The organism is Alphaproteobacteria bacterium (assembly GCA_040220875.1).
GTDB lineage: Bacteria > Pseudomonadota > Alphaproteobacteria > JAVJVX01 > JAVJVX01 > JAVJVX01.
Genome location: JAVJVX010000003.1, coordinates 342,541 through 457,883, shown reverse-complemented (window position 1 = coordinate 457,883; position 115,343 = coordinate 342,541). Strand labels below are relative to the sequence as shown.

Sequence of the window (115,343 nt, the reverse complement as noted above, 5' to 3'; positions counted from 1 at the left end):
CCTCAAGCTCGGCCAGGGTGAAATCGTCCTCCGACAGATTCGGATCGTTCATGCTGCACGCCGCGATATTGAAGAACGTCGCGTGACGCCGCTGAAAATCGATATTCACACCCCATTGGGTGAAGTTGTACTTCACCGACTGGCCTGTGTTCGGATTGACGTAACCCGAAAGCTCTTCCCACCAGCCGCTGGCAAAATGGATCCATTTCCAGAACTCGCCCTTGCGATCGTAACCGGCCGAATAATAGGGCCGCCACGACGTGGCATCGAACCAGTTGATCCGCTTTGAATACGAGTGATATTCGGGCGGGATGGATTCCACCACGTAAACCTCGCGGGCCTCGTAGACATCCTTCGGATTCCAGTACGGCGCGTTTTCGAGGTCCATGCGCGGGAACTGCTGCTCCACCGTGCTTTCATCCGGGAACCAGGACCAGCGGCGGGACGGATTGGACTCCCAGACCGGGAACTGGCTGCGCGAGACCACAAAGACCTTCTGCTTGCCCAGCAGCTTGTACGATTTGTACCAGGCCGGATGGGCATTGAACGTCTCGAGATCGTCGTTCAAATGGTCCGTGCCGCCGATCGGGTCCATCCAGGCGCCACCCGACAGCCGACGCACCCGCCGGACAGTCCGGACATAGGCCCAGATATCGTCGAACTTGGGGTCCCAGTAACGGATCGCGAAGGTGCCGAGCCCCTTCACATCCTGGGGATAGGTCGCGAAGAGAAGCCCCTTGTGATAGATCGAGCCATCGCCGATGACCTCCGGTCCTCCGGTAACACGCCCGTACATGTAGTAACGGGTGAAGACCCATTGCTGGATACGCTCGATCCCGGAGTCACCATCAACCAGATTGAAAGTGAAGGGACAGTAGAACTGATCCCCGTGCGGTTCCGCCACGGTGTAGTTCCAGATCACCTTCGCCGCCGCAAGAGGATCCTCCGGATCGATCTCGGGGAACGGCTCGCCCGACGTGTAGTTCTCGAGCTCGAAAGTCTCGGGGTTCAGTCTCGGCTGCCCCTTTTATTTCTCGGTCGCTTCATAGATCCGGGGGTCGAGCAGGAAAGGCCCCTGGTCTGCCATAACCTGAAGCTCCATCCCGTGATTGCGAATCTGCCATTCCATGCGTTCCGGAACGAGATCGCCCACGCGGTTGCCTTCGTAGGTCATGTCCTTGACCTGATCAAAGTTCCCTTTATTGATCATGGACATGGGTGCGAGTTCTTCAGCGCCCGCCCCCGGCGCCTTGGCCAGCCCGGCCAGCGAAAAGGCGAGTGACAAGGCGAGTGCGGACATACCGGTCCGCCCCACCGGCCTTTGCCGTGGTCCCCTCATGTGAGATCCTCCTGTTTGTTAACTCCCAACGCCGATTAGCTGACATGCTTAAATTTCTGTCAATTGGTGTTGGGGCAGCAGGCCCGTTCGAGGACCGCATGGAGGATCACGATTGAGTGATCGGACGGGGCATGCCCCGTCCGATCATCCCGGAAACAGCGAATACTCGGGCTATTCGGCCGCTTCTGCGTAAATTTTCTGGAAGGCCGGCCGCCCCACGCATGTCTCGAACCAGGCCTGGACCTTGGGGTAGTCCCTGTAATCCTCGTTCAAATACGTCAGCAAAGCCATCACGGAGGCGAGGTTGAGGTCAGCCACCGTGAAACTGCCGCCGACGAGGAACGGCTGCGCCGCCAGGTGGTCGTCCAGCACCTTGAGGGGCCGGTCCATGGACTTCCGGGCCTCGATTGCGGCGGCCTCGTTGCGCTGGTCTTCGGGCTTGAACAGCCTCTCCATCAGGAGGGTAATGAGCAGCGGCTCCATCTCCGTCATGGCCCAGAAGCTCCACTGTACGACCTGCGCCTGCGCCTGGAGCGAGTCGGGCCAGAGTTCGCCCTTGTATTTCATGGCGAGATAGAGGTTGATCGCCATCGATTCGAAGATCCGGAAGCCGTCATCATCGAGCACCGGAATCTTTCCGTTCGGATTAACCGCCAGAAATTCAGACGCCTGTGTATCCCCCGTCGCCTGGTTGGTCGGGATATGCTCGTAATCGGCCCCTAGCTCGTTCAGCATCCATTGGCAGCGGGGGGCGCGCGACTGGACGACACCGTAAAGCTTCAGCATTCAGTTACTCCCTGTCTGTTGAACGCCCGGCCACGAGGCCAGGCGCGTTGGAATTCCACAAGGCGGCAGCATAGCCGCGCGTGTCGGCCGATCACCACCGGAAACTGGCGGCGTGCGCCCGCGATGACTCTTTTGTGACACCGCGACATCCTGACAGACGGGGTGAGACCGTCATTCCGGGCGGTCCGGTTGGCGGAGTTGCTCAAGATAGGCCAGAACCTCGTCGAGCGATCGAAGATCCGCGTAGCGACGGCCCATGTCCAGGAGGTTTGCCTCATGCGGCCCCGCCTCGACGTCACTGATGCATTCCAGCGCGATGATCGTGTGCCAGCCATGGGAAAAACTGTCGATAACGCTTGCCCGGATACAACCGCTGGTGTTGCAGCCGGTCACAATCACCGTATCGACGTTATGCCGGGTGAAATAGGCGGCGACCGGGGTTTGGAAAAATATGGAAGGCGCCGTCTTTTCCACAACAAGGTCCGATTCGTCATGGATCCGCGGGTCGATCTCGGTCGCGGGATGACCGATAAAGAACTCGCCCTCATACATCAACGTGATCTTCCAGCGCGGCATCTGCCGGCGGTCCTGATAAGCCATGCGGCAGCTCGCAATGGGGATCCCCATCGCCCGCGCCGGCCCGAGAAGCCGCGCTGTCTGTTCAACCGCCGCGTCGATCATCGGGCTACCCCCCAGCGCGAATCCCTTTTCGGTAAAGCCGCGCTGAAAATCGACCACGACGATGCCGGGCCGGTCGCCGAACCCGACAGCCTGGCCGTCATACCCCATTTCCCGGTACCGATCCGACGACCCGTCATTTTTTCCTTCTGTCATGGTCTTCCTCTCGACTGCTTGACGTACTAAAAAACGGAATAAGAAAGGAACACTGCATGCCTCTTTCCATCAATTCGGAACGACTTTGGGACCGCCACATGGCGCTGGCGACAATCGGCGCGACCGACAAGGGCGGCGTCAACCGGCCCGCCCTGTCCGATCTCGACGGCGCCGCCCGCCGGCAGCTCGCCACCTGGGCACGGGAGGCCGGCCTCGACCTGCAGACGGATGCGATCGGCAACCTCTTCATGATCTTTCCCGGAACGGAGCCGGATCTCGCGCCGGTGCTCACAGGATCGCACGCGGACAGCCAGCCTACGGGCGGCAAATTCGACGGAGCCTACGGCGTGCTCGCGGGGCTGGAAACCCTGTGCGCCTTTCGAGATGCGGGCATCCGCACGCGACGCTCCGTCGCGACGGTCGCCTGGACCAACGAGGAAGGCTCGCGGTTCACGCCGGGACTGATGGGCTCCGGTGTCTATGTGGGCCGACTGACCATACCGGAATTCGAGGACCATACCGACGGCAAGGGCGTCACTGTCACCACCGCCCTGGTCGATTTCCTCGCAACCACGCCAGACATCCCCGAGGCACCCTTTCCGACGCCAAGCCATTATATCGAGGCTCATATCGAACAGGGGCCCGTGTTGGAGGCCGCCGGCAAGACCATCGGTGTCGTCACCGCCATTCAGGGCGCACGCTGGTTTCGCGTTTCGCTCGGCGGCGAGGAGGCTCACGCCGGCACGACGCCGCGGCGCAACCGGCGCGATCCCATGGTGTCCGCCAGCCGGATACTGGCGCGCCTGCTGGCCGAGGCCGACGATGGCGAGGCCGATATAACCCGGTTCACGGTAGGCCAGATCGAAGCCTTCCCGGGTTCGCCCAATACGGTGCCGGGCCGGGTCGTCTTCACGATCGATTTGCGCCACCCCGAGGTGGCCGCGCTCGACCGCTACGAAGCCCGGATACGGGCGGCCGCGGCCGAATTGGCGGTCCCTTGTGATGTCGAGGTCAGCCAGGTATTCGATGCGCCGCCCACGCGCTTCGAGCCCGAATTGGTGGACCGCATTCGCGACACAGTCGGTACGCTCGGCTACAGCCATATGGACCTGCCCTCGGGCGCGCTTCACGATGCCGCGAACATGGCTAAGATCTGCCCGAGCGCGATGATCTTCATTCCGTGCGAGAAGGGCATCAGCCATAACGAGGCGGAGGCCGCGACACCGGCGGATGTGGCGGCCGGCACCCATGTGCTGGCCAATGCGCTGCTCGATCTGGCGGAGCCCGTTTAGCGCGGAAAATGCCCCTTCGCGTGCTCGCGGGTCTGCACCCCGCGCGCGTGCTCGGAAGCAAATTTGCGCCACATGGTGAGTTCGACGTCCGGCCGGTACAGCCGCTCTCGGTTCCAGCCGTCCTCTTCGCCGTAGAATTTCTGCATTTCCTTGCGCGCGAAGGCGTCGTCGATGGTGAAACCGCGCACGACCGGCTCCTCCCAGAGGAGCGGCCCCTCTTCCGTCAGCCAGCGATCGGCCCATTCCTCGTCGTCGGTGTGAATGACACCGAACTGGAAATAGGTATGGGTTTTCTCGTCCTTGGGGACGTAGGCCTCGTAATGGGTGCAGTAAGGCTGCGGGAAGGTGGTGACCCGCAGCATGCAAGGCAGCCACAGCCCGACCGTTCCCTCGTAGATGATCTGCGTCACCTTGCGGAGCTCTTCCTCCGACTTGCCTCGCGCCAGCGGCAGGATGATCTCCTTCTTGGTACCGTCCTTCAGCGGAATTTCGGCCCGGTGATTGAAGGTCGTCTTTTGTACCTTGCGGGTAAAGCCCTGAGGCGCGCCGTGCTCCGTCCGGTAATCGATGGTTTCTTGGAGATCCGCCGGGGTCGACGTGTAGCCGAAAGACGTGTGCATTCCCATATCGAGGCTGAGCGGTGACCAGTTGTGAATGAACTGGTGGCCCGGATCGTAGCCATTCTCGCAGGCAAGGCGCCAATTGGACTCGATATCATAAGGCTCAGTGGCGTAGATGACGGCGTTGTCGTCAAGGAAATGAGGGGCAACATCGTTCTCCACCGGCCCCGGCTTTTCATCGCCGACAAAGATGAACAGGATCCCCTTGCGTTCCTCCACCGGGTAGCTTTTTACCCCGCACTTCCCGATGAGGGGCGAGTCCGGTTCGTTCAGGATGGTCCGCAACTGCCCGGTTTCGATATCGAAGGTCCAGGTATGATACCAGCAGCTCAGAGTCTCCTTGGTATAGAAGAGCGGACGCGCCGAAAACCTGACACCGCGATGCGGGCACCTGTCTTCGAGGGCGAAAACTCTTCCCTTCTGCCGCATCAGCAGAATCTCCTCGCCCAGAAGCTTGACCGCCTTGTGCTCGCCTTCCGCCAGGTGACGGCTCAGCGCCGCCGGATACCAGTAGTTCCGGAGCCCCAGTTCGGCGTCCAGCCAGACCTGCCAGGGCTTGGCGCCCTTGCGCGTTTTTTCCTTGAGCACTTCGACATGGCCGCTCGTTTCATCGATAAGCGTCCGGGTGAACTTTTCAGCCATATCCATCTCCTTGAAAAATTTATCCCCTGCGACGCGCCAGCGTCGCAAGCCAGGGCTGTTCCTCCCGCGGGCGACCTTCGGGCCGGAAGTAATGATCGATCAGTTCGAACCCGGCCTCCGTCAGGAAACCGGTCCAGGCGGCCAGATCGTGATAGCTGCCATAGCGCGGGCCATTCCAGCCCTCTTCGTTCTTTCCCCGTGGATTTGACGAAAACAGAACCCCACGCGGCTTGAGGGCGCGGCGTAGACGGGCCAGCGCATCGGGGAGCACGCGGGCCGGCACATGGAAGAGGACGGCATTGGCGAAGATACCGTCGAACGCCCCGCTTGGCAGATCAAGATCGAGGAAGTCCTGATGCCAGACCTCGGCACCCGAGCGCTCGTGCGCCATGCGCACGAAGGTCTCGCAGCCGTCGAGGCCTGTTACCTCGTGACCGAGTGACTTGAAATGGACCAGGTCGCGGCCGGGTCCACAGCCGAGATCGAGGATGCGAAAGGGTGGCGCTCCCCCTATCGCGCCGAGGAACGCCTCATAGTTCTGGCTGACGTCGTGATCCCGGGTATTTTCCCAGAAGGATTCAGCCGTGGCCGAATAATGCGCCAGGGTCCGGCGGCTGATGTCCGAAAGGCCCTCTGTCCCCGCCCTCGTCCTCGCCACCGCCGGATCTGACACGATGTATGCTCTCAGTCGTTCTTCTGGATGAATTTGGTCACGACCTCGTCATGCTCTTCCGGCAGTTCCCACTGAGGCCAATGGGCGGCGTTGCGCATGATATGGAGATCGGACCCCTTGATCAGCGACTTCAGATATTCCGCCACATCCTCGCCGTGGAACGGGTTCTTGTCCGTCCAGAGAACGAGGGTGGGCACGCTGATGGTCTGGATATGCTCTTCGTTGAAGAGGTAACCTTGGCAACTGGGATGGAACAGGCGGTCATAGTATTCCAGCAGCGCGTTCTTGGTCTGCGGGATGGTCCACAGCTTGTAACGCAGCTCCACCAGCTCGTCCGTCGCCCCACCCAGCGGCATCAGCCAGTCGAGGCGTGCCTTGATCGTCTCGCGGTTGGGGTTGTTGAGTGCATTCAGCGAAGTCGTCCGCAACGAGTCCAGGTCCGAGACCGTCTCCTCGACGGCGCCCGGCTTGAATTTCATGCCCCAGGCAGTGTTCAGGATGGCGCCCGCCACTCGGTCCGGGTGGTTGATCGCCATATCGTAGACGATCCAGCCGCCAAGGGATTCCCCTTCGATAAAGGCTTTCTCGATTCCCCGATGGTCCATGAAGTTGAGAATCTGGTCGGTGAACTGCTTCAGCCAGTTTCCTTCGTCATATTTCGGCGCCGAGGACATGCCGTGCCAGATGAAATCGATAGCGATGGGATGACAAACCTTCGACAGGCGATCCATATTGCGGGCATAGGTCTCCGCGTGGCCGCCACCGCCGTGCATCAGGATGAGTGGAGTTCCCTCACCCTTCTCGATGATCCGGCTCCGGTACTTGCCGGTATCAACGAATGTCTGCTCGCATCCCAGTAGATCGTTGTGAATTGTCGACATAGGCACTCCCTCGTTCCTCGGCGCCCCCAGGACGCGCTCGTCCGTTCGAACCAAGTTGACTTGTGGCGTCGGTTTTAGCGTTTCTTTTTCCGGCTGGCCAGTTTTTACGGCCAGCTTTTACGGCTTGTCCGGTTATCGCTTGAAGTGGCCGAGCGTATGCTCACGCTTCTGGATACCCCGGGCGACCTCGCCGGCGAAAACACGCCACATCAGAAGCTCCACGTCCGAGCGGGCGAGCTGTTCCTGATCCCAGCCCCCTTCCTCGTAGTAGAACTGGGCGATGCCCTCACGTGCCTCGGCGTCCTGGATGGTGAAATCCTCGACGACCGGCACTTTCCACCGAACCTGACCCAATTCGCCGTTGGCCCACTCATCGGCCTCCTCTTCGCTCTTGCACCGCTTCCAGCCGCACTGGAAGTAGTAGTGGGAATTGGCGTCCCGCGGCACGTAATACTCGTTATGGACAACGCCCGGGAACGGCCAGGGATCGACCTTGAGCCCGCACGGCATCCAGAGGCCGATCGTGGTTTCCTGCTGAAGCTCGGAAAAGCGCGCCATCTCCGGCTCGGTCATGCCCTCGGCAATCGGCAGGGTCACCGTGAAAGGCGCGCTGCCGTTCTTGCCCGGCACATCCACCGACAGACCCATGGTGGTTTCGGACGCATAGCGCGTGAAGCCGCGCGGCCCGTCCGTCGGGTTCTGGTAGATGGCCGTTTCGAGCAGCGCTTCCTTCTTCGACACCCAGCCGAACGACATTGGAATGCGCGCGTTGATGGCGAATTTGGACCAGTTGTGAATGTAGTGATGGCCCGGGTCGTAACCGCCTTCGCAGCCCAGGCGCCAATTGGCCTTCACCACGTAGGGGTCGGCGACGCATACCGCCACGTCCTCGTCGAAAAAGCCCGGCGGCACATCGTCCTCGAGCGGCGGCGGCGGGTTCATGTCACCGACGAAGGTGAAAATCACGCCCTTTTCCTCGCGGACCGGATAGGCCTTGATGCCGACATTGCCGCACAGCGACGATTCGGGATCGTTCAGGATGCAGCGGATGCGCCCGTCATTCAGATCGAACATGAAGGCATGGTGCCAGCACGTGATGGTATCGTCCGTATAGGTGATCGGACGCATGGAAAACTTGGTGCCGCGATGGCTGCACCGATCCTCGATGGCGTGAAGTTTGCCGCCTCGGCGAAGGTAGAGAATTTCTTCGCCCAGAAGCTTGATCGCCTTGTGCTCGCCCTCGCGGATGTTGCGGCTGGCTTCGGTCGGATACCAGTGATTACGAAAACCCAACTCCGCATCAAGCCAGCCCTGCCACGGCTTGTCCCGCGTGGCAGGATCCTCCGTCCCGTCCTTTTCGAAATCGGGCACGTAGGCCGCGGTACGCTTGATCAGGTCTGCTGCAATCGCGTTCTGTTTCATCGCTCTCTCCTCTTCATCGCTCTCTCCTCGACCGGACATGCCGGCCCTCGATCTCCCGGCGCTGCGACACCCTTGTCGTGCTGACTGAGCGCCTCTCGGGTCGACTCTAGCCAAGCGGCCGGACGGGGGGAAGCCTTTATCAAAAATTGCCTTAATTTTTTATTTTGCCTGATCTAGCCTATGATCCGGTCGGCCCAGCGAAAAAGACCCTGTTCCCCCGGCGAGCCGGTTAGGATCTGGGCGAGGCGGGCAATCGGTATTTTCAGGGGGAGACGGAGACATGGCGGCACGGGCAGGCAGTTCAAAAGGCTCAGCGGGGCGGCGCGAGGCGCCGCAACATGTCAGGACGCGGCAATTGCCCCTCGCCGCGCGGCAGGAAAAATGGTTCGAGAAGGCCGCCGGCCTCATCAGCGAGGAGCGCCTGCAGCAACTCGACCTGGCGCTCACGGATATTCACAGCCCGACCGGCGAGGAGCGCGAGATCAGCGAGTTCATCGCCCGTTATCTCGACGAGGCCGGCTTCGAGGCGGAATACCAGCCCATGACGGAAGATTCGGGCAACGCGGTCGCCTATCTGCGCGGCTCGGGCGACGGTCCTTCCGTCATGCTGTATGCGCCGGTAGATACCCATATCGAGGCGGATCCCGCTTTCGATGTCCCGTGGTGCGGGCCGGAGCTGCGGGCCGATATGGTGCCCGAGGGGCAGTTGCGCGACGGGCTTGTGGTCGGCCTGGGCGCGGCCAATCCGAAGGCGATGGTGACGACGCTGATCGAGGCGGCGCGCTGTGTGAAGGAATCGGGTGCGCAATTGAAAGGCGATATCGTCCTGGCCTTCGCCGGCGGAGGCATGCCGGTCTCGAGCGCGCTGCGCGATAAACGCGGCCTCAGCGACGGCGTCATGCATATGCTGAACCGCGGCGTCACCGCCGATTTCGGCCTCATCATGAAGCCCTGGAACTTCGTCTATTACGAGGAAGCCGGCCTGTGCTGGTTCCGTGTCAATGTGCGGGGCTCGATGGGATATTCCGGCGTCCCGCGCGGCATTCCCACCTTCCGCAGCTCCATCGTACCGGCCGCCACCGTCATCCAGGAAATCGAGGCCTGGCTGCCCGAATACACCAAGAAGAACGCTTCGGGCCAGATCTCGCCCGAGGGCTGGATTGCCGCCGTCCATTCGGGCTGGCCGGACCGCCCGGCCTTCCCCTCGGCCACGACCGAGATCCTTGTCGATATCCGCATCACGCCGCGCACCCCGCCTTCGGACGTCAAGGCGCAGTTTGGCGATCAGATGAACCGGATTTGCCGGAAACACCCCGAGATCGATCTCGACTGGGAGATGATCGCATCCTGCCCCACGGGCTCGACCGATCCCGACAACTGGATCATCCATTCGGCCCAGCGCGGCTGGGAACGGGTGGAAGGCAAGAAGCATCCCAAATCCCCGCGCCACGGCGGGCAGACGGACGGCGCGGCGATCCGCAACTACGGGATTCCGATGGCGCGGCTGGGCTGGCCGTGGCCCTATGACGGCATGCCGGAGGAACTCGCCGATGGACTGGGCGGCATGGGCGTGACCCATATCCCGGATCTGGTTCCGTGCTGCAAGAAGCTGATCTACGCGATCATCGACACATGCAGCCGGTCGCGAAAGGAGGTGGGGCTCTAACGGCCCTGCGGGCTAGCGCAGCGGGCTGAGGTCAAGGGCCCGCCAGACACCTTCGAGATTGGCAAGAAATGCCGCATCCTTGCCGGCGGCCCCGACAAGCTGGATGCCGAGCGGCAGGCCGTTCGGCCCCCGGCCACGGGGCAGGCTCGCGCAGGGGAGGCCGAGATAGCTCCAAAGCCGGTTGAAGCGCGCATCACCCGTACTGCCGAGCCCGTGCGGCGCCTCGCCCGGCGCGGCCGGCGCCAGCAACAGGTCGAGCCCGTATTTCGCCCAGAGTGTTGCGGTAAAATCGCGGCAGCGGCGCAGCAGATCGAGTGCCTCCGCGTATTCGCCCTTGGGGATGACATCCCCTTCCGCCAGCAGCGCGCCCAGGAGAGGCGAAATTCGATCACCGTCCTTCGTCCGGATATAACCAAGATCACGTGCCGCCTCGAACGCCATGACGGTCTGATGTGCGGCGTGGAGACCGGAGAAATCCTCGCCGAACTCGATTTCATCCACCTCGACCCCTGCCGCCTGCAGGTCACGCGCGGTCTGCAGGACGAGCGCCTGCATGGCGGGCTCGGCCTTCGGCCAGTCGGGTGTCCGGCAAAAGGCGACCCGGGGCCGCTCGGCAACGACCGGCGTCATGGCGCGGACGCGGGATTTCCCGCTGAGGCTTGCCCAGAGCAGCCAGATGTCACTGACATCGCGCGCCATGAGCCCGACCGTATCGAAGGAAACGGACAGCGGGTTCACGCCCTTGAGCGATACCCAGCCATGGCTCGGCTTGAAGCCGACGATGCCGCAGAAGGAGGCCGGCCGGACGACCGAGCCGACCGTCTGCGTGCCGAGCGCCAGGGGCACGTGAAAATCCGCGACCGCCGCGGCCGACCCGCTCGACGAGCCGCCCGGCGTATGCGCGGGGTTATGGGGGTTGGCGGTATCGGCCGGATGAAAGGTCGCCAATTCGGTGGTCACGGTCTTGCCGGGCAGGATGGCGCCCGCCCTGAGCGCACGCGCCACGACCGGAGCGTCCTTCGGGGGCCGCCGGCCGGCAAAGACGGGCGAGCCGAACTGGGTCGGGAAATCCGCTGTATCGATGATGTCCTTGATGCCGAGCGGCAGGCCGAACAGGCCCCCCCGCCGGGCCGGCGCCATCCCGTCCAGCTCCCGTGCCCGTTCCGCCGCCTGGGTCGGGTCCAGCGTCGCCCAGGCCCGGACCGTGGGCTCGCGCGCCGCGATCCGGCGCAGGCACGCGTCGAGCAACTCGCCTGGTGACAGCTCGTCGCTCTGGAGAGCCTGCGCGGCCTCTCGCGCCGTCAGTCGGCACGGATCGTGGAAAATCTTCGTCATCCGATTACGGGCTCGTCAGCCGCCACCGTTGAGCTCGAGGCCGTGGCCGTTCACATAGCTGGACTGCGCAGAACTCAGCCACAGGACCGCATCAGCCACTTCTTCAGGCAAGCAAAGCCGCCCCATGGCCGTGGATTGGCCGAACTGGTCCTGGGCGGTCTCATCGCCGCCCGTCATCCGGTCGAGTAGCGGCGCCTTGACCGCGCCCGGGCAGACCGCATTGATGCGGATTCCCTCGCGCGCATATTCCAGGCTTGCAGCCCTGGTCAGCCCCATGATCCCGTGAGCGGCCGCGCAATAGGACGCGTAATTGGGAAAGCCCACGAGCCCCCAGGACCCCGCCATGTTGACGATCGTCCCAGATTTCTGCGCCAGCATCTGCCGCAACTGGAATTTCATGCCGGCCCAGACACCGTTAAGCTTGATGGAGATCATCCGGTCCCAGTTCTCGGGCGAGATGTCGGCGGTTTTCTCCATCGTGCCTTCCCAGCCCGCGTTGTTGAAGGCGTGGTCGAGCCGGCCGAAGGAGCCCACCACCGCAGCGCAGGCGCCTTCGACCTCGTCGATTCGGGTCACGTCTGTGCGCACGAAGCGGCCCTCGCTCCCCGCCGCCTTTATGGCAGCGACGGTTTCTGCCCCGCCCGCCTCGTTGCGCCCGGCGACAACCACCCGGGCACCCTTGGCCGCGAAGGCGACCGCCGTCGCGCGTCCGATTCCCCCCGTGCCACCGACGACGAGCACGCCGTGGCCGTCGAAGTCCTGCTCGCTCATATTTTCCGCCTAAGCTTTCAACTGGCCGCGCGCGCGCTTGCCGGACGATTTTTTCGGACCACCGCCCGTAAGACCGGCCTCCGGACTGTGGCCCCAATACGCCGCCGCCGTGTAATTTTTTTCTTCCCAGGTCTCGTCATCGACCTCAAGTCCGCCGTAGCCGACCTCGATGGCAAAGCCCGATGGCGAAATCAGATAGAAGGAAATCATCTCGTCATTCGTGTGCCGGCCTATGGAAAGCGCCAGCGGAACGTCATGCTCCTTGCAGAGATCGTAGGCCCGGCCCACATCGTCGATCGAGTTCATCTGAAGGCTGAAATGGTTGAGCGTGCCTGGCTTGGAGCCGAGCCCTTCATTGAACAGGGCGAGCGAATGGTGCCGAGGATTGCAGTGGAGGAACGCGACTTCCGTTTCCGGAAACTGGATATAGTCGCTCAGCCGGAAGCCCATATACTTGGTGTAGAACTCATAGGATGGCTTGTAATCGCCGTAGCACAGCACGACATGGCCGGCTCCCAGCAGGTCGGCGTGGAATCCGCTGATCGCGCGGCCGGGACGGAACGGGTCCTCGTCATGCAGCGGTCCGTAGCAGATTTCCATCGGGAACCCGCCTGGGTCGGTGAACTTGGCGAGTTCAAGCACTTTGCGGAGATCCTTTTCCTTTTTTGTGCCTGGCGTGACCTTCAATCCCGCCCTCTTCACGCTTTCGACCGTCTCGTCGAAATCCGCGCGGGTCGATGTTTCCCATCCCATATAGGCGACGCCGTCCGTCTTGCCGGGATGAAGCGCGAAACGATGATGATGGTCGTCCACCCGGTAATAGAGCGGACCGCCACCCTTTCGCTTGCGTTCCTCCATCCCCAGGATATCCGTGGCCAGGTGACGCCACGCGGCGACATCCGTTATGTTGATACCGACATAGGCGAGCTGGCTAACACCCATCAAAACCTCCTGCGCATGAATTCACACCAAGACTTTAACGCACTTGGAAAAATTTTTAAGGCAATTTTTTATTACCAGGGCCACCGGCCGCGCCCTCTCCTGGCGGTCACGGCGATAATGGCATGGCTTCTCTCCCGGATTCACCCCCTTTAGCGCCCGAATCTGTCCGGGATTATCCGCGTCCGCCCCGGATCGAGCCGGTTCCGCAGGCGATCCGGGTGGAGTTCGCCGGCCGGGTGCTCGCCGAAACGCGCCGCGCGCGCCGGATCATCGAGACCAACTCGCCGCCCAGCTACTATGTTCCCGCCCTGGACGTGCGACGCGAGTGCCTCGTCCCGGCCCGGCATCACACGCTTTGCGAATGGAAGGGGCGGGCCGATTACTGGGATGTGGCGTCGGGGGACCGGCGGGCGACGCTGGCGGCCTGGTCCTACCCCCGGCCCCGGCCCGCATTCGAGGAGATCGCGGGATATTTCGCCTTCTATGCCCAGGCGGTCGACCATTGCTTTGTCGGGGAGGAAGAGGTGATCCCGCAACCGGGCCGGTATTATGGCGGCTGGATCACGGCCAATCTCACGGGACCCTTCAAGGGCGTCCCGGGCAGCGAGGCCTGGTAGGTGGCCGGCGGTTGCGCCGCCCCCGTCTTGGGGTAATAAAGACCCTGCTCCGAAATCAAACAGAACGGCTCCATCCGGCCATGCCCAATTTTCCCACCCTCGACGATATCCCCATATCCGGCCGCCGCGTTCTGGTCCGGGCCGATCTCAATGTGCCCATGTCCGACGGCGAAATAAGCGATGACACCCGCATTCGCGGCGCGGCCGAGACCATTGGCGAGCTTGCGAAGAAGGGTGCGCGGGTGATCGTGCTCTCTCACTTCGGAAGGCCCAGGGGCAAGCTCGATCCAGACTTGTCGCTCGAACCCGTCGCGCCAGTCCTGGCGCGGGCGCTGAACGGGCGGCCGGTGAAGTTCTGCCCCGCCTGGAGGGGATCGGTGGCCGCCACCGCGGTGGCGGCTCTGGACGACGGCGAGGTGCTGCTGCTCGAGAACCTGCGTTTCGATCCGGGTGAAGAGAAGAACGACCCGGACTTCGTCACGGCACTGGCCGAACTGGGCGATCTTTACGTCAATGATGCATTTTCGGCCGCACATCGGGCGCACGCCTCGACCGAGGGGCTGGCTCATGTGTTGCCGGCAGTTGCGGGTCGGCTCATGGAGCGTGAGATTGCCGCGCTCGAAAGCGCGCTGGGAAATCCACGGCATCCGGTGGCCGCCATCGTCGGCGGGGCCAAGGTCTCGACCAAGATCGCCGTGCTCCTGCACCTGATCGGCAAGGTGGATGTTCTGATCATCGGCGGCGCCATGGCCAACACATTCCTTGCTGCCGACGGACGTCCTGTCGGACGGTCCCTCGTCGAAAAGGACATGACCGAAACGGCACGCGAGATCGAGACGCGCGCCCGCGAGCGGGGCTGCAGGCTGATCCTGCCCCTGGATTCAGTGGTCGCGGGAAAGCTCGCTCCCGGTGTCGCAACCCGCACCGTGGCCATCAACGGCGTCGGCGCGGAAGACATGATTCTGGATATAGGGCCCAGGAGTGTGCAGGCGATCCGCACCGAGCTGGAGCGCTGCCACACGCTGCTGTGGAACGGGCCGCTTGGCGCCTTCGAGGTACCGCCCTTTGATGCCGCGACGAATGCGATAGCGACTGCGGTGGCCGCGCTCACGACGACATCGGGTCTCGTCAGCGTGGCCGGCGGTGGCGATACGGTGGCCGCGCTCGGCCACGCCGAGGTGCTGGATCGGATGACCTATGTCTCGAGCGCGGGCGGCGCTTTCCTCGAATGGATCGAAGGGCGGGACCTGCCCGGCATCGCTGCCCTGCGGCGATCTGGCTAGGCCCGGCTAGGCGGCCCGGTTCAAATCCTTGAGCTTCATCTGTGCGGCCACCGCATCGACCAGCCACGGGAAAAAATCGGGCGGATTGTCGAAACCGTTGGCGATGATGCGGGCGAGTTCCGGCATCTCCTGAGCCGCACCCAGGATGCTCGGGATTGGCTCCTGCGGCTCCACCAGGAAGGCGCTGGTCCATTTCACCACCCATCGCGCGTAATCCCAGTAGCGGTCGAAAGTGGCCTGCATCCATTCTTCATCGAAGGCACGCGCGCCCCGCTGGAGAATGGACTCGGTTACGATCCGGGCGCATTTGCTGGCATTGTTCGAGCCCTGCCCGGTCAGCGGGTCGTTCAGCACCACCGTATCAGCAACGCCCATGACCGTCCGGCCGGATGGCAGCCGTGCCACGGGCTTGCGAATCGTGGGGGGAAAGCGGCCGGCCAGGATGCCGTTGGGATCGGTCAACTCGATCTTGCGGCAGCGCTCCGCTTCCCACGGAATGTATGTCTCGAGGATCCATTTGCTCGCCGCCAGATGGTCGGCCGGCGTTTTGACGTCCTGCCAGACCGTGTCCATGGGGCCGCCCACGATGCCCTCCATCACCATGATCTCGCACGGCCCCGTTGTCGTCAGCGCCGGAAACACGAAATACTCGCCAACGCCGGGAATGACATTGAAGCAGACGGTCGAGTGGTCTGGACGGGGCGTCATGTTGTTGACATAGCTCAGAGCCAGCGCCCGCATCGGCTTGTCGAAATCGGATTTTTCGTCATCGCGCTCGAACAGGCGGCCGATTTCGCCCTTGCCGCTCGCGACGAGAACCAGATCGGACTCGTGCGCCATGTTATCCAACTCGTCAATTCCGGCGTCGGCGATCACCAGCTTGCCGCCCTCCCGCTCGAACCGGCGCATCCAACCCGGGATCTTGACGCGCTGATCGACGGATTGTGCGTAGTGATCGAGCCGATGCGCCCAGTGCAGCGCCCGGTCACCATTTTCGCCGACGATGTTGAACTCGATCCCCTCGACCGGCGGACAGGCGTCTTCCCAGTCGTTGATCCCGATATTCCGCTCATTCTGAAGGGCGGTGTGAAACATGCACTGGCTGGACAGAACACGGCCATCACGGACTTCCTCGGCCGTGCGGTTCGTCATGACCGTCACGTCATAGCCCTCGCGCAAGAGGCCAAAGCCGATCTGAAGGCCGCTTTGCCCACCGCCCAGAATGCTGATTTTACGCATCTCTCTCCTCCTGGCCTCCTGGCCGAACCAGCGTCCGGCGGTCGGCCTATTCCATCAGCTTGGGAATGGCCGGCTCGCGCCCTTCCGGCCCCAGCGCGCCATAACCGCCATCCACATCGTAATTGGCACCGGTCACGAAGGACGCGTGGTCGGAGCAGAGAAAAAGCACGACATCCGCCACCTCGCCCGCCTCGCCGACGCGTCCAAGCATATGGAAGGGAGCGGCGACGCTGTTCGTCTTTGCCTTGTCGTCATTCGTCACCTCGGACATCAGCCGGCACCAGATCCAGCCCGGCGATACCGAGTTCACGCGAATGTTGTACTGGGCCAGGTCCATGGCCTGGTTACGTGTCAGCTGGGTGATCGCCGCCTTGCTGACCGGGTAGAGCCAGCGGCCCGGCTGCGCGACGCGGGCGCTGATGGAGCTGAAATTCACGATCGCCCCGCCGCCGCGTTTCTTCATGTGAGGCAGAGCCTCCTGCATCAGGACAACATGGCCGACAAAATTTATGTCGAGCGACGTCAGCCAGTCCGCCCGGGGCGAGTTGGGCCCGTCATCCAGATATGAGCAGGCGACATTGATGAGAAAATCGATGCCGCCAAACTTGTCGACCGCGGTCGAGACACATGCCCTGATATCATCGTCGCTTCGCAGATCCGTGTGTTTGAAGACCACTGTCTCGCCCAGCCGGTCGGCCAGCGCCGCGCCCTGTTCTTCGGCAATGTCGGCAATCACGACATTCACTCCGGCCTCTTTGAGGGCGGCGACGACACCGGCGCCAAGACTTTGCGCGCCCCCGGTGACGATCGCCGTTTTCCCATCCAAACCCTTCATGTCCTCTCCCCTTGACCATGAGCGGCCGCAGCAGCGCGGCCTCCACGCCAGTCTCGCATGGCGCACGACCCCGGAACATCTGCCGGATCGCCCATGGCCGACCCTCGCCCGCCCAGCCCAGGCCATCCAGCCCAGGCCATCCAGCCCAGGCCGCCAGCTTAGGCCGCCCGGCGCCGCGCTCTATCCTGGGGCTGCAGGACGGGGCCGGCGGCTGCAAGAACAAGGGGCCGGCCTGCGCCCGGCGGTCATGGTGGATCGCTTGACCCAGCCCCGCCAGCCCCTAGGATCGAGGCAGCGAAGGCTCTCAGTCAGGAGGCGGAACAGCCGTGCGCGAGTCGTCGTCGATACCCCTTTCCCATAAGCCGCTCTTCCGGTCGACCGATCTGGACGAGGCGCGTGACGTGGTCGGCAACGTGTTCAAGCCGCACCGGCTCGAATTTCTGGCGGGCGAGCGCCGGCTGCACGCTGTCCAGAACCGGGTCGAGCTGGGCGAAGTTTCACTCAACTATCTGACCTATGGTGGCGATGTGTTCGTGGGACCAGGGCCGCTCGAGGATTTCTATCTGATCCAGATGCCTCTTACGGGCAGCATGCGTGTGTCCCTCGGCAGTCAGACGGCCGAGACGGGACAAGGCGCCGCGACAGTGTGTTCTCCACACCTGCCGTTATCGATCGAGTGGATGGGGGATTGCGCCTCGCTGACAGTCCAGGTGCCGCGCATGACGCTGGAACGTTTCGTCGGCAACTGCCTCGGCATCCGGATCCGGCGCCCTGTCGAATTCGATCTCGCGATGGACGTATCACGGGGCGAGGCGCAGAGTTGGCGAAGGATTCTGACCATGATCTGCGACGAGCTGGCCCGACCCGCCTCGGCCGCCCGCAAGGGAATGTTGTCACGCCAGTTCGAGGACCTGCTGCTGGCCACGCTGGTCGGCAGCCAGCGGCACAATTATTCGGCGATGATGGAGCGGGAAGCGGCTGGCCCCAGCCCCTATTACGTCAAGCGGGCCGAGGATTACATCCATGCCCATGCCGGGCGCGAGATCACGATCGAGGACCTTGTCACCGTTTCCGGCGTCAGCGCCCGCTCTCTTTTCGCAGGCTTTCGGGCCTATCGCGGACAGGGACCGATGGCCTTCCTCAAGCAGGTGCGTCTCGAGCGCGCCCGGGCCGAGTTGGCCGCGGCCGATCCGGGCCGGGCCAGAGTGATCGATATCGCCCTGAAATGGCATTTCTCTCACATGGGCCGTTTTGCGGCCGATTACGGGCGCAGGTTCGGCGAGGCCCCATCCGTCACGTTGCGGCGCATCAATCGCTGAAGGTCCGGCACCGGCCCCGGTTCAAACTATCCACACCCTGTGAATAAAGAAGATTCATGTGGATAACCCGCCTGACCGCCCTTCCCGTCATAGGAATGCCGTCCGAACAGTCCTAGCATGATCCTCTCGGGGCCGTTGGGCCCGAACACCCGTTTGCGATGACAACCTTGTTCCCCCGACGGGGTGAAAGGATCGACGGGTATGAAGCTCCTGGACAATTTGTGGCGACGAAAACCGGCGCGTCCATCGCCATCCCCCGAGCACCCACCGGGCCTGCCGGCCGGGCTGCGCAAGGCCGACAGCCGCTTCGAGATTGGCGGATCGGAGCCCGGCCTCGCGGAGCTCATTGACGAGCCGCTGACGTCGCTCGTGCTCCGGCGCAACGGGACCAGCCGCGACGAGTTGTGGACGCTGCTGCGCCTGGCGCAGGCTCGCTACCGACAGCCGCCGGACGTCCGGCCTCAGCAATAAGCCTTGTCGATGGCATCGAGCGCGGCGTCGAAGGCGGCCATGCCGGTATCGATCTCCGCCTCGGTAATCGTGAAGGGCGGCGCCACCTTGATCGTGTTGGGCACAAAGCCACCGAGGAACACGCCGCGCGCCGCACATTCGGCCGAGACGATGGAATTGGGCTGTTTCGAGAGGTCGCCCGTGAAGGCCGTGAACCTGTCTTCGCTGACGATGGGCGCGCCATCGCCGTCCACCAAGTCTACGGCGTAGTAGAGGCCGTCGCCCGTCACCAGCCCGACGCAGGGATGCTTCTCCTCGAGCCGGATGAGATGATCGGCCGCATAGGCGCCGAGCGTCTTGACGCGGGAAATCATGTCCTCTTCGATCATGGTCTCGAGGGCCCCCACGATCGAGGCACAGACCAGCGGGTGGGCGTCATGCGTGCTGCCGCTCCACCATCGCGCGCGATCGAAGAATTCGCCCACCTCCTTGTTAGCCACGACGCCGCCCACCGGCAGGGCGGAGCCGTTGATCCCCTTGCCCACCGCCATCAGGTCGGGCGCGATCCCGCCAGGCCTCTGATCGCGGTAAAGATCATAGGCGAACCATTCGCCGAGCCGGCCGAAGCCGCACATGACTTCGTCATCGATCCAGAGCAGATCGTATTTCGTGCACAGATCACGGATCTGGGGCATGTATTCCGGGTGAGGCATGTAGCCGCCGGCACCGAACATCGGTTCGGTGATGATGGCCGCGATATTGCCCGGCCCCGTGGCGCGGATGATCTGCTCCGTGAATTCGATGGACGGCAGGCGGCCGGTGCTTTTCCAGTCCGGGAATTCCGGCGCCGGGATCGGCATATAGCCCCCGCCCGGAAAGCCCGGCACGTCACGAACCACGTTCAGGTCGTCGGACGGCGTAAGATTGCTGCGATAGCCGCGCAACTGCGTCGCACCCGGTATCATCCCGTGATACGAATGCACTTGCGTCAGGACTATCGGCCGGCCGGTGTAAAGGCGTGCCATGGTCATGGCGCATTCAACCGCTTCCGTGCCTGAGGACAGTATCCGCAGGCGGCCGGCCCAGCCGTCCTCGCCGCCCAGAATATCCTCGATGATGAGCTTTGCCGCGCGGGCGCGATAATCGGTCGCCATGCCGAAAAACACGTGGCCATAGCGGCCCATCGCCTTTTGGATTTCGGCGTGAATCCGGGGATGGCGGTGGCCAAGACTGTCCGAGATCAACTGGCTCTGAAAATCAAGGAGCTTGCCGCCATTGGCCAGGTGCAGGTAATTGCCCTCGACGTATTCCACGCCCGTGAAAACGTAGCTGTCCTGGGCCTGAACATTGTGGAGATAGTAAGCGCGGTCCCAGCGCTCGATTTCTTCCCAGTCGATTGCCACCTCCCCGGGCTCGTTCCGGCCATGGCGGGATACATTATCGTCCGGCATCCATTCCTCCCTAACGTCCTTCCGCCTCGAGCACGGCCAGAGACACATCGTCCGGCGCGAGGCCGACATTGTAGCGCCAATCAGGCGAGGCGCGAAAAACCGTCGCATGCATGCGCTGAAAATCGATCGTGTTTCCCCATTCCGGCCAGACGGCGACCCCGTCGGGGTGATCCTCGGTCGTCCATGAGCGGAACGCGCGGATCATCCATTTGTGGAACTCGCCGGCATGGTCATAGGCTTCCGCCATGTAGGGAAACCAGCTCTCCGCATCCACGTAGAGAACACGCTTGCTATAAGGGTGTTCGGAAGGCGGCGTCGCGTCGATGACGTAGACCGGCCGGACTTCCCAGTTATCGAGCGTGTTCCAGTGCGGCCACGCATCGAGTTCCAGATTGGGAAAGCGGCGAGCCGGATCGTCCTCGCCTTCGGGTGGCGTGATGGCCTGGGCATGGGCCACGACGAGCAGGTCACGTCGGCCAAGGAGCTTGTAGCCGTCATACCACGTGGGATACGCGTTGAAATTGCCGAAATCATCCTGCAGTTCGTCAGTACTGCCAATAGGGTTCATCCATGCCCCGCCGGACAGCCGCCGCGTACGGCGCACCTCGCGGACATAGGCCCAGCTATCGTCCAGGCGGCCGGTGTCGTAGCGGATGGAGAACGAGCCCAAACCCTTGATATCCTGGGGTGTCTGCGCGTAGAGCAGAGTCTTTTCGAGCGTGTCGCCGTCGCCGATCACCGGCGGGCCGGCGATCCGGCCCTTCATGAAGAGGCGACGCAGCGCCCAGGTCTGAAACCTTTCCAGTCCGCTCTCCGCATCCACCAGCAGGAACGAGATGCCGGGATGGTCGTGATCGTAACCGCGCGAGCGGCCATAGGTCAGGTTCCAGATGATCTTGTAGCCGGCATCCGGATCGCCCGGATCAATGTCGGGAAACGGGTCCCCCGCCACCCAGCCCTCGACGCGCTTGGTCGCGTCATCGAGCCTCGCCCGCCCCGCATAGTTTTCCGTCGCGGCAACATGACGCGGGTCGAGCGCGATAGGTGTCTTGTGAACAAGGCGCAGCGAGGTCGCGAATTTTTCAATCTGCCAGCGGACCCGCTCGGTCAGGACGTCGCCTATGCGATGACCTTCGAGTCGCGCATCCTCCAGCCTGTCCAGATTGGCAGCGGACAGGACGATGCCCGGACAGACTTCCTTTTCCCCGCATGTCTGGGCTGTCGCATTCGGCGAAGCGAGCCCGAGGCCGAGGGCGGCGGCCAGGAGACCGGCCGCCAGTCGTTTCAGGCAGCGATAATTGAAACCCTCATCAAACACCATGGCCCCTCTCTGCGCCCTGTCCCTGTGGCCGCGGGCCTGCGCGGGAATGCCTCCCGTCCCCGCGCCGGCCTTTTCCCCGTCTCCGGCACATATTCGCACGGAAAGGCGGCGGCGGCCACCGGCGCAAGGCTTGCCCTGGCCTCCTCCTCTCCCCACAATTCCCGCGCCAGCGACCGGGACCGGCGAAAACCCGCGAAAAGCCAGTGGAGAGCAGGAATGAAGATTACGGGATATACGGAGCCCATGACCGCACGGCCCGGCGATACCGTGGCGCTCAAGGTGAGCACGAAGGCCCCCGCCTTCGACATGGCCCTGGTCCGGCTGCGCCACGGCGACCCCAATCCGGCGGGGCCCGGTTTTCGCGAGACGGTGATCGCGCATCCCGATAACGGACGCTATCCGGGGCGCTTTCAACCCATCGTCACGGGCTCCTATGGCCGTGTGCCCGACGCGCCCGATTTATCACCGGCCGCCGGTCTCACGCTGGGCGCGTGGATCTGTCCGACGACACCGGACAAGGGGCTGCAGGCGATCATCTCGAAATGGACCGGCCCGGGCGCGGCCGGCTGGGGGCTCTTCCTGGAGAATGGTGGCGATGTCGCGCTGCGGATCGCGGACGGGCGCGGCGGCATCGGGCGCGTGCGGACCGGCCGCCCGCTTGCCCCCGGGCGATGGTATTTCGTCGCCGCCAGCTATGATCCCCGGACGGGACGGGCCAGCGTCATCCAGCGACCGGCCCGCCGCCTGCCCGACGATCCGGCCGAAGCAGCGATGACCGAAGATCTCCCGGGCGGACTCCTCGTCCCCGTCGAGGCTGAACTGCTGTTCGCCGCCGTGCATTGGAGCGATCCGACGGACCCGGCCTATCCGAGCCCGCTCGCCGGCCATTTCAATGGCAAGATCGACGCGCCCTGCCTGGTGCCCGCCGCCCTGACCCTCGACCGCGAGGCCGCGGACCCGGCCCTGCCCTTGCGCGAGCGCACGGGTGCCATCTGGTGGGATTTTGGACGCGATTTCGATTCCCGCCGACTGACCGACGGGTCCGGCCGGGGCCACACCGGCGAGACCGTGAACCTGCCGGCCCGCGGCGTGACCGGCCATTGCTGGACGGGGCGGTTCGATCATTTCCTGGACGCCCCGGCGGAATATGCCGCGATCCATTTCCATGACGACGATCTCGATGACGCGAAATGGGATACCGACGTTGCGCTGCGTCTGCCCGACGACCTGCCCAGCGGCATCTACGCCTTCCGCCTGCGCCCGGCGCAAGCCGAAGGCGACGCCGAAGGCAGTGCGGCGGAGGAAGATCACGTGCCGCTGTTCGTGTGTGCCCGGCCGGCCACTCCCGGCGCCGATGTGGCCTTTCTGGCGCCCACCTGCAGCTACCTCGCCTACGGTAACGAGCAACTGACCGAAGTCCCGATGGCGCTTTGCCCGAACCAGAACCCTGACGCCTCGAAAGAGGCCTATGCCTACGCGGCCGACAACCATCTCCTCAGCCTGTACGAGCGCCATAGCGATGGCAGCGGCGTGTTCTTTTCCTCGCGACGGCGCCCGATCGTCAGCATGCGCCCCAAATTCTACATGATGGCGACCGATGGCCCGCACCAGCTTTCGGGCGACCTGCATCTGGTGGACTGGTTGATGGAAAAGGAAATCGCCCATGACGTCCTGACAGACGAGGCGCTGCATTTAGAGGGAATCGAGGCTTTGAACCCCTATCGGGTCATCGTTACCGGCACGCATCCCGAATACTGGAGCGAGCGGATGCTCGAGGCGCTCGAGACATATATGGAGAATGGCGGTCGCGTCATGTATCTCGGGGGCAACGGGTTCTACTGGGTCACCTCCTTTCATCCCGACGCGCCGCATGTCATCGAGATCCGCCGCGCCGATGGCATCCGGACCTGGGAATCGGCGCCGGGCGAGCGCTATCACGCTTCGACCGGGGAGCGGGGCGGATTGTGGCGCTGGAGGGGCCGGCCGCCGCAGGCGCTTGTCGGCGTCGGCTTCACCGCCCAGGGGTTCGACCGCAATTCGCCCTACAAGCGTCGCGAGGACAGCCATCGGCCGGGCGCCGCGTTCGTTTTCGACGGGCTCGGTCCCGACGCGCTGATTGGCGATCACCCATCACTGGTATTGAAGGAAGGAGCCGCCGGTTACGAGCTGGACCGCATGGATCCCGGCCTCGGCACGCCGGACACGGCCTACTGGCTCGCCGCCAGCTTCGATCATTCGGACGCGTACCAGCATTCGGTCGAGGAGGTACTGATGAGCGACTCGCGCCAGGGCGGCTCGGTCAACCCGCTCGTCCGCGCGGACATGGTCTATTTCAAGCACCCGAATGACGGCGCCGTATTTTCCGTGGGCTCGATTTCCTGGTGCGGCTCGCTGTCCTACAACGACTACGAGAATTCCGTTTCGCGGGTAACGGAAAATGTATTGCGCCGGTTCCTCGACCCGCTCCCCCTGCCGTCGGACTGAGCCGCGCGCGCCATCACCGTCCGGACCGGGGTCGGGGCAGCACCCGATTCACCCTGAAGACGTTGCCTTCCGGGTCCTCAAGGACGGCCTGATAAAAATTGTAATAGGTGATGTAGGGTTCCTTGAGGAGACGCGCGCCGTACTTCAGTGCTTTCTCGACCCTTTGCTCAAGCTCCTTCTTCGAGCGCGCCTCGATGTTGATGAACACCTTCACGTCCGGGCGCGCCTGGCGGCGAGGCTGACGCACATTTATGAGTTCGTAGGCATCGAAGGCATTGAAGCCGAGCGCCGCCTGGCCTGCATCGAGGCAGCGGAAGATGGGCGAGCGGTATTCCCTGATTTCCGGGAAATCGAAAACCTTCTGGTAGAATCCGGCCAGGCCCTTGAAATCCCTGGCGAATACATTGACGAGGTTAAGCTTTGCCACTTCCACATTCCTTTCTGGCCTTTCCGGCGCGCGGGCATTCGTCAGTACCCGGCCTCTCCCGTCACCTCGAAGCGGGTCTGACTGGTAAACCGGCGATGCAGGTATTCACCAAAGGACACTGGCGGATATTTCACCGGCCGATCGGCCGATTGGCACGTGGGCAGGCACTTGATGACCGCGTCGTAATTTGGCTGCTGAAAGTAGACCAGCGATATTCGCTTGGTTGATGCAGCGTCTTCCGGCGGGTTGACGACACGGTGACGGGTGGAGACCCACTGATCGTTGGTCCATTGCATCAGGCAATCACCGATATTGACCACATAGGCGTTCTTCACCTCCGGCACATCGATCCATTCACCGGCCTTGTTGAGGACTTGCAGCCCGGCCGCGTATCCACCCCGCCAGAGGAGGGTGAAACTGTCGTAATCCGTATGCTCGCCTGCTCTCAACTGGCCTGGCATGGGCGCCGTTTTTTGTTCCGGGTAGTGTATGACGCGAAACGCGCTGGTATGCCTGTCCACGACAGGCTGGAAATACCTCTCGTCAAGGCCGAGGGCGAGCGCAAACACGCGCATCACGTCATCCGACAGATGCTCCATGGCCCGGTAATATTTCACCATGGCTTCGCGAAATTCAGGTGGCGTGGGCGGCCAGATGTTGCGGGCGAAAAGCTGGAGCGAGCCGGCCGCATCGTAATAGGGATCGTCCTCGGGGATTTCGGGCGGCCCCATCGTGAAGGATTCCTTGAGGTCGCCCGGCGTCTCCTTGCCCGAAAGGTAAGCGAGGCTCTCTGCTTCGATCCGGCTGAAGCCTCGCGGAACGTCATCGCTCCATTGGCTGACCTTGAGCTTTTCCTCAAGCGGCAAGGAAAAGAACGCATCGGCGGCCTTTTCCGCGTCCCCGCAAAGCGTCGGGTCAACACCGTGGCCCTTGATCACGAGGAATCCGATATCGGTGCAGGCACGCGCAAACTCGTCGACGACTTCCCGGCGCTTGCCGGCGTCTCCGGTGCGAAAGTCCGAAAGATCGATGATCGGGACATAATCAAGCGTCATATTGGCCTCTAGGCTGATTTTGCTGCGGACAAGGCTGTGCGATTTCCCGCAGCCGCGTTTTGCAGGATTTTCCGACCGGCATTGCTGAGCGAGTCACTGTCGAAATTGCAAAGGTCATAATCGAACAGCGCCCGCCCCTTCATGGAGCGCTTCTGCGCCTCGATCACGATCTTGTCCTCCTTGAAGGCACGGAGCGCCGTTTCATGCCAGAAATGCATGAGATCGTCGTTTTTCTGGATGAAGCGATAGGCGTTCCGAAAAAAATAATTTGTGGTGTCGCCTGTTTCCGGGCTGAGCGCATGAATATTGATCAACCCGATACCCTCTTCGTAAGGCGCCCCGGGCGCCTTGGTGACCGAGGAGAACACGAAGCAGCCCGGCGGGACCCAGCTTACGTCCATGTGCCAGTCAAGGAGCCCGTCGTAGTACTCGAGCCCCTGCTTCATGGCGTAGGCCTTGATGAAACAAGGGCCAGGCCGGGTCTTGTTGAGCAGCACCTTGTAGGTGATGCCGTCATCCGCGACGTCGGCGTGGAAATCGTGTTCTGTCTGGGCGACGGCCGCGTTCTCCTCGTGCTTGCGTGTCACCTGGAGCCCCTCCGAACCGAAGCTCGTCTTGTGCACAAATTCTGCGTGACCGGCATCAAGCAGGTTGTCGACGATCAATTCGTAATTGGCGCCAAAGGACAGGATCTGCCCGTTCCTTGCGTCATAGGGCTCGACACCGTACTGAAAGACGTCGGGGATCGAACGCTCGTCGTGTGAAAGCGCGGGATCTCCGGGCCAGAGCCAGATGAAACCGTAGCGCTCCTGCACGGGATAGGTCCGGGCGCGGGCCTTTGCCGGAACGCGTGTCTGGCCCGGCACACTCACGCATTTACCCTGCGCCTCAAAACAGGCGCCGTGATAGCTGCACTGCAGCACATTCCCGACGACCGCCCCCATGGACAGGGGCAAAAGCCTGTGCGGACAGCGATCCTCGAAGGCCCCGAGCGCGCCATCCTCGAGCCTGAAAAGGGCAAATTCCTGTCCCAGAAGACGACGCCCGAGGACGGTTCCCGGCTTCAGGTCACTCGCATGGGCGACCACGTACCAGGCGTTCGAAACCGAAAGGGGCTCGTTCGGAACTTGTTCCATGCGTGTTTCCATCCTTGGCGTGTTTCCATCCTTGAATCGCGCCTGTTCCGGGCCCGTCACCAGGCGATCACGAGGGGCGGCCATGCCCGCTTTGATGGCTGCCCGGGGTCCTGTCAGCGCGGGCGCCTAGGCGACGGCAGCGATGCCGCCCGTTTCTTTCGCCTCCATGGCCTCGAGGACATCACGTCCTTTCAAGCTCATGGAATCGCCTTCCAGGTCGAAGAGCTTGTGGCTCATCAGGTCGCCCGGCCCGGCCACCGCCTGCTGGGCCTCGATGACGAGCTTATCTTCCATGAAGGCCTTTCGACAGGTCTGGATCCAGAAATCGGCGATGTCCGATTTATGGTCGTTCGCCAATGCCGAGCAGCGATAAATGTAATGAGCGGTATCGTCGGTTTCGGGCGTCAGCAGATGCAGGTTGATAACCCAGACCTCCTCCTCCGACGGCGCGCCCCGGGGCCGCATCCTGGTTGCATAAGAGAACAGACCCGGCGGCTGCCAGTTGACATGCATCTCGAGATCGAGCTTTTCCCGGAATTCCTTCTGCCCGTATTTCAATGCATAGATGGCGCCAAAGCAGGGGCCGCCAACGATGCCCGGCAGATAGTAGGAGAAATCGATCCCGTCATCCCGCATGTCGAGCGTGAATTCCTCCGTCGCGCCGTCCGCACTGTCGGCCGAGCGCGATGCCTGCCAGTCGCTCGACCCGAAACTTGAGCGGTGGACGAACTCGGCATGGGTCGGATCGAGCAGGTTATCGACAATCAGCCGGTAATCGCATTTCAGCGACAGCATCTGGCCGTTGTGAAACGCGTAGGGCGCTTCTCCGTATTTCAGGAAATCCGGGATCGAGCTTTCGTCCCCGCTGAGCGCCGGATCGCCGGGCCAGACCCAGATCAGGCCGTACCGCTCCTGGACCGGGTATTTCCGGACGCCCATGCCTTCGGGTGGCCGGGACTGTCCTGGGACGCTGACGCATTTGCCGGCGGGATTGAAGGTTGCCCCATGATAGCCGCAGCGGAGATTTTCCCCGATCACCTCGCCGAGCGAAAGGCGGGCGAGCCTGTGCGGACACCGGTCCTCGACGCCGTGCACCTCGCCCGATTCGGCGCGGTAAAAAACGATGGGATGGTTGGCGACGGTCCGCCCCAGCACGCCCGACGGCCTGAGTTCGTCCGCGTGCGCCGCGATATACCACGTGTTCTGGATCATGGGGCCTCCCTCCAGCCATTGTCCGAGACAGCGTGCGGGTCCGGCGAAGCCTTTTTTTCTTTTCCCGCCGGGCTCAAGCCAAGCGAAATCTCCCCTGTCAGACACCTATCGAATTTGATAGGGTTTCGGACACAGGCCCTCGCCTTACACATAAAAAACTTAGGGGTTTATGAGAGCCCCGGCGATTATCCCGCTCCGCTACGCCGCCGGGTTCTCATGGGAGGAACATGGCCCGGGAGACTGGCATTTTCGGCCAGGATTTGCTCGCGACCAAGCTGAACACCCCGGAGACGGGCGGCAGCGCGATACCGCGCAACCGTCTGCTGCAGATCTTCGAGGCGCACAGGAGCGCGCGTGTTGCCCTGATCACCGCGCCCGCCGGCTATGGCAAGACAATCGCCCTCACCCAATGGTGGGCACAGCTTCAGGCCGAAGGCCGACGATGCTGCTGGGTCAGCCTCGACCCGTCCGACAACGAACCCGGGGCATTTTTCTCTTACGTCTGGGCTGCGGTTTCCCGTGCCGGCATCTCCATTTCCGGCGATGACATCACTGATGCCTCCAGCGAATCGATGGCCGCCTCACTGCGCCGCAGCCTCGCGCAAATGGATGAACCGCTGCATCTGTTCCTGGATGATTTTCACAACATCACCGATCCCTACATCTTGCAGAATCTCGCGCAGACATTGCCTGCCACAGGGCCGGAGTTTCACCTGATCATCGCCGGGCGCAACCGCCCGTCCATGCCGCTGGGACGATTGAAGGCCACGGGTCAACTGTTTGAAATTGACGAGGAGGACCTGAAATTCCGGCCTTCCGAGACGGAAACGCTTTTTCGGGTCCCGGGCCAGCCGGAAATTTCCGAACGGGAATTGCTGGATTTGACCCAGTTCACCGAAGGCTGGGCGGTCGCCCTTCGCTTGACGGCTCTTTCCATACGCAAGAGCGAGCCGGATGACCTTATCCAGCGGCTTGCCGCGGGAAACCGCGACCTCTCCGAATACATGGCGGAGGAAATCGTCCAGACCCTGCCTGAAAACCTCCGTTCCTTCCTGCTTAGAACCTCGGTTCTGGAGCGAATCTGCCCAGAACTCTGCGACGCCATTCTCGGGATCGATGACAGCCAGAAAATGATTGCGCATCTCGAGGAAGCAAACCTGTTTCTCTACAGGCTCGACGCCGACGGAAAATGGTGGCGCTATCATCATCTTTTTCAGGACTGGCTGCAGAAACAGCTTCGACGCAACACCCCCGGTGCGGAGGCGGAAATCTGCGAACGCGCCAGCCGCTGGTTTCTGGAACAGCGCTTGTACAAGGAAGCCGTCGAGGCAGCTATCGCCTTTGGCAAGCCGCAGTTTCTGGGGGACGTGCTGAACGCCTGCTGTCATTACCTTTTCCACACCGGACAGCACAAGGTCTTCAAGCGCGCTATCGAGCTTTTGCCGGATTCAGTGATCCAGAATTATCCTCATCTGACGATTTTCCAGATCTGGGAAGACGAGATCACCTGGAATTTCGAAAAAGCGCGCCGGTCCCTCCGCCGTCTTCGGGAAAAGCATGAAACAGGCGCCTTCCCTTCAGAAACCGAAGCCTCGCTACAATCGGAATCATTTGAAAAACATATTCTCCACCGGGAAATGATGCTCGCGCTCATGTCGGACGACGTCGTATCGGCAAACCGCATGTGTCGTGAATGGCTGGACAGGTTCCACAAGGATAACGACTACGACACGACAACCGTGGAAAATTCCCTCCTCTATACGCAACGGGAAATGTTTCATTGCAAGGGTGCCCTGGCGGAAGCCGCGCGCCTGCGTAACGCATGCAAGCAGCAGGGCGTGATCCACGGCTCCGTCTGGCTGGACTCGATCGCGGCGCCCGCTCTTGTCATGCGCGGAGAGATCCGGGATGCGGTAAAATACCTGCGCGGTGCCGTGGAGGTCGCCACCGAACTCGCCGGCCGCGAGGCGCCTCTGACCGCCATGCCGGCCCTGCTTCTGGCCCAGACCGAGTATCATCTGAACAACCTGGAAACAGCGGCGAGTTTGCTTGACCGCTATGGCCCCGTCGCGGCCGAGATCGGCTTCGTAGAACAGCTCATCGCGTATTATGGCACAGCCATCAGGCTGTCCGGGCTGCGCGGTGATGACGAGTCTCGACGGGAGCTTAACAACGAGTGCCAGGCGCTGGCGGCGGCCCGAGGTTTTGTCCGGCTTCTGGTTCATGCGACCCATGAGAATGTTCGGATCGAACTTGACCAGGGGCGGATCGAGAACGCGGTCGCCCTGACGCGCGACGTTGAAACCATGTTTTCGGTAAAGCCTGCGCTGCTCCATAGCACGGCAACGACAAAAGACGCGTTAATCACCCAGGTTTGGGCCAGATTGCAGTGCGCTTTGGGGCGCTCGCATGAGACAAGTTCGACGTTGTTATCCTGGGTCAATTTCCTTGAAAGGCGGGGCTGCAATCTTCCCGCACTTGAATTCCTGCTGCTTGTGACGAAGGTTTCCTGCTTGCAGGGAGAAAACAGAATCGCCATTCGTCATCTGCGCCGCGCCCTGGCCATTGGTGCCCAGACAGGCGAGGTTCGCGCCTTTCTCGACGAGGGCGAACCGGTCGTCTCACTGCTCGCCGAGATTTCGGAACAGACGGAGGAAGCCGGGACGCAGGGGGCGGATGCCAACCGTTATGCTGGCCGGCTTCGAGCAATGATCGAGCATGGATATGACGCGGTCGCCGAAGCCGGTGACGCGACGGCCCTCGAGGCAGCCGAACTTCCGCAACATGAGAGGCTGAGCACCCGGGAAATTGAAATTCTGCGTCTGGTCAGCCGGGGCATTACCGGAAGATACATTGGAAAACAGCTTGGAATCACGGAAGGTACCGTGCGCTGGCACCTGCAGCAGGTGTTCGACAAGCTGGGTGTCCGCCGTCGCCAGGCGGCGGTGGAACGTGCCCGGCATCTCGGTCTTCTGAAAAGCCCCTCCTGACGGCCCGGCGCAGATTTCCGTCTCGCTCGTGGCCAAAACGTGCTACCTCGGCCTGGCCCCGACCGCGGCCGCCTACCGGCAAGGACGCGGATCCGGAGACCAGGCAACGGCTCGACAGGTCGCTACAGGAACCCGCGTGCAGAAATCCCGCTTTCAGTCCATCCGGCGCCTGTCCCTTCCCATCGTCGGCGGCCAGATTTCGCAAAACGTCCTGAACCTCGTGGACCTCGCCATGGTGGGAACGCTGGGCTCGGTGGCGCTCGCCGCCGTCGGCATTGCCAGCTTCGCGCATTTCGTGGCTGGCGCCGCGGTGATGGGACTGTCCTCGGGCGTGCAGGCCATGGCGGCGCGCCGGCTTGGCGAGGGGCGGAGCAGCGAAGCCGCCGTTCCGCTCAATGGCGGGCTGTTCCTGTCCTGCGTCATCGCCCTGCCTCTGTCGCTTGTCCTCATCGTTACGGCAGACCGGTATTTTCCGCTGCTCAACGACGATCCCGCCGTCGTGGTGGAGGCCATTCCCTATCTGCAGGCCCGGCTGGCCGCCGTCTTTGCCTTGGGGATGAACTTTTCCTTCCGCGGTTACTGGAACGGCGTGAACCGCTCCCACGTCTATTTGCGCACGCTGATCGTCATGCACACGATCAATATCGTGCTCAATTATCTTCTGATTTACGGAAACTTCGGATTTCCCGAGCTCGGCGTCTTCGGCGCCGGCCTTGCTTCCGCGATCGCCACGGTGCTTGGCACGGTCTATTACGCGGCCCAGGCCAACAACTACGCCCGCGAAAATGGTTTTCTTGCCCGACTGCCGCGCGGGGAGACCATGGTCACCATGCTCCGGCTTTCCCTGCCGGCCTCGATCCAGCTTTTCTTCTTCTCGGTCGGGTTCAGCCTGTTTCTCTGGATTGTGGGGCTGGTTGGCACACGCGAGCTTGCCGCCGCCTCCGTCCTGCTCAACGTAACCCTCGTCATGATTTTGCCAGGCAACGGGCTTGGCCTCACCGCAGCAAGCCTGGTCGGCCAGGCGCTGGGCCGCGGCGACCCGGCGGATGCGCGCCAGTGGGGCTGGGATGTCGTCAAGATCGCCGTCGGCGTCATGGGCAGCATCGGTCTCCTGCTCGCTCTTTTCCCCGAATTCGTGCTCTCCGGCTTCATTCACGAACGCGCAACGCTCGAGCTTGCGGTGGCACCTCTCCGGCTCACCGGCCTGACAATTGTTGGAGACGCCATCGGAATCGTGCTGCTGAACGCCCTTCTGGGCGCGGGAGCCGCACGGCAGGTCATGGTTGTCTCGATTTTCTGCCAATGGCTGATCGGACTGCCAGCCGCCTGGCTTCTGGGGCCGTATCTTGGGCTGGGGCTGACCTGGCTCTGGGCGAGCTTTATCGGCTACCGGCTGATCCAGGCGGTCATCTTCACGATCCTCTGGCAGGGGCACCGCTGGACGACCATCAAAGTCTGACTTCGGATCAACCCGATGAGGCCGAGCGCCGGGCCTGAAGGGCCGGTCGTATCGCCGTCAGCCACACGCCCGTCCCGATGACGCTCGCCCCCAGAAGATGGAACCATTCGAGCGGTTCGCCCAGCACGATCCAGCCGATAATGATCGCAAAGACCGGCAGCAGATAATAAAACATTCCGGCGGTGGTCGGCGCGACAGCGGCGGTCGCGGCGGCCCAGAAGAAATAGGCCAGAATCGACGGGAAAATCGCGACAAAGAAGATCGCGGCGACGCTTTCGCCCGTGACCACCATTCTATAGCCCAACGACAACTCGATCAGGTAGACGGGCACGAGAAAGAGCGTGCCGAGGGGCAGGATCACCATCAGGAACGCCGGCAGCGTCAGGCCCGGCGGATGACGGCGCAGCAGCACCGTGTAGAGCGCCCAGGAAAACCCCGCGAAGAAGATGATGACGTCGCCGATATTGAGCTGGATGGCCAAGAGGGTGGCCAGACTCCCCTGGACGGAAATCGTGACGACACCCGCCACGGCCAGCGCCACGCCCAGCCATTGAACGAGCTTGAGCCGTTCACGCAGAAGGAAGGCAGACAGCAGAACGATCAGGACCGATTGTGAGGTGTTGACCAGGGCCGCGTTGGCCACGGTCGTGAACTGGAGACCGATATAGGCGCTCACGTTGAATACGCTGACGCCGAGGAAGGCAAAGGCCAGCATCCAGCGCCAGTTGCGCAGCACGACGTAACGCTGCGACCAGAGCGGCAGAAGGCCGAACGGCAGCATGAGGAAACTCGCCATCGTCCAGCGCCAGAAGGCCAGCGCCACTGGCGGCACGTCGCCCACCAACATGCGGGCAAGGACGAAATTGCAGGCCCAGAACAGCGGTGGCAACACCAGCACGGCCGCAATCCAGACGGGTGGCCGCTCGCCACTCTCGGTGGGCCAGAAAGATCGTTCGGTCGTTTTCTCCTCGGCCACGTTCGCTACCTCGTTGACCGGGCCTTTGCTGCCCGCCCGCGCCTGATCGCATATAAATTTCACCGGCACAAGCTTGCAGGGTTTCGCGGCCCGATCCGAGGCGCTAAGGTCAACCCGGTCCAAAAGCTCATCGGGGGAGGATGACCATATGGAGACAGGCACGCCGGCTGCTTCGCTTCTGGACGTGGCGCTGCAACAGCCGACCTGGATGACGATCTGGCTGTTCTGGCTGGCGGGGCTGAACGCCGCCTCGATCCTGTTCGTCCGTCAGGTGGAGCCGCGCTGGGTGCTCGCGGCCTTTCTCGCCAATGTCGTGTTCATGAGCTGGTTCTACCCGCTCGTCAACGATGGGCGCCTCATGGGGCTTGGCCACATCCTGTTCTGGACTCCGCTCCTGATCTATCTCTATCGGCGCCGTCCGCGGCTGGAAAGCGCGAGACTGTCGACCAAATATCTCTATGCGCTTTTCATCACCGATTCGCTCGCCCTGGCGACGGATTACATCAACCTCGCCCGCTATCTGATCGACCGCTGGACCTGAGCCGGCGCGCGCGGCGCCAGACCATCAGGACGGACGTAATTCGTCCGCCAGGCGGCGCAGAAGATCGGCCCCCGCCCCTTTCCAGGCACTGCCATGCATGCACGCCATGACCCGCGGTTGCAGCACGGCAAGCTTTTCCAGCAGGTCCGGCCCGTCCAGCGTCCGGGCCATGTAGTCCACCTGGTGGCGCGCCGCTTCGGCGGCGGCGAATATATCGGTCTCCACCAGCGGCGGGACATCGGCGCCGAACTGGGTGAAAAGGTCGCCACAAAACAGCGTGCCCGTGGTCTCCTCGAAAAGCTGTCCGCATTCCCAGGCATGCGGCAAGTGGGGTGTGTCGATCCATCTGACGCGGTGCACCCCGAGGTCCAGGCCCTCGCCATCCTCCAGCACGCGGGGCGGACGGAGCGCCATTTCGCCGATCGACGTCATGGCTGCGATCCGCCCGCACAGCGGCACGGCTTCGGGCGCGACCTTGAGAAAATCGTTCAGCGCGCCGCACTCGTCGGACTCGTAATGAGAGAAGCTGATATAACGCAGCCGGTCCACGGGCAGCACATGTGCGACAGCCTCCGATACAACGGAGAAAAGCCGCGGCGCCCCGGTATGGAACAGGAGCGGCGCCTCGTCGCGAATGAGGAACTGGTTGTAGGTGAAGCCGGATGGAAAATCCTCGGGCGGCACCGGGGTGGAGATACGGAAAATTCCGTCCGCGATTTCGTCGATCCGCGTGCCCGAGTTACTGTTGGTGACGGTCATGTATCCGACTCCTCGCCGCCCGCGCGGCGTCCGGCGCGGATATCCTCGCCCCACCGGCGCACCACGCTCGATTCAAACTCGAAGAGGTCAAGCATCCGGCCCAGTGACTGGTCGATGACTTCCTGCAGTTGCGTGGGCCGGGTATAGAAAGCGGGCGACGGCGGGTAGACCACCGCCCCCATCTCCGTGACCTGGACCATGTTGCGCAGATGACCGAGGTGAAGCGGCGTCTCGCGTGCCATGAGAACGAGGCGACGGCGTTCCTTGAGCGCCACGTCGGCCGCCCGCGACAGCAGGTTGCCGGTCACGCCTGTGGCGATTTCGGCGAGGCTTCGCATGGAGCACGGGGCGATTACCATTCCCATCGTGTGGAAGGACCCGCTGGAAACGGCGGCCGCGATATCGGCGTTGTCGTAATGATGGGTTGCCATCTTCAGAACATCGCCCACCTTGTATTCGGTCTCGAGCGCAAGGGTGACCTGGGCCGATTTGGTCATGATCAGATGGGTCTCCACATCGACCTCGCGCAGCAGCTCGAGGAGACGCACCCCGTAGATCACGCCCGAGGCCCCGCTGATCCCTACAATCAAACGCGCCGGCCTGGTCCTGACACTCATTCCCTCTGCTCCCCTTGCGATTTGCCCGGCCCCGGTGACGACGGACATCCCAAAGAGAAGCGGGCCTCCGCCCGTCCCGTCAACCGGTTTGTCGCGAAAAGGCCGGTCAGTGGCACGCAAACGCCCGAAACAGGCACTTCAGGCCATTTGCGACGGATTCACGCGGACGCTTTTCTCGCCCGGCTGCGGCAGGATCAGCGAGGCCTCCCAGCTTGGCCTCTCGGCCACCCGAGCCATCCAGCCGGCGATGCGCGGATAGCGATCGTCGAAATCCTCCACGCCGATCAGCGGGTACATGGCGTGTCGTGGCGCCAGGGCAATGTCGGCGAGGGAGAACACGTCCCCCAGCAGCCAGCGCCGCCCGTCGGCAAGCCGGTCCTCCATCCAGGCGAGACGCTCGAACAGGACGAGCCGGCGGTCGGCCAGTAGCTCTTCATCGCGCGGCGTGGTCATAAGCTGACGTGCGAATTTGGCGTAGAAGGGATTTTTCGTGCGCTCTCGGATCTCGCGCACCGCCTCTTCCCACGTAAGGCCGCTCTTTGCCAGCCGGTCCTTGGCGATCGTCTCGTAAATCGAATCGCGAAAGGGTTTCGCGCATTCCAGTTCGAACGCGAACCACATCCGCATTTCCGCGCGGCCCGGGGCATCCGCCGGCACCAGGCGGGGTTCGGCGCGGGTCTCGTCAAGATATTCGATAATGGCGATGGAATCGAACACCACCCGCTCGCCATCCATCAGGGTTGGCACCATCCCGGCCGGATTCAGCCGGAGATACCAGTCCTGCTTCTGATCCATCAGGCCCAGATTGAGCCAGCGAATCTCGAACCCCATCCCCTTTTCCAACAGTGTCATACGCACCCGGCGGCCGGCCGGGCTGTTGGCCGCGTCGTAAACCACAATCTCTGTCATGCCGCGCTTTGCTTGCTTTTTCGAAAAGGTCCCCAAGGGACCCGGAGAATAGACGATCGCTCTTGTCGCAGGTCAAGGCGACGGCGCTGTTCGGGAGGCAGTCTGATTTGCTATCATCAAAAAATTAGGACAAAAAACCGGACAAGGGAACGGGCATGAACATCAGACGATCCTGGATTCTCGTCGCCGATGCCACGCGCGCCAGGCTTTTCCGCCCCCGCGCACGGGAGGACCGGCTTGAGGATGCGCTGGTCTTCGATATCGAGATCGATATCCCCAGGTCACGGGATATCGGGAGCGACCGGCCCGGGCGCAGCTTCGACCGGGCCGGACAGGGCCGGCACGCGGAGGAGCCGCCGACCGACCCCAAGCGTCATGCCAAGGCCGAGTTCGCCCGCTCCCTTGCCCACCGGCTCGAGGACCTGCGCAACAAGGACGGCCTGTCGGAACTCATCGTCATTGCGCCGCCCACGTTCCTCGGCGATCTCCGCTCCCTGTTTTCGACGCCCCTTCGCGCGATCGTGGTGGAAGAGCATGCCAAGGATATCGCGCACCTGACATTGCCCCGGCTCGACGACAGGCTAGGCACCCTTCTCACGAAATAACGACAGGAAAGCGCTTACGGTATGTTCGGCAAGGCCGTTACCCTCTTCGAATTATTCGGCTTCAAGGTGAAGATCGATTTCACCTGGCTGTTTCTGGCCCTCCTGATCACCTGGTCGCTGGCTGTCGCCTATTTTCCCATCACGCTGGAGGGGTATGCGACGGAAACCTACTGGTGGATGGGGATCGCGGGGATGATCGGGCTGTTCATCTCTCTCGTATTCCACGAGATGTCCCATTCGCTGGTGGCGCGGGTGTACGGGCTCGAGATTTCCGGCATCACCCTGTTCGTTTTCGGCGGTGTCGCGGAAATGACGGAAGAGCCCTCCTCGCCTTCGGCCGAATTCTTCATGGCGATTGCGGGACCACTGGCCAGCCTGCTCCTGTCGGGGATTTTCCTGCTTCTGGCGACGCTCATCTCAACCCTGACGCTGGCCGCGCCGGCAGAGGCGGTTCTGCGCTATCTCGCGCTCCTCAACCTCGTTCTGGCCGTATTCAACATGCTGCCGGGTTTCCCGCTCGATGGCGGACGGGTTCTGCGCGCCTTCCTCTGGTGGCGGTGGAACGATCTGCGTCGGGCAACCCGCATGGCGGCACAAATCGGCGGCGGCGCCGGCTGGGTTCTGATCGGACTCGGGATCCTGAGCGCCTTTACCGGCAATCTGATCATGGGGATCTGGTGGTTCCTCCTGGGTCTGTTCCTGCGCGGCGCCGCGGCCAATGCCTATTTCCAGGTCCAGACCCGCCAGACTCTCGCCGGCGAGCCCGTGCGCCGCTTCATGGTTCACGACCTCATCACTGTCCCCGGCAATTTGAGCGTGGCCGAATTCGTCGAGGATTATGTCTATGTCCATCTCCATGACATGTTCCCTGTCGTCCAGGATTCCCGCCTGATCGGCAGCGTCTCGCTGCGCCAGGTGCAGGGCGTGCCGCGCGAGAACTGGGCCGGCACGCGGCTGCGCGATATCGCCGAGCCGGCCGGACACAACAACACCGTGGATGCCGAGACCGATGCCATGGATGCGCTCAAGAAGATGCGCCAGAATGGAGCAAGCCGGCTGCTCGTAACATCTGACGGCGCCCTCGTCGGGATTCTGACACTGAAGGACCTAATGCGATTTCTCTCGATCAAGCTGGACTTCGAGGAACGTTTCTAGGGCCCTGGGGCCGCCCCGAAGATGTGACAAGACCCTGCCGGCCGGATGGGCTATGCTGGCCAGACGCCGATCCGCGGATGCCCCCTTCCCGCCGGAGAGGGCACGGATCGGCCGCAGATCTGACATCCGCCGCCGGATTGTCCGGCGACGGCGACGCGAAACCGAGCGCCCTGAGCTGGACACGGGTCCGGGCCCAACCGTCGCGGACCATCGGACTCCCAGGGTGCGGGGAGGCCAGACCATGCCCATCATCCGCAATCCCGCCGAATGGATCGCCGAACAGTTCGGCATCGCGGCAAACCAGTTCGGACATTCCGCCTATGCCGATAACATGCGTCGTGCGCGACGCTGGGCGAAACCGCCCGTAATCTACCGGATCGGCATGGCCGATCTGTGGATTGCGCTGCGCAAGGGGGTGCAGGATTTCGGCGCCCTGCGCACCGATGTTATCTTCCTCTGCCTCGGCTTTCCCGTTCTCGGCCTCGTACTCGCACGCTTTGCCGTGGGCGCCGGGCTTATCCAGCTGGTCTTCCCCCTCGCCTCGGGCTTCGCGCTGATCGGACCCGTCGCCGCGCTCGGCCTCTACGAGATGAGCCGGCGTCGCGAACAGACGGGCGAGGCGAAATGGAGCGACGCCTTCCGCGTGCTGCGCGCGCCCTCGCTCGGCGCGATGACGATCCTCATTCTTGTGCTGCTGGCGCTTTTCGCGCTCTGGATCGCGGCGGCGCAGCTGATCTACACCCTCACCCTCGGCCCCGAGCTGCCCGCCTCCAACGCGGCCTTCTTCCGCGACGTCTTCACCACCGGCGCGGGCTGGGCAATGATCGCCATCGGCATCGGTGTCGGCGCGGTCTTCGCAATGGTGTCGCTGACAATCGGGGTGCTTTCCTTTCCGCTGATGCTGGAGCGCAATGTCCGGCTCACGACGGCGGTCCAGACATCGCTGCGCGCCGTGGCCAAAAATCCGGGACCGATGGCGCTCTGGGGGCTGATCGTGGCGGGCGGGCTCGTGATCGGCTCTCTGCCGGCGCTGCTCGGCCTCGTCATCGTCTTTCCGGTGCTGGGACACGCGACCTGGCATCTTTACCGCCAGGTGGTGCTGCCCCATCCGGAATCCGGCGATAGCAGCGGAGTCTGAGAGCGGGAAAATTCGCAGTTGGCGAAAATTGGTAGCGGAGGAGGGACTTGAACCCCCGACACGCGGATTATGAAGCCTCTCGGGAACTAAGAAAATCAATAAGTTAGGTCGCGAATGTCAAACCCATGTCAAAACCAGCGAATTGGCGCTCGGTGGCGGTAAATGGACCGGCTTACCAACAGCGTTTTTTTAAATGCGCTCAAGGACCAAATCGGGGGCACGCAACCGTCGATGTCAGCAGGGGCTTTTTCAGGCTGCGGCGTGACACGCCAACTTGATCTAAGGCGGCCCATCGGTGGCACTACTTTACCTTAAATCATGCGAAAGATCGTTACGTGTTAGGTGGGAACACCTCGGCTGAGTCTATGAAGCCTCGACCTCTCGGCGGCCTTGAGTGATCTGAGTCCGGTCTGCCGAACCTGCCGGTGGAGGCAGGCGCACCATTCGCAACTACTAGAAAGTTCGACCGGCCCGAAATGAGCTAAATCGTAATCCACTCAACAAAGTCCGGCCGTTTCCCGTGGACTTCCTTTAAGGCATCTTTGATCATCGATGATGGATGCGCGACATTGATCACCAGCGTGTCCATAGCACGCGTAAAAGGTATCATGGTCCACTGCGCCGCAAACGCCGAGGCAAGCTCTTCCTCGGTGTCAAACAGGTCACCCCGGTCTTGCGGAGCCGCCATCCACTGTTTGAATTTATATTCATAGAAATCATCGAACGCGTAGTTGATGACGGTCCAACCTTCCAGCCCGCGGCATGAATCGTACTGAACGATGCGCAGCGCGTTCCGGTCCGTCGGGTAGTACTCCCTGACATCGGCGGAAGATGCATCCCAGACAATACCGCCACGCTCGCGAATGGTGCGTCCGGGAATGGAATAGGCGCCGTCCCGATCGCGATGAACAAGGGATGGCGGGACGCAGGCAAGGAGATCAATCGGATAATTGCCAAGCGCCTGAGCGTCCGCACAGACCTGATCGAGAATTCCCGTTTGTCCGGCGAGATTGCCTTCGACAATGAGCACACGCCCGCCATTAGCCTCCGGGTTTGGTTCCAGGTCCCAGTTTTGAAGGCCGAGCGTGTCCGCGCAATCTGCCACGAAGTGCGCAAGATTGGCCTTCATGCGCAGGCACCGCCTCAATCGACGAGGCTGCACTTGATCTCTTGCGATGCCCGATGACCAGTCCGCAACGGAGGAGCGGACGTACTGGTCCACGCCGTCCGCAACAACGATGCGTTCGGGCTGATAGACGGTTCGCAAAATCTCGATCTCATTGGACGGCCAGTCCTGGCCCTCATCGACAAGCACCGCATCCCAAAGGAAATCATCGGGATTGTTGTCGATCAATTCGTCGAGATCGGCCTGAGAGACTGTCTTACTGCGAAGATAGTCCAGTAGCGTCTCCTTGTGTTTCTCGTAGTTATCCAGGAAATGATCGTAGTTCTGAATTATGCCGAGTTCATGCATCAGGCGGCCGACAAAAGCATGCACTGTATCGATGCCGATGCCGCCCCTTTCGATCTCACGGGGCACGCCGAGAAGCGCCATCGTCCGCCGCATGTCGGCGACAAGCGCCTTGTTGTAAGTCAGTATCAGTGATCGCATTTGGCTACGGTCAAAGGCACGGTAGGCCATCTGCAGAAGGATGACGGTCTTCCCGACCCCGCCCCGGCCACGGATCACAATCTGCTTTTTCGTAAGGTCATCAAGCCACGTATCGGGCAAAGCCGCCTTGACAATGCGATCCATTCGGCGCCGGTCAAGCGGCGTTGGTTCCAATGTCTGCAGCAACGGCGACTCCGGCGACAATATGCCTTCAAAAACCTCGTCGGGCCCGAAGGAAATGGCCACACGGCGGTTGTTGTTTATAGGCCCGGAAACCTGGCCGAGGATGTTAAGAACACGTTCGAAACTGGCATCCACGCCAAAGCAGTTGTGCGGGCGTTTGGGCAGGTCGGCCTCACGTAGACCGGAAAAATAGATCAGGTCCTGAACATACAGCCGTGTGATATTGGCCCGCGCCAGGTACGTTTTGAGTTCAAACATCTGCTGGCGGTTTTTTTCCGTGACGCACTCCCAAGCCTGGTGACCGCTGCGCCTGTACCTGACCGAGGCCACCTTATCGTCAAAACGGACACCGGTGGCATCATGAGATTTCGTCTCGATAACGAGCGCAAAGTTGCGCACCGATGCTTGGCGGGGAATGAAGGGATCGCCTTCCCGCGGATAGAATTTGTACTCAATGTCAAACGGCCTTGACTCGCAGAAATGGCCGATAACGAGAATGTCGATATCCTCAATTGGTTGCCCGTACAGCTTCAGGCCGACAAATATCTTTATGTGATCGTCCCGATGCTGGCTCAGGTCGGGCCACACTGCGAGAATGCGGTCGCGGATGTGAACAGCCGCCTCGTACTCTTTTCCTTCATTGACGCCAACGATCTCAATCATCGAAACCCGCGTGCGCCGGGACGCGTTTTTCGAGAACGTGGGTGTTCATAAGCAATCTTGGCTTTGAGCAAGTCCATCGGCGTTCACCCGCCCAACTGCTGGTACACATTGCGCGTCGCATTAGGAAGATTGCTACGCACAACGAGTTCATTCTCGACGATCACCGTACACTCACTACCGCTATCGCGAAGTTCACCTATCAAGGAATCGGCCGGGTGGCCGCTCGTCAGCGGCCCGGAGAGCGCGATAACAAATTTCTTGCCTTTGTGTTCGGCCAGGATGGGCGCTTTCACGGTCTTTCCGCCACCGAATGAAATCTCCGCGCCCGCTTGGAATTTGATATGACCTTCGTTTCGCCGTAACAGGTCGTTGTAGAGCAGCGCGGAAGAGGCAGTCAGGCGTTGCTTGTTGAAACCGGACTGTTGCCCTGTAAGCAGATACTCAAGCAGTTCGACGCCGACATGCCGGTCAAGAAGGCCGTGTTCGAATTTGTTCTTGAAGCTTCGCAGGCAGCGATAGCAGGAAGCGTCGCAGTCTTCCGGGCAGGTCCTCATAAGGTGCAGCGCCCTTTGGAAGAGTTCGAGGCTGCGGTCGGGAAATTGGCTCGCAAAACCCGCGCCGCCGGGCAGCGTGTCGTAGAGAAAAATTTCGGCCTCGAGTCCGCTCATCCCAGCCGGTGTCAGCGCCGGCCGGTATTCGGCCATCAACTCACCCGGTTCAATTTCCAGCAGTTGGCAGGCTGCCTTGGCAAGAGCTTCACTGACTGTTCTGAGCGCTACGGCCGTCGAGTCGTGGCGGGGATTCAGTTTGAGCGGCGCGGCGACGCGCATGGAAAACAGCGCAATATCGGTGATGAAGTCCGTACCGAGAACCAGATGGCGGGTGGGACCGGTCCCGTCACAGATTCTCCTGTCGTCATCGTCGGGAAACGGCTTGCGGTGGGGAGCCGCAAGCGTAGGGCTAGAAGTGCTGCTGGCTTCGATGCGGCCGCATTTTGTGCAGTAGGTATAGCCTTCCTTCTGTGGCCCTGTATTGGAGACAAGCAAATGCTGCCGGGAGCGCAGGCCGCGTATGCGTTCATTGGTCTGTACCCAGCCAGCGTCTTCGTTGGGTGTTCCCATTGTAAGTTTGGCGCGTGTTGCATAGCTGGTTTCCGGTACGTCATCCGGTGACGTTTCCTCTTCAATGTCGACCGGATGGGCGAACCCGGGCGGTCGCATCCAATAGCGCGCCGGCCCAAAAGTCTCTTCGCCGCCGCACGCGGCGCAGTCCCTCGTCTCCCCACGGCTTGCTTCGTGGATTTCGAAGGTGCGGGAAAATCCGCACTCGCTGCATTCCATGTAAAGGCGCTTTGATTCCCACGCGTGATAGCGGTCGTCACCCATGACGGAATAAATCGCGCCGGATGTGTAGCACTTGCCGGATATCCAGACCTGCTTTCCGGGCGCATATTGCGTCAGTGCGATGGGAAGGCCCTGTGAAGGAGCAAAGCGCATGATATGCCGAAACCTGGAGGAGCGGTCCTGGTCGAAGACATGGAACGTCGCTACGTCTGTCGGGAAGGCGTAGCGCGGAAGTTTGCCGCAGTAGAGAAGCCGGTCGAGCATCTTGTCAGAGTTGGAAGCCTGTTGCGGGCGCTCTTCCCCTTCTTCGGCAGCCACCTCGACTTCGGTGGTCTCGTCATCCTTATCGTCCGCATCGGCTTCGGGTTCTCCTTGGTCTTCATCCGGTCTCGGCGCTATGGCGTCATCCACCGCCTTCAGACAATCAGCAATCATGGTTTCGAGCAGCGCGGAGCGGTCCTCGGGGGACAACTCGGCGGGAATCCATGTCGTAACCCGCTTGATCAGTGTGTCTTCATTTTCGGCGAGCCATGACGCGAAATCGTCGCGGTTGAGCGGCGAGTCAGGCCGGCGAAATGCTGCCACGCTTCCGAGCACCGAAAACAGGTCGTGAGGTTGCGAGGGGTCAATATCGGGAAGCCGGTTTTGGTGATAGTTTTGCAGCAGGAAGGCGCGAATATGCCGGCGCACGATCTCCGGGTTGTCCAGTGTAAGCTTGGGATCGACGACGTCGCCCCTTATCATGTCGTCAGGCTGGGAAAAATAATGTTCATCGTGACTGTCGGCGCTTCCGAAGGCCACGACGGTGGCGACGGCATTGCCGCGGCGGCCGGCGCGGCCGGCGCGCTGCTGATAGTTCGCCCTGCCCGGCGGCATGTTGCGCAAGGCGACGCCGGACAAGGCGCCGAGATCGATGCCGACCTCCATAGTGGTTGTGCTAGACAAAATGTCGATGGCGGTCGAACGGCTGCTGAGGCGGGCGCTGACCAACTCGATATCCTGAAATAGCAGTTCGTTTTCCTCGGCTTTGGAGAAAACATCTTCGTTCTGCGGCGCATTAAGCTGAGCCGTATGCTCGGCGGCGATAAGCGCCATGGGCTGCCGCGGCGGGTCGCCGAGCGCTTCGGTTACAGGCTTGCGGTAAAAGCCTTTCCTCGCGAGAAACACCGGATCGTTGTCAGGATCGAGCGGCTTTACCTCGTCGCTTCCGCAATTCAGGCAATAGCTCACGCAGGGAATGGGGCGGTGTACCGATTTGCACCTTGAGCAGTGGACCCAGTGTCCGCCAAACTGAAGCGAAAGCTCGGAGCCGTTCAGGCATCTATGTCCGCTTTCCACCGGCTGTGTGAACCACTTGAGGAGTTCCGGCGACCAGCTATCCCAGAAGAGTTTTCTGTGCGCCTTATCCAGAATGACGGTGTTTATGGCATCGAATTTGGTCTTCGGATTGCGGGGTCGAACGCGAAAGCCTTCGGATTTAGGACGGTTCACCCAGTTTCCCGGCATCTGGGCCAGTCGAAAACCGTTGTTGTTCCAGCAACCCAGCCAAAACCGGGCAAACGCGAGCTTGTCCTGGTCGGATTCCGCGACACCCGGAATCGGCGGAAGGCCAAGGAGCTTGTTGGTGTGGCGGTCGGCCTCCATCAAGGTGGCCAGCGCCAGCGCCTCCATGCCCCAGAACCTGTCCGTCAGGGTGCTCAGCATACTGTTTAGTAGTGACTCGGGCGGATGATGCGCCCGGATTTCAAGCAAGAGACCCATTAGCGTCGCCGGATCGCCAAGATCGGAGTTGGCAAGCGCGTCCGTAACGATTTCCTCGGCTTCGAAATTTTCGTGAGCGCGCATTTCCGGCCGCAGGCGGACATTCAGTCTTTTGGACGCAAGCAAAACGCCAAAATACAAATCGTCCAGGTTCAGGAACTGCCGAACGGCATCCTGCTCCTTGAGCCACTTGAACCCGCTGATGATAAGTGGACGCAGGGAATCTCTTTCGGAATACATTTGCAGGTTCGGGGCAAGACGCGCCGCGACCTGCCGCGAATCGGAGAAAGCCAACACCTTGCGCCCGCGCAAGGGCGCGAAACGGGATGCTTCCTGCGGTCCGGGCGGCTGTATCTGGATTTGCCGCGCTATGAGGGCCTGGAACGGCTGGTCGCCCTTGGTTTGGTGATCCTGCACGTAGGTACGGCCGAACCGGGCGGTCTTGCCGCATACGGCGCAAGGCTTGAATTCCCCGCGCGTCTCAAAGCTTGTGTCGGCCTCGTCTTCGTCATCAGCCGCGTCTTTAAGACGTTCATGCCGGATGTATACGGTTCTCATGCGTGGCCCGACCTCTATCGGGTCGAGTTGCCCGGTTTCCAGATCGTAGTCAGCGGGCTCCGCGGCGTCTTCGTGAGCGGGTTTTTCGAGTAGAAGGTCGAGCGGCAATAGCGGGATCGTCTCTCCCGTCGCCATCCGCAGCCGCCTTCCGGGCTCCGCCCACAGGGCGTGCGGCGTATCAACATCGTCCGTGTAGGCGCGCGCATAGGCGGTGCCACAATTGCGGCAGGTGTAAAGCTCAAGCACCCGCGCACCGCAAGCGCACTCATCCATCGGCTGGGAGTACATCTTGCCGCAAATACCGTCGCGCTGATCCTCCGGGATTTCGCTGCAATGCGGGTCCATGCAAACCCAAAGGCCAGGCAGGCCGCGGAAAAAGTTGTGAATGCGGCACGGCAGCAGGCCCGGCATTTTGGGATCGGGACGCGCGACGCTGCCAAGCGCCATCAGGGCCGTGACGGCCGCATCCGCTTTCTGTTCGGCCGTATTAGGAAAAAGAAACGAGCCCAGCTCCGCAATGGGCCGCGCTTCTTCCATTGTTGTATTGACGAGCGCGCCCATGGGGTCAAATGTATCGAGCGCCGCATGGAGAGCAACTTCCGGGTTGGTTACACCACCGACTTTTCTGTAGTCCAGGAGCGGCTGAATGGCCGCGAGCCTTTCGGCGGCAGTTTCCGCCTCGTAGAATTGCGGCAGGTCTATATCGGCAAGGACTTCCGCGTCCGCGGCTGAACCGGGCGCAGCGTTGTCCTTAAGGTCGAGCGTGCCCTGAATAGGCACAAAGGTTTCAGCGGGAATGCCTGAGAGCTGAGCGCCGAACGCAGGGGCATACTTATGATCCTTGAAGCTCGCCGTCGCGCAGATGACCCGGAATCGTTCCGGCGGAATATCGAGCCGGTCCCGCAGGCGCCGCAGCAGCAGACCGACTTCAGCGCCCGCAGCGCCGCGGTAAAGGTGCGCTTCGTCGAGCACGACAAGGAAAGTCTCGTGTTCGTTTTGGGCCAGCCACTCTTTCGTTCTGTCGAAGATCGGCCGCTCGATGGGCCGCATTAGCATGTATTCGAGCATGGAATAGTTCGTGACCAGAAGATCGGGCGGCGCTGTCTGGACCTCATGCCGCGTCAGCAGTTCGGAGTCGTCGGGCAGGGTGACGGCCCTTATGAACTCGCCTGTCTTACGGTCCTGCCAGCCGCTGCCTTTCACGCCAAACCAGGCTTCCAGATCAGGCTTGGCTGGCCATTTGCCTTTTTCTTTAAGGGCCTCCAGCAATTGCCCGGCTTCCGCCTGTTCGTCAGGGTCGTCGCTTCGCGCGCGCCGCAATACGTCGATGTAGAAACTGTCAAAGGACTGCAGGCGGTTGGAATCCTTCTTGGTTGTGCGAATGCCCGCGTAAGGCGTGCGGCTCGTGTAGCGGGCAAAGCGCGGCGGACGGCCCGACCACTTCTTGAACATTTCGACAAGGCGCGGATCGCCCAGCAAGGCTCGCAGCCGTCCCAACTGGTCGTTCACCAGCGCATTCATGGGATACATAATCAGTGCGCGCATGGCCGGCTGCTCCGCAAAAGCGGTCGGCTTTGTCTGGGCCTCGCAGGCGAACTTGCCGAGAATCGGCAGAAGGAAAGATTCGGTTTTGCCGGAACCGGTCCCGGTCATGATCACTAGGTTCCGGCCGTTTATGAGGTTGTGGCGGATCGACTCGGCCTGATGGCTGTAGGGAGGATCGTATATGAGACGCGGCAGTTTTCCTTCCGGCTTGCTGAGGCGGATAAAGAGATCGAGTGCGGCTTCGGGCAGGCCGTCCATCGTCGCAAAGCTGTCGCCGGCGACATATTTGGGTGTCGATTCCAGGTAGGGAATGCGGAATATCACGCCGTCGCGAGCAAGCAGCGCTTTTCTTTGCGCGATAAGCGACGGGGCGCTTATATGGTAGGTCGCCTCGATATAGTCCTGCAGCGAGCCGTGGAGCCGCTTAATCGTTTCCTGAATTGTCTGCATGAATACTATTCTCCCGGCTGATGCTCGTCCGACTTGACCATCCAAAGGTTGTTTTGCAAAAAGCGCTCTTCGCTATCCGCTTCGCGGCGCGGAATCTCATAAGCCAATAGGCTGTGATCACGCGGACATTGCGTTCCCAGGATCATCAAACGTCTTTGGGACCACTCGGGCAACGGCGAAAAAAAGTCAAAGCGGACCGTCGGTTCGCTGTCGCGCCTTCGGTAACGCTGCGGCTGACCCCGGCAGAAATCAATTGCCATTTGAAGATGCCATGCGGCATCACAGCCCCGCCAGCGGAAGCCGGACCGCGGCAGGTCCATCAGGCGCCGCGCTACGCCGTCTGCGAGTTCGACGAAACACCAGAGCGGCGCCCCGAATTCCTGCGGGCGCCGCGCCACAAATGTACCGGTTTGCCCTGAGGGGACTACCCAGCGCCCGCGATAGTAAGTCACGGGTTTTGAGGAATCGAGGATTTCGAGACCGTTGACCGTTCCGCAGGGAGGCCGTGCGGCGAGTTGTCTTTCAAAGGAAGATAGATGTTCTTCTGCGGTATCGGCCCTCGGTGATTTCAGCCATACGCTTTCGGGTAGATGCTGTAGGCCCTGCGTCAGAAGGATCGCTGCGAGATCTTCGTCGGCTTCGGGTGTAATATACCGCGCGCAGCCATCGTAAGCCACGCGCGCAGACAGGTCAGAGGAAAGAAACGTATCCTGGTCGGGTACGATGCCCGCCAGGAATATCGCTCCGCTTGGCCTCATGACGAAGCTAGGCGGCGCGGCGAAGACCCATGTGCCTTTCACCTTGGCGTCGTCAATCGCCACGTCCGCAAGTTCGAGCAGATCGCCGCCTACAATTAGACTGTCTACGAGATCATCCAGGCGGTCCGCGAGCGCATCAGGATCGTCGTCAAGGTGGCTCAGGCTTTCCAATAGCGCCGAACGCAGCGCCGTCCGCGAACACGGACAGAGTATGCCGGCGCAGCGTCTGAGAAGGCCGGCAAGCAGAATATCGTCGAGGCTATCGTTCTCGCCCGGAATTCCCAGCGTTGCGCGGCAATTTTCAATCACGTCGGAAGCCTCGATCACGTCAATCATGTCTTCCACTCCGGAAGCAAGGCGTGCGTATTGCCATCGTGAGTTGCGGATAGCAGGGCCAGGAACCGTGCCCCGCGCAACAAGACAGGACTGCTCTTTAGGCGAACAAGAAGCCCTTCGAGTTCGTCGCCAAACAGGCGCGGCAAACGGTGCGGTTGACTGGCAAGCCGTATCGCGAAAGCGCATAGCCCGGGATCGCGGCAAACGCCGTAGCGCTTGGCAAGGTCTGCGTACCAAGTGGTTATAGAAGCAAATCTGTGGTCAATGCCGGCGGCATCACGGCGCAGGACGGCGGAATAGCCGCCGTGCTTTCCAATCGCGGCCTGCAGATTGTCCGCTGCGCGCGGCGCGTTCGGGTTGTCGAGAAATCGTCTTTCGGCTCTGATCCATTGCGGCCCGCAAAGAATGCCGTAGATGGCGAGCAGCAGGCCGTCCATAACCTGTTGGCGTCTTGCGCCTGCGACAAAGCCGGCAAGGCGCGCTTTTCGCCAATATCGCAGTATGCGGAGCGCCCTAATGACAGCCGCAGGATCATCGCGCACATCATCATATCGGGGGGTAACGCCGAGGCCCTCCAGCCCGGCGCCAGTCAGCCCTGCACTGACCAGTATTGTGTCGCGATAATCGCCCGATTGCGCTGTAAAGAGACCGCCGGGCGGCTCCAATTGTGTCCCGGCCAGAGCGCTGGCGGCATCAAGACGCGCGATCCTGGCTGGCTCTTCCATGCTGAAATAACGGCATTTCAGGTGCCCGTCTTCCTGTCCCGTGTCATCAACAAGACGGACAATCAGTCGTCCGTTCTCGTGGCGGAGCACCCATCTCAGCGGCTGCGCTTCGTGTTCAAACCGGAGCGTAAATTCGCCGAGCTCCTGGCCATTGATTTTGAGAATGCCGGCAGACGCTTCCAGGTAGCGCCATTCACACTGCTCGCGTTTGAGAAAGTCGCCAAAACGCCTGTGCCAGGCATCCGGCGTAATCGGCAATTCCAATGACGCGTTTACCTGACCGCCGAATACCTCCTCACCTTTGGCGTCTTCAAGGATCACGGTGGCCGTGACGCTTCGGTGTTCGGGTCCGACTACTGATAGGTTGAAGCGGTTTTCCCAAAATGTATCGAGCCCTGCATCGTGCGGATCGCCAGTTACAATCAGACCCGCATGGGATGCGGTTCCCGGAATCCACGGTTCGGGCTCCCGTACGCGCAGTTCGACAAAGCCCTCGTGCGCGGATGTTTTCGTAATGTCGTCAAGAGCGGCGCTGCGCTGCGCTTGCACAGTCAGCAGATGCGTGCCGGCATCGAGTTGCGGCAATCGTATGAATGTCGGTTGCCCTGTCGGTCCGGCGCGGGCAACCGTGCTGGCCTTTCCGTCGAGACTGATCACATATGAGTCAACCGGATGATCCGGCACAATGCCGAGGCAGGGCATCTCGGTCGTCAGCCATTCGCTGCGGCCTTCACCGTCCCAGTTGCGGCCCGGCAAGCCTGCGGGCCAGACGCGAATAGTCCGTGCCAGTTCTAAGCCGTGCTTTGAAAGCCAGTGAATATAATCGGCCGAAACGTCAGGGGGGACAGTGACCCGGACCGCTTCTATCCCATGGCAGTCTATCGTGCAGGGGTGCATGCCGTCCTGCAGATCACGCGGCGCGTTTTCGCTGGCGATAACGTATTCCTGTCCGGGCCGCATGATCCGGCCTGCAATTTCGCGCGCTAGGCCGTCGCGCCCGACGCGAAACAGCCAGACGGGACCCGTGGTCATGCGGCATTCGGTTTCAAGCAGGTGATCGACGGCAGCCTGGCTTTGGTCAAACCGGACAAGCGGCTTTTCAGGATCGGGCCATTTCTTGAGGACGGCGCGGCGGTTGCCGGAAAGAACCCAGCCAACAGATTTCTTTCCTTCCGCGCCGTTGATGCTGCACCGTGTCCGCCGAAGGAACTGGCGAATGTCGGCATTCAGTGCAGCGATGCTTTTAAAGCTGGGCAAATCAAGTAAAAGGGTCCAGGTGTCATTGCCTGCATAGCGAAGCTGCAAATCCGGCCTGATGTCGGGCAACGGCTCCCGATCCCTTGGCAAGCCGCCCGGTTCCAGCCCGGCCGCAAACCCCCGCGGGCCGACGCCGCGGCCAATGCCCTTAAAGCGGTCCGTAACAACGCGGCTAGCTTCCTTGAGCCAGTCTCGCGCGCTTCTGACCCGCTCCAGGTCGCTCGTGATGCGCTCAAGTGTAGAAGGCAGCAATGGCTCTTCGCCTTCACGGGGGTCCTGGTGCAGGAGAGCAAGGACGATCCGGCCAACAAGTTCTTCCTGCTGTAGAAATTCTTCAAAGCGCGTCGATCCGTGGTAGTTGGCGGCGATCATGCGGCCGATCGCGGCCGGGTCGATCGAAGTAAGACTGGCGAGCCGAAAGCGAAGTTCGTAAAGCGCTTTGGCAAAATGCCGTTGCAGATAGCGTGGCAGCACGGCTTGGGTGATGGGCCAGGCAATGATCCGAAAATGTCCGGCCCATGGGCCGGAAGGGACAACGCCGTTATAGGTTTTCTGGAATTTGGCGAACCAGCCCGGAAGTTTGTAGCGGTCCTTGTACTCCCAGCCAGGCGTGCTTTCCTCAAATGACGGCCAGTATTCGCCACCTGTATAGCTATAGCCGCGTTCTGCGGCATATATCGCCCACAGCAGCCAATGCGGTGCAAATCTCTTTCGAGCCGCGACGCGCGCACGTAACTGGTCCGCAATGTCGTCAAACTCTTCCTCTGTAAGCCCGTGCTCCAAGGCAAAAATCGGGAAACCGGATGCCGTACGGGATACCGCCAGGGCGGCAAAATGCCCTTCCAGATGCTCCTGCCATTTATCCAGCGGCATCGGCATATTCGGCTAGACTCCCGCGGTTTTTCTCTTTTCCCGTGCCGCCTTTTCGACCAAGGAGCGTAACATACGGCTTTGATTACCAAACAATTCTATTAGAGCGCCCGAATCCCAATCTTTGAATTCTGGTCGCCTGACAGCACGAGGCACCATCCATCTATTGACTGCCAACTCAGCAACTTCGTTGGCGGAGAGCAGCGATGACAGGTTGGGCCGCCCTTTGCCGGTCTGGAGAATTCTTGCGGCGTTGCTGGCAAGCTGGCAGATAAACACCTCGCGCTTTATGCCGTGACGCAGCATGTCTTCCTTTAAGCCGAGCGCGGACAGAGCGGCGCGCGTGGTTCGCAAACGCCAGTTCGGCCCCTCACCGAACCTGTGCAGGTCGGCGTAAGGATGATCAATAGCGCGCAAATATTCTCGCAACTCGGCGAACAGCTTGTCCGGAATGTGGAAATGTCCCCATCCGCCGGTATATCCGATCGGCTGCAAATACTGCGTTCCGTCCAGTTTGAGTCGGTTGTATACTGACGAACGGCCCATTGAGGATGAGGTCGTTATCGCAAGCAGGCGCGCTTTTTTCTCTTCCTGGGATATGATGCCGGTCGTGCCGCCATATACGTTGGCGAAGTCGTCATATAGATCGCGGGTGCGCAAGAGACAGGCAATCAGCTTGCCGCCGAGCAGGGCATTGTAGGGCGGCAGTGCCCCCAACACGTAAGCATCCATGACATTGACAAGCCTTGCACTTCGATCGTTCGAATCCCAATCAATAAGCTTGTCGCGCACCGATAGATTAAATACGGGATCGCCAATAGCAATCAGCCCGATGAGCTTGCCGTTGTACTGATCCCACACAAGGTATCGGAGCCGCCTGCCGAAGCCGTTCGACACGGGCACAGACCATGTAAGCGATGCCAGCCTGAACAGGTTCCCTTGAAAAGTATCAGCGTAAACCCGTTCCAAAACCGGGGAGATTTTCTCTGCTACGACCTCGTGACCCGAGGCAAAGTACGGTAGGAGATTTTCTGCATGCTCAGAGATAAAGGCGCGGCTAGCTTTTAGCCGCTCATCCCTTTGGGACCGGTGCAGCGTCCTTACAATCTTTTTCCCCGATCCGTTTACCTGGAGACTCCCGTCTTCGGCCTTTTCAAATCCCAACGAGCGCAGGTGCCTGCGTAATTTTCTTTTTAAATTCGCTTCGCGTGAAGAAATGTTGATGACTTTTTTCTTACTCTTTGCCATGCCCCAATTTGCCCCTCATCTTTGCTACAATCCTTAACCTTCTAACTGGTAATGCGTGCGCACATTTTGACATTTCCAGGCGAGCATCGGCATGGTCACGATCCGGGCGCGGATATCAAACGGGACGTCAAGCAAATCAGCGTTGACTTCGCCGCGGTCAAGCACGCTATCAAGAAATGCCTGCTCGTCCGCGGAAAGATCGAACAGGAAAGCAAATCGCTCCCGGCAGAGCACGACCGTCTCCTCGATCCACGCATCGATCGCGTCCTTGCCACCGAAATAGCCGCGCGGCAGGCAGATCAGGAGCTTTTGACGAAGCTCCCGTGGGTCGCCCTTGATTGCGTCGATCGAAACCGATCGCCAATCACGGCGCGCGCAGGCGCCGAACGCCAGAAACGCGGCTTTGATGTTCTTCCAGTCGAGTCCCTCAATCGACAGGATACGCCGTGCATCGAAGAGATCGCGCGCGGCATGGCGATCAAAGAGCGCAACCAGCTTGCCGGCAATGATCTCCTGAAGGTCGAGCACCAGCACTTCGCTCGCGCGCATGTCCCCAAGCGCGGCCGATGACACGCGAGCAGCGCCAAACAGGGGCTGACGCGCCATGTAATTCACGTCGAGCTCCAACGTCGCGTTTCCGCCGAGCGCCGACGCGAAGCGCATGATCCACTTGCCGCCGGCATGTTCATCCGGCTGACGGCGGATCGTGTATCCCTGGGATGCCAAGAGCCGGTTCAGGGCTGCCTCGACCTCAGGCCGCTCAGTCTCCATCGCCCCACGGTCGAGCGCGCCGACATAGTTGAGATCGATATCGACCGACAGACGGTCGAGGCCGAGATGAAAGACGTTGAGCGCCGTGCCGCCCTTGAGAGCAAGCCGCTCGCTTAAGACCCGATCGCGAGCGACCTCTTGCAGGATGTCGAGGAGCCGGATCACCTTTTCGAGCGTGCCGACCTGATAGCCGGTCTCGCTGGCGATGCGCTGCAGGGTCTGGGTTGAAGGCGCCGCCATTTATACGCCCTCGAACTGAGGCTCTATGACCTCGACGGGCAGGATCACATTCCAACCCGTAGCCGTCCGGCCTTCGCCCGGTTTGGCGGCTAAGGCGTATCGCGCTTGTCGCGGGGCGAGCGCGTGCAGCTTTTTTAACGCCGCGCTTTCTACACCGAGCCGGTGCTGTTCGCGCTCCAGCCAATATCCCAAGGCGCCGGCCGCCGTCGCATTGCCGAGCGCGCGCGCATGCCGGACCAAGGCGGCGGCATCGACGCGCGCGACGAGATCGAGCGAATTGAAAAGTTCCTCCGCACCGCCCGCGAGATCATAGCGGTCGAAGAGGTCCGCGATTGTCCGCTCGATCGTGGTCACACGGACCTCAAGCCCCATGCGATCGACGACCGTAACGCCGTCGGCCAAGTTGCCATTTTCCTGAGCGAAGCCACGCGGCGGTTTCACGAACCGGCAGGAGAAATCGGCGGTCTCGACGACGCCCGGCTCACCGGGCGCGATAACCTGCACCTCATGGCCCTCCGTGTAGGCGCAACCGTGAAGCTCAAGGGCCGAGTGATAGGCGATGACACCGCCGCGCCGTAGACGGGAGGCCGCCAGGAATCGATCGACGGACCATTTGTCGGGATCGGCGTGCTTGGGGACGGAGGCAAAGACGCCCCGTGCGACGCGCTTGATATTGCCTGCCCGAAGGTGCTGGGCGAGCATGGCCGTAACGACCTTGTCGTTGGGCCGGCGGCCCACAGCCGCAGCGTATTCGGCTCGGTCGAAGACCGGCCGGGCGCTGAAGAACGGGGCTGAAACGAGCCGGGACATGAGCACGTTAACTTTCATGTGATCGGAGAAAGCAATATACCATATATGGCTTTACCATCAATGACGAAAGTATGCCCGCATGAGCGGCACTTTGTCAAATCCGTATGAAACCATATCTGAAGTATCGTCTTCCCCGGCACAGGGGGAGTCAGAAGATACTCGATTTCCAAGCCGGCAGGCCAAGTTCGGGCCGTCCGGAGCCGGCGCCGCTGAAAATGCGTGTAACAAAACCTCGGATCTTGCGGCTAACTTCCGAGGTTTTGTTACATCTCCGAACGCCCCGGACCGGACCCCGTCTACCCGTCTCGGCGGTTCCAGACCAGGAACGCCGCGCCGTCCTCCTCGAAAAGGGCCGCGCGGATAGGCTCGGGGAAGCTCGGGTCGTCGAGTTGGACGCTGAGGTAGTCGCGGGGCTCCTCGCCATTGGTCCTGGCCTTCCAGGCGGCGCCGAGCTCGGCGCGGCCGGCATAGACGCGGAAGTCGGGCGCGCCCTCGCTCTTTTTCTGGTCATTGGCGACGATCCTGGCCTTGACGTTGACCGTCAGGGTCCGGATCGTTCCGACATAGCCGTCCTTGCCGGCGGTGAAGCTGCCAATCGTAGCCATCTCTCAGGTCTCCTTTGCTTGGGTTGACGATGGACGCACGTCGGCCAAAGCTTTGCGCGCCCGTTTGAAGCCGGGATCGGCGTTCATGAACGCCTCCAGCATGAAGGGAATGAGGTCGGCGACGCCCTCTTTGTTGCCGTAAGTACGCCGGTAGATTTCGGCGTAATCGGTCAAGGCGGTCTTGAGCTCCGGGCTCGCGGTGAAAGTGATCTTCGCCGGGTCGCGGTCTGGGAGCTTGTCGAGTTTGAGAGTCATAAGTTTCTCCTCATCCGCGATAGGGCCTGAGCACCATGTCCGAATGCACAATGATGCGAAGCGGCCAGCCGGGGCGGATCGTGATGGTGGGCTGGATGTTGAGATTGCGCTCGGTGATGCGCTGGCCGACCCGGTTGGCGCTGTCCTGGGTCGACTCTCGGATCGCCTTGACGAGATCGCCTTCGTTATCGCCAAAGCTGAGCTCCGTACCGACGCCGAGCAGCGTCGAAAGCACGATGCCCTTCAACAGCCGCCAGGTGTGGAAGTTCACCTCATCTTCGAGGCCGGCATAGCCGGCCGTGTCGGTAGCCGGCAGGTTCTCGATTACGACCGAGGAGCCGTCCGGCATGATGATCCGTTGCCAGACGACAAGCGCGCGGCTCTGGCCGAAGGCGATGACGCTGTCATAGGTCCCGATGACGCGCGCGCCTTGCGGGATCAAAAGAAAACGTCCCGAGACCGTGTCGTAGACATTCTCGGTCACCTGCGCGATGACGCGACCCGGCAGGTCGGAGTTAACGCCGGTCACAAGACTCGCCGGGATGATGGTCCCCGCCATCACCTGATAGGGCGAGGCCGGGTCCTGAAGCGCGTGGGGGTTATAGATGTCCGCATCGACGCTCTGCTTAAGGAAATCGAGCTTGCGTCCCTGGAGGTTCTGGTCGTTTTGGAGATCGAGCCCGAGTCCCTGATCGGCCTCCGCCGTGCGGAGGCCGTCGAAGGGATTGCGTTCCGCCGGGCTTGGCGCAGGAGTCGCGCTGCCGACTGTGGCCGGCGTGTTCGACGCGTCGGCCGTTCGCGTCGAAAGCTGGAAGAAGACGCCGGATTCGCGGCCTTGGCTCGCGAGGCGCGCCTGGCGGATGCGCTCGGCGCGCGCTGCGTCATCCTCGGGATTCGGACGGAACGGCAAATCGGGCGACGGCCCTACGCCAAGCTCGCGTTCCTTATCCAGTATGGCGCCGCCGAGATCGCCCGGCAGCGGCGGTCCGAGTTCGACCGGTTTCGGCAGATCGCCGTAATTGCGCGGCAGACCTTCCAACCCTTCTGGCGTCGGCGTGTTTTCGGTTCGGATGAGCTCACGGCCGGCCTCGTCGCGGCCGAACAGGCGCGGCGGATCGAGGGCGAAGATCGTCGCGCCAAAGATCAGAAGAAGCCCCGTGCCGGAGAGCAACATCAGCACACGGCGGTTGATCCGTGTCACCGGGCGCGGTTTCGCGCGCAATGCGAGCGTTTCCGCATCGACCTTGGCGGCGCCCGCATCCGGTGGATCGGCATGCCCCATATCGTCGTCGCGGGACGGCGCCATCAGCGATCTCCGGCCTCGAACGCGCCGATGGCGTCCGACCGTTCTTGGCCGGTCACGGCGGGACGGCCGTCGGTGCGGGTGATGCGCACCACCTGTTGCGGGTCTTCGCCGAACCGAAGCTCGGCGGCGGCGAACAGCCGATCGACAATGTAATAGCGCCCGCGCACCCGGTAGTTGACGAGCTGATTGTCCCCGTCCGGCCCAACGACGAAGAGCGGAGGCGCTTCGCCCTGGTCGAGACGGGCCGGGAACTGGATATAGACCTTGTGGGTATCGTCAAAGACGCGCACCGGCCGCCAGGGCGGCGCGTCGCCGCTGACAGCATAGCGGAAGCGCAGCTTGTCGATATCGAGGCCCTTATCGACGACTTGGATAGCGGCCTCTTCCGCCGTTTTGTTGTCCCGGCGAAGCGCCAGAAGCTCGTCATGGGGATATGTCCAGGACACCGAGGCCATATAGGTCTCGGGTGTACTCGTGAGCTCCAGATGATAGGCGCGCCGGTCGGTGATGATGACGAGGTTGGTCTTGAGGTCCGCCTTGATCGGCTTCACCAGCACATGAGCGCGGGCGTTCTCTCCGTCGCCACTCACCGTGTCGCCAATGACCCAGCGCACCGTATCGCCGGCAGAGACGGAGACAATCTCTTCCCCTTTCTGAAGCGCGATGTCGCTCACCTGGCTCGGCGCCGTATAGAGCTGATAGAGCGCGCCTTCCGTATAGGGATAGACCTGAATGGCGTTGATGTAGCCGTCCGCGCTCGGCTCCATGGCGGCCGCGGCGTTGGCATCCTCTACCCGCTCTTCCGCCGATCGCGTGTCCGGCGCCAGCGGCTCGCTGCCGCGCGGCACGGGCTTCAACTGCCCCGGCAGTGGCAGTGGTTCGGGCAGCGTGACGATGCGGATGGGGCGTGGCGGCTCGGCGGCGAGCGTCGCCGCGTCGAAATCGGTGCTGTCATAGCTGATCTCGGGCGGAAGCTCTTTGTGGGCGCAGGCCGCGAGCAGACCGGCTAGGGCGAATATGGCGATTTTCTTCATTGATTGTCTCCGGGGATGTGGTCGCGGCTCCAATTGAGCGCGCGGACATAGATGCCGAGCGGGTTCTTCCTCAGCGTCTCTTCGGTGCGCGGACGCTGGAGGAGAATGGAGAGAACGGCGGTGTAGCGGGTCGTGCCTGCGAGCGATCCGTTCTCGAATGTTTGTTCGCGCCAACGCACGTCGAAGCTGTCGGCGGAGGAGCGCACGATACTCGTCACTTCGACGGTGACGGTGCGCTGGCCGACCTTTGAGAAGGGATCGTTCTCGCGGGCATATTCGTTGAGCGTGTTCGCGGCCTCAGTTGTGGTGAAGTCATAGGCCCTGAGCCAATTCTGGCGCACGATGATCGGATCGATCGAAAGCGAGCGGACATGCTCGATGAAGCGCGCGAGGGTGTAGGCGATCTGGGCGTCGGTCGGCTCATAAGCGGAGATGGCCGGGCCGATGGCGCGCACCTCGCCAAGTTTATCGACCTCGACCACATAGGGCGTGATCGTGCTGCGCCCCGCCTGCCAGACAACGCCGCCCGAAAGGCCGATCGCAAGCGCCAGACAACCGAAGGCCATGTAGCGCCAGTTCCGCGCTTGAACGCGGGCAGAACCGATGCGCTCATCCCAGACCTGCGCCGCCTTCTGGTAGGGCGTCACCGGTTCGGGCGTCTGTCCGTATGCGGTCGTCGATCTCTTGAACATCATTCGTCATCCCTGAGCCGTGGGTTCTCGCCGGATACGGGCCGGTCGCCGTCTCGGACGGTGTGCGCGGCGACGCTCACGCCCTCGCGCATCCGCTGCTCGCGCCGCAGCCTTTGCGCCCAATCCGGCGCGCCGCTCGCTGCCGCGGTCGCGGCCGGGATATCGGTTCCGCCGGGAAGTGCGCCGCCGGTGGCGGTGAACGCGCCGCGCGCGCCATCGGAAAAGGACTGGCGCACGCCGGCGGTCGCCCGGTCGGCAACATTGCGAACGCCCTGACCGACGGCGCCGACGCCAGCGCGGGTCATGCCTGTGACGCCGGCAGCGACACCGGCCGGACCGGAGGCCCCCGAAGCGGCGCGCCCGAGGCCATAGGCGGTGCTTGCGCCGCCGGCGACAGAAGCGGCCGCCCTAGTCGCACCGCCAGCGGCGGCCCCAAGGGCACGCGCGCCGCCCATCGCAACACTGGCGCCGGCGGCGGCGCCAAGGGCTAGACCCGCAGCCGAGCCGACCACGGCGCCGGCGCCAAGCTGCGGCGCGCCCGAGACGAGCCCTGCCGCGATGCCGGGGCCGAAGATTCCGAGCATGAAAATCGCGAGCGCGCCGAGCACGGTGGAGAGTGCTTGCTCGATGGTGATGTCGCCGCCGGCGAACGAGGCCGCAAAGGCGCCGAACAAGGTCGAGCCGATGCCGACGATGACGGCGAGCACCATCAGCTTGATGCCGGCCGCGATCACGTTCCCAAGCACGCGCTCGGCGAGGAAAGCCGTCTTGTTCCACAGCGCGAAGGGCACGAGCACGAACCCGGCAAGCGTCGTCAGCTTGAATTCGAGAATGGTGATGAAGAGCTGGATCGCGAGGATGAAGAAGGCCAGGAGCACGATCAGCCAGGCGACCATCAGCACGGCGATCTGCACGAAGTTCTCGAAGAACGCGATCGGGCCGATGAGGTCGCTCACCTCCGCCAGCAAAGGCTGCGCCGCGTCAAAGCCGGTCGCCGCGACAAAGCCGGGACGCATTAGGTCGGCGGCGCTGATTGGCGCGCCAGTGGCGCGCAAGCCAAGGCCCGCGAAGGAATCGAAGATGATATTCGCGAGAAAGGCGAAATTGTTCAGGATGAAGGCGAAGGCGCCGACATAGAGCACCTTGCGGATCAGCGCCGGGATGACAGCCTTGTCGTCGGCCAAGGCCCAGAAAAGGCCGGCAAGCGTGATGTCGATCCCGATCAGGATGGTCGTGAGAAAGGCGACGTCCGGCGTCAGCAAGCCGAAGCCGGAATCGATATAGCTGACGAATGTATCCGTGAACTGATCGATGACGTTGAGGTCATCCATCGCCTGTGCCCCTTAGTTAGCGCCGCGTATAGGCGTCGCCGTCGCCCATGAAACGCACGAAGCGGACGCGCGCCTGTTCGTGCGCGGCGAGGCTCCGCGCGCGCTCCAGTGCGTCGGCCCGGGCCGAAGCGGCAAGAAGCGTCTGAAGCTGCATGGTCTGCTTGGCGGCAAGCGCCGTGAGCTGATTGCCAGCCTGCGCTACCTGAAGATTGCCGACGGCGCCCTGGCTTTCGGTGATCAGGCCGTCGAGCGTCACCGTGTCGGCGCGGACCTGCCCGACCACTTCGGCCTGAACCTCCAGACTGTGCTTGAAGCCTTCGCGCGCCAGGGTCCAGGCTTCCTGCGCATCGGCGACGATCTGCGAGGTCGAGACGGCCGCCGCATATTGTTCGGGGAAGAGCCGACGATATTCGCTGTCGATGACCGAGACCTGATAGGCGATCCCGCGGGCGGTCGTGATGAGACCGTCTACGCGCGCGAGCGAGGTTCGAAGATCGGCCGCGACAGAAGTCGGCAGAGACGCGAGGTTCTGCGCCTCATTCAGCAGCATCTGCGTTTCGTTGGCGAGTTGCTGGACTTGATTGTTGATCTGGATGAGCGTGCGCGCCGCGGTCAGGATGTTCTCGGCGTGGTTGGCCGGGTCGTAGACCACGTCGCCGACGCCGAAAATGGCATGGGCTTTTTGGACAGGCCCCGCCATCAGGGCGAGGGCGGCGACGGCCGCCAGAAGCTTACGTTTCATGGTTCTCCTCCGTGTCGGGATGGTTTAAGGGTTCGGTTTCGGACGCTATGAGGTCCGCCGCCCAATCGAGGCCCTTGGCGCGCAGCCAGGAATCCGCGAACTCCTCCTCGCCATGGGCGGCGACCAGTTCGTCCATCAGGGCATGGTCCTGCTTGGTCGAGGCGGCGGTGAAGGCGAGCGCGACGGTGCCGAGACCGAGTTCGAACAGCCGGTTGCCGAGGCGGGACTGGAAGTAGTAGTCGCGCTTTGGTGTGGCCCGGGCGACGATCTCGATCTGCCGGTCATTGAGGCCAAAGGCTTCGTAGACGGCCTTTGCCTGCGGCTCGATCGCCCGGTCATTGGGCAGGAAGATGCGGCTCGGGCAGCTCTCGATGATCGCCGGCGCGATGGAACTGCCGGCGATATCCGACAGGCCTTGCGTCGCGAACACGACCGAGACGTTCTGCTTGCGGAGCGTCTTCAGCCACTCGCGGATGCGCGCGGCGAAGGCCGGATTGTCGAGGAAGAGCCACGCCTCGTCGAGTATGAGCAGCGACGGCCGCCCATCGAACTGCGCGTCGAGGCGATGAAAGAGATAGGTGAGCACGGGCAGCACCGCGCCCGCCTCGTGCATCAGCTCCTCCATCTCGAAGCATTGGACGGCGCCTAGGATCAGGCGGTCGTCATCGGCGTCGAGAAGCCGGCCATATGGTCCTTCGAGCGTATAGGGCTGGAGCGCCTGTCGAAGCTCGGTTCGCTGCAACAGCGTCGCCAGCCCCGTCAGTGTGCGTTCCGGTTGAGGCGCGGCGGCGAGATTCGACAGCGCCGACCATGCCGCATCCTTGACCTCAGGTGTCACCGCGACGCCTTCGTGTGCAAGAAGCCCGAGCACCCATTCCTGCGCGAAGGACCGCTCGCCGGTGAGATCAATTTTGGCGAACGGCTGGAAGGCGAGCGCGTGCTTGACGCCTTCCTTGGCCGCCCCGAGATCGAACCAGGCGCCACCCATACCGAGCACGGCGGCGCGCGCCGAGCCGCCCTTGTCGAAAATGGTGATCCGCGCGTCCTTATAGCGGCGAAACTGAAGTGCAATCAGGGCCAGCAGGACCGATTTGCCGGCGCCGGTCGGGCCGACGACGAGCGTGTGGCCAACATCGCCGAAATGCGTGACCAGCCGGAACGGCGTCGTGCCGTTGGTCCGCACCGTGATGAGCGGCGGACCGCCCAGATGCGCGTTCCGCGCCGGTCCCGCCCAAGTTGCCGATAGCGGCATCATATGGGCGAGGTTCAGCGTGTTGACCGGCGCGGCTCGCACATTGGCGTAGACATGGCCGGGCAGAGACGACAGCCAGGCTTCAACCGCGTTGGCGCTTTCCTCGATGGTGGCGAAGCCGCGCCCGTCGATCACGCGCTGCGCGGCGCGCACCTTCTCGCGGACCCCATTCGCATCTTCGTCCCAGACGACAAAGGTCGTCGTGACATAGCCATAAGAGACAAGATCGGCGCCGAGTTCCTGAAGCGCGGCGTCGGCATCGGCCGCCTTATTGTCCGCATCGGTATCGACGAGCGCCGATTGCTCGTTGGTCATCACCTCCTTGATGATGGCGGAGATCGACTTGCGCTTGGCGAACCATTGCCGGCGATAGCGCTTGATCGCCTTCTCCGCCGCCGCCTTGTCGAGGGGAATGAACCGCGTCATCCACCGGTATTCGAAGCCAAGACCATTCAAGGCGTCGAGCAGCCCCGGCGTCGTCGAACCCGGAAAGCCGAGCACGGTCAGCACGCGAAGATGTGCCTCGCCAAGCATCGGCGCGAGGCCGCCGGTGAGCGATGTGTCGACGAGAACCGCATCGAGATAGGCCGGCGTCTCGGGAACGGCCACGGACAGACGCCGGTTCGAGATGCAGTTGTGCAGATAGGTCAGCGTCTCTTCGTCATCGAGCGGCGCGACTTCGGGCATGAGCTCACCGAGAAGGTCGAGCGCCCGGTTGGTTTTCTGGACGAATGCATCGAGATGATCGCGATAGTCGAGGCCGCGGTGCTCGCCTTCGCTTTCGATCAAAAGCTGCTCAGCGCGGCCGATATTTTCGGCCGGCGGCAGATAGGCGAAGGTGAGGACATAGCCGCTCTCGAACAGCGCTCCGGACTCTTCGAATGCGGCGCGGCGCTCTTCGTCGACAAGGCGCGATACGAGGTCCGGAAACTCCGAATGCGGATAATCGCGGGCGGGATGCCGCTCGGCCTCGAAGAAGAGCGCCCAGCCAGAGCCGAAGCGGCGCAGCACATTGTTGATCCGCGCGCAAACGGCGACCAGTTCGGCTTCCGTGGCGCTTTCGAGGTCGGGACCGCGAAACCGCGCCGAGCGCTGGAACCCGCCGTCCTTGTTGAGGATGACGCCCGGCGCGACAAGGCACGCCCAGGGCAGATAGTCGGCCAGGAGCGCCGGACGTTTCCGGTATTCCGCCAGATTCAGCATGAGAGGTGGCCCTTGTGGCGAATGTGGCGCATGAGGACTTGCATGAAGGCGGGGTCCTTGCGCGCGGCGTAGACGGCGGCCGCATGGCCGACGATCCAAACGGCAAGCCCCGCGAGCCAAAGCTGGAGGCCGAGCCCGAGAGCCGCTGCGAGCGTGCCGTTGACGATCGCCACCGTGCGCGGCGCGCCGCCCATTAGGATCGGCTCGGTGAGCGCGCGATGAAGCGGGATTTCGAAGCCTTCGATGGTCATGCGATGAGCGCTCCGCCGCCGAAGGAGAAGAAGGACAGGAAGAAGCTCGTCGCCGCGAAGGCGATGGACAGCCCGAACACGATCTGGATCAACCGGCGGAAACCGCCGCTCGACTCACCTAAGGCGAGCGACAGGCCGGTGATGACGATGACAATGACGGCGATGATGCGCGCCACCGGCCCTTCGATGGATTGCAGGATCTGGGTGAGCGGCGCCTCCCACGGCATGCCAGAGCCAGCGGCGTGGGCGGCGTCCGACCAGATGAACGCCAAGCCGACAAGAAGGCCCGTGAACAGCGCCTGCCGGTACGGGAAACGGGACAAAGCATCAGGCGGAAATGGATTCATATGACGGTCTCCCTGGTCAGGCTGTTGGAACGAGGTGAACGGGCGTCATCGGCGCGAGGCGGTAATCGCCGTTGGCGTTGAGGCCTTCGAGCGCGGCGACCGTCTCGACGCGGCGGCCCGAGCCCCGCCCCTTCAGGAAGACGACAATGTCGATCGCCTCGGCGATCAGCCGGCGCGGAACCGTGACGACGGCTTCCTGGATGAGTTGTTCGAGCCGGTAGAGCCCGGCATGGGCCGAGTTGGCGTGCAGCGTCGTAATGCCGCCCGGATGACCAGTGTTCCACGCTTTCAGCATGTCGAGGGCTTCCGCGCCGCGGACTTCGCCGACGACGATCCGGTCGGGCCTGAGGCGCAGGGTCGAGCGTACGAGATCGGCGAGCGTGGCGACGCCGGGCTTCGTCCGTAGGCTGACGCTGTCTTCCGCCGCACAATGGAGTTCGCGCGTGTCCTCGATGAGGATCACCCGGTCGCCGCCGGTCGCGACCTCGGCCAGGAGCGCGTTGACAAGCGTCGTCTTGCCAGAACTCGTCCCGCCAACCACGACGATGTTCTTGCGCGTCTCGACAGCCTCCCGCAGCGCCTTCGCCTGCAGCGACGTCATGATCCGCGCTTCCACATAGTCCGAGAGCCGGTAGAGCATGCGGGCCGGCTTACGGATGGCGAAGCATGGCGCCGGCGCCACCGGCGGCAGCAGGCCTTCGAAGCGCTCGCCACTTTCGGGCAGTTCGGCCGAGACAACGGGGTGTTCGCGATGGCACTCCTGGCCGATATGGCTCGCCACCAGCCGGATGATCCGCTCGGCTTCGACGGCGCCGATCCGCCTCCCAGTGTCGATGCGGCCGTCACCATGGCGGTCGAGCCAAAGCCGGCCGTCGGGATTGACCATCACTTCGATGACGGCGGGGTCGGCCAGCGCCGCCGCAATCGCAGGTCCCATGGCGGTGCGCAGCATGGTGCGCTGGCGATCGACCGTGTCCGGATGGAAGCGGTCAGCCATTATCCGCCTCCGCAATCAGGTCGTCGTGAGCCGCTCCGCCGTTCGGCCTGTTGTTGTCCGGAGAATAGGCCTGCCGCACGGCCTGCAAGGCGTCGACCTCCTCTTGTGTGAAGAAGTCGCTCTCCTTGGCGCTCACCTCTTCGAGCACGTCGCGGATCATGTTCTTGCCGCCGGCAAGCCGCTGAGCGAGCTGGCCGATGAAATAATCGAACCGCTCCTTGCCGAGGGCGCGGGCGGCGTCCTGATCGGCGTTCGGCAATGGCGGCGTGACGGTGAGAAAGAAGCGGATAAAGAGCGCCAGCGTTTCGGCCGTGACCGAGAGATTGCGCTCCAGCCGGTCATATTGCCGGGTCATCCGGTCGAGCCGGCGGATGAGCGCACCGTCACGCTGATCGTCGAACTCTTTCGAGAAGAAACCCATGAGCGCCGCCTCGACCACGGCCGCCTTGGTGACGTCCGGCCGCTTCGCGGCAATCTCCACCTTGTCGAAAAGCTCGTCAGAGACATGAACGTTGAGGCGGGGTTTCATGGGCGTATCCTTCAGAAGCTCGGAATCAGGTCATCGTCGGCCTGGTCCATGGCGTGGGCGCGCCGGACCACGGTCGCATTGCGCGCGAGCTGATCCATCCGCCTGGCGTCGTTGGGGTCGAACTCGTCGTCGAGAAGTCCGGCATCAGGCGCGCGTTCGGGTTCCAGCTTGGCCGGCGCCTCCTCAGGAAGCGCAGGATGGCGCTTGAGGCCGCCCCCATTTTCACCCTCGTCTTCATCGCCGTTCGAGACGAGCTCCGACCACGGCTTGACGAGATCGACGTGGGAGCCGCGCACTTGGTCCCTCCAGTCGTCGGCGCGGGATGGCGGACGGTCCGCAAAAGGACCGTCCGCCGCGAGCGCGGGCGGGGGGCACACCCGGCCTGTGAAGTTGGCGTCCTCGAAATAGCGCAGCTTCTTCGCGCGGATCGGCGGCTGGCCGGAGACCATGACGATCTCCTCGTCTGCGGGAAGCTGCATCACCTCGCCGGGCGTCAGAAGCGGCCGCGCCGTTTCCTGTCGCGAGACCATGACATGGGCTAGCCAGGGCGCGAGGCGGTGACCCGCATAGTTGCGCATGGCGCGCAGCTCGGTGGCTGTGCCGAGAGAATCCGAGATGCGCTTCGCCGTGCGTTCGTCGTTCGAGGCGAATGCGATGCGGACATGGCAGTTGTCGAGGATCGAGTTATTATCCCCGTAAGCCTTTGTGATCTGATTGAGGCTTTGCGCAATCAGGAAGCTCCTGACGCCGTAGCCGGCCATGAAGGCGAGCGCCGATTCGAAGAAGTCGAGCCGGCCGAGCGCCGGGAACTCGTCGAGCATCATCAGGAGCTGGTGACGCCGCCGTTTGCCGGCCTGCCCTTCCAGCCGTTCCGTTAGCCGGCGGCCGATCTGATTGAGGACGAGCCGCACCAGCGGCTTCGTCCGCGAAATATCCGAAGGCGGAATGACCAGATAGAGCGAGACCGGCCGCTCGGCGTCCACCAAATCGGCGATACGCCATTCGCAGGCGCTCGTGGTCTCCGCCACGGTCGGGTCGCGATAGAGCCCGAGAAAAGACATGGCCGTCGAGAGCACGCCCGAGCGTTCGTTCCCCGACTTGTTCAGAAGCTCGCGCGCGGCCTGCGCGACGACGGGGTGAACCTGCGGCGTCTTGTCCGTTCCGAGATGATTGGTGCTCATCATCACCCGCAACGTGCGTTCGAAGGAGCGCGACGGGTCGGAAAGGAACGCCGCGACGCGGGCGAGCGTCTTCTCCTTCTCGGCGTAAAGCACATGCAGAATTACGCCGACGAGGAGCGCGTGGCTGGTCTTCTCCCAGTGGTTCCGCCGTTCGAGCGCGCCCTCCGGGTCGACCAGAATGTCGGCGATGTTCTGAACGTCGCGGACTTCGAACCGGCCTTTGCGCACTTCGAGGAGCGGGTTGTATTTGGCGCTCGCGGGATCGGTCGGATTGAACAGAAGGCAGTGCGAGAAGCGCGACCGCCAGCCAGCGGTGAGCTGCCAGTTCTCGCCCTTGATGTCATGGATGACAGCGGAGTGCGGCCAGCTCAGCAAAGTCGGGATGACAAGGCCGACGCCCTTGCCCGAGCGGGTCGGCGCGAAGCACATGACATGCTCCGGCCCGGCGTGGCGTAGATAACGGTCCTTCAGCCTGCCGAGGAACACGCCTTGCGGCTCGAACAGACCGGACTTGTCGACCTCGCCCTTGGTCGCCCAGCGCGACGAGCCGTAGGTCGTGACCAGCCGGGCCTGCCGCGCGCGCCACAGCGATCCGGCGATCGCGACGACGACGCCGAGCATGCCGCCGCCCGCCGCCATCGCGCCGGCGCGGTTGAAGACCCCCGGCGCGTAAGCTTCGTAGGCGTACCACCACTCAAACAGCCGCCACGGGACGTAAACGGGATAACCGACGACATGGAACCAAGCCGGACCGAGCCGCGCCTGATAGCCGAACTCGGCCGCCGTCCACTGCGTCGCGCCCCACACCGCGCCAATGACGATCGCGAAGACGAGGAAGATTTGGCCTATGAGGAGTCTGGTCGGTGTCATCGATCCTGCGCCGGTGTCGGAGCCGAAAGCTCGGGTAAAATCCGGCAAAGGATCGTGACGAAATCACATTTGAATCAAGGCAATGACTTCCAGCGTCATCCAAGAGCGGAGAAATAAGGAAGCAATCGCCAGCAACAGACAATATTACCCAAGAACATCAGACCTTATTTTTGCAACCGGAAGCGGCTATCATTCTGGATGGTGTTGGACGGGCGATGCGGCGCGTCGCCGGCGGCGCTCAAAACCGACAAAAAGGAGGAGCGCGGGGGCAAAGAAGGAGATGATCTATGCGATTGGATCGCCATTCATGCCATTCCGCCTTCGTAGGCGTCGCCGCCGCCTGTTTGCTGAGTGTCATAGTCTTCGGTCCGGCGAACGCGGCCGACTATGAGGTTCGGAATTTCGAGGGCGGGCCTGGCTGGTTTGTCTATGACGAGCCGGTCGATGTGGCGCTCCGCATCCTCCACCCGGCCGAGCCCAAATGCCACGAAGTCACGGAGATGATCCTGCTTTTCGAAACGGCCGATCAATTGCGCGACGATGCGCTGATCGAAGAAGCCGCACTTACGGGCATGAACCACTATGCCGCGCTTTGCCGCTCCCTCGGCGTCAATCCTTCCAACCAGCTCAAGGTCTCAGGGGTTGTCGTCGGCGCCGGCGAGGCCAACGCCCAGGGCTACGTTATGGGCGACGCCCGCGTTCTGGACGCCATGGTCGGTTCGTCTACGGGCAAGTACCAGCTTCGTGTCAGCCGAAAAACCGTCGCCGATGGCACAGTGGCGACTACCCCCAATACGGCGCAGAAGCCAGCCGACGATCAAGTTGCTCGGATTGCTGAAATTCGCACGACCTATGATGTAGTGCTGAAAGAGAGCGAAGCGAAGGCCGAGGGTCCGGGACTGCTTGGTCGTCTCGCGGGAGGCAAGCGCGCGGCGCTGACGGGCATGTGGTCCGCCAGCCAAGCCGAGTGCGCAAAGGAACGCGTGATTCTGTTCGAGAATAGCGGAACCGGCACGGTCGAATGGTGGCGGGCGTCCAACGAAAAGGTCGGCCTTCTGCCGTGGCGCACCGGCCGATGGGAATTGCGCGACGGCACGGTCATCATGAGTTTCGACCACCGCGTCGAGTATGACGACTTCCTTGGCCGGCTCCGCGACGGCGCGATTGACGAGACCGTGCAGTTCGAACTCAAGAGCGTCAAGGGATCGGAGCTCCGGCTCGCCGCGACTGGCGGCGGGATTTCGTCCGAGGCGTTATTTCTTGGCGGCGCAGAGAAGTTGTTCGTGCGGTGCACTGGACGCGCGGGCTAGTTACCAAACCCGAAATCGGACATTGAAAATCGGCATTTTCAGCCCGCGCTCAGTATGAAAAAGATCGTGCGGCAAATAGAATTGTGGGGCAACGGTAGCCTGTTGTCGCCGAATTACACTCGGTACAAAGGAACGATTTAAGATGAGCCTTGATGGATTTCTAACGTTTCTGGCTTTGGCCGTGGCCATCTATGCGGTCGTTCCGCCTGTAACCAAGCTGCGCGCGAAGCTCGGCCTTGTGATCCAAGTTCTCTTGGCTTTGGGCGCATTCGGGCTTGTTCTGTACCTTCTCTTTTTCGATGCCGTCGGACAGCCCTGTCCGTCTGTCGTAGCGGCCATCTGTAATCCTGTTACCTTCCCAGACGGCGGCTCGTTCACACCGGCCCGCGCCGCGTTTTTAGTCGTCATCGCTTGGGTGCCTCTTGCATGGGTGATCAACTGGATTTTGTGGCGCACTTCGGTATCTCTGCCGACACTCTCCGCACTCATCGACGAGTTGGTTTTTGAGCAGCGCTTCGCCGAAGTGCTGACGCTCATGGAACCCCACTTCCGATTGATCGAGCGAGCCGCCCGCCGCAAGCTGCCACTGCAAAAACTGCACGACAGATTGGTCGTGCTCGGCGGGGGTGGGACCATCGAACAGATGCTCGCGGAAATCAACCGAAGGCGAGTGCTTGGTGTAGCGGATGATGACGATGATCGTCGTCAACCAATTTTCAACAAGCTGCGCCATTGGGCCAGCAAGCTTGTCGCCATCGTTCCAGCGCAAAGCCGGGCCGAAACTGAGGCGGAAGACATTGCACGGGTTCTTTTTCGGTCAGCGGACCTCAGGCGCTTCATAGCGCGGATGCGGCCATATTTTGCCATCCACCTGTTGCGGCTGGACCTATACGGAAAACATGACTTATCGGATGCCTTTTTTGGTGATCTGATTTCCGACACTGGCAGTGTGCTTTACCAGGAACTCCAGCAAAATCAGAATACGGTATCTTGCGGCTATGCGCTCCCCGCAAGCAACCGCTTGCTCCATTTTCTTTTCGTCGACGCCCATACGGCTAAACAACTCGCGGTGTGGAAGCCGATAGGCGAGCATGTCATGAAGATGCTTCGCACAGACGGTCCTGCAGATTACGTCGCTTGGCTGAACGGAAGTGCCGAGGACTTCAACGATGAACGCTGGCAGGACCCTACATTCGTCAGCATCTTTTTCTTCGATGTAATGGTCACGGCCGCTGCCTGTCAGGGCATTCAGTGGCACATGTGGCTCTATTATTTTCCCTATTTCGTCGACCGATTGGAGAAGTTTTACGATACATCAAACCCTCACGTGAACCCGAACGCTGAATTTCCCACGCGCTCGGCCAGACTGATCTACGAGGTCATCGATGTACTTGGCAGGTGGGTCAGCTTGGTGGAAAGGCTGCCTGAAAATTCGCCTCATCTAAATATTTCGCAGTTCAAAAAATTCGGCAATGACAACGGAAATATCCCTGTATCCGCTGCTGTCGCGCTCGGATCGTGCATGGAGACGATTGCTAACTCGAATAAGCTGGGTGACAGGTTCGCCGGGTACATGCACGAATGCATCATGCGTGACATGAGAAGTCTTCCGCACAACGGGGAGCAAGGCCAGATGCGACAATTTCTGATCCAATCGATCGTCCATGGTGGCCAGCGCGGCGCCGACGCTCAATACGGTCAGCGCTTGGCGACGTTCTGGTCCATGGCCGACCATGTGCTCCGGTCTGATCTTGACGATTATGAAAGCGCGATCAGAGCTGAGTACCCTGGGGTGTTGCCGTAACGAGGAGCAGAATCCCATAGCCGGATAGGGAGGGCCTCGCGGACCCCAAAAGCGGCTTTAATCACAACAGATGTTTTCGCTGACTATGACCAGTGACGATATCACCCGATTCCAATCCCGCGTTTCTTCGTAAAATCGAACGACATCGACGACCCGCGCATGACGCCGCCGACCAGCTTTCCGCGTTGGCGTTCGAGGACCGGCCGCCAGGGAACGAGCGTGAACTCCTTTGATTTCTCAATGATGGCGAACTTGCCGCTGGCGAGATGGATAGGCCTTTTGTAGACGCCATCGATCCGATCCCCGTCCCGTGTTTCCACGAAGGCAAATCCCGTCTCCTTGGCGAGTTTCTCGCCGGCGGCCGCCAACTCCCGTTGCCGCAGCGCGCGAAGGAGATTGCGTTGGTAGCGGATTGTCTTTCCGTCACGCTCCGCCAGCCCTTGCTCCATGAGATGCTCTTGGCGCCGGTGCAGGGCTTGGGCAGATTCGGCCCCGAAGCGCTCGCCGCGTAGCGTCGCCGGTTCTTTGGCGAGAAGCTGCCGGTCCAGCCAAGTCGCGCCGTCGGCATTGACTTGAGCCTCAAGGGACAGAAACGACAGGGTCGTGATGCGGCCCGGATATCGCGCCTGCTTTTTGGCGAGCGCCTCAACCCGGTCTTCGAGGTCCTCGGGGACTTCCCATGACCCATCCGGAAAGCGCCGAACGACGTTGGCGCGGCGCAGCGCTTCGAGCCTGCGGACGTGCGCCTGAACGAACTCCTCCGATGCACGCGGATCAAATGCGTGATGGGCGTCCGTCGTGTAGAGGCCGTCGTTCCGTCGGGCGATCTCGGCGATGGTCCGGTCGGACGGCTTTATTCCGGCTGCCGCCGGTCCAACCTCGACGACGGCGCCGAGCGGCAAGTCCTCCATCTCCTGCCGTGGATCGAGTGCGACGTAGTGAACCCGCCCATCGGCGGCGTCGATCATGACGTAGTGGCCGTCGCTCAGCTCGTCGTGGAGCCCGCGGTCGATGATCCGACCGGTGATAGTTGGCGCGCGCAGGTCGGCGGGATCGTAGATCGAATACTCCGTAGCGCCGGCATCGAGTCCGGCCTGCCGCAGTCCCCGGTGCATAGTCTTGATAATGTCGCCACGCTCGCCCGCGCGCCGGAGGGTCTCCTCCAGTTTCGGCGAGAGCCGCCATCGACCCGGCTCCATCTCCTCGGCGAGGCCTCGCCGCGCGAGCACGTGCAGCCGGCCGATCTTCATAGCATGGCGGAACCGTGCGTCGGGACGCTGCGGTTCGGCACGCGCATCCACGATGCCGTCCACGGCGTCGCGGACCAGCGCCCGGTCAAGATCGGTGAAACGGTCCTGCTCAACCTGGTGTTCCAGTTTCTGCCGGAGTTCCTGCTCGGTCTGCGGCCCGAGTTCCAGCGTCAATAGTTCGCTCGCCCGCGCCCGCATGCCGTGGGCGATGTAGTCACGGGCGATAACAAGGTCCTTGCCGAGCTCGTCCTTGCCCCGGAGCACGATATGGGTATGCGGATGCTCGGTGTTGAAGTGATCGACCGCCACCCAGTCAAGCCGCGTGTCGAGGTCTTTCTCCATCGTGCTCATCAGATCGCGGACGAATGGCTTGAGGTCGGCAAGCGCGGTCGCATCTTCCGGCGAGACGATAAAACGGAACTGATGCCGGTCGCCGTCGCTGCGCTCGAGGAACGCCTTGCCGTCCGCCTCGTCTTGGGCGGCGTCATAGAGCCGGCCCGGCTCGTGCTCCCTGGAGACTCCATCGCGTTGGATATAGCGAAGGTGCGCTCGGGCGGCATCAATGCCGCCGCCTCTGAGTTTGACGATCCGCGTCTTGATGACGACGCGCCGATAGGTCGGTCCGAAGCGGTGTCCGGCGCGACCACGCCGAAGTACGTCATTGCCGCGCCCGATCCGGTAGCCGGAATAGCGCCGTGACGCGGCTCCGGTTCCGAAACCGGACTTGCCTGCCTTCGAGACCTGCCGGAGCACGCGACCCAAGTAGCTCTTCGTGCGCGCGCCGCCCAGGCTGCGAATGCGCCCGAGCTTCGGCTTGAAAATGTCGTCGGTATCATCGGCCATGGTCGGTCATAAACATGGGGCGCGAGCGTGGGCGTCAAACAACCGCTTCATCCTTGCACCACCTATTCGCCAATCAAGTCAGGGCCTTAGGTCCAATCATCTGCACACGCGTGAAAGCACCGTGTGCAACCAAATCGGATGTGCAGACAATGGGTTATGCGGGCTTTGCCCCATCACCTTTTATCTTGCCCTCCGCTGCCTCAGACGCCTTCCACGCTCCAATTCCTTCATGACGCTGGATCAGCTTTTCTCGTGCTTCCGCCAGAGAAACCGTAGCTTCGTCGCCCGACCGACTATGAGGCGCCGATCCACCGGCCCGAAATAGCGCCCATCGAAGGACTGCGGATGGTCTTGCAACAGGAAGACCGTCTGCTCGGTGAGGATGTGGCAGCCCTGCCAATCGGGCAGCGGCCTGCCCAAACCGTCCGCCTTTTCAGCCCTAGCAGCCGGATTTCCGTTGATCGAAACCGTCTCCCGCCGACGACAAATTACGTCTCCATCGACACCGACGACGCGCTTGATGAAGGGCACATTGGCGGGCAGATAGCCACGCTCTTCGACAAGTTCTCGGACGCGCTCGGGCGCGCGAACGAGAACGTAATCGCCGCGTCTGATTGGCTGATGGTCGAGCCAATAGAAGCCGATTGGCGCGCTCGCCGAGGCGTTATAGATCAGCTTTTTCGGCAGGCTGATGGTCGATACGACGGCCAAAGCAAGCACCGGGATCGCCGTGCAAACGAGCGGCCCGCGCTTCACGCCGACACCGTTTTTGATGCCGAATAGGCCGCGTGCTGTTCTCGTGAATAGGCGCGGATCGGCTGCCTGGCGTCGATCCGATTGTGGACATGACGATAATAGGCGGGCGACACGTCAGCCGGATCGAAGCCGTCCGCTTCGAGCACGTCGATCTGCAACAGCGCACGCTTGACCTTCGTGTTGCCGGTCACGAGCAAGAGCACTTCGCCTCCGGGGCAAACGCCCGGAATTCGGCTCAAAAGCAGCGACGGCTCCGCTGCGCGAGCGATGGTGAAGCGCCATTCCTGCGTGCCGTACTCGTTCGCGCGCCAGCGGACATATCCGAACACCTGCCCCGGTTTGAAAAGCGCAAGCGACCGTCTGCGGTCCAAGTCCTGCTGCCCGTCGGGCGCGCCGAACCGCAGCCAGTGGTTCAGATGCTCCGGATAGAAGGCGATCTCGACGCGTGTAAAATGCTCAGACATCGGAAGTCGAATCCTTCTTCCGCATGTCCGACCAAGCGGTCAGTTCGTCAATGTGATAGCGAACGTGGCGGCCGTGTTTGCGGTATTGCGGGCCTCCGCCATAGACGCGCATTTTCTCCAACGTGTTGGGCTTGAGTTTGAGAAAGCGCGCCGCTTCCCTCGTTGTCAGGAACGGTCCGTCAGCGACCGTTTGTGCATCGTGCTCGGTCATGCTTCCTCCGGCGTCAGCGAAATTGCTCTATGCCGATCAAGGATGAGGGAGCGTGAAATCGGGCGGCAGTATCGTTGGCGGCGAAGCGCGCGAACGATACCCCTCGCGTGGATCAGGCGAGCAGGGTTCGGTAGCCGCCGTTCATCATCCGTTGCCCGCGTTTGACGCTACGAATGACGCGGTTCTTCATGGTCTGATCGGGGCTGGTCCAGTCGTCCTTGACAGCTTTCTCGCCGTAGAGAAACACCGCAATCTGACGATACGAATAGCCCTCCGTTCGAAGATCGAGCGCCGCCAAGGCATCCCGGTGACGCATCGCCTCGACCGTCCAACCGCCACGCGAACCGCCAAGACACCGACCCCGATAAAGGTCCGCGAGCCGCCTGATTAGGCGCTGTCGGCTTTCGACATCGGGAAACTGATCGACCACGAGTTCGAGCGCGAAGGGGTCGATGCGGATGTCTTCGCCAATGCATCGCACTTGGACGATGCGCCGTTGATCTCGGAGAAGGAGATGCTGCTCGCCGTCCACGCTCTTCAAAAGCGTTTTTCGGCACCGGACCTCATTCAAGGATACGATGGCGCCGAGGCCGGGCTCTCGGCCATTGCGTACATAGGCTGACACCACCCTTTGATAATCCTCGGCCCGCCAAAACACCTCCGCTTCGAGGCCATTTTGATCAGGATCGGCGAAAGGTGCAAAGGCCCCAGGCTTCGGCCCGCACGAAGCGGCGCCGCGCCCGGAGCAAAGTGGTGTCATTCCGTAAACGGACGGGTATTGGCTGGCCTGATTTCGATAGGCGCCAATCGCGGTGATAGTCGCGATTACGCCGCAAATACTCCCAGGCAACTCGCGACCGGGTCAGTAGCCGTACATAGTCGTAGTCACCTAGGCGCAGACCACAGGATATCAAGGAGTTGTGATAGTCCGCCATCGTCCTTTCCATTCACACGGCACGATGGCGGTCGACGCACCCAGCGTCGCAGACTCAAACAAGCTCCTCTTTCTTTGCGCTTACGCCCGTCACCAAGCGCCCAAGACGCCGCACCATCGACCCGCAATACAGACTCGTCTCATCGCTCAACTATGGCGCGCGAAAATCAACGAACGGTTAAGAATTATGAACATTTTGCAAGAAATTACATACAATGTACATAATCCGGTGAAAGCGAATAACCCCCGCGCCGGATGGCGCGGGGGCCGAGTGTCACCGCGATTTAGCTGCGCGGGTTCCAGAGGATCGCCATGACGGCCGGATCATCCTGCCCGGCGGCGCGCCCGAGATTGGCGTAGATTTTCGCCGGGCCGAATTCGGGAGCGGAGAAGGTCAGCGACACGTATGGGTTGCCGCTGTTCTTGCCGACCCGGTTCCAACCGCCGCCGATCTCCACGCGGTCCTCGGTGTAGACCCGGAAGTCCGGCTGGGCGTCCGTTTCCTTCCGCGCGTTGGGCAGGATGCGGATGCGCTTCTTGAGGCTCATCGTCGCGAGCGTGCCTTCGTATCCACCGGTCTCGTTCTGCGTCACATATCCAAGTGCCTGTGCCATCTTTCTGTCTCCTATTGGCTGTCGCGGGGCGCCCATCGCCCTGCTGACGCGGGACCGCCCATGGCGGGCGGGGGCCGCATGAACCGCGAGGCCGAAGCGGAGCGGAGGACCGGCGGGACGCACTTTTTTGTCTCGCGAGGAAGGCCGAAGGCCGGGGAAAAAAGTGCGGAACGCCGGTTTCATGCGGCCGCCGTTCGCCATAGGTCCATTGAGCAAAAGCAGGCGAACGGGTGTCACGCCAGCCATCGATCAGGAGATGTGGTGGTGCAGGCCGCGCGGATGTTCGTGACGCAAGATGACCGGTGGATACGAAGGCACGCGCTCGACGGTATGGGTGCATCAGCGCAGCCGCATCCATGCCTGACCATAGAGGAGAAGAAACGAGCGTCTGACGAGATGATCGGTCCACAGAGGAAGCGCGGAATCGGAAGGCCCGAACCCGTCGGCGAGCGCCAGCGTAGCGCCTCAGCACCGATGACCTTTGCTCCCGAAGCTGGCCGCGCGAACAGAATCGCCGCATCCGAAGCGCTGCGGGACCCGGACCTTCCCGGCTGGCGATCCGCCTGTCCGCGCCTAGCAACGCACGACACGGCCCCGGCGCCATCCGGCGCGGGGGCCATTTCGTTGGCCAAGATTGAGCGGCGGCAGGCGCTCGCGGCCCTCCTATCTGGACAAGAGGGCCGCTCCCGCCTGCCACCGCCGGTTTCAGGAAACGAACGATTTGATGCGGGCCGTGTTGTCAGTGAGCCGCCCGCCGCCCGCTTTCGTGTAGGCCTTGAAGGGAAACTCCATATAGCGCGGCAGCCAGCCTTCGGCCTTCTTCCGGCCGTCCCCGGTGATGAAGTCGCGGACGATCTTCTTTTGAACCTTGGTCGTGGCCGTCACATTGGCATCGGCAACCGCTTTGCCGCCGATGTGGCGAAGCATGGCGTTGACGGCGGCCTTATTGCGGAGAAGGTCGAAGAACGCATCGTCTGCCTGCCAATAGTCGCGCATATTGACCTTGAGGTGGGTTCCCAGCGCCTCGACGACGGCAGTTCCGGCCTCCAAGGTTTCGGCCATGACGATGGCGAGCACCCGCATCACCTCGTCGTCGGTGAGTTTCAAGAGCGCGGCGAATAACTCGGCCACCCGATAGTCGTCACCGTTCGAGCGGACGACGGAATGACCGTGGGCGGACAATCCGAGAAGTTTGAGAACGGCCTTGCGTTCTTCGGCCAGCGCCGTCTCAGCCTTCGATTTCGCGACGCTCTCGGCGGTTTCCTCCTTCCGCGTCGTCTGCGGATCGGGCCGGGTCTGCCACAGCGCCGAGCCGCCGATGGTATGGGCGACCATGAGCCGAAGAGCGACGCCCGGAGACCCTAGAAACGCATGGCGCACGGCGGCGTGTCGGTGCAATTCAAGATAGTTCTGCGCCGGATTGGTAAGCTCGGGCCGGTCGGCGGCGGCGGTGTTTTTCTCGTCTTCGCTCGCCGCTTTCCGCAAGCGGCGCTGATGCTCCTTCGAGGTGACGAAGCCCTCGTGAATGGTGACTTCGCCGTTCTCGCGCACCTCGATATAGATGCGCCCGCCTTCGCTTTTGGGCGTCGCTACATGGTCCCATTTGTGGAACCGCTCGCCTACGTCGAGCACGGCAACCTCGGGCCATCCCTTGGCGAGAAGCGCGTCGCGCTTGGCGGCGACGGCCTCGTTTTGCAAGCGCCAGAACTGCTCAAGGTCGCCGAAATACCCTGTCTCGCCGAACAAGTCCGTCACGATCCGGCCCTTATAAGTGTCGAGCGAGAACAGCGCCGCCCCGGTCGAAATCTCGCCGCCGAACAGCCATTGCTTCAACTGCCAACCGCGCGGCGCGTGTTGCTCTGGGTCCTGAAACAATTTCAGCCATTCGGCCTGCTGCGCCTCACTCGCCAAGGTCAGTTGACGGACGGTCTGGGCGTCGATGTCCTCGTTGCGGTAGGCTTCGCGAATGTCGGGGAGAAGCTCACCGAGGGCGAGCGCGCGCCTGACCATGATTTCGGTGACGCCGAAGGTGGCGGCGATGTCCTCGACCGTTCGGCCCTCTTTTACGAGCCGGGCGAAGGTCTCCCAGCGGGAGACTTCGTCGGGGTCGAGCCGGGCCACGTTCTCGATGAGCGAGGCTTCAAGCGCCGCCGCGTCGTCGCCTTCGGCCATGACGGCACAGGGAACGGGATCGATATCGCCGCCTTCCTTCGCGATGGCCTTAAGCGAGAAGAAACGCCGCCGCCCGGCGACGATCTCATAGCCCTTGCCGTTCTTACGAACGAGCAAGGGCTGCTGCACGCCGCGCGCCCGGATCGAGGGCAGGATATCCGACACGTCCGGCGCTTTGCGCGCATGGCGCATGTTGAGTGCGGAGACTTTCAGTTGATTAAGAGGGATATGTTGAAGTTCCATTGGGTCTTCTCCTTTGCTGAGGCTCCGGTTCCCCGGAGCGGTGATGCGCCCGAGCCGAGCGCGAAAGTCAGTCCGTGCAGACGCAATCCTCGCGCTCCCAATCGATCTCGGGCGCGGCGGGATCGGGCAAATCAAGCACGCCTTGCCGCTGCACCTGATCGAACAGGCGCGCATAGGGTTCGCGGTCGATGCGGAAGAGGCGCATATCCGGGCAATGGCCTTTGGCGCTCGATTTGCCGGGCTTGGCTTCCTGCGCGATCCACCAGTCCGCGAGGTCGGGCCGGTCGCGCATGATCGCCTCGATCTTCCAGCGGGCTTTGAGGAAACAGAGGTCGCAATTGCCTTCATGGGACCGGAGCGCCAAGTCGAAGGGCTGCGCCGCCCACCAACGGAGCACGTCCGCTTCTGTGACGCGCGCGTCGGCCAAGGGTAGCTGGACGGTCGCGCCGGTGCGCTTGCGCGCGCCGCAGGCGCGCTGGCGATAGACGCGCTTCGGCTCGTCCGCGCGCAAGCCCAGCACGCTCGACCAGCTTGCCCAGCCGAGCCAGTGGCGGGCGTAGGAGTCGATGCGGTCGCGTTTCAGGAAGGACGTGCAGAACCGCATGCGCGGGTTCGGCACGAAACCCTTGCGGTCGATCAGCGCCTCGAACGGCTCGCCGTTCCGGGACGCGCTGTTGTGCGAGACAATCCGCGTGCGGTGCGGCTCGTCCCAATCATATTCGACCCATGTGATGTGAACGCCCCAGCGCGCGCCGCATTCGGCCACAAAATCGAGCGTCTCGGGCCGCTCCTTGCCGGTATTGGCGAAGACGACGCGCACATCGCCCGGCAGTGTGCCACCATGGGCGTCAAGAATGTGCTTGAGCATATAGCCGGATGTGCGCCCGCCCGAAAACGAGATCACGGCGGGGCCGGCGATGCGGTAGGAATCGCGGGTCATGGCTTGCCCTTCCGCGCTTCGTCGATCCAGTCGATCTGGCGGCGTCCCTCGATGTCGAACAGGCCGAGGTCGCAGGGCTTCTGCAGCGCGTTCGGGTTGCGCTTCGGGGCCATGGGCTGGCGGGCGCACCAGTCCCGCCGGTCGCGGAGCGTGATCGGCTTGACGCCCGGCGCGACGGTCTGCTCGCCCTCGGGCGTCGTCTCGGTGGGGAGTTCGGGGGCGCCGGTCATGCTGTCGCCTCCGCCGTCACGGCCTTTTCGGCGTCGCGAAAGGCGAGGATGAAATCGGCGGCTTTGGAGGCTTGGCTCGCCGCGCGGAAGATCGCGCGATTTTCTTCTCTCAAGACTTCAAGCCATGAGCCGATATAGTCCGTGTGCCGAACGGTGGGTGCGATGCTGAGCGAAGCGCAGACAAAGGCACTCGCCATCTCCGCGACCAGTTCCTCGCGGGCATAGGGTCTCGATCCGAAGGAATGGGACAGGTCGCGGGCGAGTCTCGTCTCGTGGCCGGTCCAGTGGCCAAGCTCGTGAAAGCAGGTGCGGTAGTAGTTCACCTGCTCGAAGAAGGCGGGTTGTGGCGGTACGCGGATGAAGTCTTGGCTCGGCACATAGAAAGCCTTCGTTCCGCCAATGCGGAAGTCCGCTCCCGTCGCTGCGATGAGGCGTTCGGCGTGCGGAATGATCTCGGCTTCTGGCAACGGGGCCGCACCTGCGTAAGCGTCTTCCGGCAGGCCTTCGCATTGCTCCACGTTGAACAGGGTGAAGCGTTTCAGGAACGGCACGCGCCCCGGCTCGTCGCCGTCCTGCTCGGCCCGCTCGCGCTCGGCCTTGGGAATGAAGGTATCGGCGTGGCACGCGGTGACGCCGCGCTCGCCCTTCATGACGTGGCCGCCCATTTCCTGGGCTTGGGCGTAGGTCAGCCATGTTTGCGTCGCGAAGCTCGCACGCACGACGTGATGCCACAGGATCAGAATGTTAACGCCCGAATAGGTGCGGCCCGTGAGCGCGTTCTTGGGCAGGCCGAGCCCCGCCTTCTTCGCGCCCGGCGCGCCCCAAGGCTGCACCCAAGGCGCGCGGCCCGCCTCAAGCTCGGCGATGATGTGGCTCGTCACCTCGTCATAGAGGGAGGGCTTGGCTGCGCCGCCCGCCCGTTCGCGTCTCTTTCTCCCGTGTTTTCCGCGTGTCGCTGCGTTTGCAGTTTCTGGCATCATCGTTGCGGCTCCCTCTGGTCCTCCGCGCGCGCATTTCCCCGGAAGGGGGGCGGGCGGTAAGCGACCGGGAGCCCCGCCGGGTCAGGCGGGACGCAACTGTCTTGGTAGGACGAGAAAACCGACGTGGACGGACATAAAGCCAAGGCGGTTGCGGGCCGCCCCGGCGGGGCTACAAGGGAGTGTCCGCCCGCCCCCCGCACCGGGAAAGGCCACAAGAAAGTCGCCGCCCGAAAGGGCGGCGTCCGTATGCCGGACCAAAGGTCCGGCCCCGCGCGAGGGATCGTGACCCGAATGGGCGGAGACCGCGCGGCACGCGCGGGCTCCGTGGAGCTTAGGCCGCGCCAGCGGCCTTAGCGGAATAGAGCCCGGCGCCCGGCCGCAAGGCCGGGCGGGCGCAAACGCCAACGCTACGGCCGTGCGTCCAGCACCCAGAAGGGTCGTTGCTTGGGTCGGCGAACAGCCCGGCGTAAGTTCGCTCGCGCAAGGGCTCGATCATTGCGCCTTCCTCGTCAAACCGAGCGCGGACCAAAAAGAATGATAGCCGCGCCAAAGAGACAGATCGAAGCGCCTATGACGTCCCAACGATCCGGGCGCTGAGCTTCCACCAGCCAAAGCCAAGCCAGTGAGGACGCGATGTAAATTCCCCCATAGGCGGCATACGCCCGACCGGCGAAATCGCTGTCGATCCGGGTCAGAAGAAAAGCGAACAGCGCCAGACTTGCCATGCCCGGCGCTAGCCAGAGCGGAGATTTTCCGAGCCGCAACCACGCCCAAAAGCTGAAACAACCAGCGATCTCGGCTACGGCAGCGCCGACATAGATGGCCAGGGCGGCTATGGGCGCGAAAGGGGTGGCTATGCTCACGGCTTGGCCTCCGTCGGCCGATGGTCATCGGCCATACAGTGAGCATGGTTGCTCAGGACCTCGATGACGCGGCAATCGGAGATTCTGCCCCCGCGGCATTGGTCAATCATGCGCACGAGTTCGGTCTTCAGCGACCCCAGACGTGCGATCCGACGCTCGACCTCGTCAAGCTGCCGACGGGCGATCGCGTCGGCCGCGACGCAAGGCTGGTTCGGATCGTCGGACAGGCTCAAGAGATCTCGGATCGCGTCCAAGGAGAAGCCAAGTTCACGGGCATGGCGGATGAACATTAGACGGTCAATATCCGCCTGGGCGTAGAGCCGATGGTTGCCCTCGGAGCGTGGGGCCACGGGCAAGAGGCCAATCTGTTCATAGTATCGGATGGTCTGCACTTTGCAGGAGGCCGCGCGCGCCACATGGCCGATCGTGTACATGGTCTTCTTCGGTCCCCTAACCTAATCGAAATTTGGGCTTGCTTCTACAGCTACTGTAGATATTATATATTATGCATGCGGGGCGCAACGATGGTTTCCCATTCGGGACCGATGGTTGCCGAAGGGTGGACTTTGAGGATTATTAACTACATACGGTTAGTATCGCGCAGGATGAAGAAGGTCTTGTTACTGCTTGGGATGGTTGTCTTTGTCGCGATTCAACTCGCCGACATCGCGATCCTTGACGCCGCGCCGGTTGACAGCCTCGAATTCCATACGCAGTCAGATCACGATCAGGACAAGCAAGCCTTTGACGGCTGCGAAATCCATTGTGGTTGCCACAGCCTGCACCATATGACGGCCGCCGTACTCGCCGGTGGAAACATCTATGCAGCGCCGACCGATCAAGAATTCCCGCGTGACAACGCTGGGAAGAATTCCGCCGGCCAAGGTCCGCCGGTCCCCCCTCCCAACGCCTGAACTCTCTATGCCCTGAGTCTGTGCGCGAACACGGCATCGTCGTGGCGCGTGCACCCTGCTAACCGAGACAGAGAGTTCAATGAATGAAATGCCAAAAACTGGCGCTTTTCGGCGCTGTCATCGCGAGCCTTTGGCTTGCTGAGCCCGGCTTAGCGCAGGAGAGCGCTGCACCGGACATAGCGCTCAGGGAATTTGCCCTCAGCGTCCTGAGCGATCATCCGGCCCTGCGTCAAGCCCAGGCCGAATTGGATGCCGCGCGCGCCCAGGCACGCGGCCAAGCGCAGCCGCTCTACAATCCCGAGATAGAGCTTGAATACGAGGAAGCGCTCGACAATTCAAAGTCGGTCGGCCTATCGCAGACGCTCGATCTCAGCGGCAAACGGCGCGCGCGTGCCAATGTCGCCACGGCCGAGGTGGTCGCCGCGGAAGCGCGGTTCGCAATCACGCGCAAAACGATCCTCGCTAATCTCCTTATTGCGTTATCGGACTATCAGGCGCGCCGAGACGCAGTTCGCATAGCCGAGCAACGTGTCAGGCTAGACGAAGAGTTCCTTGCGCTTGCCGAACGGCGCAATCGCGCGGGCGACCTGCCGCAATCGGACCTGCTGACGGCCCGATTGACTCTGGCTGAAGCACGAGCTGCGGCGAGCACGGCAAGCATCGAGTTCTCGCAAGCGGAGGAACGCCTGATCGCCGTCGTTGGCGGCGTGATGCCTCCACCGCCGCCGCTTACCGGTTCACCTCCGCAAAAGCGCCCCTCAATCGATGTAGTGAATGTCGAGGCGCTGCCGGAACTTCAATCGGCGCAGGCCGATACAGAAGCGGCGCGCTCTTTCATCAGCGTGGCGAAGCGGAATCGCATACCTGACCCGACCTTAGGCGTCAAAGTTGGTGAAGAGCGAAGCGCACTCGATCCATTTGGGCAAAGAGAGTCTTCGACACTATTCGGGGTAAGGCTGTCCATTCCCCTGCCCATTCGCAACACGTACAGCGCCGAAGTCGACGCCGCCAGGGCTGGTTCGATCGCGAGAGAGCAAAGCTACCGTGACTTGAGACGCAGGGTTGAAGCACGGCTTACCGCAAGCCTTCGGCGCTACGAGACGACGCTCAGCGCTTGGCAAGCCTGGACCGCCCAAGGGGCTGCGCCGCTAGAAGAACAACGCGCGCTCCTGCAGCGGCTGTGGGAAGCCGGCGAAATCGACGCCGTCGATTACATCATTCAACTCAATCAAACCTTCGCAACGGAGAGCGCCGGTGTTGAGCTCAAGGGCCGTCTCTGGACCACATGGTTCGACTGGCTGGAAGCTTCCGCCGCGATCAGCGAATGGGTGGAGAATATCCAATGACCAGGAAAATGAAATTGTCCTTAGGCGGTGCAGCCATCGCGATCATCATCGCCAGCGCCGCTTTCGCGCTGATCAATCAATCGCCGAATGCAAAGAATGAAGTCGCTGCTCCAGCCTCGCAAGAGACTGAGCACGGCGAGGAGCATGAAGAAGGCGGTGTCGTCGAAATGACCGCCGCCGATCGCAAGGCAAAGGGCGTCACCACGGCGCCCGTGGACTTGCGGGTCCTCACCGACGAAGCCGTTGTACCGGGTGAGGTAACGCTCGATCTATACCGATCGGCGCAGATTGCACCGAGAATATCCGCTCAAATTGTCGCCCGGCAGGCAAGGCTTGGGGACCATGTGAAGGCCGGACAAGCGCTTGTCACCTTATCCAGCGTCGAGATGGCGGATGCGCAAGGAAACCTGATCGTTGCCACGCGCGAATGGAGCCGCGTGCGCGAGCTGGGACGTGAGGTCGTTTCCGAGCGGCGTTATGTGGAAGCGCAGGTGGCTGCTGAGCAGGCACGCGCCAAGCTCTTAGCTTTCGGCATGACACCGGAGCAGATAGGGGGACTGGTCAAAAACGGTGACGCTTCTAAAGCGACTGGGACATTCGATCTTTTGGCTCCGCAGGACGGTACGGTTGTCAAGGACGATTTCGTTGTCGGCGAAGTCGTGGATGCGGGGCGCGTGCTGTTTCAGATCACGGATGAAAGCCGGGTGTGGGTGCAAGCCCAGCTTACGCCCGATCAGGCTGCTCATGCCGAGGTCGGCTCGTCTGTCCGTATTCTGATTGACAAGGACCACGCGGTCGGCGGCCGGATCGTTCAGGTCCACCACACGCTTGACGAGACGACGCGCACCTTGCCGATCCGTGTCGAGGTCGACAATGCGGGCGACGAGCTACATCCCGGCCAATATGTCAGCGTTGCGGTTGGAGTCGGTGATGGCAAACAAGCGCTCGCCGTACCGGAGGCGGCCGTCACGCTCATGGACGGAAATCCGACCGTCTTCAAAGTCGAAGGCGACGAACTTCACCCGACGGCGATTAAGACCGGTGTGACGCGCGGCGGCTGGGTTGAGGTCGCGGCCGGTCTGAGCACGGACGATGAAATCGCGACGACTGAGGTCTTTCTCCTCAAGTCGCTCATCCAGAAATCCCAGATGGGCGAAGGCCACGGGCACTAAGGAGATAGATCATGTTGAACAAGCTCGTCGAACTTTCGCTTCAATACAAATTTCTTGTGATCATTGTCTTTCTGGTGATCGGTTTTCTCGGCTGGCGCGCGGTCACGAACGTGCCCATCGATGCCTTTCCCGACGTGACGCCGGTGCAGGTCAATATCTATACGGAATCGCCGGGGCTGGCGGCCGAAGACGTGGAACAATTGCTGACCTTCCAAGTGGAATCCGCCATGGCGGGTCTTCCGGATGTCGAGCAGATCCGCTCCGTCAGCCTGTTCGGCCTCTCCTACGTTTCGGTCTATTTCGAGGACGATGTGGACATCTATTTCGCCCGCCGCCTCATCATGGAGCGGCTGGCGGAAGTCCGCGACCGCATCCCCGAGGGCTATGGCACGCCGGCGATGGGCCCCAACACCTCCGGCCTCGGTCAGGTGTTCTGGTACACGCTCGAACGCGCCGATGAAAAGCTGGCCGGCGACATCACCGACATGGACCTGCGCACGCTGCAGGACTGGTCGATCCGCCTCATCTTGCGGACCGCGCCGGGGGTCGATGACGTGATGTCCTGGGGTGGCCAGGAACGCCAGTATCAGGTGCAGATCGACCCCCTGAAGCTCATTAAATACAAGCTCGGCTACCGCGATGTGATGGAGGCGATCGAGGCCAACAACCGTCAGGTCGGGGGGCAATATATCGATCAGGGACCAGAGCAGTTTTTGGTCCGGGGCCTCGGTCTCGTCGATGGTGAGCGCGATATCGGCAGCATTGTCCTCAAGGTCGAGGACGGCACGCCGGTCTATTTGCGGGACGTGGCGACGGTCGTACAGGCGCCATCGCTGCGCTTCGGCGCGGTGACGCGCGACGGCAAGGAAGTTGTTCTTGGCATGGCGCTGTCGCGCATCGGCGAGAACGCAAAAAACGTGGTCGATGCGGTCAAGGAGAAGCTTTCGGTCGCCGAACAGGCCTTGCCTGACGGCGTCACGCTGAAGCCGATCTATGACCGCACGGAACTTGTCGAGAAGGCCGTCTCGACGGCGGAACGGGCGCTGATCGAAGGCTCGATCCTGGTCGCCATCGTCCTGTTCCTGTTCCTCGGCGAATTACGCTCGGCCTTTGTGGTCATCGCCGCCCTTCCGCTTGCCATGCTGATCGCCTTTATCTTCATGGAGCAGGCAGGCCTCTCGGCCAATCTGATGTCGCTGGCGGGGCTCGCCATCGGCATCGGCATGATGGTCGACGGCGCCGTGGTGATGGTGGAGAACTCCTTCCGCATCATGGCCGAATGGCGCGCCAAGGGCGAGGAGGTGAACCGGACGGCGGCGGTCCTGGCGGCCGCGCGCGAAGTGGCGGGTCCGATCGCCTTCGCCATCCTCATCATCATCGTCGTCTTCCTGCCGCTTTTCAGTCTTCAGGGTCTGGAAGGCAAGCTCTTCAAGCCCATGGCCTTCAACATCAGCTTCGCCATGGCGGGATCATTGCTTCTCACTTTGACCATCATCCCGGTCCTGGCGGCGCTCATCCTCAAGCCCAAGGAAGAGCGCGATACCATGCTCGTGCGCTGGATCAAGCGCGGGTATCTGCCCCTGCTCGCCTGGTCGCTTGCCAACAAGCGAAAGGTCGTTGCGACGGCTGGCATCCTGCTGATCGGCAGCCTCGCGCTTTTTCCCTTTCTTGGGAAAGAGTTCATGCCGCAGCTACAGGAAGGCTCAATCATGTGGCGGGTAACGTCGATTCCGTCGACCTCGCTCGACCAGTCGATCAAGGTCTCGAACGACATCTCGGCGGCATTGTCGGAATTCCCGGAAGTTGACACCACACTCGCCATGATCGGCCGGGCCGAGAAGGGCGAGACAGCCGACGTCAACTACATGGAGATCTACACCGCCTTGAAACCCGAGGGGGAATGGAAGTCGGGCCGCTCGATTGAGGAACTGGCGGACGCCATGCGCGAAAAACTGGAAGAGGTCGTTCCCACCGCCGTCATCGCTTTCACCCAGCCGATCCAGATGCGGGTGGAAGAACTGATCTCAGGAGTGCGCGCCACCTTGGCGGCGAAACTCTACGGCGAGGATTTAGGCGAGCTCGATCGCCTGAGCCAAGAGATCAAGAACGCGATCGCCTCGGTCCCCGGTGTGGCCGATCTATCGCTCGAAGCCAATCTCGGCAAGCCGCAGGTGCGGATTCAGGTAGACCGGGAGCAACTCGCCCGCTATGGCCTTAACGCTGATGATGTTCTGACTATCGTCCGCACCGGAATCGGCAACGAGCCGGTCTCGACACTTATCGATGGTGTCAAACGATTCGACATCACGGCCCGGCTTCAGGACTCCTCGAAAACCTCCGTCGAGGCGATCGAGGCGATCCCACTGCGTACGGCCGATGGGGCGATTATTCCGTTGAGCCGTGTCGCGGACGTGTCGGTGGCGGAGGGCTATTCCTTCGTTCGGCGCGAGCAATTGCAGCGTTATGCGGTAATCCAGATGGATGTCCGCGGACGCGACATTGACGGCTTTGTTCAGGATGCAAACCGGGCGATTAAGCAAAATGTGGAATTGCCGCCCGGCTATTGGATTGAATGGGGCGGTGCTTTCGAGAACCAGCAGCGCGCGCTCACGCGCCTTTCGATCATCGTACCGCTGACGATCTTTTTCATCTTCGTCCTTCTGTACACCGCGTTCAACTCGATCCGCCACGCAACGCTGATCATCGCCAATGTGCCGTTCGCCACCATCGGCGGACTGATTTCGCTCGCCATCACCGGGCAATATCTGTCGGTGCCGTCGGCGATCGGCTTTATCGCGGTCTTCGGTGTCGCCATGCTCAACGGCATTGTCCTCGTCGAATTCATAAATGGATTGCGCGAAAAGGGACTGAGCGTTGGGGAAGCCGTACGACGGGGAACGGAACTCAGGCTCCGCCCGGTGCTGATGACGGCAAGCGTGGCAATCCTCGGCCTGATCCCCATGCTGCTGTCGTCAGGTGTCGGTGCCGAAACCCAGCGGCCGCTTGCCACCGTCGTCGTCGGCGGGCTGATCACTTCGACGCTGCTGACCCTTGTCCTTCTCCCCGTCATCTATGAGTGGATGGAGACGCGCGTGGCACGACCCGTGGAAACTGCCCGACAGCTCGAATCGCAGGAGGTCTAATATGAAAGAAGTTAAAGCGTTTATTCACCGCAACCGGATCGCTGACGTTGTCCATGCCCTTAAGACAGCAGGGTTCCGGAACATTTCCGTGATCGACGTTAAGGGTATGCTGAAAGCCCTCGATTCTCAGGAACAGCAATATTCCATTGAGATCGGTGAAAAAGTCATCACGGAGGTGAAGGTGGAACTCGTCTGCGAGGCGGACAAGGTCGACCAGGCCTTGGCGTTGATTCGCGACAATGGGCGCACCGGACAACCAAGCGCCGGCTGGGTTTATGTCAGCGAGATCGAAAGCGCCTATCCGATCGACGACGGAAACGCGTCCTGATGGCGCCCGCACCTGAAGCGTCCCGCCTGACCTTCAAGGTGCGAGGGCTCAATTGCGCCGAGGAAGTGGCGGTGCTCCGGCGCGAGCTTGGCCCGCTTGTCGGCGGTGCGGACAATCTCGCATTCGACGTTTTGAACGGCCGCATGACAGTGCTCGCCGAAGCTCCACCGGTCTCCGTCGATCAGATCCGTCGGGCCGTTCGCCAAACGGGTATGGCGGCAGTCGAATGGCGTCCCGAGGAGAAAGGCGCGCGGGATAAGGGCGACCGTCGCCGGCAGCAAGTCTGGTTCATGAGCTTGAGTGGCCTCTTCGTCGTGGCGGGTTTCGCCGTTCACATTTGGCTCGCGGGCGGATTGGCTGAGGCTATTCAGCTTCTCGCGGGCCATAACGGGAAGTCCGTACCTCTGCCCGAGATGATCGCCTACGGCCTCGCGATCGTCTTCGGCATCCACTTCGTTATCGTTAAGGCCTGGTACGCAGCGCGCGGGCTACGGCCTGACATGAACCTCTTGATGACGGTCGCCATTGCGGGCGCCATCGTCATCGGCGAATGGTTCGAGGCGGCGACGGTTGCATTCCTGTTCGCACTGTCGTTGACGCTGGAGAGCTGGAGCGTCGGACGGGCGCGCCGTGCCATTGCCGCTCTTGTCGATCTTGCTCCACCCATGGTGCTGCTCCTCCGCACAGATGGATCGGAAACGGACGTGCCAGTGGCCGAGGTCAATCCGGGCAACCGCTTCATCGTTCCGGCGGGCGAGCGCATCGGTTTGGACGGGCGGGTCGTTGCCGGTGCCAGCGCCGTAAATCAAGCACCCATCACCGGCGAAAGTGTGCCGGTTGAAAAGGCGATCGGCGCGGAGGTCTTCGCCGGCACGATCAACGGCGACGGAACGCTCACAGTTGAAGCCACCAAGGCGGCCGGGGACACCATGCTGTCGCGCATCATCCGCATGGTCGAGGAAGCTCATGCGCGGCGCGCTCCTTCGGAGCAATGGGTGGAACGATTTGCGCGTGTCTATACGCCGGTGGTCATGGCTCTTGCATTCTTCGTTTTCTTGGTACCGCCGCTGGCGCTCGGTGGAGCGTGGGACGACTGGTTCTATCGTGCCCTTGTTCTGCTCGTAATCGCCTGCCCATGTGCGCTGGTGATTTCGACACCCGTTTCCATCGTCGCTGCACTCGCGTCATCGGCCCGCGCCGGCGTTCTGGTCAAGGGCGGCGCCTATATCGAGCTTCCCGCGCGCCTGAAGGCGATCGCCATGGACAAGACCGGCACGATCACGCGGGCCGAGCCCGTCGTGGCGCAGGTCATCCCGCTCGGAAACCACACCGAGGCCGAGCTCGTGGCGCGCGCCGCAGCGCTTGAGGCGCGCTCCACGCATCCTCTTGCGCAGGCAATTCTGGACTATGCGGATCAGCGGGGAATCGCACCTGCGCCAGCGGACGACGTACAAGTCCTCAAGGGAAAGGGACTGGCCGGAACCTTCGACGGCGAACGGTTCTGGCTCGGCTCCCACCGCTATGTCGTCGAGCGCGGTCAGGACACCCCCGAGATCGCCAAACAGGCGGAAGCATTGGAGGCGGACGGCAAAACGGTCATCGCCGTCGGCAACCCGCAGCATGTCTGCGGCCTCATAGCGGTCGCGGATACGGTCCGGCCGGAGGCGCGGGAAATCGTGCAACAACTGCATGCCGCCGGCATTGGGCATGTGGTCATGCTGACCGGCGACAACCGGGTCACGGCCAGTGCCATCGCCCGCGATCTCGGCATCGACGAGGTGCATGCCGAGCTGCTGCCGGATGACAAGGTCGAGAAAATCGAAGAGCTTGTCGCACGCTACGGCACGGTCGCCATGGTCGGTGACGGTGTCAACGATGCGCCGGCGCTGGCGCGCGCCAACCTCGGCATCGCCATGGGCGCGATTGGGTCCGATGCAGCGATTGAGACCGCCGATGTCGCGCTCATGACCGATGACATCTCGAAGCTTCCTTGGCTCATCCATCACGCCAAACGAACGCTCGCTGTCATTCAGCAAAACATCGTTTTTTCACTTGGCGTCAAAGCGGTTTTCGTCGTGCTCACCTTCGCCGGCTACGCAACGCTCTGGGGCGCTATCGCTGCGGATACGGGCGCTTCCTTGTTGGTGGTCGCCAACGCGCTGCGGCTATTGCGCCTGCGTAAAAGTCCGGAGAATTCATGAAATGAGCCGGTCAACGCAGTCGTCCAATTCGAAATCATTTGGTTTACTGTTGAACTCGGAACACTGTGTCGTTGTTCTCATCGATTACCTTGTCGACTTTTTCGCTCGCCTGCCGACCGAAGAAGCGCAGCATTTGACTGAAGTGGTTGGTCTGCTTCTGAAAACAGCGGAAGGGCTCAAAATCCCGACAATCGTCACCGCACGATCAAATCGTGCGCGGAATGCTAAACTTATAAACCCATCAGACAGCCATAGCTCGTGGGGAAATGCAATTTGGCGCGAAACAATAAATCCGTGGGCGAATGACTCATTTCGGGACCATATTCGATCTTGTCAACGCAACCGCTTAATCCTTTGCGGCATGTGGTCAGATGATTCAGTCACCTTTGCCGCACTCAGCGCTTTGGAGGAAGGTTTCGACGTATACCTTGTAGTGGACGCGACGAGAGGGACTTCATTGGATATCCATAACACCGCAATGGCGCGGATGACGCAGATGGGCACTGTTCCGATCAGCACACGTCAATTGATTTTGGAGTGGAAGGGAAGCATCGAATAGTGATTGCAGATACCACTGATGGCGGAAGGAAGGCGGCCGAATGGGCGCCGATCAAGTCACGCTATCGTGTCCAGTCGGCCTCGACCTACCACGCCCGTGCGTGTGGCCCTCGCGACCGCGAGGTCGTGTCCTTCGCTGGCCGGAAAGCGGGTGAGCCCGCACGTTCTCAGGCACAGCGCGGGGATGGACCTCTTGCATCACGCCGTTGACCAGACCGTCATCGCGCTCTGGCTCGGGTATGAATCTGTCGAGACGGCACAGGTCTATGTACTCGCCGATCTGCTCCTCAAGGAAAAGGCGTTCGCACGGGTGAAGGTTTCGGCAGCCAACCTGGGGTGTTACCGCCCCGACGACAAGTTGCTCGCCTTCCTTGAAGCGCTCTGATTACGCCGACATGCCGCGCCGGAAAGTCTTGCTCTCCAAAGGGTCTCTTTGGACACGCCGGCATGGAATAGAATCTGTCTGATACGGCTCAGGCAGACTCGTTCCCTTGTTGCCCTATCCCCTCTAGGGGGATAGGTTATGTTGATGAGCCACGCGAACGATCCGGAAATCATGTCACGGCTACGGCGTGCCGAAGGGCACCTTGCGGCTGTCCTGCGTATGGTCGTGGAAGGGCGCGACGGCCTGGTGATTGCACAGCAGTTGCAGGCCGTGATCCGCGCGCTGGAGAAATCCAAGCAGGCGATCATTCACGATCACATCGATCACCATCTCGGCGAGATCGCGGGGCCGCTGACGCCTGACTTGAAGGAGAAGCTCGCCGGCTTCCGTGAAATAACAAAATACCTATGAGAGGCCGAATGCATACAGAGACCATCGAGAACTGGCGCCACCATCACGTATTCCTGGGAGCGGATCATGCCCGCAACGAATGGCGGACATGGATCGTCGTCGCACTCACAGCCGTGACGATGGTCGGCGAGATCATAGCCGGTCTGGCCTTCGGCTCGATGGCGCTCCTGGCCGACGGCTTCCATATGGCCACCCATGCGGGGGCGCTGTCGATAGCCGGTTTTGCATACTGGTATGCGCGCCGCCATGCGCATGACGAGCGCTTTACCTTCGGCACCGGAAAGCTGGGGGAGCTTGCAGGGTATTCGAGCGCCCTGATCCTGGCGATTATTGCGTTGGTGATTGGTATCGAGTCGGTACTGCGCCTGACCAACCCGATCGCAATTCGCTTTAATGAGGCGATTGTGGTGGCCGTGGTGGGGCTGATCGTCAATCTCGTCAGCGCCTGGATTCTCCATGCCGGTGAAGGTCACGCGCACAATGATGATCACGGCCATCACGCTCATGCGCATGGCGAACTGGCGGCAAGCCACCACCACCACCATCACGACCATAATCTGCGCTCGGCCTACTTCCATGTCCTCACGGATGCGCTGACCTCGGTTCTCGCAATCGTCGCGCTGCTTACCGGGCGTTTTTATGGCTGGTTGTGGATGGACCCTGTCATGGGCATCGTTGGCGGTATTGTCATCGCGCGCTGGTCATGGGGCCTGCTGCGCGGCGCAGGAGCCGTATTGCTCGATACGATTCCGGACAAGCACCTGTCAGACCGGGTTTGCCAAGCTCTTGAGCACGGCGGCGACCGGGTTTCCGACCTGCATTTGTGGCGGGTCGGGCCGGGCCATATGGCGGTCATTGTTGCGCTCGTGTCTGACCGGCCGCGTGCGCCTGATCACTATAAGGCAAAGCTTTCCAGGCTGCCGCAACTCTCCCATATCACGATCGAAGTCCATCCGTGTCAGCATGCGCGACAGGCAGCGTGAAGGAGTGTCCGCGCGGGAGGACCGCCATAGGCCTTCCGATACTAACCGTCTGACGGCGCCGTCCGCCCGGCTGCCTGGCAGCATCTGGGCACTCGGCTTCGTCAGCATGTTCATGGATATCTCGTCCGAGATGATCCATGCGCTGCTGCCAGTGTTTCTCGTCACTGTCTTGGGGGCGAGCACGGTCACGGTCGGAATCATTGAGGGCGTGGGCGAAGCGACCGCATCGATCTCCAAATTATTCTCGGGATGGCTGAGCGACCGGCTTGGCAAGCGCAAGCTGCTTACCATCATCGGCTATGGCCTTGGTGCTCTTTCCAAGCCTCTTTTTGCAGTGGCCCCGACGGCATCGTGGGTACTCTTCGCCCGGTTTTCCGATCGCGTGGGCAAGGGCATTCGGGGGGCGCCGCGCGATGCATTGGTCGGCGACCTTGCGCCGCCCGGACTGACGGGTGCGGCATACGGCCTGCGCCAGTCCCTCGACACGGTCGGCGCGTTTGCCGGTCCGCTGCTCGCGATGGCGCTGATGGCGCTTTTTGCCGATGATTTCCGGCTTGTCTTCTGGCTTGCGGTCGTGCCCGGCCTAGTCGCCGTAGCGATCCTGATCTTAGGCGTCCGTGAACCGCAACGCCATGTCGATGCTTCCCCGGAGCGTACGCCGATCCGCTGGATTGAACTCCACCTACTCGGCGGGCTGTTCTGGGGCGTGGTCGCGGTTGGCACCGTGCTGACGCTTGCCCGTTTTAGCGAAGCATTTCTTATATTGAGGGCGGAGAATGCGGGACTCTCCCTCGCCTTCGTTCCGCTCGTCCTGGTCGTAATGAATATCGTCTATGCCGCATCGGCTTACCCGATGGGCATCCTGTCCGACCGCATCAACCGCCATGTCATTCTTGCTGCTGGGTTCCTTGTCCTCATTGCCGCAGACATCATACTCGCGGCAGCGCCGAATCTTGGGATAGTCATGCTGGGTGTTGGCCTGTGGGGCCTGCATATGGGAATGACGCAGGGACTGCTTGCCGCGCTGGTCGCGGAAGCGACTGCTTCTGCGTTCCGTGGCACGGCATTCGGTGTCTTCCATATGATCACCGGAATTGCGATGCTTCTGGCAAGCCTAATCGCCGGAATTTTATGGGAGGCGATTGGTCCCTCAGCCACATTCGTTGGCGGAGCCGCCTTCACCGCTATCGGTCTTCTCGGCATGCTTTTGCTGCTTCTCACCCGTCAACAGCGCTGAACCGGAAACGGTTGACCCTTTCCCCAGTGGCAGTTGCGCTACGAGCGTCAACCTTGGTCGAATTCCTCTGATTATGCCGATATGCTGTGCTGGAAAGTCTTGCTCACCAACAGAGTAAGCAACCGGCGCTGCATAATCCTGGAGTCGGCATAATGACCGAGTTCGTGAAAGCACGTGCGGTAGTAGTTGATCTGCTCGAAGAAAGCCGGCTGCGGAGGCACGCGGATGAAGTTTTGGTCCGCACATAGAACGCCTCGGTGCCACCGACACGGAAGTCTGCGCCGGTCCCCTCGATCAGACGCTCGGCATGCGGAATGATCTCGGCTTCCGAAAGCGGCGACGTGCCCCCGTAAGCCTCGTCCGGCAGACCCTCGCACTGCTCGACGTTGAACAAGGTGAAGCGCTATACGCTTGAGGAAGGGCACGCGCTTGGGGTCATCCCCGTCCCGCGCGGCGCGTTCGCGCTTGGCCTTGGGGATGAAGGTGTCGGCGTGGCAGGCCGTCTCGCCGTGCTCGCCCTTCATGACGTGCCTGCCCATCTCCTGGGCTTGGCGGAGGTCGGCCATGTTTGGGCTGCAATGCCCACGCGCGCCACGTGATGCCACAGGATCAGGATGTTCATCGCTTGCATTTTGGCTGAACCTTGATTTCGAGTGGTACCTATGAGGTACCTGGATGCAAAAACGCCCGCCTGAGATCGGCGGGCGTTTTTAGTAATTGAGTTTATTGCGGGGGTAGGATTTGAACCTGCGACCTTCAGATTATGTTTTCCTGAGGCTGGAATTAAAAAGAATAACCGTCCATCGCAAAGAAACCATGGCCAACGCTTAGAGAATCTTATTGGATATTGCTTCCTTCTCCATCATTGAGTCGCCCATTTCCACACGAAATACTGCTCCCTCACCCCAATTCCGTTTTTCTCACGAATTTGGAGACGATTGGAGGGATAGGATGGGAGAGCCAAAAATGGGGCTTCACAGCGACCTTCTTTGCGGCGCGAAAGCGATTGCTGATGCGCTCGGCTGTAAGCCGCGGCGGGTTTATCACCTTGCCGAACGCGGTCTGATGCCGATCTGGAACGAGCCGGGTATCGGCCTTGTCGCTCGGAAGTCTTCGCTCGAAGCCTACTTTAGGAAGCGCGAACACCAGACCCTTGTTCTTGATCAAGATTAGATTCAGACTCCGATCATGGCCAAGATCAGAAAGCGGACATGGACCACAAAAACGGGCGAGCGGCGGACCGCCTGGCAGCTCAACTATGTCGATCGCGCCGGCAATCTGCAGCAAAAGCAGTTTTCGACCCGTCGCGCCGCAGACGATGAGCGCATCCGGATCGAAGGCGAAATCGCAATCGGCGTGCATGTTCCCGACAAGCGCAGCATCACGATCGCGGATGCGGTTGGCGCCTTTCTGAGCGATTTCGAAGAATTGGTGAAGGCAGGCAAGCGCGGCCGCATCACGCTGAAAGGTTATGAGTCGCTACTCAGACTACACCTGCTGCCATTCGATATCGCGGGCCTCAAGATTTCGAGGCTCAGCGGTCCTGACTGCGTCGCTTATGCGCGGGAACTGGAAAGCCAACGTAGTGACGACCAGGCGCGGCGGGTGTTCTCGACGTTCCGTATGGTGATCGACTACGCCTGGGGCCAAGGCTGGATCGGCAGCAACCCGGCGCGCGCCGTCGGTGTGCGCACGGCGCCCGATTGGGAGGCGGATAAAGAGCCTTTGGATATCCCTCCCCTCGATGATTTGAAGGCGGTTCTGAAGGCCGCGCGGACCTACGACCAAACCGGCCGCGCCGAAGCGTTTGTCAGTGTGCTGTTGTTCCAGGCGCTCCGGAGCAGCGAGCTCAGGGCACTCGGCAAGCAGCATGTCATTCTTAAGGGACCATCGCCGGAACTTCTAATACGGCGCAAGGCCGATCGGTGGAACCAGCTTCAACGGGTCAAGACCAAGAGCAGTGTGCGGAATGTTCCGCTTGGTCCGCACACCGTGAAGGCGCTGCGCCGTTGGATGCTGGCCTGTCCGCCGAGCGATGACGATCTTCTCTTCGCGAACGGCGCCGGGAAAGCCGAGAGCTACGCGAATTACTACAATCGCCTCTGGCTCCCGCTTCTGGTCGCAGCCGGTATTATCAAGGAGGGCGAAACGCCTCCCTTCGGCATGCACAGTTTACGGCACGCCGGAATCTCGCTGTGGATCAAGAATGGCGCAATGCCCAAGCAGGTGCAGACTTGGGCGGGCCATGCCAGCATCCAGACGACATGGGATATATACGGTCACCTCTGGCGCGAGTTCCAGGACGAGCAGTCGGCCGCCCGTGCCGCCGAGCAAATCCTTCTGTCCTGATTCACCCTGTCCTGTTTCACCTTCGAATTTGACACGCAAGCCGGACCCGAGCGCTCGAACAAACCGGGCACAAACGGCCGTTTGCATGTCAAATCCATGTCAAACGGAGAATCCGGAAAATTTGCGAAGCGTTGAAAAATAAGGGTTTTTCGTGATAGTGGGCGGAAGCTCGATTTCATTTACCCAACACAACAAAACCTCCGGCACGACAACCGGAGGTTTTGCGCAAAGTTGACAAAGCGACACTCGCTAAGTCATTGAATTTGGTAGCGGAGGAGGGACTCGAACCCCCGACACGTGGATTATGATTCCACTGCTCTAACCAGCTGAGCTACTCCGCCAAGTTGTATTTTCCATCTCCCTGAGCTCAGGATTATGATTCCGCTGCTCTAACCAGCTGAGCTACTCCGCCCCAAATCGCCCCGGCGGGCGCGCGGGGCTGCCTGCCGGCTTCATCGCCCGGCCGCGGCCGGGAGGTGGTGATAGGCCCGCCCCCCGCCGCTGTCAATATCGCACCCGGGCTCCGCCACCGGGCCGGCGGGGGCGGAGGGCGCGGGAGAAATCCGCCCCTCAGGCCGGGTGCGATACTCCGTCACCCAGGGTGAGCCAGCGGTCGCGGTCGCGCAGCAGGAAAAGCGCCACCGCCATGCCGAGCACCGGCACGCCCGCCCAGAACAGATGATTGGGCGTGCCGCTCGCCCAGGGGTCCACCAGGATGCCCACCGTCGAGAGGGTCGAGACGCCGTGCATCACCAGGATGGCGCCGTAGGTCGCGAGCTTCCAGATGCCGAGCAGAAAGCCGAGAACCAGAAGCAGTTGCACCGCGCCGGCGATATAGACCGTGCTGACGGAAATTTCCGTCATGTAGAAATGCGAGAAGATGCCCTGGGTCGATTCGGGCGCCACGAATTTTTCGAGCGTCCATACCAGGAAGAAAGCCGCCATGGTCAGGCGCATGATGGCCAGGCTGATTTCGAGCCGGCGTTCATCGGTCATTTTAACCTCCCGTTCCAGATCAGAAACGCCAGTCTCACGCCTTGGCGGGGCGCTGTAAATAGCGCCGGACCGGATGACCGGCTCAGCCGTCGCCGGCGGCGATCCAACCACCCCCCAGGACCCGCGACCCATCGTAGAAAACCGCCGCCTGCCCGGGCGCGACGCCGAACCGGGGCGTCTCGAACCGGGCTTCAACGGCACCCTCCCCGGCCGGAAAAAGCCGCGCCGGCGCCGGTTCGGCGGCGGAGCGGATCCGGACCGAAGCGGGCATGCCCGGCGGCGGCGATGCCCCCTCTCCCAGCCAGTTGAGGCCGGTCGCGAGCAGGCGCATCCGGCCGAGCGCCGATTTCGGCCCGACGATGACACGCCGCGTCTCGGGTTCGAGGCGCAGCACATAGAGCGGCCGGCTGGCATCCCCGTCCTGCCCGCCCACGCCCAGCCCGCGCCGCTGGCCGATCGTGAAATGGATGATGCCGTCGTGTTGGCCAAGGACCCGGCCATCCTGATGGACGATCTCGCCCGGCTCGATCGCACCGGGACGGAGCTTTGCCACGAGATCGGCGTAGTTCCCGTCGGGCACGAAGCAGATGTCCTGGCTGTCGGGCTTGGCCGCGACGGGAAGCTCGAAGCGTTCCGCCAGCCTGCGGGTCTCCGGCTTGGTCAGCCCGCCGAGCGGAAAACGCAGGAAGTCGAGCTGGGCGCGCGTTGTCCCGAAGAGGAAATAACTCTGGTCGCGCGCGCTGTCGACGGCGCGAAACAACGCTGGCCCATCGGGCGCGGGCAGGCGGCGCACGTAATGGCCGGTGGCCAGCGCCGCCGCGCCGAGATCGCGGGCGACGGCGAAAAGGTCGCGGAACTTTACCGTGCGATTGCACTGGATGCAGGGGACCGGCGTCTCTCCCGCAACGTAGCTGTCGGCGAAATCCTCGATGACGTCGTCCCGGAACCGGCTTTCAAAATCCAGCACGTAATGGGGAATCTCCAGCCGCGCCGCGACGCGCTTCGCGTCGTGGATATCCTGGCCGGCACAGCATGCCCCCTTGCGCCCCACGGCGGCCCCATGGTCATAAAGCTGGAGCGTGACGCCGACCACGTCAAACCCCTCTTCCTTGAGCACCGCCGCCGTGACGGAACTGTCGACGCCGCCCGACATCGCCACCACCACAAGCGCGCCCGGGGCAAGGCCGTGCATGTCATAGGGCATCGCCGTGCTTGCCGCGCCGGTCGCTCCCTGAGAATCAGGCATTTGGGTCACAGTCATGCGTTCGCTTTCATTTACCCCAAAGGTTTTCGTGCTCGTGCGGAACCTGCACGGTGATCCCGTCATCAGCCTCGCGCAGGATCACCTGGCAGGCGAGGCGCGAAAACGGTGTCGCGCCCGGCGCGATGGAGAGAAGCTCGCGCTCCTCGGCGCTGGCGCGTGCGAGGCGATGAAAATCCTCACGCGCCACGATGACGTGACAGGTCGAGCAGGCCATCTGGCCGCCGCACGCCCCTTCGAGATCGAAACCGGCCTCCTGCGCGCGTGCCAGCAGCGTCTCGCCCGGGCGGGCCGGCACCTCGCGGGTTTCGCCGCCTGCCGTCACGAAACGTATTTTCATGCGCCCGTTTCCGCCGGTGCCTCAGGGGTGGCGTCGGCCCGCAGTTCTTCCACCACCGCGGCAATCTCGTCCGCGGCCCGGTCGACTTCCTCCGCCGTGGTGAACCGGCCCAGTCCGATGCGAAGCGCCGACTGTGCCAGGTCCGCCGGAACCCCGAGCGCGGCCAGAACGTAGGACGGTTCGATCGAGGCCGACGAACAGGCCGAACCTGAGGAAACCGAAATCCCTTTCAGACCGGCGATCAGCCGGTCGCCATTCACCCCCGGAAAGCCGAGGCTCAGATTGCCCGGGATGCGCCGCTCCCGGTCGCCATTCAACACCATGTCGGGCACACGCGCCCGAAGGCGCGCGAGGAACCGGTCGCGAAGCGCCGTGAGGCGCAGGGCCTCATCCGCCATCTCCTTTTCCGCTATCTCGGCCGCCCACCCGAAGCCTACGCAAAGCGGCGCCGGCACCGTGCCCGATCTGAGACCCCGTTCCTGCCCGCCGCCGCTCATCAGCGGGATGAGGCGCACGCGCGGCCGGCGGCGGACGTAAAGCGCGCCGACGCCCTTCGGCCCATAGGCTTTGTGCGCCGAGATACTCATGAGCGCGATGTTCATCGCGCGCACGTCGAGCGGAATCTTGCCGAAACCCTGCGCCGCATCGGTATGGAACAGCGCGCCGGCGCTCTGGCAGATTTCGCCGATTTCCGCGAGCGGTTGAATGACGCCGATTTCATTATTCACCGCCATGATGCTGACAAGGCATGTGCGCGCCGAGACAGCGTCTCTGAGCGCCGCCAGGTCGACGATACCGTTGTTCAGGGTCGGCACACAGGTCAGCTCAAACCCCTCGGCTTCCATGGCGCGGCAGGATTCGAGCACGCATTTGTGCTCCGCCACGCAGGTCACAATATGGGGTCGCTCGCGCCGGTAAAACCGGGCCGCCCCCTTGATCGCGAGGTTATTGGCCTCGGTCGCGCCGGAGGTGAAGACGATCTCTTTCGGATCGGCGCCGATGACATGGGCGATCTGCTCGCGGGCGATTTCCACCGCCTCCTCCGCCTCCCAGCCATGGGCATGAGTGACGGAATGCGGGTTGCCGAAGCGCTCCAAAAAATAGGGCAGCATCCTGTCAAGCGCCCGTGGGTCCATGGGCGTGGTCGCCTGGTAATCGAGATAGATGCGCTTGCTCAGACTCACAGCACTCTTCCGTAATCTCAGGCCGCGGCCGGGTTGGTTTGGGCGAGGCGGCGGAAAAGTCCGCGCCAGGCCTCGACGAACAGATCCACCTCGGCCGCGCGCGTCTCAGGGCCGAGGCTGACACGGAGCGCCGTTGCCGCCTCGTTCTCGCCGTAGCCCATGGCGCGCAACACATGGGAGGGCTGCACCTTGCCCGACGAGCAGGCTGCCCCCGCGCTTACCGCGATGCCCTTGAGATCAAGGGCCATGAGTTGGGTTTCGGCGCGCACACCCGCCATCATCACGTTCAGCGTGTTTGCGACGCGCGGCGCGGTCTGACCCGGCAACTCGATCTCCGGGCAGGTCGCCCGCAAGGCAGCCTCGATCGAATCGCGCAGATCCGCAAGAGCGCCATATGTTGCGAGATCGCGCCGCGCGGCCGCCGCCGCCGCCCCGAAGCCCGCAATGCCGACGATGTTTTCCGTCCCGGCCCGGCGGCCCCGCTCCTGCCCGCCCCCACGCAAGAGCGGCGCAAGTTCGGTCCCGCCAGCCACACTGTCCCCAAGCACCAGCGCGCCGACGCCCGTCGGACCGCCGATCTTGTGGGCGGACAGACTGATCATGTCGGGGCCGGGAGGCGCCATATCGAGCGCGATCCGCCCGGCCGCCTGGACCGCATCGCTGTGGAATCCGATCCCGCGCCCTTCCAGCAGCCGGGCGATGTCCTCGACCGGCTGGATGGCGCCGGTCTCGTTATTCACCCACATCACGGAAACGAGCGTGCCAGGCGCAAGCCCGTCGAGGCGGCGTTCAAGTGCCGCGAGATCCACGATGCCCGCCCGCGTCACCGACAGGCGGCGGTCGGGCGGGGCCGACTGAAGCACCGAATCGTGCTCGATCGCCGAGGCGATGACCGGCCGCCCCGCTACACTGGCGAGGGCGAGATTGTTTGCCTCCGTCCCGCCGCTCGTGAAAATCACGTTTTCAGGCCGGGCGTTGACCAGCGCCGCCACCTTTTCGCGGGCCGCTTCCAGGCATTCGCGGGCCGCGCGACCGAAACCATGCACCGAGGACGGGTTGCCGGCGAGGCCAAGGGCGGCCTCCATGGCTGCCCGGGCCTCGGGACGGAGCGGGGCACTGGCATTGTAATCCAGATAGATGGAGGGTTCAGGCTGAGCCATGTCGGAAGGCGCCGGATGACAAGGGCGTGCGAGCTATTCGGCCGCGACCGACGTATCGGGCCCGCCGTCGGGGGCCGGGGCGCTCTCCTCCCCGTCATCGGGGAAGGGTGTCGTGACCCTGACCTTGCTTTCCACCACGTCGGACAGGCTGACCGAATTCAGGAAGAGATGAATCTGATTGCCGAGCTCTTCCCAGAGGTCATGTGTGCTGCATCGCATCTTGTTGGCGCGGCAGCCTTCGGGCGAACCGGGCGAACACCGCGTGGCGCGAATCGGCTCATCGACGGCGAGGATGATATCAGCAATCGCCATCTTGTCGGCTGGTCGCGCCAGCTTGTAGCCGCCGCCGGGGCCCCGGACGCTGGAGACCAGATTTCCCTTCCGCAGTTTCGCGAAAAGTTGTTCGAGATAGGAGAGGGAAATTTCCTGGCTCTCCGCGATATCGGCCAGGGCGACCGGATTCGTCGCCTCGCGGCGAGCGAGGTCGACCATGGCCATCACCGCATACCGACCCTTCGTGCTAAGTCTCATTGCCTGCTCCTTCCCTTCTGTGTCCGAGCTTCCCGTTCAAGGCGCCGGACTCAAACGTCGCGGTCGTCCAGTTCCTCATCGTCCTCGGCCGTCCCGCCGCTCATCCGGCTCGCCGGCAGATCCGGGGTCAGCCGCTGGAGTTCCTCTTCCAGCGCGTTGACCCGCTGGCCAAGGGCGCTCACACGATCCAGAAGTCCTTCCACGGCGCGGGCCACCGGATCAGGCAGATCCGCCGCAACGACGCCATAGGCGGCGAACCGGGAATCGGTCGCCTGCGTCTCCCGCTCGCGCGGGGCGACGACACGGGCCGGGATGCCGGTCACCGTGACACCTTCGGGCACGTCCTTGACGACGACGGCATTCGCGCCGACACGGGCATCCTTGCCCACTTTCAACGGCCCCAGCACCTGGGCGCCGGCGCCGACGATGACGCCATCGGCCAGAGTCGGGTGCCGCTTGCCCTTTTCCCGGCTCGTCCCGCCCAGCGTGACTCCCTGGTAAAGGGTCACGTTGTCGCCCAGTTCCGCCGTTTCACCGATCACGACACCCATGCCGTGATCGATAAAGACGTTGCGACCGAGCACCGCGCCCGGGTGGATTTCGATCCCGGTCAGCCATCGCCCGACATGGGAGACGAACCGGCTCGGCGTGTGCAGCCCTTTCTTCCAGAGCCAGTGAGCAAGGCGGTGGAAGCGGACGGCGTGAAACCCCGGGTAGCAGAGGATGATCTCCCAGGCTGATCGAGCCGCCGGGTCCCGGGCACGAATTGTCTTGATCTCGTCGCGCAAAGTCTTGAAAAGCATGGTCGGCCTTATCTATAAGGTCATTCCAGTTTTTACCCGGCACGCACCGGTGTCCGGAACCCTCTCCCAAGGCCCGAGACCTGGGTTATAGGTAAACCAAGTAAATTAGTCAAGTATTAGCGCCGTGATTCAAGCCGCTGCCCCGCCCGGGCGCACCGATTCAACGCACTCCGGGGGCTCCGGCGGAATTCCGGCGCTGGTGAACGCACCGCGACGGCCCGGAAGGAACCTAAAATGCCCGAAGTCATCCTGAACGGCCCCGAGGGGCGCCTCGAGGGGCGTTATCAGCACACCAAGAAGCCCAACGGCCCGATTGCACTGATTCTCCACCCTCATCCCCAGCATGAGGGGACGATGAACAACAAGGTGGTCTACAGCCTGTACCAGAGCTTTCAGCGCCAAGGCTGTTCGGTCTTGCGGTTCAATTTCCGGGGGGTCGGCCGCTCGCAGGGCGTTTATGACCGGGGCGAGGGAGAGTTGAGCGACGCGGCGGCGGCGCTCGATTGGCTGCAGGCCTATAACCCCAATGCGGAAAGCTGCTGGATCGCCGGATTTTCCTTCGGGGCCTGGATCGCGATGCAGCTCCTCATGCGCCGGCCCGAGATCAACGGCTTCGTCTGCATCGCGCCGCCGGCCAATCTCTATGATTTCAATTTTCTTGCCCCCTGCCCCGCATCGGGCCTGATGGTGCAAGGGAATGCTGACCAGATCGTCCAGCCGGAAGCGACTCAGGCGCTGGCGAAGAAACTGACCAACCAGCGCGGCGTGGTCGTCACCTATACGGAAGTGGCTGGCGCCGATCATTTCTTCAGCGACAAGATCGAGGAGATGGCCGGCATCGTCGACGCCTATATCACACCCGCGATCGCCGACGCGGCCGGGCCCGCCACGGAGGAATAGGCGCGGGGCCTCGGGCCGGCCAATCAGGCCGGTTTTTTCGCAAGCCGGCCACAGCGCGTCGGCAGCCTGGCCCCGGTCGTCCCCGGATAGGTTGCCGGCAGGCCCGCCAGGCGGCGCACCGCAAGATAGGCAAAGGCCGCGGCCTCGATCGCGTCGCCCGTCCAACCCACGGTATCCCCCTGCACGATTGGCACCTGCGTGCACCCGCGCAGCGCCGCCACCACGGCCTCGTTCCGCCGCCCGCCGCCCGTCAGCAACCATTGAAGAGGCGGGGCGGGGAAGAAATCCGCCGCCCGGGCGAGTGCCCCGGCGGTACACGCCGCCAGGGTCGCGGCCCCGTCCTCGGTCGAGAATCCATCCAGCCGCGCGACCCGGAGTTGCGCGAAATGATCCCGGTCGAGCGATTTCGGCGGCGGCCGTGAGAAATACGGGTCGGCCAGAAAATCATCGACGAACCGCCAGTCGATACGCCCCGCAAGGCCAAGTCGGCCCGAGGCGTCGAACGGATCGCCGGTTCGCTCGCGGATGAAATCATCGATCGCCGCGACACCGGGGCCCGTGTCAAAGGCGATGAGATCGTCCCCGCCGGATTGGCCCGCACCGACATAGGTCACATTGGCGACGCCACCGATATTAGCCACGGCCACGGGCTTTTCATGCCCGGCCGAGAGAGCCCGGTGGAACACTGGCACCAGCGGCGCTCCTTGCCCGCCCGCCTCGATATCGGCCGTGCGCAAATCATAAATGACATCGATCCCGGTCCGCGCGGCCAGACGCCCCCCGTCGCCAATCTGAAGCGTGAACCCTGCCTCGGGCGCGTGCCAGAGCGTATGGCCGTGAAATCCGATCACCCGCACGCCATCCGCCGTCCACCCGGTTGATGCCAGAAGCCCCGCGACCAAATCGGCATGGCAATCCGTCAGATCGCGCACGAGTGGTCCCAGCGAGGTGGACGAGCCTTCGGGGCGGCGCAGGGCCGCATCGCGCAGCCGGGTCCGGAGCGCCGGGTCGTAGGCCCGGCTTTCGAAGGCAATCAGCCGGAAATGGGCGTCGCCGTCGGTCTCGGCGAGCGCGGCATCGATCCCGTCGAGCGAGGTGCCGCTCATCAGCCCGATGGCGGCATGCTTTTCAAAATGAGACAATTGGCGGCGTCCGGCCCAAGTTGTGAGGCGGGGGCGATTGTGCTAAATCAGCCGCCCTGCCGCAACAAAGCTTATGCCGCCGCGCCATTTCGGGTCTGGCCATTTCAAATCCGGCCGGGAGGCGTCGGTGGTCCGGAAGGCCGTCAACCCAAGGGCTCGAATGACCCAGACGACAGATCAGGCGACGTCGGACTTCATGCGCGAAGTCCTGGCCCGGGGCTTTGTTCATCAATGCACGGACATGGCGGCGCTCGACACCGCCCTCGCGGCCGGTCCCGTCACCGGATATATCGGCTTCGACTGCACGGCCGACAGCCTTCATGTCGGCAGCCTCGTCCAGATCATGTTGCTCCGTCTGTTCCAGCGCCACGGCCACACCCCCATTGTCCTCATGGGCGGCGGCACCACGAAAGTCGGCGACCCTTCGGGCAAGGATGAAAGCCGACGCGTCCTCGATGATGAGGAAATTGCGCGCAACATGGCGGGCATCCGGTCCGTTTTCGACAAATTCCTGGAGTTCGGCGACGGGCCGGGCAAGGCGATCATGGTCGACAATGACGACTGGCTGGCCGAGCTCCGCTACGTGCCGTTCCTGCGCGATATCGGCCGGCATTTTTCCGTCAACCGCATGCTGACTTTCGACAGTGTACGTCTCAGGCTCGAGCGCGAGCAAAATCTTACTTTTCTCGAATTCAATTACATGATCCTGCAAGCCTACGATTTTCTCGAGCTTGCCCGCCGGTGGAATTGCACGCTTCAGATGGGCGGCTCTGATCAGTGGGGCAATATCATCAATGGCGTCGATCTGACCCGCCGGACCGATGACCGCACGGTTTTCGGCCTGACGGCGCCGCTGATCACCACGGCCTCGGGCGCCAAGATGGGCAAGACGGCGCAGGGCGCCATCTGGCTCAACGCCGACCGCCTGTCTCCCTATGACTACTATCAATACTGGCGCAACACGGATGACCCCGACGTCGGTCGCTTTCTCCGTCTTTTCACGGAACTGCCGCTGGACGAGATCGCGCGCCTCGAATCCCTGGACGGGGCGGCGCTGAACGAGGCCAAGAAGATCCTCGCCTTCGAGGCGACGAGGCTGTGCCATGGCCGGGACGCCGCCGGCGAGGCGGCGGAGACAGCGCGCCGGACCTTCGAGGAAGGTCAGGTCGGCGACAGCCTGCCGCGCATCGACATCTCGCCCGCCGATTTCAGCGGCAATCCCACGGTCGTGGACGCGCTCGTCTCAGCCGGGCTTGCGACCAGCCGGAGCGACGCCCGGCGCACGGTCGAGCAAGGCGGATGCCGGATCAACGACGAGACCGTGATCGAGGCTGAAGTATCCGTCTTGCCGTACTGGGGCGAGGACGGCACGCCTTTCAAATTGTCTCGCGGCAAGAAACGTCACGTGCTCATCCGCCGGGGCTAGGCGCGGGAGCCGTCTCCGGAGTCCCGTCATTGCCGGAAGCCGGCAGGCCGGACTCCGGGATTTCGGGAAAGGGACGCACCGGTTCCGGGATTTCGGGCGGCGGTCCCGTCGGGAGCGTTTCTATCCCGGGCGACGGGGGCGCGCCGTTTGCAGCCGGCCTCGAGGCGTCCTGCTTCGGCTCCATGATGTTGAACAGGCCACGGAGAAATCCCGGCGCCAGGGCGGAGAGCGGATTGACGCTGGTCTTCGGCTCTTCCAGCGACCCTGATAGCTGATAGTTGGCGGCGAATATGCCGCCCCCCTCGCCCCCCATCAGAACATCACCCACAATAGGAATATTGCCGAGGAGGCTGTTGATCGCGTAGGCGGGAACGATCACTCCGCGCAGATCGATGCGGTCGGTCTCGGGATCGACGAACCCCCCGAAGGTAAGCCCAAGATCGGGGCCAGCCGTCTGGCCGTTCTCCACGGTCATCAGTCCGTCCTTGCTCGAAAGATCGGCCGAGAGGCGGGTAAACCTTATCCCCCTTTCTCCAAGCATGTTCAGGATGCCGTAAAGCGAGGCGGCCTGCAGAATCTGTGCGACCCGCGGCGCATCGGTCAGAAGGTAGTCGTTGAGGAGGACCTTGCCCTTGAATTCGCCCGCCCCCGCGCCCGAACCGAATTGCCCGGAGACTTCGAGCCGCCCGCCCGAAATTCTGTCCCAGATGCCCAGCGAACGGATGAGCGCGCCCGCGTTATCGGCCCGAAGCGACATGGTGCGGCCATCCGGCGATGGACGGATGGTATAGCTTACCAGCCCCTGCCCCGGCGTCTTGGCGCCGATCTCGATGTCATCCCATGTCGTGCCATCGTAATGCAACCGTCCCTGACCGTCGTCGAGCGCCTCGCCCGGCCCGACGAAGAGCTTGTCGAGGCGAGCGGCGATGTTGAGCGGCGGCAGGCTGTAGGCTCCCTCGTCGTCGATCGAGTTGATGAGCTCCGATACGTCAATCGAATCGCCCGAAAGAATGACACGATATCCACCATCGGTATTCCGGCGGACCGAGGCCATCATGTTTGTCCGACCGAAGCGAAGCTGCGGCCCCTCGAAATACGCAAGCTCGTGCTTCCGGTTAAGTCCGGCCGATCCCTCTATGTGAAAATCGTCGCCCTCAAGGGTAAAACCCCTGATCGCGACCTGACCGTCCGGGGCAATCCGAAGGGACGCCTGGGCCGTACCGGGCACCCCGGCGGACTTGGACCATTCGACGCCTGGCACTTTCAGCGTCGCCGCTTCCAAATCGGCCGAGAGCTCGATTTCGCTGGCACCATCGTCAAAGACGGTTTCCGTCAGCCGGATCTCGGCCGGGCCGTCCAGAACCGGCGCCACGTCGACATTCAGGGCGGACCAGATGGCCTCGCTGAACCGGCCGGACAGCGTGCGCTGCCCCCGATATGCGCGCGCGTCGCCGAGATAGCGCTGACCCGTCAGCTCGAGCACCCGGTCAGCGAAAGTCGCGGACCCGCTATAGGTAACCTTCTCGTTATCGAGACCGATATTGAGCGTGCCCTCCGTCAGCGGCACCTCGTTGAGCGTGCGTGGCAAGACCAGCCCGTCCGTTTCCAGGCTCGCGTTGATCGAGACTTCCTCGAAGGACAACGATTTTTTGAGCGGCATGGAGGCCGACAGGGAGCCGGTGAAATCGCCCGACGTTTCGGCCGGCAGGGCCCCAAGGGTCCCGCCAATGTGGATAGGCGCGTTATCGAGCACCGCCAGCACGGCCGGAACATCTCCGCTGAGAAAGGAATCGAGCACCAGAAGCCCGGGAGTGTCGTCCAGCCCTGTCAGCGCCACCGTGCTTTGGGTGAGCTGGATACTCTCCAGTCGGCCCGAATCGATCTCGAAATCGATGCGGTCCACCCCCAGTCTCCCCTGACCCGAAATATCGCGGACCGGTGGCATCGTTTCCATGAAACGGATGACGAGTCCGTCGTAATCGAAACTTCCCGACAGGCCCAGAACCTGCAGGCGGTCCGCCGCATCCTGGTCCGCGTCAGAGTCTGTGAAGGCCTCTTGCGCGACCAGCACTTCGGCCGTCGCCGAGAGGCCCTTGAGCCACCCGTCCGAGACATTGTGCGTCACCCAATCCCGGCCGGGGGCATGACGCGGCCAGAGGCGCGACAAATCCGCCACCGGCACATCGCTGATCGTGGCATTGAGGGCCAGGAGCATCCCGTCGTCACGGAATTTCGTGCTGCCGGAAAAGGTTGCCGTCGGACCGGACAGATCGAGAAAACCGTCACCGAGACGGAGAATACCCGCCTCAGAATCATAGTTACCGCGCAATGCCAGCGCTTCCACCGGCAGGGGTTCCACAAAGACATCCGGCAGGTCGACCCTGCCGGGGCTGGCCGACAACTCGAAGGACAGGGCGATCTGGCCGGTCCTTCCGTCGATCCGGCCCTCCGCCTGGCCACGCATCGGGAGATCAATCCCGGCGAGAGGATGATCGTCCGTCGCCCCCGCCAATAGCCCGGCCGGCACCAGGTCGGTCATTTCGGCCTGAAACGTCGCCTGCTCACCGGCCCGGGCATAGCTGAAATCACCCCGCAAGCTGGCCACCCCCTCGCCGTATGACAGATCGAGGGCGAAATCTCCCGTCACCCCTGCCCCGTCGCGCTCCAGCTTCAGCGCCTCGCCCTCGACCAGCCAGCTCAGACCGGTCTGCACGTCCTCGACATCCACACGCGCATCGAAGACCTGAAGCTCGGTCAGATAGCCGATCGGGCTCGCGCGGTCAGGCGGCGCCAGAATGACGGCCAGGATTTCGGTCATCGTAAAGGGGAGTCGCACGCCGTTGGCGGCACTGATACCGGCCAGGCGAAACTGGCCATCGCCGCCGCGCACGATACGCAGTTCAGCCCCCCTCATCTGAACTGCCTTGATCGCGATTTCCGCCCTGAGGAGTGCGCGAAGGCTGAATTCAACCGCGAGCACGGGAACGGCGCCAACGTCGCGTCCGGTGCCGTCGGTGATGCGCAGGTCCGTGATCTGCGTGTCGAGCCCGCGCGACCAGCCGGACCAGACCAGTCCGGCGCCTCCGATCGAGGTTGCGAATGATCCGTCGGCCGCGCTCAGTGCCTCTTCCAGATAGGGCTCAAGAAACGGGAGTCCGATGGGTCCCTGGGAGAGGCGGAGTCCGGCTATGGCGGTCACCACCACCAGCGCGGCCCCCACGCCGGCGAGTATCTCCAAGAGTATCCTGGTGCCGCGCCGGATCACTTGCACTTGACCTTTCCTGCCTGTTGCGTCCAGCTTCACCTATATTTTGGCTGAAGCTGATGCACCACCCGAAACTCGCCGTCGAGTCCCAAAAACTGCCCCTGCCTGCCGATGACCGCGCTGCGGAGACCGGCCTCGCCCACTGGCGCGAGGCGGCCCAGCGCGACGATTGCACCGAAATCTCCTCAAAGATGGCCGATTTCGCGGCCGATAGCGATGGGCAGCGGATTCTCGCCGCGATTTTCGGCAACAGCCCCTATCTGACCGCGACCATCCTGCGCGACCCGGGCTTTGCGCTCGAGCTGTTCACGAACGGTCCGGATGCCGCCTGGGACAGGGTGCTCGAGGCGCTGCGCAGCCCGGAAGCCGAAAGCGGGGGCGAAGCCGAAATCATGGCCGAGCTGCGCAGGACGAAGTCCAGAGCGGCACTCACCGTCGCCGTGGCCGATCTTGCGGAGATATGGCCGCTCGACCGCGTCACCGGGGCGCTCAGCGAGCTCGCCGAAGCGGCGCTCGACCGGGCGCTCGTGCACCTCCTGCGCCAGGCCCATGACCAGGGCCAGATTGAACTGGCCGACCCGGCCGATCCGCTCCGGAATTGCGGCTACACGGTCCTGGGCATGGGGAAGCTCGGTTCGCGGGAGTTGAACTACTCAAGCGATATCGATCTCATCATTCTGTTCGATCCGGAACTCCTGCCCTACCGGGGCTCGAAGACAGTCTCCGAGTTCGCCCAGCGCCTGAGCCGCGACCTCGTGCGCATGATGGAGGAGCGCACCCGCGACGGGTATGTCTTTCGCATGGACCTGCGCCTGCGCCCCGATCCGCGCTCCACGCCGGTGGCATTGAATATCGACGCCGCGCAGACCTATTACGAAAGCATGGGCCAGAACTGGGAGCGCGCGGCCATGATCAAGGCGCGCCCCGTTGCCGGCGACCGGTCATTGGGCCAGAGTTTTCTGTCCATGCTCCGCCCCTTCATATGGCGCAAATACCTCGATTTCGCGGCCATTCAGGACATCCATTCGATCAAGCGCCAGATCGCCAAACACAGGGGCAATACGGCAATCGCTTTCGCCGGCCACAACATCAAGCTCGGCCGGGGAGGCATCCGGGAAATAGAGTTCTTCGCCCAAACGCAGCAGCTCATCTGGGGCGGGCGCGACCCGGATTTGCGCGTCGCTGACACGATCGGTGCCCTGGCTGCCCTCAGCCAGACAGGACATGTGGAGGCACAGGTGAGCGGCGAACTCGCCGATGCCTACACATTGCTGCGCCGCATCGAGCATCGACTGCAGATGATCGACGACCAACAGACCCAGACCCTGCCGGAAAACGGGGAAAAACTCGCGGCCCTGGGCGTGTTTCTGAATTACCAAACCGAGACCGACTTCGCGAAGGCCGTCAGCGGGACCCTGGAAACCGTCGCCAGACACTATGACGATCTGTTCGCGGAATCCCCGTCCCTCGGTGGAACCGGCAATCTTGTCTTTACCGGCGGCGATCCCGATCCAGATACGGTCGAGACCCTGCACGACATGGGGTTCGCCGAGCCCGCCAAGGTGTGGGAGATTGTCCGTGGCTGGCACCATGGCGGCATGCGGGCCACGCGCTCGGATCGGGCGCGCCAGCTCCTGACCGAACTGATGCCTGAACTCCTGACGGCGCTTTCCAGAACCGCCAACCCTGATACCGCCTTCGTCCGCTTTGCCGAATTTCTGAACGCGCTGCCGGCCGGAGTACAGCTTTTCTCGCTGTTCCATTCCAATCCGCAGCTTCTCACGCTGGTGGCCGAGATCATGGGTACCGCGCCGCGGCTGGCGAGCCGGCTGAGCCGTTATCCAATTTTGCTCGATGCCGTGCTCGACGAGGATCTGCTCGAAAACCCGCTCGACAAGGAAGCACTCCAAGCAAGCCTGGAAGAGGCGCTGGGGCCGGCGGCCGCGCTCGAGGACATCCTCAATCTGACACGGCGCTGGACGAACGACCGCCACTTCCTGATCGGAACCGGGATCCTGCGCCAGCAGATCGGAATCAGGCAGGCGACATCGCTCCTTTCCGATATCGCCGAAGTCGTGATCGGCACGCTTCTGCCCCGGGTCCTGGACGACTTTGCCACAAATCACGGGCACGTGCCGGGGGGCAGCATCGCGGTCATCGGCTTCGGCAAGCTCGGTGGTCGCGAACTGACGCTTGGCTCCGATCTGGATCTGGTTTTCGTCTATGACGTCGAGGACCCCGAGACCGAATCCGATGGCCCGCGGCCGCTGGCGGCGGGCACCTATTTCGCCCGGCTGGCGCAGCGGCTGATCAACGCATTGACCGCGCTGACCGGCGAAGGGGGGCTCTTCGAGGTGGATATGCGCCTGCGCCCGTCCGGGAACGCCGGACCCATCGCGACGCGATGGGAAGCTTTCGAGCGCTACTATGCCGAATCGGCCTGGACGTGGGAGGAGATGGCGCTGACCAAGGCCCGGCCGATCGCCGGCAGCCGCGAACTGAACCAACGCCTGCAGAAGACGATTGTCGATATTCTCACCCGTCAGCGCGCGCCGGACAAGCTGACGGGTGACGTGCTGGACATGCGCGCGCGGATTGCAAAAGAACACCCGGGACACGACGCCTGGGACATCAAGTATATGCCGGGCGGCCTCATCGATATCGAGTTTCTCTGCCAGTACCTCCAGCTTCGTCACGGGCACGACCGACCGGCGATCCTGGCCCCGGGGACGGCGACGGTGCTTGAGAACCTTCACGACGCCGGCTGTCTCGACGATGCCGCCCATGCCTGTCTGTCGGAGGCCTTTCAGACATGGCTGGAGGTTCAGGGGTTGCTGCGCCTCTGTGTGGAGGGGCGGTTCGAGGAAGGCAAGGCGCCCGATGGCCTGCGCCGTACCCTTGCCCGCGTGACCGGGCGAACCGATTTCGGGGCACTCAGGGCCGACATTACGGCGCTTGCCGAAAAAACCCGTCGCTGCTTCGAGGACATCGTTGGAATACCCGAGAAAACCGTCTAAATCGAAGCGCATCTTTGGTAGTGACACATAACCTGGAGATCGGACATGGCCGCTGAAGAAGGAAAAAAGGCGCCCGCTTTCACCCTGCCGGCAGATGGCGGAGAGACCATCCGGCTTTCCGACTTCACCGGCAAAAAAGTGGTGCTGTACTTCTATCCCAAGGACGACACATCGGGCTGCACCAAGGAAGCCATCGGCTTTCGCGATGCGATGCGATCGATCAAGGCCTCCGGCGCGGTGGTTATTGGCGTATCAAAGGACTCGGTCGCTTCGCACGACAAGTTCAAGAAGAAGCACAAGCTGAATTTTCCCCTGGCCTCGGACGAGGAGGTCAAGGTGTGCGACAAATACGGCGTGTGGGTCGAAAAAAGCATGTACGGACGCAAGTACATGGGAATCGAGCGCGCTACGTTCCTGATCGATGAGAAAGGCACGATCCGGCGGGTCTGGCGCAAGGTCAAGGTCCCCGGCCACGTTGAAGAAGTTAAAGCGGCGATCAAGTCCCTTTAAAAACCTGCCGCATGTCTATTCGGAAGACGCCGCCGTCTTGCCGGACACCCTGGCGGATAGCGCCGCTTCGAGGAAGGCATCGATGCGCCCATCGAGCACCGCCTGGGTGTTGCCGGTTTCAACCTCGGTTCGCAAATCTTTCACCATCTGATAAGGGTGAAGCACGTAAGAGCGGATCTGGTGCCCCCAGCCGATATCTGTCTTGGCATCCCTTTCCGACTGAGCCTCTTCTTCGCGGCGCTGCAATTCCGCCTCGTAGAGCCGCGCCCGCAGCATATCCATGGCGGCCGCGCGGTTGCGATGCTGCGAGCGATCGGTCTGACATTGCACGACAATGCCCGTGGGGATGTGGGTAATCCGCACAGCGCTGTCGGTCTTATTGACGTGCTGGCCGCCTGCGCCCGAAGCGCGATACGTGTCCACGCGCAGATCCTTGTCAAGAATCTCGACATTGATGGTCTCGTCGATCACCGGATATACGCCGACGGATGCGAAGCTCGTATGACGCCGCGCGGCTGAATCGAATGGTGAAATGCGGACCAGCCGATGGACACCCGATTCGGTCTTCAGCCAGCCATAGGCATTGTGACCCTTGACCCGAATGGTCGCCGACTTGATGCCAGCTTCCTCGCCTCCGCTTTCCTCCAGCCACTCGACGTCATAGCCCTTCGCCTCGGCCCAGCGCAGATACATACGCAGCAACATCTCGGCCCAGTCCTGCGCCTCGGTACCGCCGGCCCCGGCATGCACGTCGAGATAGCAGTCATTGCCATCCGCCTCGCCGGACAGCAGGCTTTCCAACTGGCGTCGAGCGGCGCGCTCGTGCAGGCGAAGAAGGGCTTCGGCCGCCTCTTCCCGTGTGGCGTCGTCATCGGCCTCTTCAGCCAGATCGAGGAGAGCCTGGGCATCCCCGAATTCGGTTTCAAGGTTTGAAAATGCGTCGAGGCTATCCTGCAGGTGCGTGCGCTCGCGCATCACTTTCTGCGCCCGGTCCGCGTCATCCCAGAGGGACGGATCCTCGGCCAGCGCGTTCAGTTCGCCAAGCCGTCTGTTCGCCGCCTCCCAGTCAAAGATGCCTCCGGATCAGCGCGAGGGACTGGCGGATTTCATCGATCAGGGCCTGATGTTCGGCGCGCATGTTTGAACCCGGTTTGAATTTTGTGACTGTTCTGACCTGGCATCCGGCCTGGGTCCTCGTGCGAAACGTTCGGGAGCCAGAGACGTGCACCGCCCGTCCGCGCATCGCCGTCGACCCTGCGGCAGGGAACCGCAACATATGCGATCAGATGCGCTCAGTACAGCCCGCCCACGCCAACGGGCGAGGCAGAATCGGGCGATGGTCCGCCGCTGCCGATCACGGTCTGCTGGCGCTCGGGCTCGGTCCCGGCGCGGAAGGCTTCGGTGATGACATCGCCGGAATCGCCATCCGCCGGGAGCCCTGTCTTGGCGTCCACGCGCACCAGCCGCACGCCCGGCGGTATCCGGAACGGGATCGACGGCTTGTCGGCAAGCGCCTTGGCCATGAACGACTTGAAGACGGGCGCGGCCACGTTCGAGCCGGTCTCACGCTCGCCAAGGCTGCGCGGCGTGTCGAAGCCGACGAAAACCCCGACCACCAGATCGGGCGAAAAGCCGATGAACCAGGTATCCATACTGTCGTTCGTGGTCCCGGTCTTGCCCGCAAGCGGCTTGTCGAGCGAGCGGATGCGCCGACCGGTGCCCCGTTCAACGACGCCTTGCAGCATGGCGTTGACCTGATAGGCGGCCACCGGGTCGGCCACCTGCTCGCGCAGGTCGATGATATCGGGCAGGGACGCCGGGTTTGCGGCCCGGGGCACCGCCGCGCCGTCATCCACCGCGCTTTCCGCGTTCGCGACCGGCTCCGTCTGGCACCCGGGGCAGGCCCGCAGGTCTTGGCGATAAATGGTCTGGCCGTGCCGATCCTGGATCCGGTCCACCAGACTTGGCGTCACCCGCTTGCCGCCATTGACGAAAATCGCATAGGACGCGGTCAGATCGAGAAGGGTCGTTTCGCCCGCCCCAAGCGCCATGGAGAGGACAGGCGGCAGATGATCGACCACGCCGATCCGGGTGGCCGTTTCCGATACCCGTTCCATGCCGATCTTCTGAGCCAGGCGCACGGTCATGAGGTTGCGTGATTTCTCGATGCCCAGGCGCATCGGACTCGGACCGTAGAAAGTCTTGGAATAGTTGTCCGGCTTCCACTTTCCCAGCCCCGGCCCCTGATCGATCACAAAGGGCGCGTCAAGGATGAGGGTTGAGGGCGTCAGCCCCGCTTCGAGCGCGGCAAGGTAGACGAAGGGCTTGAAGGCCGAGCCCGGTTGCCGCCGGGCCTGGGTGGCGCGGTTGAATTCGCTGGCTTCATAGCTGTAGCCCCCGCGCAGCGCGAGTACCCGGCCGGTATGGGGATCGAGCGCCACGATCGCCCCTTCTACGGCGGGGATCTGGCGAAGCCCGTACGTCCCTTCCGGGTAAGGCGCGCCGTCGCCGTCCTCCGTGACGGGCTCGACGAGGATGACATCACCGGCTTCGAGCACATCGGCGGGCCGGCGCACACGCGGGCCAAGCGCCTGTTCCGGCCGCCATTCCCTCGCCCAGCTGAGTTCGGCCAGGGGAACCTGTCCGCGCGAGCCGTCCCCGAGCCCGATATCGACCGCCGTCTCGCCGATTCCGATAGCGACGGCCATGCGCCAGGCCCCGCGCCCCGGCGGAGGCTCGGCGGCCGCGAGCGCGGCGCGCCAGCCCGTCGTCGCCAGTTGATCGCCGACATTGGTCACGGGTCCGCGCCAGCCATGGCGGCGATCATAGTCCCGCAGTCCCGCCATAAGAGCGGAATCGGCGTATGCCTGCAGCTTTGGGTGCAGCGAAGTGCGGACCGACAACCCGCCCTCGTAAAGGGCGGAATGACCGAACCGCTCTGAGATTTCCCGGCGCACCTGTTCCACAAAATACGCCGCCGGCACGACTTCGGTTTCTTCCCGGTCCACCGCCTCGATCGGTACGCGCCGGGCCAGTTCGCCCGCCGTTTCCTCGATGAACCCCTCCTCCACCATGCGTCCGATCACCCAGTTTCGCCGCGCCACGGCGGCCAGGCGCGCGCGGACGGGGTGATAGTTATTGGGCGCCTTGGGCAGCGCCGCCAGATAGGCCGCCTCGGCGACGGTCAACTGGTCGAGGGATTTGTTGAAATAGTTGAGCGCCGCCGCAGCAACCCCATAGGAGCCGTATCCCAGGTAGATC

At 62.4% G+C, this 115,343-nt stretch carries 99 protein-coding genes, 1 tRNA gene and 1 pseudogene (2 of these 101 only partly in view); 32 read left to right on the top strand and 69 right to left on the bottom strand.

From position 1 onward, the window contains the following. The 4 genes from RLQ26_02190 to RLQ26_02175 all read right to left on the bottom strand — a co-directional run. Window positions 1-1,012, bottom strand: partial view of a DUF1329 domain-containing protein gene (locus RLQ26_02190; GenBank protein MEQ9087536.1) — the 5' portion only. Its footprint begins 14 nt before the window's first position; the window shows 1,012 of its 1,026 coding nt (coding positions 1-1,012); the start codon lies at window positions 1,010-1,012; its stop codon lies off the left edge, out of view. 15 nt (window positions 1,013-1,027) lie between these two features. Then, the gene (locus RLQ26_02185) at window positions 1,028-1,300 is read right to left on the bottom strand and encodes a hypothetical protein (protein MEQ9087535.1); all 273 of its coding nucleotides are present in this window, start codon (window positions 1,298-1,300) and stop codon (window positions 1,028-1,030) included. Window positions 1,301-1,510: 210 nt separating this feature from the next. Further along, window positions 1,511-2,125, bottom strand: a complete 615-nt coding sequence (locus RLQ26_02180; GenBank protein ID MEQ9087534.1) for a glutathione S-transferase family protein — start codon at window positions 2,123-2,125, stop codon at window positions 1,511-1,513. Between the two features lie 171 nt (window positions 2,126-2,296). Continuing rightward, a complete protein-coding gene (locus RLQ26_02175; protein ID MEQ9087533.1) occupies window positions 2,297-2,959 on the bottom strand; it encodes an isochorismatase family protein in 663 nt (220 codons plus the stop codon). 56 nt (window positions 2,960-3,015) lie between these two features. Between RLQ26_02175 and RLQ26_02170 the strand changes: the two genes are divergently transcribed. Further along, complete coding sequence (locus RLQ26_02170) at window positions 3,016-4,251, top strand: Zn-dependent hydrolase (protein MEQ9087532.1); 1,236 nt, start codon at window positions 3,016-3,018, stop codon at window positions 4,249-4,251. Here RLQ26_02170 and RLQ26_02165 read toward each other — a convergent pair. The 4 genes from RLQ26_02165 to RLQ26_02150 all read right to left on the bottom strand — a co-directional run bounded on the left by RLQ26_02165 (window position 4,248) and on the right by RLQ26_02150 (window position 8,489). Next, window positions 4,248-5,513 carry a Rieske 2Fe-2S domain-containing protein gene (locus RLQ26_02165; protein MEQ9087531.1) on the bottom strand — a complete coding sequence of 422 codons (1,266 nt, stop codon included), beginning with the start codon at window positions 5,511-5,513 and terminating at the stop codon, window positions 4,248-4,250. The genes RLQ26_02170 and RLQ26_02165 overlap by 4 nt on opposite strands. A 19-nt stretch (window positions 5,514-5,532) precedes the next feature. Continuing rightward, window positions 5,533-6,186, bottom strand: a complete 654-nt coding sequence (locus RLQ26_02160) for a class I SAM-dependent methyltransferase (GenBank protein MEQ9087530.1) — start codon at window positions 6,184-6,186, stop codon at window positions 5,533-5,535. 11 nt (window positions 6,187-6,197) lie between these two features. Beyond that, window positions 6,198-7,067 (bottom strand): alpha/beta hydrolase, encoded by an 870-nt coding sequence (locus RLQ26_02155; protein MEQ9087529.1) that lies wholly within the window; start codon window positions 7,065-7,067, stop codon window positions 6,198-6,200. Between the two features lie 132 nt (window positions 7,068-7,199). Next, the gene (locus RLQ26_02150; protein MEQ9087528.1) at window positions 7,200-8,489 is read right to left on the bottom strand and encodes a Rieske 2Fe-2S domain-containing protein; all 1,290 of its coding nucleotides are present in this window, start codon (window positions 8,487-8,489) and stop codon (window positions 7,200-7,202) included. A 280-nt stretch (window positions 8,490-8,769) separates the two neighbouring features. Here RLQ26_02150 and RLQ26_02145 point away from each other — a divergent pair, with 280 nt between their 5' ends. Further along, on the top strand, window positions 8,770-10,155 hold the full coding sequence (locus tag RLQ26_02145) for an acetylornithine deacetylase (GenBank protein ID MEQ9087527.1): 1,386 nt from the start codon (window positions 8,770-8,772) through the stop codon (window positions 10,153-10,155). A 12-nt stretch (window positions 10,156-10,167) separates the two neighbouring features. On the opposite strand, the gene RLQ26_02140 is transcribed toward RLQ26_02145, so the two are convergent. Genes RLQ26_02140 through RLQ26_02130 form a run of 3 tightly spaced genes read right to left on the bottom strand, consistent with a single transcriptional unit; the run spans window position 10,168 to window position 13,203 of the window. Continuing rightward, a complete protein-coding gene (locus RLQ26_02140) occupies window positions 10,168-11,490 on the bottom strand; it encodes an amidase (protein ID MEQ9087526.1) in 1,323 nt (440 codons plus the stop codon). A 15-nt stretch (window positions 11,491-11,505) separates the two neighbouring features. Continuing rightward, window positions 11,506-12,261, bottom strand: coding sequence for an SDR family oxidoreductase (locus RLQ26_02135; GenBank protein MEQ9087525.1), 756 nt, complete (start codon window positions 12,259-12,261; stop codon window positions 11,506-11,508). Between the two features lie 9 nt (window positions 12,262-12,270). Continuing rightward, entirely contained in the window at window positions 12,271-13,203 is a 933-nt protein-coding gene (locus tag RLQ26_02130; GenBank protein MEQ9087524.1) for a VOC family protein, read from the bottom strand. Between the two features lie 122 nt (window positions 13,204-13,325). On the opposite strand from RLQ26_02130, the gene RLQ26_02125 reads away from it, so the two are divergent. Further along, window positions 13,326-13,820, top strand: coding sequence for a DUF427 domain-containing protein (locus RLQ26_02125; GenBank protein ID MEQ9087523.1), 495 nt, complete (start codon window positions 13,326-13,328; stop codon window positions 13,818-13,820). An 80-nt stretch (window positions 13,821-13,900) separates the two neighbouring features. Next, the gene (locus RLQ26_02120) at window positions 13,901-15,103 is read left to right on the top strand and encodes a phosphoglycerate kinase (protein MEQ9087522.1); all 1,203 of its coding nucleotides are present in this window, start codon (window positions 13,901-13,903) and stop codon (window positions 15,101-15,103) included. A 6-nt stretch (window positions 15,104-15,109) separates the two neighbouring features. Here the strand turns inward: RLQ26_02120 and RLQ26_02115 are convergent, their stop codons facing one another. Together RLQ26_02115 and RLQ26_02110 are read right to left on the bottom strand one after the other, a co-directional pair. Continuing rightward, window positions 15,110-16,342, bottom strand: coding sequence for a styrene monooxygenase/indole monooxygenase family protein (locus RLQ26_02115; GenBank protein ID MEQ9087521.1), 1,233 nt, complete (start codon window positions 16,340-16,342; stop codon window positions 15,110-15,112). Between the two features lie 46 nt (window positions 16,343-16,388). Then, window positions 16,389-17,177 carry an SDR family oxidoreductase gene (locus tag RLQ26_02110; GenBank protein ID MEQ9087520.1) on the bottom strand — a complete coding sequence of 263 codons (789 nt, stop codon included), beginning with the start codon at window positions 17,175-17,177 and terminating at the stop codon, window positions 16,389-16,391. Window positions 17,178-17,503: 326 nt separating this feature from the next. Between RLQ26_02110 and RLQ26_02105 the strand changes: the two genes are divergently transcribed. Together RLQ26_02105 and RLQ26_02100 are read left to right on the top strand one after the other, a co-directional pair. Then, window positions 17,504-18,496 carry a helix-turn-helix domain-containing protein gene (locus RLQ26_02105; GenBank protein MEQ9087519.1) on the top strand — a complete coding sequence of 331 codons (993 nt, stop codon included), beginning with the start codon at window positions 17,504-17,506 and terminating at the stop codon, window positions 18,494-18,496. Window positions 18,497-18,697: 201 nt separating this feature from the next. After that, on the top strand, window positions 18,698-18,967 hold the full coding sequence (locus RLQ26_02100) for a hypothetical protein (GenBank protein ID MEQ9087518.1): 270 nt from the start codon (window positions 18,698-18,700) through the stop codon (window positions 18,965-18,967). On the opposite strand, the gene RLQ26_02095 is transcribed toward RLQ26_02100, so the two are convergent. Further along, the gene (locus tag RLQ26_02095) at window positions 18,958-20,397 is read right to left on the bottom strand and encodes an aspartate aminotransferase family protein (GenBank protein MEQ9087517.1); all 1,440 of its coding nucleotides are present in this window, start codon (window positions 20,395-20,397) and stop codon (window positions 18,958-18,960) included. The genes RLQ26_02100 and RLQ26_02095 overlap by 10 nt on opposite strands. Window positions 20,398-20,407: 10 nt before the next feature. After that, on the bottom strand, window positions 20,408-21,718 hold the full coding sequence (locus tag RLQ26_02090) for a DUF1329 domain-containing protein (GenBank protein ID MEQ9087516.1): 1,311 nt from the start codon (window positions 21,716-21,718) through the stop codon (window positions 20,408-20,410). A gap of 216 nt (window positions 21,719-21,934) precedes the next feature. On the opposite strand from RLQ26_02090, the gene RLQ26_02085 reads away from it, so the two are divergent. Then, window positions 21,935-24,202: a LamG-like jellyroll fold domain-containing protein gene (locus RLQ26_02085; GenBank protein MEQ9087515.1), complete on the top strand. Its 2,268-nt coding sequence runs from the start codon at window positions 21,935-21,937 to the stop codon at window positions 24,200-24,202. A gap of 13 nt (window positions 24,203-24,215) precedes the next feature. On the opposite strand, the gene RLQ26_02080 is transcribed toward RLQ26_02085, so the two are convergent. From RLQ26_02080 to RLQ26_02065, 4 genes are all read right to left on the bottom strand, one after another. Then, window positions 24,216-24,629: a VOC family protein gene (locus tag RLQ26_02080; protein MEQ9087514.1), complete on the bottom strand. Its 414-nt coding sequence runs from the start codon at window positions 24,627-24,629 to the stop codon at window positions 24,216-24,218. A 41-nt stretch (window positions 24,630-24,670) separates the two neighbouring features. After that, complete coding sequence (locus tag RLQ26_02075) at window positions 24,671-25,684, bottom strand: 2-oxoglutarate and iron-dependent oxygenase domain-containing protein (GenBank protein ID MEQ9087513.1); 1,014 nt, start codon at window positions 25,682-25,684, stop codon at window positions 24,671-24,673. 8 nt (window positions 25,685-25,692) lie between these two features. Further along, entirely contained in the window at window positions 25,693-26,820 is a 1,128-nt protein-coding gene (locus RLQ26_02070; GenBank protein MEQ9087512.1) for an aromatic ring-hydroxylating dioxygenase subunit alpha, read from the bottom strand. A 126-nt stretch (window positions 26,821-26,946) separates the two neighbouring features. Next, entirely contained in the window at window positions 26,947-28,032 is a 1,086-nt protein-coding gene (locus RLQ26_02065; protein ID MEQ9087511.1) for an aromatic ring-hydroxylating dioxygenase subunit alpha, read from the bottom strand. Between the two features lie 227 nt (window positions 28,033-28,259). Here RLQ26_02065 and RLQ26_02060 point away from each other — a divergent pair, with 227 nt between their 5' ends. Both RLQ26_02060 and RLQ26_02055 read left to right on the top strand, forming a co-directional pair. Beyond that, window positions 28,260-31,022 (top strand): LuxR C-terminal-related transcriptional regulator, encoded by a 2,763-nt coding sequence (locus RLQ26_02060; protein ID MEQ9087510.1) that lies wholly within the window; start codon window positions 28,260-28,262, stop codon window positions 31,020-31,022. Window positions 31,023-31,158: 136 nt separating this feature from the next. Continuing rightward, window positions 31,159-32,481 (top strand): MATE family efflux transporter, encoded by a 1,323-nt coding sequence (locus RLQ26_02055; GenBank protein ID MEQ9087509.1) that lies wholly within the window; start codon window positions 31,159-31,161, stop codon window positions 32,479-32,481. 7 nt (window positions 32,482-32,488) lie between these two features. Here the strand turns inward: RLQ26_02055 and RLQ26_02050 are convergent, their stop codons facing one another. Then, window positions 32,489-33,457 (bottom strand): DMT family transporter, encoded by a 969-nt coding sequence (locus tag RLQ26_02050; GenBank protein ID MEQ9087508.1) that lies wholly within the window; start codon window positions 33,455-33,457, stop codon window positions 32,489-32,491. 148 nt (window positions 33,458-33,605) lie between these two features. Between RLQ26_02050 and RLQ26_02045 the strand changes: the two genes are divergently transcribed. After that, window positions 33,606-33,998 carry a hypothetical protein gene (locus RLQ26_02045; protein MEQ9087507.1) on the top strand — a complete coding sequence of 131 codons (393 nt, stop codon included), beginning with the start codon at window positions 33,606-33,608 and terminating at the stop codon, window positions 33,996-33,998. A 24-nt stretch (window positions 33,999-34,022) separates the two neighbouring features. Here RLQ26_02045 and RLQ26_02040 read toward each other — a convergent pair whose 3' ends face one another. The 3 genes from RLQ26_02040 to RLQ26_02030 all read right to left on the bottom strand — a co-directional run bounded on the left by RLQ26_02040 (window position 34,023) and on the right by RLQ26_02030 (window position 36,283). Then, the gene (locus tag RLQ26_02040) at window positions 34,023-34,757 is read right to left on the bottom strand and encodes an MBL fold metallo-hydrolase (GenBank protein ID MEQ9087506.1); all 735 of its coding nucleotides are present in this window, start codon (window positions 34,755-34,757) and stop codon (window positions 34,023-34,025) included. After that, entirely contained in the window at window positions 34,754-35,374 is a 621-nt protein-coding gene (locus RLQ26_02035; GenBank protein MEQ9087505.1) for a UbiX family flavin prenyltransferase, read from the bottom strand. Before RLQ26_02035 ends, RLQ26_02040 begins: the two co-directional genes overlap by 4 nt. A gap of 138 nt (window positions 35,375-35,512) precedes the next feature. Then, window positions 35,513-36,283 carry a glutathione S-transferase family protein gene (locus tag RLQ26_02030; GenBank protein ID MEQ9087504.1) on the bottom strand — a complete coding sequence of 257 codons (771 nt, stop codon included), beginning with the start codon at window positions 36,281-36,283 and terminating at the stop codon, window positions 35,513-35,515. A gap of 155 nt (window positions 36,284-36,438) precedes the next feature. Here RLQ26_02030 and RLQ26_02025 point away from each other — a divergent pair, with 155 nt between their 5' ends. From RLQ26_02025 to RLQ26_02015, 3 genes are all read left to right on the top strand, one after another. Continuing rightward, entirely contained in the window at window positions 36,439-36,888 is a 450-nt protein-coding gene (locus tag RLQ26_02025; GenBank protein MEQ9087503.1) for a host attachment protein, read from the top strand. Window positions 36,889-36,909: 21 nt separating this feature from the next. Then, entirely contained in the window at window positions 36,910-38,043 is a 1,134-nt protein-coding gene (locus RLQ26_02020) for a site-2 protease family protein (GenBank protein ID MEQ9087502.1), read from the top strand. Between the two features lie 241 nt (window positions 38,044-38,284). Further along, window positions 38,285-39,181: a DUF2189 domain-containing protein gene (locus RLQ26_02015; protein ID MEQ9087501.1), complete on the top strand. Its 897-nt coding sequence runs from the start codon at window positions 38,285-38,287 to the stop codon at window positions 39,179-39,181. A 481-nt stretch (window positions 39,182-39,662) separates the two neighbouring features. Here the strand turns inward: RLQ26_02015 and RLQ26_02010 are convergent, their stop codons facing one another. From RLQ26_02010 to RLQ26_01915, 20 genes are all read right to left on the bottom strand, one after another. Beyond that, window positions 39,663-41,639: an AAA family ATPase gene (locus RLQ26_02010; protein MEQ9087500.1), complete on the bottom strand. Its 1,977-nt coding sequence runs from the start codon at window positions 41,637-41,639 to the stop codon at window positions 39,663-39,665. Between the two features lie 83 nt (window positions 41,640-41,722). Next, complete coding sequence (locus RLQ26_02005; protein ID MEQ9087499.1) at window positions 41,723-47,296, bottom strand: DEAD/DEAH box helicase; 5,574 nt, start codon at window positions 47,294-47,296, stop codon at window positions 41,723-41,725. 5 nt (window positions 47,297-47,301) lie between these two features. After that, on the bottom strand, window positions 47,302-48,390 hold the full coding sequence (locus RLQ26_02000) for a hypothetical protein (protein MEQ9087498.1): 1,089 nt from the start codon (window positions 48,388-48,390) through the stop codon (window positions 47,302-47,304). Further along, window positions 48,387-51,245: a hypothetical protein gene (locus tag RLQ26_01995; protein ID MEQ9087497.1), complete on the bottom strand. Its 2,859-nt coding sequence runs from the start codon at window positions 51,243-51,245 to the stop codon at window positions 48,387-48,389. The genes RLQ26_02000 and RLQ26_01995 overlap by 4 nt, the downstream gene beginning before the upstream one ends. Before the next feature lie 12 nt (window positions 51,246-51,257). Beyond that, window positions 51,258-52,490 carry a DUF4338 domain-containing protein gene (locus tag RLQ26_01990; protein MEQ9087496.1) on the bottom strand — a complete coding sequence of 411 codons (1,233 nt, stop codon included), beginning with the start codon at window positions 52,488-52,490 and terminating at the stop codon, window positions 51,258-51,260. Between the two features lie 33 nt (window positions 52,491-52,523). Beyond that, window positions 52,524-53,501, bottom strand: coding sequence for a nucleotidyl transferase AbiEii/AbiGii toxin family protein (locus RLQ26_01985; protein MEQ9087495.1), 978 nt, complete (start codon window positions 53,499-53,501; stop codon window positions 52,524-52,526). Continuing rightward, window positions 53,502-54,329 carry a transcriptional regulator gene (locus tag RLQ26_01980; GenBank protein MEQ9087494.1) on the bottom strand — a complete coding sequence of 276 codons (828 nt, stop codon included), beginning with the start codon at window positions 54,327-54,329 and terminating at the stop codon, window positions 53,502-53,504. Window positions 54,330-54,607: 278 nt separating this feature from the next. Next, window positions 54,608-54,916, bottom strand: coding sequence for a DUF736 domain-containing protein (locus tag RLQ26_01975; protein MEQ9087493.1), 309 nt, complete (start codon window positions 54,914-54,916; stop codon window positions 54,608-54,610). 3 nt (window positions 54,917-54,919) lie between these two features. Next, window positions 54,920-55,171: a DUF2274 domain-containing protein gene (locus RLQ26_01970; protein ID MEQ9087492.1), complete on the bottom strand. Its 252-nt coding sequence runs from the start codon at window positions 55,169-55,171 to the stop codon at window positions 54,920-54,922. A 10-nt stretch (window positions 55,172-55,181) separates the two neighbouring features. After that, window positions 55,182-56,477 carry a TrbI/VirB10 family protein gene (locus tag RLQ26_01965; GenBank protein ID MEQ9087491.1) on the bottom strand — a complete coding sequence of 432 codons (1,296 nt, stop codon included), beginning with the start codon at window positions 56,475-56,477 and terminating at the stop codon, window positions 55,182-55,184. After that, the gene (gene trbG / locus RLQ26_01960) at window positions 56,477-57,511 is read right to left on the bottom strand and encodes a P-type conjugative transfer protein TrbG (GenBank protein MEQ9087490.1); all 1,035 of its coding nucleotides are present in this window, start codon (window positions 57,509-57,511) and stop codon (window positions 56,477-56,479) included. The genes RLQ26_01965 and trbG overlap by 1 nt, the downstream gene beginning before the upstream one ends. Then, complete coding sequence (gene trbF / locus RLQ26_01955) at window positions 57,508-58,206, bottom strand: conjugal transfer protein TrbF (protein MEQ9087489.1); 699 nt, start codon at window positions 58,204-58,206, stop codon at window positions 57,508-57,510. Before trbF ends, trbG begins: the two co-directional genes overlap by 4 nt. Next, entirely contained in the window at window positions 58,203-59,534 is a 1,332-nt protein-coding gene (trbL, locus tag RLQ26_01950) for a P-type conjugative transfer protein TrbL (protein MEQ9087488.1), read from the bottom strand. The genes trbF and trbL overlap by 4 nt, the downstream gene beginning before the upstream one ends. 16 nt (window positions 59,535-59,550) lie before the next feature. After that, a complete protein-coding gene (gene trbJ / locus RLQ26_01945) occupies window positions 59,551-60,276 on the bottom strand; it encodes a P-type conjugative transfer protein TrbJ (protein MEQ9087487.1) in 726 nt (241 codons plus the stop codon). After that, window positions 60,266-62,731: a conjugal transfer protein TrbE gene (gene trbE, locus RLQ26_01940; GenBank protein MEQ9087486.1), complete on the bottom strand. Its 2,466-nt coding sequence runs from the start codon at window positions 62,729-62,731 to the stop codon at window positions 60,266-60,268. The genes trbJ and trbE overlap by 11 nt, the downstream gene beginning before the upstream one ends. Further along, entirely contained in the window at window positions 62,725-62,982 is a 258-nt protein-coding gene (locus RLQ26_01935; protein MEQ9087485.1) for a VirB3 family type IV secretion system protein, read from the bottom strand. The genes trbE and RLQ26_01935 overlap by 7 nt, the downstream gene beginning before the upstream one ends. After that, window positions 62,979-63,329, bottom strand: coding sequence for a TrbC/VirB2 family protein (locus tag RLQ26_01930; protein ID MEQ9087484.1), 351 nt, complete (start codon window positions 63,327-63,329; stop codon window positions 62,979-62,981). The genes RLQ26_01935 and RLQ26_01930 overlap by 4 nt, the downstream gene beginning before the upstream one ends. A gap of 16 nt (window positions 63,330-63,345) precedes the next feature. Further along, window positions 63,346-64,326 carry a P-type conjugative transfer ATPase TrbB gene (trbB, locus tag RLQ26_01925; protein MEQ9087483.1) on the bottom strand — a complete coding sequence of 327 codons (981 nt, stop codon included), beginning with the start codon at window positions 64,324-64,326 and terminating at the stop codon, window positions 63,346-63,348. Then, window positions 64,319-64,855 (bottom strand): CopG family transcriptional regulator, encoded by a 537-nt coding sequence (locus tag RLQ26_01920; protein ID MEQ9087482.1) that lies wholly within the window; start codon window positions 64,853-64,855, stop codon window positions 64,319-64,321. Before RLQ26_01920 ends, trbB begins: the two co-directional genes overlap by 8 nt. A gap of 11 nt (window positions 64,856-64,866) precedes the next feature. Continuing rightward, window positions 64,867-66,906, bottom strand: a complete 2,040-nt coding sequence (locus tag RLQ26_01915; protein ID MEQ9087481.1) for a conjugal transfer protein TraG — start codon at window positions 66,904-66,906, stop codon at window positions 64,867-64,869. A gap of 287 nt (window positions 66,907-67,193) precedes the next feature. Between RLQ26_01915 and RLQ26_01910 the strand changes: the two genes are divergently transcribed. Together RLQ26_01910 and RLQ26_01905 are read left to right on the top strand one after the other, a co-directional pair. Next, window positions 67,194-68,216 carry a hypothetical protein gene (locus RLQ26_01910; protein MEQ9087480.1) on the top strand — a complete coding sequence of 341 codons (1,023 nt, stop codon included), beginning with the start codon at window positions 67,194-67,196 and terminating at the stop codon, window positions 68,214-68,216. A gap of 142 nt (window positions 68,217-68,358) precedes the next feature. Further along, the gene (locus RLQ26_01905) at window positions 68,359-70,020 is read left to right on the top strand and encodes a hypothetical protein (GenBank protein ID MEQ9087479.1); all 1,662 of its coding nucleotides are present in this window, start codon (window positions 68,359-68,361) and stop codon (window positions 70,018-70,020) included. Between the two features lie 101 nt (window positions 70,021-70,121). Here the strand turns inward: RLQ26_01905 and RLQ26_01900 are convergent, their stop codons facing one another. The 13 genes from RLQ26_01900 to RLQ26_01840 form a co-directional block, all read right to left on the bottom strand. Next, on the bottom strand, window positions 70,122-72,113 hold the full coding sequence (locus tag RLQ26_01900; GenBank protein MEQ9087478.1) for a relaxase/mobilization nuclease and DUF3363 domain-containing protein: 1,992 nt from the start codon (window positions 72,111-72,113) through the stop codon (window positions 70,122-70,124). 240 nt (window positions 72,114-72,353) lie between these two features. After that, window positions 72,354-72,833: a S26 family signal peptidase gene (locus RLQ26_01895; protein ID MEQ9087477.1), complete on the bottom strand. Its 480-nt coding sequence runs from the start codon at window positions 72,831-72,833 to the stop codon at window positions 72,354-72,356. A 32-nt stretch (window positions 72,834-72,865) separates the two neighbouring features. Continuing rightward, a complete protein-coding gene (locus tag RLQ26_01890) occupies window positions 72,866-73,333 on the bottom strand; it encodes a DUF2840 domain-containing protein (GenBank protein MEQ9087476.1) in 468 nt (155 codons plus the stop codon). Further along, complete coding sequence (locus tag RLQ26_01885) at window positions 73,326-73,544, bottom strand: helix-turn-helix domain-containing protein (protein MEQ9087475.1); 219 nt, start codon at window positions 73,542-73,544, stop codon at window positions 73,326-73,328. The genes RLQ26_01890 and RLQ26_01885 overlap by 8 nt, the downstream gene beginning before the upstream one ends. A gap of 112 nt (window positions 73,545-73,656) precedes the next feature. Continuing rightward, window positions 73,657-74,076: a DUF2285 domain-containing protein gene (locus RLQ26_01880; protein ID MEQ9087474.1), complete on the bottom strand. Its 420-nt coding sequence runs from the start codon at window positions 74,074-74,076 to the stop codon at window positions 73,657-73,659. Between the two features lie 148 nt (window positions 74,077-74,224). Further along, the gene (locus tag RLQ26_01875; protein MEQ9087473.1) at window positions 74,225-74,479 is read right to left on the bottom strand and encodes a DUF6499 domain-containing protein; all 255 of its coding nucleotides are present in this window, start codon (window positions 74,477-74,479) and stop codon (window positions 74,225-74,227) included. A 283-nt stretch (window positions 74,480-74,762) separates the two neighbouring features. Then, on the bottom strand, window positions 74,763-75,092 hold the full coding sequence (locus tag RLQ26_01870; protein MEQ9087472.1) for a DUF736 domain-containing protein: 330 nt from the start codon (window positions 75,090-75,092) through the stop codon (window positions 74,763-74,765). Window positions 75,093-75,797: 705 nt separating this feature from the next. Next, on the bottom strand, window positions 75,798-77,507 hold the full coding sequence (locus RLQ26_01865) for a ParB/RepB/Spo0J family partition protein (protein ID MEQ9087471.1): 1,710 nt from the start codon (window positions 77,505-77,507) through the stop codon (window positions 75,798-75,800). Window positions 77,508-77,574: 67 nt separating this feature from the next. After that, a complete protein-coding gene (locus tag RLQ26_01860) occupies window positions 77,575-78,447 on the bottom strand; it encodes a 3'-phosphoadenosine 5'-phosphosulfate sulfotransferase (GenBank protein MEQ9087470.1) in 873 nt (290 codons plus the stop codon). Beyond that, a complete protein-coding gene (locus RLQ26_01855; GenBank protein MEQ9087469.1) occupies window positions 78,444-78,677 on the bottom strand; it encodes a hypothetical protein in 234 nt (77 codons plus the stop codon). Before RLQ26_01855 ends, RLQ26_01860 begins: the two co-directional genes overlap by 4 nt. Beyond that, complete coding sequence (locus tag RLQ26_01850) at window positions 78,674-79,654, bottom strand: zincin-like metallopeptidase domain-containing protein (protein MEQ9087468.1); 981 nt, start codon at window positions 79,652-79,654, stop codon at window positions 78,674-78,676. The genes RLQ26_01855 and RLQ26_01850 overlap by 4 nt, the downstream gene beginning before the upstream one ends. Window positions 79,655-80,166: 512 nt before the next feature. Continuing rightward, window positions 80,167-80,493, bottom strand: coding sequence for a YnfA family protein (locus RLQ26_01845; GenBank protein MEQ9087467.1), 327 nt, complete (start codon window positions 80,491-80,493; stop codon window positions 80,167-80,169). Window positions 80,494-80,516: 23 nt separating this feature from the next. Beyond that, window positions 80,517-80,954 carry a helix-turn-helix domain-containing protein gene (locus RLQ26_01840; protein MEQ9087466.1) on the bottom strand — a complete coding sequence of 146 codons (438 nt, stop codon included), beginning with the start codon at window positions 80,952-80,954 and terminating at the stop codon, window positions 80,517-80,519. 171 nt (window positions 80,955-81,125) lie between these two features. Between RLQ26_01840 and RLQ26_01835 the strand changes: the two genes are divergently transcribed. The 11 genes and pseudogenes from RLQ26_01835 (at window position 81,126) to RLQ26_01785 (ending at window position 93,198) form a co-directional block, all read left to right on the top strand. Then, window positions 81,126-81,434: a hypothetical protein gene (locus tag RLQ26_01835; GenBank protein MEQ9087465.1), complete on the top strand. Its 309-nt coding sequence runs from the start codon at window positions 81,126-81,128 to the stop codon at window positions 81,432-81,434. A gap of 83 nt (window positions 81,435-81,517) precedes the next feature. Further along, on the top strand, window positions 81,518-82,780 hold the full coding sequence (locus RLQ26_01830) for a TolC family protein (protein ID MEQ9087464.1): 1,263 nt from the start codon (window positions 81,518-81,520) through the stop codon (window positions 82,778-82,780). Further along, on the top strand, window positions 82,777-83,952 hold the full coding sequence (locus RLQ26_01825) for an efflux RND transporter periplasmic adaptor subunit (protein ID MEQ9087463.1): 1,176 nt from the start codon (window positions 82,777-82,779) through the stop codon (window positions 83,950-83,952). The genes RLQ26_01830 and RLQ26_01825 overlap by 4 nt, the downstream gene beginning before the upstream one ends. 11 nt (window positions 83,953-83,963) lie before the next feature. Continuing rightward, window positions 83,964-87,095: a CusA/CzcA family heavy metal efflux RND transporter gene (locus RLQ26_01820; protein MEQ9087462.1), complete on the top strand. Its 3,132-nt coding sequence runs from the start codon at window positions 83,964-83,966 to the stop codon at window positions 87,093-87,095. Between the two features lies 1 nt (window position 87,096). Then, entirely contained in the window at window positions 87,097-87,423 is a 327-nt protein-coding gene (locus RLQ26_01815; protein MEQ9087461.1) for a P-II family nitrogen regulator, read from the top strand. Continuing rightward, entirely contained in the window at window positions 87,423-89,624 is a 2,202-nt protein-coding gene (locus RLQ26_01810; GenBank protein MEQ9087460.1) for a heavy metal translocating P-type ATPase, read from the top strand. Before RLQ26_01815 ends, RLQ26_01810 begins: the two co-directional genes overlap by 1 nt. A 1-nt stretch (window position 89,625) precedes the next feature. Beyond that, on the top strand, window positions 89,626-90,183 hold the full coding sequence (locus RLQ26_01805) for an isochorismatase family protein (protein ID MEQ9087459.1): 558 nt from the start codon (window positions 89,626-89,628) through the stop codon (window positions 90,181-90,183). 117 nt (window positions 90,184-90,300) lie between these two features. Continuing rightward, a pseudogene (locus RLQ26_01800) lies at window positions 90,301-90,567 on the top strand (tyrosine-type recombinase/integrase). Between the two features lie 144 nt (window positions 90,568-90,711). Continuing rightward, window positions 90,712-90,978, top strand: a complete 267-nt coding sequence (locus RLQ26_01795) for a metal-sensing transcriptional repressor (GenBank protein ID MEQ9087458.1) — start codon at window positions 90,712-90,714, stop codon at window positions 90,976-90,978. 8 nt (window positions 90,979-90,986) lie between these two features. Beyond that, window positions 90,987-91,961: a CDF family Co(II)/Ni(II) efflux transporter DmeF gene (dmeF, locus tag RLQ26_01790; GenBank protein ID MEQ9087457.1), complete on the top strand. Its 975-nt coding sequence runs from the start codon at window positions 90,987-90,989 to the stop codon at window positions 91,959-91,961. A gap of 49 nt (window positions 91,962-92,010) precedes the next feature. Next, window positions 92,011-93,198 (top strand): MFS transporter, encoded by a 1,188-nt coding sequence (locus RLQ26_01785; GenBank protein MEQ9087456.1) that lies wholly within the window; start codon window positions 92,011-92,013, stop codon window positions 93,196-93,198. Window positions 93,199-93,269: 71 nt separating this feature from the next. Here RLQ26_01785 and RLQ26_01780 read toward each other — a convergent pair whose 3' ends face one another. Further along, on the bottom strand, window positions 93,270-93,737 hold the full coding sequence (locus tag RLQ26_01780; GenBank protein MEQ9087455.1) for a zincin-like metallopeptidase domain-containing protein: 468 nt from the start codon (window positions 93,735-93,737) through the stop codon (window positions 93,270-93,272). 427 nt (window positions 93,738-94,164) lie between these two features. Here RLQ26_01780 and RLQ26_01775 point away from each other — a divergent pair, with 427 nt between their 5' ends. Both RLQ26_01775 and RLQ26_01770 read left to right on the top strand, forming a co-directional pair. Then, window positions 94,165-94,371: a DNA-binding protein gene (locus RLQ26_01775; protein MEQ9087454.1), complete on the top strand. Its 207-nt coding sequence runs from the start codon at window positions 94,165-94,167 to the stop codon at window positions 94,369-94,371. Between the two features lie 15 nt (window positions 94,372-94,386). Beyond that, the gene (locus RLQ26_01770; GenBank protein ID MEQ9087453.1) at window positions 94,387-95,547 is read left to right on the top strand and encodes a site-specific integrase; all 1,161 of its coding nucleotides are present in this window, start codon (window positions 94,387-94,389) and stop codon (window positions 95,545-95,547) included. 264 nt (window positions 95,548-95,811) lie between these two features. On the opposite strand, the gene RLQ26_01765 is transcribed toward RLQ26_01770, so the two are convergent. The 8 genes from RLQ26_01765 to cysE all read right to left on the bottom strand — a co-directional run bounded on the left by RLQ26_01765 (window position 95,812) and on the right by cysE (window position 101,822). After that, window positions 95,812-95,888, bottom strand: a tRNA-Met gene (locus tag RLQ26_01765). 229 nt (window positions 95,889-96,117) lie between these two features. Continuing rightward, window positions 96,118-96,543 carry a DoxX protein gene (locus tag RLQ26_01760; protein MEQ9087452.1) on the bottom strand — a complete coding sequence of 142 codons (426 nt, stop codon included), beginning with the start codon at window positions 96,541-96,543 and terminating at the stop codon, window positions 96,118-96,120. An 82-nt stretch (window positions 96,544-96,625) separates the two neighbouring features. Continuing rightward, window positions 96,626-97,747 carry a tRNA 2-thiouridine(34) synthase MnmA gene (mnmA, locus tag RLQ26_01755; protein ID MEQ9087451.1) on the bottom strand — a complete coding sequence of 374 codons (1,122 nt, stop codon included), beginning with the start codon at window positions 97,745-97,747 and terminating at the stop codon, window positions 96,626-96,628. Window positions 97,748-97,814: 67 nt separating this feature from the next. Further along, window positions 97,815-98,144 (bottom strand): 2Fe-2S iron-sulfur cluster-binding protein, encoded by a 330-nt coding sequence (locus RLQ26_01750; GenBank protein ID MEQ9087450.1) that lies wholly within the window; start codon window positions 98,142-98,144, stop codon window positions 97,815-97,817. Further along, window positions 98,141-99,328, bottom strand: a complete 1,188-nt coding sequence (locus tag RLQ26_01745; GenBank protein MEQ9087449.1) for an IscS subfamily cysteine desulfurase — start codon at window positions 99,326-99,328, stop codon at window positions 98,141-98,143. The genes RLQ26_01750 and RLQ26_01745 overlap by 4 nt, the downstream gene beginning before the upstream one ends. A 17-nt stretch (window positions 99,329-99,345) precedes the next feature. After that, window positions 99,346-100,488 carry a cysteine desulfurase family protein gene (locus tag RLQ26_01740; GenBank protein MEQ9087448.1) on the bottom strand — a complete coding sequence of 381 codons (1,143 nt, stop codon included), beginning with the start codon at window positions 100,486-100,488 and terminating at the stop codon, window positions 99,346-99,348. 33 nt (window positions 100,489-100,521) lie between these two features. Beyond that, entirely contained in the window at window positions 100,522-101,019 is a 498-nt protein-coding gene (locus RLQ26_01735) for an Rrf2 family transcriptional regulator (GenBank protein ID MEQ9087447.1), read from the bottom strand. A 50-nt stretch (window positions 101,020-101,069) separates the two neighbouring features. Beyond that, window positions 101,070-101,822 (bottom strand): serine O-acetyltransferase, encoded by a 753-nt coding sequence (cysE, locus tag RLQ26_01730; GenBank protein ID MEQ9087446.1) that lies wholly within the window; start codon window positions 101,820-101,822, stop codon window positions 101,070-101,072. Window positions 101,823-102,056: 234 nt separating this feature from the next. Here cysE and RLQ26_01725 point away from each other — a divergent pair, with 234 nt between their 5' ends. After that, a complete protein-coding gene (locus tag RLQ26_01725) occupies window positions 102,057-102,722 on the top strand; it encodes an alpha/beta hydrolase (protein MEQ9087445.1) in 666 nt (221 codons plus the stop codon). A 23-nt stretch (window positions 102,723-102,745) separates the two neighbouring features. On the opposite strand, the gene RLQ26_01720 is transcribed toward RLQ26_01725, so the two are convergent. Beyond that, complete coding sequence (locus RLQ26_01720; protein ID MEQ9087444.1) at window positions 102,746-103,864, bottom strand: anhydro-N-acetylmuramic acid kinase; 1,119 nt, start codon at window positions 103,862-103,864, stop codon at window positions 102,746-102,748. A gap of 160 nt (window positions 103,865-104,024) precedes the next feature. On the opposite strand from RLQ26_01720, the gene tyrS reads away from it, so the two are divergent. Next, window positions 104,025-105,290 carry a tyrosine--tRNA ligase gene (tyrS, locus tag RLQ26_01715; protein MEQ9087443.1) on the top strand — a complete coding sequence of 422 codons (1,266 nt, stop codon included), beginning with the start codon at window positions 104,025-104,027 and terminating at the stop codon, window positions 105,288-105,290. Here the strand turns inward: tyrS and RLQ26_01710 are convergent. Further along, complete coding sequence (locus RLQ26_01710) at window positions 105,274-108,561, bottom strand: AsmA-like C-terminal domain-containing protein (GenBank protein MEQ9087442.1); 3,288 nt, start codon at window positions 108,559-108,561, stop codon at window positions 105,274-105,276. The genes tyrS and RLQ26_01710 overlap by 17 nt on opposite strands. Before the next feature lie 53 nt (window positions 108,562-108,614). Between RLQ26_01710 and RLQ26_01705 the strand changes: the two genes are divergently transcribed. Both RLQ26_01705 and bcp read left to right on the top strand, forming a co-directional pair. Beyond that, complete coding sequence (locus tag RLQ26_01705; protein ID MEQ9087441.1) at window positions 108,615-111,572, top strand: bifunctional [glutamine synthetase] adenylyltransferase/[glutamine synthetase]-adenylyl-L-tyrosine phosphorylase; 2,958 nt, start codon at window positions 108,615-108,617, stop codon at window positions 111,570-111,572. A 45-nt stretch (window positions 111,573-111,617) separates the two neighbouring features. Continuing rightward, window positions 111,618-112,082, top strand: a complete 465-nt coding sequence (gene bcp / locus RLQ26_01700) for a thioredoxin-dependent thiol peroxidase (protein ID MEQ9087440.1) — start codon at window positions 111,618-111,620, stop codon at window positions 112,080-112,082. Window positions 112,083-112,097: 15 nt separating this feature from the next. Here bcp and prfB read toward each other — a convergent pair. Beyond that, window positions 112,098-113,220, bottom strand: a protein-coding gene (prfB, locus tag RLQ26_01695; protein ID MEQ9087439.1) for a peptide chain release factor 2 whose coding sequence is annotated in 2 segments (ribosomal slippage) — window positions 112,098-113,150 and window positions 113,152-113,220 — 1,122 coding nt in all. Because the reading frame shifts where the segments join, the coding sequence is not laid out codon by codon here. A gap of 154 nt (window positions 113,221-113,374) precedes the next feature. Then, window positions 113,375-115,343: the 3' portion of a penicillin-binding protein 1A gene (locus RLQ26_01690; protein ID MEQ9087438.1), read on the bottom strand. Its footprint extends 506 nt past the window's final position; the window shows 1,969 of its 2,475 coding nt (coding positions 507-2,475); its start codon lies beyond the right edge, outside the window; the stop codon is at window positions 113,375-113,377.

Coding starts and splice junctions, on each gene's coding strand:
- RLQ26_01885 (MEQ9087475.1), bottom strand. CDS start 73,544: ATGACCGAGCACGATGCACAAACGGTCGCTGACGGACCGTTCCTGACA.
- RLQ26_01815 (MEQ9087461.1), top strand. CDS start 87,097: ATGAAAGAAGTTAAAGCGTTTATTCACCGCAACCGGATCGCTGACGTT.
- RLQ26_01915 (MEQ9087481.1), bottom strand. CDS start 66,906: ATGACACCGACCAGACTCCTCATAGGCCAAATCTTCCTCGTCTTCGCG.
- trbJ (MEQ9087487.1), bottom strand. CDS start 60,276: ATGAAACGTAAGCTTCTGGCGGCCGTCGCCGCCCTCGCCCTGATGGCG.
- RLQ26_01910 (MEQ9087480.1), top strand. CDS start 67,194: ATGCGATTGGATCGCCATTCATGCCATTCCGCCTTCGTAGGCGTCGCC.
- RLQ26_02045 (MEQ9087507.1), top strand. CDS start 33,606: ATGGAGACAGGCACGCCGGCTGCTTCGCTTCTGGACGTGGCGCTGCAA.
- RLQ26_02140 (MEQ9087526.1), bottom strand. CDS start 11,490: ATGACGAAGATTTTCCACGATCCGTGCCGACTGACGGCGCGAGAGGCC.
- RLQ26_01705 (MEQ9087441.1), top strand. CDS start 108,615: ATGCACCACCCGAAACTCGCCGTCGAGTCCCAAAAACTGCCCCTGCCT.
- RLQ26_01920 (MEQ9087482.1), bottom strand. CDS start 64,855: ATGAAACCCCGCCTCAACGTTCATGTCTCTGACGAGCTTTTCGACAAG.
- RLQ26_01820 (MEQ9087462.1), top strand. CDS start 83,964: ATGTTGAACAAGCTCGTCGAACTTTCGCTTCAATACAAATTTCTTGTG.
- RLQ26_01865 (MEQ9087471.1), bottom strand. CDS start 77,507: ATGGAACTTCAACATATCCCTCTTAATCAACTGAAAGTCTCCGCACTC.
- bcp (MEQ9087440.1), top strand. CDS start 111,618: ATGGCCGCTGAAGAAGGAAAAAAGGCGCCCGCTTTCACCCTGCCGGCA.
- RLQ26_01995 (MEQ9087497.1), bottom strand. CDS start 51,245: ATGCCGCTGGATAAATGGCAGGAGCATCTGGAAGGGCATTTTGCCGCC.
- RLQ26_02175 (MEQ9087533.1), bottom strand. CDS start 2,959: ATGACAGAAGGAAAAAATGACGGGTCGTCGGATCGGTACCGGGAAATG.
- RLQ26_01990 (MEQ9087496.1), bottom strand. CDS start 52,490: ATGGCAAAGAGTAAGAAAAAAGTCATCAACATTTCTTCACGCGAAGCG.
- RLQ26_01900 (MEQ9087478.1), bottom strand. CDS start 72,113: ATGGCCGATGATACCGACGACATTTTCAAGCCGAAGCTCGGGCGCATT.
- RLQ26_02025 (MEQ9087503.1), top strand. CDS start 36,439: ATGAACATCAGACGATCCTGGATTCTCGTCGCCGATGCCACGCGCGCC.
- RLQ26_01870 (MEQ9087472.1), bottom strand. CDS start 75,092: ATGGCACAGGCACTTGGATATGTGACGCAGAACGAGACCGGTGGATAC.
- trbF (MEQ9087489.1), bottom strand. CDS start 58,206: ATGATGTTCAAGAGATCGACGACCGCATACGGACAGACGCCCGAACCG.
- RLQ26_01965 (MEQ9087491.1), bottom strand. CDS start 56,477: ATGGCGCCGTCCCGCGACGACGATATGGGGCATGCCGATCCACCGGAT.
- RLQ26_01975 (MEQ9087493.1), bottom strand. CDS start 54,916: ATGGCTACGATTGGCAGCTTCACCGCCGGCAAGGACGGCTATGTCGGA.
- RLQ26_01795 (MEQ9087458.1), top strand. CDS start 90,712: ATGAGCCACGCGAACGATCCGGAAATCATGTCACGGCTACGGCGTGCC.
- RLQ26_01750 (MEQ9087450.1), bottom strand. CDS start 98,144: ATGAAAATACGTTTCGTGACGGCAGGCGGCGAAACCCGCGAGGTGCCG.
- mnmA (MEQ9087451.1), bottom strand. CDS start 97,747: ATGCCCTATGACATGCACGGCCTTGCCCCGGGCGCGCTTGTGGTGGTG.
- trbG (MEQ9087490.1), bottom strand. CDS start 57,511: ATGAAGAAAATCGCCATATTCGCCCTAGCCGGTCTGCTCGCGGCCTGC.
- RLQ26_01825 (MEQ9087463.1), top strand. CDS start 82,777: ATGACCAGGAAAATGAAATTGTCCTTAGGCGGTGCAGCCATCGCGATC.
- trbE (MEQ9087486.1), bottom strand. CDS start 62,731: ATGCTGAATCTGGCGGAATACCGGAAACGTCCGGCGCTCCTGGCCGAC.
- RLQ26_01830 (MEQ9087464.1), top strand. CDS start 81,518: ATGAAATGCCAAAAACTGGCGCTTTTCGGCGCTGTCATCGCGAGCCTT.
- RLQ26_01850 (MEQ9087468.1), bottom strand. CDS start 79,654: ATGCCAGAAACTGCAAACGCAGCGACACGCGGAAAACACGGGAGAAAG.
- RLQ26_01760 (MEQ9087452.1), bottom strand. CDS start 96,543: ATGACCGATGAACGCCGGCTCGAAATCAGCCTGGCCATCATGCGCCTG.
- trbB (MEQ9087483.1), bottom strand. CDS start 64,326: ATGGCTGACCGCTTCCATCCGGACACGGTCGATCGCCAGCGCACCATG.
- RLQ26_01840 (MEQ9087466.1), bottom strand. CDS start 80,954: ATGTACACGATCGGCCATGTGGCGCGCGCGGCCTCCTGCAAAGTGCAG.
- RLQ26_01770 (MEQ9087453.1), top strand. CDS start 94,387: ATGGCCAAGATCAGAAAGCGGACATGGACCACAAAAACGGGCGAGCGG.
- RLQ26_01735 (MEQ9087447.1), bottom strand. CDS start 101,019: ATGAGACTTAGCACGAAGGGTCGGTATGCGGTGATGGCCATGGTCGAC.
- RLQ26_02090 (MEQ9087516.1), bottom strand. CDS start 21,718: ATGGTGTTTGATGAGGGTTTCAATTATCGCTGCCTGAAACGACTGGCG.
- RLQ26_02015 (MEQ9087501.1), top strand. CDS start 38,285: ATGCCCATCATCCGCAATCCCGCCGAATGGATCGCCGAACAGTTCGGC.
- trbL (MEQ9087488.1), bottom strand. CDS start 59,534: ATGGATGACCTCAACGTCATCGATCAGTTCACGGATACATTCGTCAGC.
- RLQ26_02100 (MEQ9087518.1), top strand. CDS start 18,698: ATGAAGCTCCTGGACAATTTGTGGCGACGAAAACCGGCGCGTCCATCG.
- RLQ26_02075 (MEQ9087513.1), bottom strand. CDS start 25,684: ATGACGCTTGATTATGTCCCGATCATCGATCTTTCGGACTTTCGCACC.
- RLQ26_02070 (MEQ9087512.1), bottom strand. CDS start 26,820: ATGGAACAAGTTCCGAACGAGCCCCTTTCGGTTTCGAACGCCTGGTAC.
- RLQ26_01855 (MEQ9087469.1), bottom strand. CDS start 78,677: ATGACCGGCGCCCCCGAACTCCCCACCGAGACGACGCCCGAGGGCGAG.
- RLQ26_02035 (MEQ9087505.1), bottom strand. CDS start 35,374: ATGAGTGTCAGGACCAGGCCGGCGCGTTTGATTGTAGGGATCAGCGGG.
- RLQ26_02020 (MEQ9087502.1), top strand. CDS start 36,910: ATGTTCGGCAAGGCCGTTACCCTCTTCGAATTATTCGGCTTCAAGGTG.
- RLQ26_02135 (MEQ9087525.1), bottom strand. CDS start 12,261: ATGAGCGAGCAGGACTTCGACGGCCACGGCGTGCTCGTCGTCGGTGGC.
- RLQ26_02010 (MEQ9087500.1), bottom strand. CDS start 41,639: ATGATTGAGATCGTTGGCGTCAATGAAGGAAAAGAGTACGAGGCGGCT.
- RLQ26_02000 (MEQ9087498.1), bottom strand. CDS start 48,390: ATGATTGACGTGATCGAGGCTTCCGACGTGATTGAAAATTGCCGCGCA.
- RLQ26_02155 (MEQ9087529.1), bottom strand. CDS start 7,067: ATGTCGACAATTCACAACGATCTACTGGGATGCGAGCAGACATTCGTT.
- RLQ26_01875 (MEQ9087473.1), bottom strand. CDS start 74,479: ATGGCGGACTATCACAACTCCTTGATATCCTGTGGTCTGCGCCTAGGT.
- RLQ26_02125 (MEQ9087523.1), top strand. CDS start 13,326: ATGGCTTCTCTCCCGGATTCACCCCCTTTAGCGCCCGAATCTGTCCGG.
- RLQ26_02150 (MEQ9087528.1), bottom strand. CDS start 8,489: ATGAAACAGAACGCGATTGCAGCAGACCTGATCAAGCGTACCGCGGCC.
- RLQ26_01935 (MEQ9087485.1), bottom strand. CDS start 62,982: ATGACCATCGAAGGCTTCGAAATCCCGCTTCATCGCGCGCTCACCGAG.
- RLQ26_01725 (MEQ9087445.1), top strand. CDS start 102,057: ATGCCCGAAGTCATCCTGAACGGCCCCGAGGGGCGCCTCGAGGGGCGT.
- RLQ26_01980 (MEQ9087494.1), bottom strand. CDS start 54,329: ATGAAAGTTAACGTGCTCATGTCCCGGCTCGTTTCAGCCCCGTTCTTC.
- RLQ26_01775 (MEQ9087454.1), top strand. CDS start 94,165: ATGGGGCTTCACAGCGACCTTCTTTGCGGCGCGAAAGCGATTGCTGAT.
- RLQ26_02030 (MEQ9087504.1), bottom strand. CDS start 36,283: ATGACAGAGATTGTGGTTTACGACGCGGCCAACAGCCCGGCCGGCCGC.
- RLQ26_01835 (MEQ9087465.1), top strand. CDS start 81,126: ATGAAGAAGGTCTTGTTACTGCTTGGGATGGTTGTCTTTGTCGCGATT.
- cysE (MEQ9087446.1), bottom strand. CDS start 101,822: ATGCTTTTCAAGACTTTGCGCGACGAGATCAAGACAATTCGTGCCCGG.
- RLQ26_01805 (MEQ9087459.1), top strand. CDS start 89,626: ATGAGCCGGTCAACGCAGTCGTCCAATTCGAAATCATTTGGTTTACTG.
- RLQ26_02005 (MEQ9087499.1), bottom strand. CDS start 47,296: ATGCAGACAATTCAGGAAACGATTAAGCGGCTCCACGGCTCGCTGCAG.
- RLQ26_02115 (MEQ9087521.1), bottom strand. CDS start 16,342: ATGCGTAAAATCAGCATTCTGGGCGGTGGGCAAAGCGGCCTTCAGATC.
- RLQ26_01810 (MEQ9087460.1), top strand. CDS start 87,423: ATGGCGCCCGCACCTGAAGCGTCCCGCCTGACCTTCAAGGTGCGAGGG.
- tyrS (MEQ9087443.1), top strand. CDS start 104,025: ATGACCCAGACGACAGATCAGGCGACGTCGGACTTCATGCGCGAAGTC.
- RLQ26_02170 (MEQ9087532.1), top strand. CDS start 3,016: ATGCCTCTTTCCATCAATTCGGAACGACTTTGGGACCGCCACATGGCG.
- dmeF (MEQ9087457.1), top strand. CDS start 90,987: ATGCATACAGAGACCATCGAGAACTGGCGCCACCATCACGTATTCCTG.
- RLQ26_01930 (MEQ9087484.1), bottom strand. CDS start 63,329: ATGAATCCATTTCCGCCTGATGCTTTGTCCCGTTTCCCGTACCGGCAG.
- RLQ26_02165 (MEQ9087531.1), bottom strand. CDS start 5,513: ATGGCTGAAAAGTTCACCCGGACGCTTATCGATGAAACGAGCGGCCAT.
- RLQ26_01740 (MEQ9087448.1), bottom strand. CDS start 100,488: ATGGCTCAGCCTGAACCCTCCATCTATCTGGATTACAATGCCAGTGCC.
- RLQ26_02085 (MEQ9087515.1), top strand. CDS start 21,935: ATGAAGATTACGGGATATACGGAGCCCATGACCGCACGGCCCGGCGAT.
- RLQ26_02185 (MEQ9087535.1), bottom strand. CDS start 1,300: ATGTCCGCACTCGCCTTGTCACTCGCCTTTTCGCTGGCCGGGCTGGCC.
- RLQ26_01905 (MEQ9087479.1), top strand. CDS start 68,359: ATGAGCCTTGATGGATTTCTAACGTTTCTGGCTTTGGCCGTGGCCATC.
- RLQ26_02180 (MEQ9087534.1), bottom strand. CDS start 2,125: ATGCTGAAGCTTTACGGTGTCGTCCAGTCGCGCGCCCCCCGCTGCCAA.
- RLQ26_01970 (MEQ9087492.1), bottom strand. CDS start 55,171: ATGACTCTCAAACTCGACAAGCTCCCAGACCGCGACCCGGCGAAGATC.
- RLQ26_02040 (MEQ9087506.1), bottom strand. CDS start 34,757: ATGACCGTCACCAACAGTAACTCGGGCACGCGGATCGACGAAATCGCG.
- RLQ26_02145 (MEQ9087527.1), top strand. CDS start 8,770: ATGGCGGCACGGGCAGGCAGTTCAAAAGGCTCAGCGGGGCGGCGCGAG.
- RLQ26_01985 (MEQ9087495.1), bottom strand. CDS start 53,501: ATGGCGGCGCCTTCAACCCAGACCCTGCAGCGCATCGCCAGCGAGACC.
- RLQ26_01860 (MEQ9087470.1), bottom strand. CDS start 78,447: ATGACCCGCGATTCCTACCGCATCGCCGGCCCCGCCGTGATCTCGTTT.
- RLQ26_01890 (MEQ9087476.1), bottom strand. CDS start 73,333: ATGTCTGAGCATTTTACACGCGTCGAGATCGCCTTCTATCCGGAGCAT.
- RLQ26_01780 (MEQ9087455.1), bottom strand. CDS start 93,737: ATGGGCAGGCACGTCATGAAGGGCGAGCACGGCGAGACGGCCTGCCAC.
- RLQ26_02120 (MEQ9087522.1), top strand. CDS start 13,901: ATGCCCAATTTTCCCACCCTCGACGATATCCCCATATCCGGCCGCCGC.
- RLQ26_02065 (MEQ9087511.1), bottom strand. CDS start 28,032: ATGATCCAGAACACGTGGTATATCGCGGCGCACGCGGACGAACTCAGG.
- RLQ26_02130 (MEQ9087524.1), bottom strand. CDS start 13,203: ATGGGTGTTAGCCAGCTCGCCTATGTCGGTATCAACATAACGGATGTC.
- RLQ26_02060 (MEQ9087510.1), top strand. CDS start 28,260: ATGGCCCGGGAGACTGGCATTTTCGGCCAGGATTTGCTCGCGACCAAG.
- RLQ26_02110 (MEQ9087520.1), bottom strand. CDS start 17,177: ATGAAGGGTTTGGATGGGAAAACGGCGATCGTCACCGGGGGCGCGCAA.
- RLQ26_02095 (MEQ9087517.1), bottom strand. CDS start 20,397: ATGCCGGACGATAATGTATCCCGCCATGGCCGGAACGAGCCCGGGGAG.